Raw genomic sequence first — 108,032 nt, forward strand, 5'->3', positions numbered from 1 at the left:
TCATCGCCGGGTCGTAGGCCTGGAAAGCGCCGTGCTCGAGCACCTCGTGCGCATAGCCGAGATCGCTTCGGGTCTTCCAGCCGAAGGCATCGGCCTCGAAGGCGGCGCGGTCGGGATAGGCAAAGACGTAATCCGACGGGATGAGCCATTTCTCTGCCGGGGTGCCGCCGGCGAGCGCGAGGTGATCCGCGAGGCTGTCGCCGAGCAAGGGCGCGATGGCGCGGGCGCGGGTCAGGGCGGCCTCGGCGTTCGCATGGGACATGTAGCGCATCAGCCAAGGCATCAGCCTGGGCAAGTAGGACCAGCGCAGGAACAGCGGCTGGTCGGGGTCGAGCAGCATTTTCGGCGCCTTTTTCCAGAGCCCCGGCCCGGTCACCGGCAGCACCCCCGCCGCGGCGAGCACCCCGCCATTGCCGTGGCTGGTGCCCGAGGCCGGGCCTTCGCGGTCGATCAGCACCACCTCGTGCCCGGCGCGGCGCAACTCGATCGCCGTGCTCACACCCACGATGCCCGCGCCGATCACCGCCACCGTCTTCGTCATCATCCGTACCCCGTTCGTGCGTCGGCGCCATAAGGCGACGTCGGGGGAGCATGTGCAAGGGGGCGCGTGGGACTAGTGCGGGAACCAGGCCGCCGCCGAGGCAACGCGGCCATGTTCGAGGTAGAAATCGTCGAGCTGCGGCGGGGCGTAACCGGCGTCCTGCAACTGCACATGGGCCTGTCCACGGTGGTGGATCTGATGCTGGAAAAGGTGCAGCAGCAGCGGCTGGACCGTCTCGTGCACCGGGCCGGAGCGGCGCTGGGTGAGGCGGCTTTCCCTCAGCGTCTCTGGGGTCAGTGCCTCGCAGAGGGCGAGCAGGCGCAGGTCGGTCTTTGCCTGCTCTTCGGCGAGCTTTGCCGGGTCGTCGATCTGCGGGCGGTTCCAGAGCGAGAGCCCAAGCCCGCCGCGCTCCAAGGCGTCGATGTAATAGAGGTCGACCAGAAGGATGTGGTTCATCGTCAGGCTGAGCGAGGGGAAGAACCCAGGGCGGGGGTCGGTGAATTCCTCCTCGGTGAGCGCCGCGAGCACGGTGTAGAGCGTCTCGTTCGCCCAGGCGTTGTTGCGGGCCATCAGGGTGAAGGGCGTGGGCGCATGCATGGCGGATCCTCCGGGTGCCTGAGAGGAGCTTAGCGCAACAGAGGTGGGCGGCAAAATGATCATGCGGGTCGGCCGCGCGCCTTCACCCCCCACGCGCAAACGACAAGGGCCGGAGCTTTCGCCCCGCCCCGGAAGTCTCAGTCCAGATGGCTCACATCGCGTCGCGGAACAGCGCCTCGAGGTTTTTCTCGGTCAGCTCGACGGGGTTGCCGCCGCAGGACGGATCCTTGATCGCGCCCTTGACCAACTCGGGGATCGCCGCCTCGGTCACGCCGAGCGCGGTCAGCCCCTTGGGCACGCCGAGGCTGTCGTTGAACTCATCCACGAAGGCGCAGAAGCCGTCGAAGCCGCCCTCGATGCCGAGATAGCCCGCCGCCTTGTCAAAGCGCTCGCGGATGGCGTCTGCGTTGAATTTCAGCACCGCGGGCATGCAGACCGCGTTGGTGGTGCCGTGGTGGGTGCCAAAGACCGCGCCGATGGGGTGGCTCATCGCGTGGATCGCGCCGAGACCCTTCTGGAAGGCGGTGGCGCCCATGGCGGCAGCGCTCATCATCTGGGCGCGCGCCTCGATGTCGCTGCCGTCGGCATAGGCGCGGGGCAGGTACTCGATCACCAGCCGCATGCCTTCGAGCGCGATGCCCTGCGACATCGGATGGTAGTGCGGCGAGGAGAAGGCTTCGACGCAATGGGCAAAGGCGTCAAGCCCGGTTCCGGCGGTGATCGCCTTGGGCATGCCGACGGTCAGTTCCGGATCGCAGATCACCACGGCAGGGAGCATCTTGGGATGGAAGATGATCTTCTTCTCGTGGCTCTCTGAGTTGGTGAGCACGCCGGCGCGGCCGACCTCGGAGCCGGTGCCCGCGGTGGTCGGCACGGCGACGATGGGGGCGATCGCGTCGGCATCAGCGCGGGTCCACCAGTCGCCGATATCCTCGAAGTCCCAGACGGGCCGCGACTGACCGGCCATGAAGGCCACGCATTTGCCCAGATCGAGGCCGGAACCGCCGCCGAAGGCGATGACGCCGTCATAGCCGCCGGCGTTGTAGGCCGCCACGCCCGCGGCAAGGTTGCGCTCGTTTGGATTGGGATCGACGTCCGAGAACAGACCGCAGTCGATGCCCGCCTTTTCCAGCACCGCGATGGTGCTCTCGGTGACCGGCAGTGCGGCAAGGCCGCGGTCGGTGACCAGCAGCGGCTTGGTGATGCCGGCCTGCGCGCAGGCGGCGGGCAGTTCCGCGATGCGGCCCGCGCCGAACTTGATGGCGGTGGGGTAGGACCAGTTGGCGGTCAGGCTCATTTCGTCACCTTCTTGAGATGGTAGGACTTGGGGCGGGTGAGGTTGTGGTAGCCGATGACCGACAGGCCGCCGCCGCGACCGGTCTGCTTGCAGCCGGTCCAGCAGAGCCCCGGATCCAGATAGTCGGCGCGGTTCATGAAGACGGTGCCGGTCTCGATGGCATCGCCGACCTTCTGCGCGCGCTCCACGTCCTGCGTCCAGAGCGAGGCGGTGAGGCCGAAGGGGCTGTCGTTCATCAGTGCGATGGCCTCGGCGTCGTCCTTCACCTTCATGATGCCGACCACCGGGCCGAAGCTCTCGTCGCGCATGACGCGCATATCATGGCTGACGTTCGTCAGGATCTGCGGCGTCAGATAGGCGGCGCCGTCATCCTCGGGGAAGGTGTCGATATGGGCCTTGGCCCCCATCTCCACCGCCTCTTTGATCTGCGCGCGGACTTCTTCGGCAAAGCGGACGTTGGCCATCGGTCCGATGGTGGTCGCCTCATCCAGCGGGTTGCCGAGCTTGTAGCCCTTCACCACCGCCACGGCCTTCTCGACGAAGGTGTCGAAGAGGCTCTCGTGGACGTAGATGCGCTCGATCCCGCAGCAGCACTGGCCGGAGTTGAACATGGCCCCGTCGATCAGCGTGTCGACGGCGGCATCCACATCCGCATCCTCCATCACGTAGCCCGGATCCTTGCCGCCGAGCTCGAGCCCGAGTCCGGTGAAGGTGCCCGCCGCGGCGCGTTCGATGGCCTTGCCGCCACCCACGGAGCCGGTGAAGTTGACGAAGTTGAAGATGCCCTCGGCGATCAGGGCCGAGGTGGTGTCATGGTCCAGATAGAGGTTCTGGAAGACCGCCTCGGGCACGCCGGCCTTGTGGAAGGCATTGGCCAGCCGCTCGCCCACGAGCAGCGTCTGCGTCGCGCCCTTCAGAACCACGGTGTTGCCCGCGATGAGCGCCGGGGCCACGGTGTTGATCGCGGTCATGTAGGGGTAGTTCCACGGCGAGACCACGAAGACCACGCCGTGCGGCACGCGCTTGATGTAGCGCTTGAAGGTCGCGTCCTCGCCGACCTCGATGTCCGCGAGCGCGCCCTCGGCGATCTCGGCCATGTAGGAGGCGCGCTCGTTGAAACCGCCGAACTCGCCGCCGTAGCGGACCGGGCGGCCCATCATCTGCGCCAGCTCAGGGACAATCTGATCGTTCTGCGCGCCGATCTCGGCGACGCCCTTCATCACCAGCTCGATGCGCTCGGCGAGCGGACGGGCAGCCCATTCCGCTTGCGCGATGCGTGCCGAGTTCGCGGCGTCGCGGGCCATGTCGAGGGTCAGGGTCTCGCGCGTTGCAAAAACCGAGCCGTCGATGGGCGAGATATTTTTCAGGGTTGTCATGGAAGCCTCCTCAGGCGCGCTCGAAGCCGCGCGCCAGCTCGTAGTCGGTGACCGCCTTGTCGAAGTCCTGCTGTTCGACGCGGGCGGCATGGGCGAAATGTTCGATGACGGTCTCGCCGAAGGCGTCGCGCAGCATTTCCGAGCCGGCAAAGGCCTCGATGGCGGCGCGCAGGGTGTTGGGGACATCCGGCACGTCGTCCATGCCATAGACGTCGCCCTGCGCGGGGGCAGGCAGCTCGAGCTTTTCCTCGATCCCGGCAAGACCCGCGGCCAGCTGCGCGGCGCAGGCGAGGTAGGGGTTCATGTCCGAGCCGGGAATGCGGCATTCGATGCGCACGCCCTTGGTGTCCTCGCCGACGAGGCGGAAGCCCGCGGTGCGGTTGTCCACCGACCAGGCGGTCTTGGTGGGCGCGAAGGTGCCGGGGGTGAAACGTTTGTAGCTGTTGATGTAGGGCGCAAGGAAAAGCGTCACGTCGGGCGCGTATTTCAGCAGGCCCGCAACGTAATGCTGCATGGTCTGCGACATGCCGTGCGCGCCGTCCTTGTCGTAGAAGGCATTGTCGGAGCCGCGGAACAGCGACTGGTGGATATGCGCGGCGCTGCCGACCTTGTCGGCGTGCCACTTGGCCATGAAGGTGGCGCCGTGGCCTTGCTGATGAGCGATTTCCTTTACTGCGTGCTTGGAGATCGCGTGGTGGTCGGCGCAGGTCAGCGCGTCGGCGTAGCGGATGTTCAGCTCTTCCTGACCGTGCTCGGCCTCGCCCTTGGTGCATTCCACCGGCACGCCCATGGCGTAAAGGTGGTTGCGCACCGGGCGCAGCACGTATTCCTCGCGGCTGGTGAGCTGGATGGAATAGTCCTGGTTGTAGGGCGAGAGCGTCTCGAGATCGCGCCAACCGCTGTGACGGATCTCGTCGTACGACCGGGCGTAGAGGAAGAACTCCAGTTCGGTCGCCATCATCGGGGTTAGACCCATGGCCTCGGCGCGGGCAACCTGCTTTTGCAGGATCTGACGCGGCGACTCGGCGGCGGGGTGGCCGTGATGGTCGAGCACGTCGCACAGGATCATCGCCGTTCCCTCGAGCCAGGGCACAGGGCGCAGCGTGGCGAGGTCGGGCTTCATCACGTAGTCGCCGTACCCCGAGGCCCAGCTGGTAGAGGCGAAGCCCTCGGGGGTGCTCATCACGAGGTCGGTGGCAAAGAGATAGTTGCAGCAATGCGTTTCCTCGATCGCGTGCTCAAGGAAGTTGGAGACGTGGAAACGTTTGCCCTGCAGACGACCCTGCATGTCCACGACGCAAACGAGGACGGTGTCGATCTCGCCGGCGCGCGCGGCGTTTTTCAGGTCGTCTAGGGTCAGGGGGGCGGTCATTCCGCGGGCTCCTTGCTGGGCTTTTACGTGTCGCCGCGCGCGGGCGCGGAGATTTGATCAAATTATGCTGGCAGATTTATGTCAGGGGATCGGCCCCCGCAATAGCTGAGCGGGGGCCAAAGGGGGTGCGGCGGCACGCCTCAGAAGTTGTAGGGCGGGCCTGCCTGGTTGATGACGCCGTTGTACTCTTCGAAGATCGAGACGACCTTGGCGTGGACTTCGCTTTCCTGGGCGATCTCTTTCCAGAAGGCCTTGGCGGCGTTCTCGACCTCGGCCCATTCTTCCGGCGGCACCGAGCGCAGCTGCAGCTTGTCGCCGGTGGCGCGCAGCTTGGCCTCGCCGCCCCAGTACCACTGGTTGCGATAGGTGTCGGCGGCCTTGATCCCCGACATGACCAGCGTCTTGAGGTGCTCGGGCAGGTCGGCCCAACGCTGCTGGTTGACGAAGATCGAGCCGATCCAGGCGCCGGAGATGTTGTTGGTCAGGAAGTAGTCGGTGACGTTCGCCCAGCCGACGGTGTAATCCTCGGTGATGCCCGACCAGGCCATGCCGTCAAGCTCGCCGGTCTGCACCGCGACTTCCGCATCCTCGTAGGGGATGTTCACCGGGACCACGCCGAATTGCGCCAGGAAGCGCCCGGCGGTGGGGAAGGTGTAGAGCTTCAGCCCGTCGAGATCGGCAAGGCTCGTGATCTCTTTCTTGGTGTTGAAGTTGCACGGGTCCTGACCGGCGGCGGACAGCCAAGTCACGCCGACCTTTTCGTATTCCGAGCGCCAGATATCGGCGAGCCCGTATTGCTCGAAGAGCACCGGCACGTCGAGGATGTGCTTGGTGGCAAACGGGAAGTAGCCGCCGAAGACGCGCATCGGGGTGGGCGAGGCCATGGAGTCGTCGTCCGAGTGCACGGCGTCGATGGTGCCGCGCTGCAGCGCCTGGAACAGCTCGCCGGTGGGCACGATCTGGTCGGCGTAGTAGAGCTCGATCTCGAGCTCGCCCTGGGCGGCGGTGTTGATGTAATCGACGATCGGCTTGGTCACCTGTTCGCCGAGGGCAGCACCCGCATAGGTCTGGAAGCGCCACTTGATCGGCTCCTGCGCGCGGCCGATGGAGGGCGCCGCGAGCGCAGCCGGAGCGGCCAGTGCGGCACCGCTCAGGATCTTGCGTCGTGTCAGGGTCATTTTGTCTCTCCTGTTGCGTGGTTGAGGTTTGCGCCCCGTTTCGCGGGGGTCTCGTTGTTAATTGTTGTAGACGAGGTCCGGCAGCCACAGGGCCAGCTCGGGGAAGATCATGATAATCGCCAGCACCACGGTCATCACCGCAACGAAGGGGATGATCGAGGTATAGATGTCGCGCAGGCCGATCTGCGGCGGGGCCATGGCGCGCATGAGGAAGAGGTTGTAGCCGAAGGGCGGGGTCATATAGGCGATCTGGCAGGTGATGGTGTAGAGCACACCGTACCACACCAGGTCGAACCCGAGGTGCCCGACCAGCGGCACGTAGAGCGGGGCCACGATGACCAGCATCGCCGTGTCGTCGAGGAAGGTGCCCATGACGATGAAGCTGAGCTGCATCAGGATGAGGATCATCCATGGCGAGAGGCCAAGCTTCTCGGTGAACAGCTCCTCGATTGCGCTGACCGCGCCCAGCCCGTCAAACACCGCGCCGAAGGCGAGCGCCGCGAGGATGATCCACATGAACATGCACGACACGCCCAAGGTGTTGCGCACCGAGTTCTCAAAGACCTCGCGGGTCATCCGACCCTTGAGCACCGCCGCGACAAAGGCTGCGACCGCGCCGATGGCCGAGCTTTCGACGAGCGAGGTCCAGCCGCGCACAAAGGGCACCATCATCACGAAGAAAATCACCAGCGGCAGCAGCCCGGCGCGCAGCAGGCGCAGCTTCTCGGCCATGGGGATGTCGCGGTCGGCCTTGGGCAGGATCGGGCCGAGCTCGGGGTTCAGCTTGCAGCGGATGACGATGTAGATGACAAAGGCCGCCGCCATCAGCAGGCCGGGGATCACGCCTGCAAGCCAGAGCTGGCCCACCGGCTGGCGGGCGATCATCGCATAGAGGACCAGCACCACCGAAGGCGGCACGAGAATGCCCAGACTCGATCCCGCCTGGATCACCCCGGTGACCATGCGCTTGTCGTAGCCGCGCTTCAGCAGCTCGGGCAGGGCGATGGTGGCGCCGATGGCCATGCCCGCGACCGAAAGCCCGTTCATTGCCGAGATCAGCACCATCAGCCCGATGGTGCCCACCGCGAGCCCGCCCGAAAGCCCACCCATCCAGACGTGGAACATCTTGTAGAGATCGTCGGCGATCTTCGATTCCGAGAGCACGTAGCCCATGAAGATGAACATCGGCAGCGTGAGCAGCGGATACCACTTCATCAGCTTGATCGAGGCGGCGAAGCCGAGGTCGAAGCCGCCCCGGTCGCCCCACAGGCAGAGCGCCGCGACGACCGCGACGAAGCCGATGGCGCCGAATACGCGCTGCCCGGTCAGCAGCAGGCCCAACATGCCCGAGAACATGACGATTGCGATCAGGTCTTGCGACATCAGAGGTCCTCTCCGCGGATGCGGGCGATGTCGCGGAAGAACTCGGCGACGCATTGCAAAATCATCAGCGTGACGCCGAAGCACAGGATGACCTTCACCGGCCAGACGTAGGGGCGCCAGGCGCTGGGGCTGCGCTCAAGATAGCCCATCAGCTCACCCGCCGCGCCCGGCCCGCCGGTGACGAAGGCCCAGATCAGCTCGCCGAAGAACTTGAAGGGCTCGGTGCCGAAATAGCCGAAGCTGTAGGCGGTCGAGCTGATCGCGCCCCAGAGCAGCACGCCGAGGTAGAAGAGCAGGAACCAGATGGTGATGACATCGACGATGGCGCGGCGGCGCGGCGACCAGTCGCCGTAGAAGAAATCCATCCGCACGTTCGAGCCCAGCTGGATCGAATAGGGGCCGCCCAGAACGTAGTAGGCGACCATGATGAATTGCGCCGTCTCCAGCGTCCAGAGCGTCGGCGTGAAGAAGGTCTTGGAGACCGAGGACCAGATCAGCACGCCGATCAGCGCGAAGAGCAGGTACATGGCAAAACGCCCGATGGCGCGGTTCATCTTGTCGATGATCCGCACGTAGCAGACCATGGCTTCAGGCATTGTCCGTCTCCGTCAGTCCCAGACCCGCCAGCGCCGGGCGCAGCAGGGTCAGCAGTTCTCCGGCGATCGTCTCGATCCCGGTCTGGTCGGCGAGCAGGTCGTTGCGCACCTCGATCATCACGTTGGGTAGCTCGTTGGCGATGCCGTGCAGCTTCAGCGAATGGGTCACCCCATCCTCGGGGCCGTAGGGATCGTTGCGCGCGATGCAGCGGCCGGGCAGGCGGCTCGCCTCGTCGAGCATGCGGTCGGCAAGCCGACTGTCGGCGTCGTGCAGGATGCCGATCTCGACCTCGCGTGGCACGCCGAACCAGCAGGGGGTGAAGCTGTGCACCGTGATCAGCGCGAAGGGCGTCTCCAGCGTCTTGCGGGTCACCACGGTGCCGGTCACCGCCGCGCAGAAGGGATCGTAGACCTCGCGGGTGCGCCGCGCGCGTTCCTCGGGCGAGAGGCCGATGTTGCCCGGCACGTCCACTGTCTCGGTCTTTGTCGGCATCGCCGAGGCGGCCTCGGGCGGGCGGTTCAGGTCATAGACCAGCCGCGAGACGGTTCCGGACACCAGCGGCGCGTCGAGCGCCTCAGCCAGCCGCCGGGCGAGGGCCAGAGCGCCGGGATCCCAGGCGGCGTGGCTGCGCCGGTCCTCCTCGTGCAGCCCCAGCCCGTCGTAGCGCGCGGGAATGGCGTTCGAGGCGTGCTCGCAGAGAACCAGAGCCGGGCCGCGGCCCATGGCTCTGCTCACTTCGAATGCGGTGGTGTCTTCTTCCGACACGTCTGTCCCCCTGTCTTTGGAAAAACCTTTCCACGCGCCAGATAATGCGTCAATATTTTTTCAGAACGATTTTGGGTCGAAGGGACCTGGTGCCAAGCGGCGCTGATTTCTGCCCAATTTTTGAACCTGAACCGAAGGGGAGCCCGTGGATACCAGCCCGACCGGCACCGTGCGCCAGCTTATCCGCGAGCAGTACGCGCAGCTGACCAACTCCGAGCGCAAGTTCGCGCAGGCGCTGCTCGACGATTACCCCGGCGCGGGGATCGCCTCGATCACTGCCGCCGCGGCCAATGCCGGGGTCTCGACGCCGACCGTGGCGCGCATGGTGCAAAAGCTGGGATTCAAGGGCTACCCGGCCTTTCACGCGGCGCTGCTCTCGGAACTGCAGGCCAAGGTCTCCGGCCCCGAGGCGCGGCGTGCGGTCTGGGCCTCGGAGGCGCCCGAGTCGCACCTTCTAAACCGCTTCGCCGAGGCGGTGACGCAGAACCTGCGGCAGACCTTCACGAATATCGACGCGGGCCAGTTCGACGCGGCGGCGAAGCGGCTGGCGTCAACCGAGGGGCGGCTCTACGTGGTCGGGGGGCGGATCACCCGTTCGCTGGCGGAATATGCCTTCACCCACTTCCAGGCGATCCGGGCGCGGGTGACGCATCTGACATCGTCCTCCGCCACATGGCCGCACTACGTGCTGGACATGGAGGAGGGCGACACGCTGCTGATCTTCGACATCCGCCGCTACGAGGACAACCTGCAGCGGCTGGCCGAGATCGCGGCGGCGCGCGGGATGCATGTGATCCTGATCACCGACCAATGGTCGAGCCCGATCGCCAGCGTCGCCGAACACGCGTTCAACTGCTGGGTTGAGATCCCCTCGGCCTGGGATTCCAACATCTCCACCCTGTCGCTGGTCGAGGCGCTGGTCGCCGCCGCGCAGGAGGAACGCTGGCCCGACGCGCGCGAGCGCTTCGAGCGGCTGGACGCGCTGTTCGAGCTGACGCGGTTGTTCCGCAAGCCTTGAGGGGCAGAGGCGCCCGGAATCAAGGCCGAAGGCCGCCGGGCGAGCGCCTGCCCGTCCCGGCGGGCTGGCGCTTTGTCATCGTTCCACGACGCTCGTATGTCGTCCGGACTTTGCTGGGATAAAGCGCTGACCTCGGCCGGAGCTGCGCCACCCCATGGGCAGGCTCTCGCCCGGCTCCTCGCCCCGATCAAAAAGAGCCCCCGGCGCCATGAGGGGGCGACGGGGGCAGTCTGGGAGCATTCCTTCGCGCAGGCCCGGCTCAGAAGCCGACGGCATCCGCGCCCTTGGTGTCGAGGATCTCGCGGGCCTCGTCCGGGGAGGCGATGTCCAGCCCCAGCCCCTCGATGATCTGCCGCGCCTTGCCAACCTGCTCGGCGTTGCTGCGCGCCAGCTGGCCGGGACCGGCCCAGAGCGAATCCTCAAGCCCGACGCGCACGTGCCCGCCCATCGCGGCGGCCATGGCGGCGATGGGCAACTGGTTCTTGCCTGCTCCGAGTACCGACCAGCGATACTGGTCGCCGAAGAGCCGGTCGGCGGTGCGTTTCATGTGCATGACGTCGTCGGGATGCGCGCCGATGCCGCCCATCAGGCCAAAGACCGTCTGGATGAACAGCGGCCCCTTCACCAGCCCCTGATCGAGGAAGTACTTCAGGTTGTAGAGATGCGCCGTGTCGTAGCATTCGAACTCGAAGCGGGTGCCGAGCGCGCCGAGCGTGGTGACGATGTGCTCGATCTGCCCGAAGCTGTTGTTGAAGATGATGTCCTTGTTGCCGACGTAGTCCCGTTCCCACTGGTGCGCGAGGTTCGGGAAGCGCTGCAGCATCGGGAAGAGCCCAAAGTTCATCGATCCCATGTTGAGCGAAGCGATCTCGGGGCGGTGGGTCTGCGCCGGGCGGATGCGCTCCTCGATGGTCATCGTCGGGGCGCCGCCTGTGGTGATGTTGACCACCACGTCCGAGGCCTGCTTGATCACCTGCAGGAAGGGGGCAAAGGCCTCGGGCGTCTGGTCCGGGCGGCCGTCGTCGGGGTTGCGGGCGTGCAGGTGCACCACCGCGGCCCCGGCCTCGGCGGCGCCGATGGCGGCCTCGGCGATCTCCGAGGCGGAGACGGGAAGATATTCGGACATCGAGGGCGTGTGGATCGCACCGGTCACGGCGCAGGTGATGATGACTTTGCGGGGCTTGGCCATGTCGATGTCTCGCCTCAGCCGCGCAGGGCGCAGGGCGCCGGCGGGCAGATCTCGTGTCGTGTCAGGCGCATTGCGGTCCTCCTCGGGGCGGGTGCCAAAGATCACACCAGATTCTGGTGACCCGAGTTCCCGTGGCAGTCAGTCCTCCCTTGCCGCGGGATCAACGGTTGCGGTCTTGCCCGTTCTGGTGTGATCTGAGATCACAGATGCAGAATGACTCGCAAAGAGTCAACGGGGAGAAACGGGAAATATGGGCGAACTTCAGGAGCGGCTGCCGGAAGAGCGGCCGCGCACGCTCTCGGAACAGGTGCATGAGACCCTGTGCGAAATGCTGCTGTCGGGGCAATTGAAACCACGCGACCGCATCTCGCTGCGCGATCTCGCCGAACGCTTGGGCGTGTCGATGATGCCGGTGCGCGAGGCGGTGAGCCGGCTCGCGGCGGGCGGGGCCTTGCTGGTCGAGCCGAAGCGCGCGGTGCAGGTGCCGCTGATGAGCGCCGAGGACTTCGCCGACCTCACTGAAATGCGGGTTCTCACAGAGGCGCAGGCCGCAAGGCTCGCCGCCGAGCGTGCCACACGCGAAGAGATCGACGACATCCTCGCGCTCGCCGACCGGTTCGAGGCGATCCTCGATACGGCCTATGGCAGCCCCGAGGCGGTGGCGGCCAACAAGGACCTGCATTTCGCGCTCTATCGAGCGGCGGGCTCGAAAGTTCTGATGGAGATGATCACCATGCTCTGGCTGAAGGTCGGGCCGATCATCAACTTCGACATCGGGGTGAAGGCGGAGGTGCCGCTGGAAGAGGAAATCGGCCGTTCGCGCACGCACCATTCGCGCACCCATCACCGTCAGCTCTGCGACGCGCTGCGTGCCCGTGACGGCGACGCGGCGGCACAGGCGGTGACCGAGGACATCCGCGTCGCGGCGGAGTTGATCCGCGCCTATGGCGCCGCGGAAATGGAAGACAGCCGTCGGAGGATCCTGCCATGAATCTGGAACTGGAGGGCGCTCGGGTCATCGTCACCGCCGGGGCGCAGGGCATCGGGCGGGCCATCGTCGAGGGCTTCGTTGCCGAGGGGGCTCGGGTGGCGACCTGCGACATCGACGCTTCGGCGCTGGCATCGCTTCCGGCCGAGGTCTGGCGGCAGCGCTGCGACGTTTCCGATGCGGGGCAAATCGAGAGCTTCATGCGAGGCGCCATTGGCGAGCTCGGCGGGCTCGACGTGCTGGTCAACAACGCCGGAATCGCCGGGCCGACGAGCCCGGTCGAGGAAATCGACCCCGAGGCCTGGGAGCAATGCCTCTCGGTCTGCCTCAGCTCGCAGTTTCACTGCGTGCGCCATGCGGTGCCGGCGCTGCGCCAGAGCGGCAATGCCTCGATCCTCAACCTCTCGTCGATGGCGGGACGGGTGGGTTTTGCCCTGCGCACGCCCTATGCCGCGGCAAAGTGGGGCGTGATCGGCTTCACCAAGTCGCTGTCGATCGAACTGGGCCGCGACGGTATCCGCGCCAATGCGATCCTGCCCGGCATCGTCGCCGGCGACCGCCAGCGCAGGGTGCTCGAGGCCAAGGCGCAGCGGCTCGGGAAGAGCTTCGAGGAGGTCGAGGCCGCAGCCTTTTCCTACACATCGCTCAAGGAATACGTGACGCCGCAGCAGATCGCCGACCAGATCCTCTTTCTCGCCAGCGCGCGGGGGCGGACGATCTCGGGGCAGGCGATCTCGGTCTGCGGCGACGGCCAGATGCTGGCTTGAGCCCGGACGCTCCGGCTCAGCTCTTCGGGCGGGCCGGGTCGTTCGCCGCGGAGGGCGCGTCGCAGCGCTCGAGCACGAGCAGGGTCATCATCCCCACCGGCGGCAGGGGGCGGCGTTCGAGCAGCTTCAGCCCCGGCGTGTCCAGCACCACCGAGATGTCGAAATCCGAATGCCAGCCGATGCGGTCGGCCAGTTTCGCGGTGTGCCGCGACAGATGCGCCATCGGGCCCTTCTTCTTGGCGAAGTGGTTGGACATGATCAGCTGCCCGCCCGGCTTCAGCACGCGCACGATTTCGCGCATGACCCGCTCGGGCTCGGGCACCACCGAGATCATGTGCATCGCCACCACCCGGTCGAAGCTGGCATCCTCGAAGCCGAGGTGTCGCGCGTCCATGCGCTGCAGCGACTCGATGTGCGGCAAGTCCATGCGCGCGACCCGGCGCTCGGCCTGGGCGAGCATCTCGGAACTGTAGTCGACCCCGGTGACCCTCATGTGTCGCGGCAGAAGCGGCAGCGACAGGCCGGTGCCGACGCCGACCTCGAGCACCCGCATGCCCTCCGCGCCGGTGACCTTACGCACCGCGGCGCGGCGGGCGGCCTGGGTGATCACTCCGAAGGTCTGGTCATAGATTGGCGCCCAGCGGGCGTAGACGGTGGTGGCGGCGCGTGGATCCAAGATGCCCTCCCTGCATCTGCGGCCCGAAGATGGGCCCTTGGGGGCGCACCATGGATCCGAAGCGGCTGAGAGGAAAGGGCTTCATCCCCCGGCACGGACCCGCATCGGCCAGGGTCGCAGCTATTTGATGCCGAGGATGCGCATGGCTTCGGACAACCTGGCGAAAGAGTGCTGATGCTCCCCCGCGGCGCGCAGCCGTTCGCCCTCGGCGCGCAGCTGCCGGACCTAGCCGAGATCCGCCTCGGACAGCTTGGGGCCCGTGTCGAGCGCAGCGCTGATCGTGGACATGTCGGCAGGACACTGGAAGGCGAAGGCGGGGGCCGCGGCCAGGGGGAGCGCCAGCACGAGGGCGGGGCGTATCATGGGGTCCTTCCTTGGTGGGCTCAGCCTCGCACGGGAAAAGGGCCGTTCACGCCGAGGTGAAAGGGCAGGCGCATGTTTGCTTTCCGGCGGCGAATGTCCGGCGGGGTTCCGCAGGGGGGATTTGACGCGCGGCTCGCCGCTGGCGGCCCGGGGCCCTCCCGGCAACTCCTTGCTCGGGCGGCCGGCTCCGCCATCGCTGCATTGCGGCGCAGCCACGGCGCCCCTAGCTCTCGAGGCAAGCCACGGGATGTTCCCGTGCAAGCACTCTGGGAAGGAGACTTCTATGACCCTCAAGAGCACCCTGCTTAAGTCGACCGTCATCGCTGCCCTGATCGCGGCCCCGCTGGCCCCGGTGATGGCGCAGACCGCAACCCCCGAGGCGCCCGCCGAAGCCCCGGCTGCCGAAGCCCCCGCCGCGCCCGCGCTGGAATTCAGCGAAGAGCAGCTGGCCGCCTTCGTCGACGCCGCCACCGAGGTCCAGGCCGTTCAGCAGGACTACATGGCACAGATCGAGCAGGTGGAAGAGCCCGAGGGCAAGCAGGCCCTGGTCGAGCAAGCGCAGGCCGAGATGGCCGATGCGGTGAACGAGACCGATGGAATGGACGTGAACACCTACAATGAGATTGGCCAGGCGGCGCAGGCCGACCCCGAGCTCAACCAGCGCATCCTCGCGATGCTGCAAGAGCGCGCGCCGGCCGGTCCCGAGACGATGACCGAGTGAACCCCCTCAACGACGGTCATCCTGGAGCCGCCCCCTCGGGGGCGGCTCTTCTTATGTGAGCTAGGTCGCCCGAGTTCATTCGGGAGCAGGCATGGGCTCCGCTGCGGGCATCGGGGGAACCTCGATCGCGCCCGCATCCGGGCTCACGAGCGCGGGCGCTGCGGGAGCGGAAAGGGCGGAGGCCGGGGCCTCCGGCGCAGGCATCTCGACCACCGAGCCCCCCGGCACCGCCTCGCTCGGCGCATCGTCGGGCACGAAGACCACGCGGCCGATCTTGCGGTTCGGGCCCCAGCTCCGGTGCTTGAGCATGCCGTCGACGATATAGAGATCCTCGATCCGGTAGGTGGCGCGGCTGCCCGCCTCGTCGTGGATCTCGATGAAGGGGTTCAGCGTGTTCTCCTCGAGCCGGAAATAGCTCGGATCGGAATGCGCTTCGAAGTCCCGCATGATCATCAGCACCTGTGAGTAATCGGTGATCCGCTCGTCGACGAAATAGGCGCAGGTGGCCTCGTAGCCCGCGCCTCCGGCGCCGAGGATCAAGGCGGGCACCCAGACCATCGGGTTGGCCATGGCCGCGGCGGCGGCCGCGCTGCCCCCCTCCAGCAGCCCCGCCGCGCCGCCCGAGGCAGCGAGCTTGCCGCCGAGCAGCGTAAGCCCGCTGGTGGCGTTGACCAGCGTGTAGAACCCACCATCGCCGCGGCGCTGGCCTGCGACTTGCGCAACCGCGCCGGTGGCCGCAGCGGCCGCGCCGGTCACCGTGTCGCCGACCAGCCGGCTTGGCCGGTAGTCGCAGATCGCGGCGGAGAGGGAGGTCGAGGAAAGCAGCAGCGCCAGCGCTGCGAGGGACGTCTTCGGTGCGGGCATCGGAAAGCTCCCATGCGGATATGCGGTGAAGAGGTGAAGGGCGAGGCGGGGCGCACGCCCCTACGTGAAAGGCCGGGGCGCATCTGCCCCGGCCTGCCATCTGCTGCGGACCCGGAAGACCCGGATCAGCTGTCCATCTTGAGTGCGGAGATGAAGGCCTCCTGCGGGATTTCGACCTTGCCGAACTGCCGCATCTTCTTTTTGCCGGCCTTCTGCTTCTCGAGCAGCTTCTTCTTCCGGGTGGCGTCGCCGCCGTAGCACTTGGCGGTCACGTCCTTGCGCATCGCCGACAGGGTCTCGCGGGCGATCACCTTGCCGCCGATCGCCGCCTGGATCGGGATCTTGAACATGTGGCGCGGGATCAGCTCTTTCAGCTTCTCGCACATCGCCCGGCCACGCATCTCGGCGCGGTCGCGGTGCACCATCATCGCCAGAGCGTCGACCGGCTCGTCGTTCACCAGGATCGACATCTTCACGAGGTTGTCCTCGCGGTAGCCGATCATCTCGTAGTCGAAAGACGCATAGCCCTTGGTCACCGATTTCAGGCGGTCGTAGAAGTCGAAGACCACCTCGTTGAGCGGCAGGTCGTAGACCGTCATCGCGCGGCCGCCGACGTAGGTCAGGTCCATCTGGATGCCGCGGCGTTCCTGGCAGAGCTTGAGCACGTCGCCGAGGTATTCGTCGGGCACCATGATGGTGGCCTTGATACGCGGCTCCTGGATATGGTCCACGGTCGACATGTCGGGCATGTCGGCAGGGTTGTGCAGGTCGCGGCGCTCGCCGTCCTTTGTGTAGAGATGGTAGATCACCGAAGGCGCGGTGGTGATCAGGTCGATGCCGTACTCCCGCTCGAGACGGTCGCGGATCACCTCGAGGTGCAGCAGGCCGAGGAAGCCGCAGCGGAAGCCGAAGCCGAGCGCCGCCGAGGTCTCCATCTCATAGGTGAAGGAGGCATCGTTCAGCGCCAGCTTTTCGATGGCGTCGCGCATGTCCTCGAAATCGTTGGCATCCACCGGGAAGAGCCCGCAGAACACCACCGGCACCGAGGGTTTGAAGCCGGGCAGGGCGGTCTCACAGGGCTTGCGCTCATGGGTGATCGTGTCGCCGACGCGGGTGTCGCGGACCTGCTTGATCGAGGCGTTGAGATAGCCGATCTCGCCCGGTCCGAGTTCCTTCACGTTGGTCATCTTGGGGCGGTAGACGCCGACGTCATCGACGTCGTAGGTGCCGCCGGTCTTCATCATGCGGATGCGGTCGCCCTTCTTCAGCACGCCGTCGATGATGCGAACGATACAGATCACGCCAAGGTACTGGTCGTACTTGGAATCCACCAGCATCGCCTTCAGCGGCTTGTTGCGGTCGCCCTCGGGCGGCGCCGGCAGGCGCTTGACGATGGCTTCCAGCACATCCGGGATGCCGACGCCGGTCTTGGCCGAGATCAGGCAGGCCTCGGAGGCGTCGATGCCGATCACGTCCTCGATCTGTTCCTTGACCCGGTCGGGCTCGGCGGCGGGCAGGTCGACCTTGTTGAGCACCGGCACGATGTCGTGGTCGGCGTCGATCGCCGTGTAGACGTTCGCCAGTGTCTGCGCCTCGACCCCCTGGGTCGCATCGACCACCAGCAGAGATCCCTCGACCGCGTGCATCGAGCGCGCGACCTCATAGGCGAAGTCGACGTGCCCGGGCGTGTCGATGAGGTTCAGCACGTAGGTCTCGCCGTCCTGCGCCGGGTATTCGATGCGGACGGTGTTGGCCTTGATGGTGATGCCCCGCTCGCGCTCGATATCCATCGAGTCGAGCATTTGCTCCTGCATGTCGCGTTCGGCGACGGTGCCGGTGAGCTGGATCAGCCGGTCGGCCAGGGTGGATTTCCCGTGGTCGATGTGGGCAACGATGGAGAAGTTACGGATATGCGCGAGATCGGTCATGATTGGCCCGATATGTAAGGCTTTTGGCGTCCGGTCAAGCCGGATCGAAGGGCAGGCGGCGCCGCCGCGCCCATCCGCGCGTGCCTCCCGCGATCCCGACCGGCGCCGCATCAGAGCAAAGCCGGTCACGTCGTTGGTCCCGGAAGGGTTCCCGGCGCCGTCCGTTGCCTTCTTCTAGCGGTAATCATCCCGCAGTGTGAACTGGCCGTCAGGCCAAGCTGGGCCGCGCCCTTCGCTGCTGCGGGCGGTCCGTCGCGCCGCTTAGCGTTGCGGAAGCGCCTGTCCAGCAACGAATCGGTGAATTGAATCCGCCGCAGGCTTCGGGCATCCTTTGGCAAATCGAGAAAGCGCGGGCGCAAGATCCGCAACGTGAAGGGCAGTAAGAGAGCAGGCGGATGAAACCGATATACTTGGTGACGATTCTGGCGCTGGTGGCGGGCTGCGGTGGCGGCTCGGGCTCGGGCCACAGATATTACGCGACGGGGCCCGTGAGCAAAGCCTGCATGAGCTCGGACCGCAAGGCGCGCAACGATGCGCTCTGCGGCTGCGTTCAGGCGGCGGCGAACGACGAGTTGCGCGGCGGCGACCAGCGCCGGGCTGTGAAATTCTACCGCGACCCGCATCAGGCGCAGGAGGTCCGCCAGTCGGACCGTCGCTCCGACAAGGACTTCTGGACCCGCTACTCGGCCTTCGTGAAGCGTGCCGAGCGGATGTGCACCGGGCTCTGAGCCCGGCGCGGTCCCTTTTGCCTCACCCGGTTGCCCGGAAGGGCCGGGGCGCCAGCCGTGCCTCGGCGCTGCGGGCGTGGCCTTCCATGCCCTCGGCGCGGCTGATCCCGGCGCTGGCACGGGCGAGCTCCGGCAGCGCCCGGGGCGACGCCTCCTGCCAGGTCACGCACTTGAGGAACTTGTGCACCGAAAGCCCGCCGGTGTGCCGCGCGGCGCGGCCTGTGGGCAGCACGTGGTTCGGCCCGGCGGCCTTGTCGCCAAAGGCCACGGTGGTACCGGCGCCGAGGAAGAGCGATCCGTAGCACCGCAGCCGCGCGCGCCACCACGGCAGATCGCGCGCCATCACGTGCAGGTGCTCGGGGGCGTAGTGGTCGGCGATCGCAGCCATGTCTTCGCGACTTTCGCAAAGCAACACCTCGCCGAGCTGCGCCCAGGCCTCGCGCGCCGCCGAGCGGTTGGGCTCGGGAAGGGTCTCGGCCAGCTGCGGCAGGCGGGCGATCACGGCTTCGGCCAGCGGGCGATGGTCGGTGGCCAGCCAGACCGGCGAGGTGCCGCCGTGCTCGGCCTGTCCCAGCAGGTCGAGCGCGACGATCTCGGGATCGGCGCTGGGATCGGCGAGGATCATCACGTCGGTCGGCCCTGCAACCATGTCGATTCCCACCGGGCCGAACAGCTGCCGCTTGGCCTCGGCGACGAACTGGTTGCCGGGCCCGGCAAGAATGTCCGCGGGCGGCAGGCCGAACAGGCCGAAGGCCATGGCGGCGATGCCCTGCACCCCGCCAAGCGCCAGCACCTCGTCCGCGCCTGCGACGTGCAGCGCGTGCAGAATCGCCGGCGGCAGCCCTTCCTTGCCCGGCGGCGAGCAGGCGATCACCCGGTCCACCCCGGCGGCGCGCGCCGTGGTGACGGTCATCAGCGCCGAGGCGATATGGGCGTAGCGCCCGCCCGGCACGTAGCAGCCGGCGCAGCCGACGGGAATCAGCCGCTGCCCGGCGCGCAGCCCGGGGCGCAATTCGATCTCAAACTCCTGCACCGAGGCCCGCTGCGCCTCGGCGAAGGCGCGGATATTGGCATGGGCATAGGCGATATCCTCGACCAGCGTCACCGGCAGGGCGCGCTGCGCCTCGGCGAGCCGCGCGGCGGGCACCCCGATCTCGCCGTCCCAACGGTCGAGCCGGGTGGCATAGTCGAGGGCCGCCGCTTCGCCCTCGGTGCGCAGCCGGGCGAGCATGATCTGCACGATGTCGGCGGTGTCGGCGGCGGCCTGCGGCGGCAGGCCCGGGGCGGGCTTGAGATGGGTCACTGTCATGGGGTGGGGGGTTTGCCTGATCTGGGGGAGTTTCGGAAAAAGTTAATCTGTGGCATGGTCGCGCCGGGCCGCGACGGGCCGCGGAATGGGTGGGGGATGGCTTTATGCTGATGAAGGGAATCAGCCTGCGCGGGCTCGAGGTTTTCGAGGCGCTTTCGGCGACCGGCTCGGTGGCGCAGGCCGCCGAGCGCACGGGGCTCAGCCAGCCGGCGGTGAGCCAGCAGTTGCGCAACCTCGAGACCGCGCTCGGGGTCGCCCTGGTGGATCACGGCAGGCGGCCGATGCAACTGACCCCGGCGGGACGCTCGTTCCTGATGCGCACGCAGGCGGTGCTCGGCCAGCTTCGGCTGGCACAGAACGAGTTGACGGTGATGGATCTGACGCATCTGTCGCAGCTCAACCTCGGGGTGATCGACGATTTCGACAACGACCTGACGCCGCAGTTGGTGACCATCCTGGCCGAGAACATGTCCCGCTGCCGTTTCAAGCTGGTCACTGCGCCGAGCCACGAGATCATGCAGTCTATGGTCGACCGCCACCTGCATATTGCCATCGCCGCGAGCCCCGGTACCGCGGTGCCGGGGGTGTTCGAATACCCGTTGGTGCACGATCCCTTCGTGCTGGTGGCGCCGCGTGGCAAGGCGCGCGAGGCGGGCAGCACCGAAGCACTGATGTCGGCCCTGCCGATGCTGCGCTACGACCGCGACCAGATGATCGGCCGGCAGATCGAGGCACACCTCTCGCGGCTCAAGCTGGACTTCGCCGAACGGTTCGAGATCGGCGCGCATCTATCGTTGATGACGTTGGTGGCGCGCGGCGTCGGCTGGAGCATCACCACGCCGCTTGGCTACATGCGCGCGGCGCGCGTGCACGACCGGATCGAGGCGCACCCGCTGCCGATCAAGCCCTTTTCCCGCACGATTTCGCTTTTTGCCGCCGCCGACTGGGCCGACCGGGTGCCGCGCGACGTGGCGCGTACCATGCGCCAACTGGTCAGCGACCTGGTGATCACCCCGGCGCAGCGCCAACTGCCCTGGCTCGAGGGCAAGCTGCACCTGCTCGATGGAGACTGACCCGGGGCGGGGCTGGGCGGGAGCGGCCATGTGGAGATTTCCGGAACATAAGCGTTTCGGAAACTAGAAGGGGCGGGCGTGCCCATGGCGCAAGTGCCTCGACGGGCGATTTGAAAAGAGGAATGCGCGGATTCGGAAAAGGAAAATCCGCGCGCGCGTCAGCCCGTCAAATGGGCAGGGGGTGCTGCACCCTCAGGCTGTGAGATCGAGGAAGGCCCGCACCGCCGCCTCGAACTCGCGCGGCTTTTCGGCGTGCAGCCAGTGGCCGCAGCCCGGCAGTTTGGCGAATTTCGCCGCCGGGAAGAGCGCGCGGATGCGGTCGCGGTGCTCGGGAAGCACGTAGGTCGACTCCGCCCCTGAAAGGAACAGCACGGGGCGCTCGAAGCGGGCGTCGATCTCGGGGAAGCCGAGAATTTTCGCCATTTCGGCCTCGAGCACGTCGAGGTTCAGCTTCCAGCGTTTCTCCTTCAGGTCGAGCGACTGGGTGAAGAAGCTGCAGAGCGTCGGATCGTCTAGCACCTTTGCCAGCTGGTCATTGGCGTCCGAGCGCTTCTCGACCCGCGCGAGGTCCACCGAGCGCATCGCGGCGATGTTCTGATTCTGGTCGTGCGTATAGGTCACCGGCGCGATGTCGGCGAAGATGGCCCGGTTCACCAGCTCGGGCCGGGTGAGCGCGAGCGCCATTGCCGCCTTGCCGCCCATGGAATGTCCCAGCACGTCGGCGCGGCCCCCGAGGCTCTCGATCACCTCGGCGATGTCCGCGGCCATGCCCTCGTAGTCGTGGCTATCCTGCCAGGGGCTGTCGCCATGGTTGCGCTGGTCCACAGCGATCACCTCTCGCTGGTCCGACAGGCGCTTCGAGATCACGCCCCAGTTGCGGGCGGAGCCAAAGAGCCCGTGAACGATGACGAGCGGTGGTTGGTCGGTGGCGGAGCCGTGGCGGATCATGTTCAGCATGCGCCCTGTCTAGGCTGCGGGCGGGGCACGGAAAAGGCCAAAACGCATGGGGCGGCGGGGGGGCGGCGGGCGAGCCCCCTTCAAAGGTGGTCGGCCAGCCCTGCCGGCGGAAATCGGGCGTCTCCGCTCCCGCGACGCGGCGGCCGCTTGCGCGCGGGCACCAAATGCCCGAGATTTGCGCCATGGATCAGACCCCCAAATTCGGCGCACGGCTCATGCCGCTTTTCGAGAGCCGCCTCGGCCTCGGCAAGGGCAGCTTCGACAAGCGCGCCCGGCGCGCGGCGCACCGGCTGCCGCGATGGGCCCGACGCGACCTTGCCGCACTGCGCGCGGCGCAGGGGATGACCGAGCATCCCAAGCTCGCCATGCGGCTCGACACGCCGGCGCTGGACCGGGCCGAGGCGCGCATTGCGCGCCATCTCGAGACGATCGACGTCCAGGCCGAACGCAGCCATTGGCGGCTCGGCGTGCTCGCGGGGCTGATGTTCAACCTCGCGCTCTTCGCGGCGCTGCTGGCGGCGGTCTACTACCTTCTGATCCGCAACTGACGCTTTGGACGGCTTTCCTCGGGCGATCCCGGGGCCCGGCCGTTGAGCCGCAGGAAGAGGCTTTCCTCGTCGTCGTTGCGGAAGAAGGGCACCGAACTTGGCGCGCGCCGGTCGGTGACCCGGGCGGCGACCTCGGCCAGCACCACCTCGGTGATGAAGGGCAGGTCGAAGCCGCGCACTTCGTCGAGCGGCACCCATTGCAGGTGCGACAGCTCGTCCGATGCGGCGGAGAAATCATCGGGATCGGATTTCAACGCCTCGGCATCCACCAGAAAGAAGCGCGCGTCGAAGCGGCGCGGGCGGCCCGGCGGGGTAATGGCGCGGAAAACGAACTGCAGCGCCGAGGCCGAGGGGCGGTGGCCGGTCTCGGCAAACCCCTCCCAGCCGTCGGGCGGGGTCGGCCATTTGCCGGGCCAGCCCAGCACCTGCCCGGTCTCTTCCCAGAGCTCGCGGATGGCGGCGGCGGCCAGCGCCGGACCCCGGCCCGCGGGCGCGTCCTCGTCCAACCGTGCGGCGCAGGCGGCGGGCAGGGGGGCGGCGAGCTTCACTTCGGCGTCGGCGGCATCCACCGCGCCGCCGGGAAAGACGAACTTGTTGGGCATGAAGGCGGCCGCCGCGCCGCGCTGCCCCATCAGCACGCTCGGTCGGCTGTCGCGGTCGCGCAGCACGATCACCGTGGCTGCGTCGCGGATGGCTGTCTTGTCGCTGCTCATGCGCATTCCCCTGCGTCTTTTCTATGCCCTGCGGGGGAGGCGCCCGGTTTCAGTGGGCGCGCGCGAAGCCGTGCATCTCGCGCGCCCACTGGAAGCCGACGATCGCCCCCTTCAGTCTGGGCAGAAGGTAGAGGGAAAGCCCGATGCAGCCAATAAGGAAGATGGTGATCAGGATCAGCGGCTCGGGCCGCCATGTGGTGAAAACCCAGAGCAGCGAGGGCGCCATGATGTGGCCGACGATGAGGATGGTCAGATAAGCTGGGCCGTCGTCGGCGCGGTGGTGGTAGAGCTCTTCGCGGCAGACCGGGCAATGGTCGCGCACCTTGAGATAGGAGCGCAGGATCGGGCCGTTGCCGCAATTGGGGCAGCGGCAGCGGAAGCCGCGCCAGACGGCGGGCCAGGTCTCGCGCTCGGTCTCGCGCTCCGGAGACATGTCGGTCATGGGATGCACCTTGGAAGTCATTCCCCAAAGGTGGCGCAAGCCCGGCCTCATTTAAAGAGGACAGGAGCGCGCAGCGGCGGGATGTCGCAAAGGGGTCTGGCGGATACAGGTTTTGCCGCCGCCGCGCCGCGACAGGTCTCCTGGAAATCAGGCCGCCGAAAAAATCTTTCAGAGGTGCGACGGAAGCGTCCGGCTGCCGCGTGAAAGATTGTGATCGGACGGCAGACACGCCGCCGGCAAGAGACGCGATGCAATGAGGAGATCGCAGCGATGACCCGCATGACCAAACTGATGACCGGTGCCGCCCTCGTGGTTCTGGGCTCGGCGAGCCTTGCCCTTGCTGCAAGCGACGCCAAGCCGATGGGCCCGCGGGGTGACCGCCCGGCGCCGATGACGCGGATGTTCGAAACCTTCGACACCGACGGAGATGGCTCGATCAGCCGCGAGGAATTCGCGGCGCATGGCCCCGCCGCGGGCTTTGCCGAGGCCTATGCCGGGGCCGATGCGGATGGCAACGGGACGCTCGAGGGTGACGAACTGATCGCCTTTGCCGACCTTCGCAAGGCCGCCCGCGAGGCGCAGCGGCTGGAGATGCGCAAGGCGCGCATGCAAGAGCGCATGCTCGAGCGCTTCGACGCCGACAAGGACGGCAAGCTGACCCTCGACGAGATGCAGGCGCAGGGCCCGATGGGCTTCTTCGACCGCTTTGACGCCGATGAGGACGGCCAGGTGAGCCAGGACGAGCTGGCCGCTGCCGCTCCGATGCGCCACGCGCAGCGCGGCATGGGCGAAGGCCAAGAGGGTGACCGGAGAATGCGCCACGAGGATGACCACCGGCAATGGCATGGGGAGCGGGGCGGGGTTCACGGCGGCCCGGGCATGAAGCGCGGACCGCGGGACGGGCATGGCCCGCGCGGCGACATCATGCGGGACTTCTGGCAGTACTGATGGGCCGAGGGCAGGGCCGTCGCTTCGGCCCTGTCCTTGCGCGGTCCGGCACTTCGGGCTAGCGCAAGAGGATGGACCGGATGCCCTATGACGCGATGAACGGCGAAAGCGACGAGGCCTTGCTCGCGGCCTACGCCGCGGGCGAGCAGGCCGCGGCGGGCACGCTGGTGCAGCGTCTGGGTCCGCGCGCCTTCGGCCATGCGCATCGCATGCTTGGCGACAGGGCCGAGGCCGAGGACGTGGCGCAGGAGGCATTGCTGCGGCTCTGGCGGGCGGCACCGGGATGGCGCGAGGGCGAGGCAAAGGTCTCGACCTGGCTCTACCGGGTGGTGTCGAACCTCTGCATCGACCGCCTGCGCAAGCGCCGCGGCGGCGCGGTGGACATCGATGACATTGCCGAGCCCGCCGATCCCGCGCCGGGTGCCGAGGCGACCTTGCAGGGGCGTGCCCGGGTGGGCGCCCTGCAGGAGGCGCTGAACGCGTTGCCCGCGCGGCAAAGGCAGGCCGTTGTACTGCGGCACCTCGAGGGACTTTCGAACCCGGAGATCGCCGGGATCATGGACTTGGGCGTGCGCGCGGTGGAAAGTCTCACGGCGCGGGGACGCAAGGCGCTGGAGGGCCTGCTGGCCGGGCGGCGCGCAGAGCTGGGGTATGACGATGACTGATCAGCGCAGGAAGGAAGAGGGCACACTGGCGTCCTTGTTCGAGGCAGAGCGGCAGAACGCCCCGGTGCCGTCCGGCGACTGGATGGCCCGAATGGAGGCGCTAGCGCGCGCCGAGCAGCCCGCAGCGCGTCCGGCCGGGACCGCCGCACCGGCCCCCCGTCGCCGCGCCGGCTGGCGCGAGGCGCTGCGCGCCTTCGGCGGCTGGCCGGCGGTGGTCGGGCTCGTCGCGGCCTGCGCAACGGGGGTCTGGATCGGCATCGCCTCGCCGGAGACGATGACCGCGCTGATCACCTTGGACAGCAGCAGCCAGCTCTCGGCCCTCGATCCGGCGAGCGGCTTCGACTACGCGATGTTGGGACTTTGATAATGACGCAGGACAACTCCCAGATGCCCGGGCCGAACAAGGGTCGGCCCTCCGCGGCACCGAAGCCCGCGCGCGCGCCGGGCTGGATGCGCTGGTTGCTGCTGACCTCGCTGGCGCTGAACCTCGCGGTGGTCGGCGTTGTGGCGGGCGGCCTGCTGTGGCACGGGCGGCCCGAGCATGGTGGCCCGCCACGCGGGCGCGACTTCATCACCCCCTATACCGAGTCCTTCTCGCAGGACCAGCGGCGCGAGCTGGGGCGCAAGCTCTTCCGGTCTTTCGAGCGCAAGCAGGGGGATCGGCCGCGCCCGGCGCCCTTTGGCGATTATCGCAGCGCGCTGTCGCTGCTGCGCGCCGACCCCTTCGACAGCGCGGCCTTCACTGAGGTGCTGAGCGCGCAGGACGCCCGTGCCGCCGAGCGGCAGAAGATGGGGCAGCAGGTGCTGGTGGACTATGTCTCGGCGCTCTCGCCCGAGGCCCGCGCCGCCTATGCAGACCGGCTCGAGGCGAAGCTGGACGAACTCGCGAAGCGTCTGCCGCCGCGCAAACCACGCAACTGAGGCGGCCCCCTGCGCCGGGCAGCTGCGCGTCGGGGTGCCGGGGCGCGCCCCCGGGCCGCGGTCCGAGGGGCGTGCCGTTGCGCTGAACCGGGTTGCGCCTCAGGCGCCGCGCAGCGCCCCGAAGGCGTGCGGAAAAGCAGCGGGGGGCGCCACATGGGTGCGGTTGCGCCCGGCGTGCTTGGCCGCGTAGAGCGCGCCATCGGCGCGCAGCAGGGCGGTTTCCACGGCTTCCCCGCCCGCGTCCATCAGCGCGATTCCGATGCTGATCGTCGGCGAGAAGAGCGACGGGCGTCCGGCCCTGAGGCGGGGCATGGGCAGAGACAGCTGCGCCACCTCCTCGCAGAGCAGCCGCGCGGCGGCGGCGGCGGAGTCGATGTCCGCGCCGGGCAAGGCGATGAGGAATTCCTCTCCGCCGAGCCGGGCCACGAGATCCTGCGCGCGTCGCCCCGCGGTGAGCCGCTGCGCCGTGGCAACCAGAACCTGGTCGCCCACGGCATGGCCCCAGCGATCGTTCACCTTCTTGAAGTGGTCGAGATCCGCGACGAGCAGCGCCAGCGGCTGTCCGCACCGCGCCGCCTGTTGCGCCATGCGGGCGACCTCGGGCAGCGCATAGCGGCGGTTGTAGAGCCCGGTAAGCGGGTCGACCATCGCCGCGCGCAGCCCGTTGCGAAGCGCGGCGCGGTGCCGCTTCGCGCGGCGACTGCGGCCGATCAGCCGCGGCAGGCGGAGCGCGAGCTCGAGCGCCTCAGGCCCATTGTGCAGCACCTCGTCGGCACCGAGGTCAAGCGCCCGCGCCGCCATCTCGTCCCGTCCCTTGTCGGTGACGTAGACCAGCACCGCATGGTGCTGTGCGCGGGCGGTGCGCAGCTGCGAGAGCAGCGCGAGTCCGGCGCCCGGCTCGCCCCCGGTATCGATCAGCACCACGGCCTCGGCCGAGATGGCTTGGCTTTGCAGCAGCGTTCCCGCGGCCGAAAGCTCGACCTGCGCACCGATTCCCACCCGCAGCCGCGCCGCGATGGTGTCGAGCCCGAGCGCCGGATCGAGCGAAACCAGCGCGACACGCGCGGGCCTCTGGAAGCTGCGCGGCGCCTCGGACAGGCCGAGCGCGCGCTTGGCATCGGTGCGCAGCTCCATCTGGTCCTGCGCGCGGGCGCGGCGCAGCAGGCTGCGCAGCCGCGCGAGCAGCAGGATGTCTTCGACCGCGCGGGCGATCACATCATCCGCGCCGACGGCGAGCAGCGCCAGCCGTTCGTCGACCAGATCGTCCTCGGTGAGCAGCACGAGCGGGGTGTCGGCCTGGTCGGGCAGGGCGCGCAGGCGCGTGCAGAAGCCGCTGCCGCACATGTCAGGCAGTTCGGTGGCGGCGAGCACGAGATCCGGGCGGGACTCATCGATCATCGCCAGCGCCTCGCCGCCTGTCTCGGCGACCAGAACCTCGTAGAAGGCCGAAGTCAGCCGGGCGCGCAGCAGGATACGATGGCTCGCGGTGCCCTCGACGATGAGTATGCGTCCTGCCATGCGTCTTTCTGCCCCCTATGCCAGATTTCGTACCGTTGCCGTTCCGCCCTGAAGCCATCCCGAAGCGGCCTCGAAGCCGCCCCGACGCCAGACCGGGGCCCTCTCGGCGCCTCTCGCTCCGGCGCGCCACCCGGGCGCTGCTTTTGCGCAGGCTTGCATCCGTTTGCCCGCTCAGTCTTTATGAAAAACGGTTAACAAAGCCTTTCGAAATGCGAGGACGGACGAAGATGGTGGGGCGTGACGAGGCCGAGCTGATCGGGCTGCAGGCGGTGGCCTGGCTGGCAGCGAATGACGAGCTGCTGCCGGTGTTCCTCGGGGCGACAGGCGCCTCGGCGGAGGATTTCCGCAACAACCTTTCGGATCCGGGATTCCAGGGCGGCGTGCTCGATTTCCTGCTGATGGACGATGCCTGGGTGCGCGGGTTCTGCGACGAGGCGGGCCTGTCCTACGACCTGCCCTTCCAGGCGCGCCAGCACCTGCCCGGCGGCGGCGAGGTCCATTGGACATGAGCCCCATGCCCCGCTTGCGCGCCGAGGCGGTGCTCTTCGACAAGGACGGCACCCTCTTCGACTTCGCCCGCACCTGGAGTGCCTGGGCGCAAGGGGTCATGCAGCAGCTTGCCGGGGGCGATGCCGCGCTGGTCGAGGCCATGGCCCGCGAGCTCCGCTTCGATCTCGGCAGCGGCGGCTTTCTCAAGGACAGCCCGGTGATCGCCGGCACCAGCCGCGAGGCGGCGCAATGCCTGGCCCGAGCTCTTGGCCGACGCGATCCCGAGGCCATCGAGGGCGTCCTGTCGGAAGCGGCCGCCCGCGCGCCGCTTGCCGAGGCGGTGCCGCTGGCGCCGCTGCTGGACAGGCTGCGCGGCGCGGGGCTGCGGCTAGGGGTGATGACCAATGACAACGAGGCCGTCGCCCATGCCCATCTCGCGCAGGTCAGGGTCGGCGACCGCTTCGAGTTTGTCGCCGGGTTCGACAGCGGCCATGGGGCCAAACCCTCGCCCGCGCCGCTGCTCGCCTTCGCCGCGGCGCTCGGCATGCCGCCCGCAAAGGTGGTCATGGTCGGCGACAGCACCCACGACCTGCAGGCTGGACGCGCGGCGGGGATGAAGACCGTCGGCGTGCTGACCGGCCCCGCCGAGGCGGAGGAACTGCGTCACCTCGCGGATGTAATTCTGCCCGACATCGGCCACCTGCCGGACTGGCTCGGCGCCGTGGTTGCGTGATCCGGCCCTTTTCATCTGCATTTTACTCTTTGCGGAAGTCTTAATGCCCCTGCGGTAGCATGACCCGTCAGCGCGGGACTCGTGGCTTGTCGCCTGCACGGCTCCAAGCGGGATGAGGGCCGTTCGCCCGCGACACGGAAGAGCTGAAACAGGGGGCCTGACGCGCAGAGCGGAATGGCGTGAGTGGGCACTGAGCTGGCACTGAGCGGGCACATGGGACGCGGCGGCGCATAGGCGACCCGCACAAGGGCGAGGGCGCTCAGGATGGGACGGCGCATGCATGGACTGGTCGCGCGCACGCTGCAGTGCTTCGTGCAGGACACCTACGGGCAGGATCGCTGGCGCAGCATCGCCGACGCCGCAAGGCTCGAACTGCCCGAGTTCGAGGCCATGCTCGACTACGAGGCGCAGCTCATCGGTCTGGTTCTGACCCAAGCCGAGACCGAGTTGGGCAAGCCGCGCGCCGCGATGCTCGAGGATATCGGGACCTACCTGATGACCCATCCCAACAACGAAAGGCTGCGCCGTCTGATGCGCTACGGCGGCGAGGACTTCATCGATTTTCTGCACTCGCTCGAAGAGCTTCCCGGCCGCGCCCGGCTGGCGGTGCCCGATCTCGACCTGCCGCCGCTGGAGCTGACCGAGGCCACGCCGCGCCGTTTCACCCTCGTCTGCCGTTGCAGCGGCCCGACCAGCCGGGGCTATTCGCACGTGCTCGCCGGAGTGGTGCGAGCCATGGCCGATGACTACGGCGCATTGATCCTTCTTGAACTGGCCAGCGGCCCGGACGAGGACGAGCTGATCGAGATCACCGTGGTCGAGACCGCCTATACCAAGGGGCGCGCCTTCGAGCTTGGGGCGCATGGCGCAGGGCGGCCATGACCCCGCTCGCGCTGCCCCAGGCGACGCTCGAGGCGCTCTGCCCCATGCACGCCCGCCTTGATGCCGGGGGGCGGGTGCAGGCCATGGGGCCGACGCTGCTTCGGGTGCTCGCCGGCCAGAAGCGCGTAGGCCTGCATTTCTCCGAGCTTTTCGACATTTTCCGCCCGCGCCAGGTTCGTGACCTGCCGGACCTTCTGTCGCTTGCCGGCCGCCGCCTGCAGCTGCGGCTGGTCGGGCAGGGGGACAGTCTTCGCGGCCTTGCCATGCCAGATGCCGAAGGTGGTGCGATTCTCGATCTCTCCTTCGGCCTCGGCCTCGTGGAGGCGGTGCGCGATCATGCGCTCACCAGCAGCGATTTTGCGGCAACCGACCTCGCGATCGACATGCTCTACCTCGTCGAAGCGAAATCCGCGGCCATGGAGGCCTCGCGCACGCTCAACCGGCGCCTGCGCGGGGCGATGCTCGCTGCGGAAGAGCGGGCTTTCACCGATCCGCTCACCGGGCTGCGCAACCGGCGGGCGCTGACCCGGGCCATGACGGACCTGCTGCGACGCGGGGCCAGCTTCGCGGTGATGCATGTCGACCTCGATTACTTCAAGCAGGTGAACGACACGCTCGGCCATGGCGCCGGCGACAGGGTGCTGGCTGGCGTCGCGGCGCTCATGCTCGACCTGACCCGGGAGGACGACATGGTGGCGCGGATCGGCGGCGACGAATTCGTCATCATCGTCTCCGGGCTGACCGACGGGGCGCGCCTGTGCGAACTCGCGGAGCGTCTCATCGCGCGGCTCGAAGCCCCGACCGCCTTCGGTTCGACGGAGGCGGGCGCGCAGGTGCGAATCTCGGCAAGCATCGGAATTGCCCTGAACACCCCGGGCTGCGGCGCGCCACGCGGCGCCGAGGAGTTGCTCGAGGAGTCCGATGTTGCGCTCTACGCGGCCAAGCGCGCGGGGCGTGGTCGCTTCGCCTTTCACGCGGCCACCTCGGCGCCGGAAGGCAGCGATCGGCGGGCCTCGGCGGAGGATATCGGGGGAGCCGGCAGGGGTTCCGCGAGGTGAGGTCAAAAAGTCAGAGATTTTTTTCAGAAGGGGGTTGCGCCCTCCCGGAGGCTGGCGTAAATCCCGCGCCACGGTTGGGGCGTAGCCAAGTGGTAAGGCACCGGTTTTTGGTACCGCGCACCGTAGGTTCGAATCCTACCGCCCCAGCCAATATCTCCTAACATACCGAAGTTACGAGACTTCCGGCCCGAGGGCGGTAGAAATGCCCCCGTAAGTGCCCCACCTTCCGCCCCCTAATTCTCCAATGTTCTTCTGCTTGCAGGCAGCATGATGTCAGGCGCCTCGAGCTGTGCGCTCAGGCGTCTCCAGCTGTGTCTGGTTAGGGGAAGAGGAGGATACAGGAGGGAGGTAATAGGTATTAGTAATGGATAAAGCAGGAAGGATGCGGAGAAGGAGGGTCTCCCGGATAGAGGAGGCCTAGGAAGAGCATGATGTATCCTGATACCCCTACTTACCCCTGATGATCATGACGCCCTTAAGGAAGGAAGATGAAGGGGGAGAGGGTCTCTCAGAGCAATAGGTATCAGTAATGGATGGATGACTAGAAGGTCCGAGGAGGAGAAGAGCCCCCTAGTGAGGGATGCCTGGGAAGAGGATGCATGCTCCTTGTCCCCTACCTACCCTGATAGGTATGGAGCCCCCCCCCTGGAGGTCAGGATGCTGTGAGTAAGTTAGGCATCAAGCAGTAATAGGTATTAGTAGTGGATAAAGAAAGTAGGATTCAGACCTCTCCTGTTGATAATTAATGAATTAAAATAAATACTTACTAACATCTTCAAGTCCTCTTCCGGGTTACTAGATAGGTCCTACCTGACCCTGACGAAGAGCCCCTATGCCCCCTATCCAGAACCCCCGCTACTCCCGCCCCCTCGATGTTCATCGTTGGTCTGACCACCCTGAGGTGAAGGGGATGGTGGATGACCTCTGGGACGGGGGCTTGAAGGAGCGCTTCGAGGGGAAGAAGAGCGTGGATGGGAGGGCTAAGCCAGGGCCGAAGCCGAAGGCAGATCATAAGGTCATGCTGAGGGTGCTGATCCTGGACCTCTATGTGGCTTGGCTGGAGGACCCGGTGCTCTGCGTAGGCATCTCGAAGAACGTGAACTCCTGGAAAGCTGGGTCGCGCTATAACGCCCTCCATCTCTCGAAGAGCATCATCAAGGTCATGGAGGCTCTGGAGAAGAAGGGCTTCATCGATGTGGCGCCAGGAAGTTACGCGGAGCCGGGAGCGCCAACGAACCGAACAACCCGGATCAGGGCGTCTGAAGAGCTCTGGGATATCTTCAGCGAGGTTGGCTTCAGTCATCGGGATATCGGTCGCGCCGAAGATGAAGAAGTCATCATCCTCAAGACCAAGGGGGAAAAGCTAGACAATGCCCGAAAAGGCGGACGGAAAGTCGAGTACGAAGATACAGAGACGACGATCCGCATGCGGGATGATCTCCGAGCTTACAATCTCCTGATTGCGTCCTGCTTCGCTGACATACCCAGCCTTGAGGAGCCGGTTCTCGCCTTCGACCGAGCCAAGCCGGAGACCAATGTTCGCATCGGGGCGGACTACAGTCGCACACGTCGCATCTTCAATCGGGAGAGCTGGGAGATGGGAGGGCGCTACTACGGAGGGTGGTGGCAACGCATTGGCGAGGACTGGAGGTCCCAGATCGCGATCAATAACCAGCCAACGGTGGAGGTCGACTTCAAGGGGTTGCACGTGGCGATGCTGTACGCGGAAGCAGGTCTCGCGATGGAGCATGACCCCTACGACATCCAAGGGGAAATGCTGGAACTCTACGGAGGCAACCTCCGCCCTATGGTCAAGCGATTGGCCCTCACGGCCATCAATGCCAAGGATCGGAAGTCTGCCTACTCAGCCTTTCGGGACGCCTTCCCGACAGGTGACCCTGCCAAGAAAATGAACAACGATGAGCTCGATGAGTTGCTTAAGGCGTTCCTTGGCCGGAACCCGCCTCTGCGCGACGCTGTGTTCTCGGACCAAGGGATCAGGCTCATGTACAAGGACAGTCAAATCACTGAGGTAATCTTGAGTTCCTTTACGCAGAGGAAGGTCCCGGTTCTCTCAGTTCATGACAGCTACATCATCGATCACTTCTATGTAGATGCCTTGCGTAACACTATGGCGCAAGCCTCCAGGGCTACGACCGGGTTTGAACTGCCAACTTCGATCAAGCTCCCGGATCGACCGGAATATTCCGACGTCTCCAGTGAGGAACTGCGGGAGTATGTCGACTTGCGTAGGATCGCACGCCCCAGCGCAGGGTACACCAACCGCATGAAGGCGTATGAGATGAGAACCGGCAAGGATTTTTCCCCGGAGGATTGGACGGAGGAAGAGTTGTTGGCGATGCATAACGGGGAGTGGTGAGTCTCCGCCGTCGCGGCGCTGGTGAGGTGGCTGTTGAAAGTGTCGCGACTAGCTTTGCCTCAGCCTAACTTTGGCGCGCGCCGATCGTGAAGGGCGTCAAGGGTCAGCCCTGAGCGGTCATTCAAGCCAGACGCACCGCGCCAATGTACCAAGCCCAAAGCAGTCCATCGGCATAGTCACGACGACCGACCAGGCCAATACCGGGCCATTCTTGACCAGGGATCGGTTGCAGAAAGGGATAGCGGCGCATTCACTTGCCTAATTTGTTGCGCAGGCCGCGGGTTGAGCATTAGTGCAACAGGATTGAAGCTATGACCAAATTCTCTGTGGATCAGGTCATTCCGTGGTGCTAAGGAGCCAAAGTGTACATCTAGTCCAGGCGAAATTTAATGTCGATGAATCCAATCGTGCGTGCGCAGCTATCTGATTTCAAAAGTGCCAACTCGACTGAGAATGGTACGGATGAAGACTTCTTCGAGGTCATGTCTATTTTCGCTGTTGAAAATGGAATTCTTGGAGAAAACGTGGATCCATTTCGCGCTCATCTGAAAGGAAAGGAATTCGGACTGGATGGCATCGCAATACTTGTGCAGGGAGCGCTTTGTGTAGATGCTGATGAGGCGGCTTCCGTTTTGTCGGTTGGGAAAAATCATGCTGCTGCATTCCACATGTATCAATCCAAGACATCTAGCAGTATGGATTATGGTGATGTGGCGAAATTTCTGGACGCCGTATATGATTTCTTTACCGACATGAAGCTGCTCGAGGGAGAGCAAATACATCAGCTCTCGGAAGCGCGAGACGCGGTTTTCGCAGCTGCTACTCGATCCAACCCCGAGCTGCGATGCTATTATTGCACGACGGGATCAGGGGAGGTCTCCGCCCCAATCAAAAAGCTGATAGACAGTGGGAAAGCCCGTCTCGAAGCTTTAAACGTATTCGATTCCGTCACCATTGAATGTCTGGGCGCTAAAGATATACAGAGCGCCTTCCGTGCTGCAACAAATTCTTCATCTGCGATCGTGAACTTCCCAAAGGCAATCACGATGCCGGCGCACGAGAATGTCGAGGAAGCATATATTGGTTATGTTACTGCAGATCAAATACTGGAGATGGCACTTGGAGAGCCAGATTCGACTGGCACAAGGTTTGTCAACAGAACTCTGTTCTACGACAATGTAAGGGACTTTAACCCGTCATCTGAGATAAATAAATCAATTATTGCAGAATTGAAGGCAGGAGATTTTTCATCTTTTGTTTTTAAAAACAACGGAATCACAGTTGTTGCGAAGAGTATCTCTCGGAAGGGGGATAGCTTTACTATCGAGGACTATCAGATTGTAAATGGCTGCCAAACAACCAACATACTCAGCTATGTCTCAGATAACTCGGATAAAATCTGTGTGCCCTTGAGGATTATTGGAAGCTCTGATCCGGACTTTGTTGCTAAAATTATTGTTGGGACCAATAAGCAAAATGAAGTGCGCGAGGATCAATTTTGGGCGTTGTTGCCGTTCATGAAGGACTTGGAGGAATACTGCGCTGCTCAAGACGGAGAATCCAGAATTCTTATCGAGCGTCGGGATAATCAGTATAGAGAGGTGTCCATTGAGAGAACAAGGATTATGCGCCCTTCCGATCTAATGAAGGTAGCTGCTGCGATGTTTTTCTTTCAGCCACATCGCGCGGCGCGTGATCATCGGGGGATTAGAAAAGAGTTCTCCGGTAGAATCTTTCAGGACGATCACAGCGTTGAATTGTATCACATGGCAGCATTGGCGCTCTATAAATTTGACTACCTTGTTCGTACGTCTCGTGTCGAGCGCTCTCGCGTGATTTATAAGTTCTACGTTCTTTTCGCCCTCATGCGAAAACATTGGAGCAATGCGAACATCCTCGACGCATCGCACGCCAAGAGGTCCAAAGTGCACAAGCTCGTAATGGGGGAAATTCTAGACAATGACAAATACTCCCAACATATCGAGGCAGTCTCAACGCACCTAGACAAGATGATTAAGAACTCTCCGGCTAAAACGCGAGAACAAATTCGAGATTATATTCGAACCGAAAGCTTTTCGGAAGCTTTTATCTCCTCATTCTTCGGGTAGGACTTTCATGTTGTCCACATGATGTTTCAATTTTGAGAGTTGAGCATACTAAGCGGTTCCGGTCGCGGATCGGAGCCGTTCAAATTCACAGCATACTTGAATTGAGTGGAGCCGCATCGAAATCAACGTACTGCTCGATCAATGAGTGATGGGCGCTCGACCTGGCGTTCACCTCTGTCCCCAGCTAGACCGGCAGCTCTGCGCGCTGTCCTGCCGTACCAGCAGCGGCAAAGTGCCCCGGACAGACCTTATGATCTGCCTTCGGCTTCGGCCCTGGCTTAGCCCTCCCATCCACGCTCTTCTTCCCCTCGAAGCGCTCCTTCAAGCCCCCGTCCCAGAGGTCATCCACCATCCCCTTCACCTCAGGGTGGTCAGACCAACGATGAACATCGAGGGGGCGGGAGTAGCGGGGGTTCTGGATAGGGGGCATAGGGGCTCTTCGTCAGGGTCAGGTAGGACCTATCTAGTAACCCGGAAGAGGACTTGAAGATGTTAGTAAGTATTTATTTTAATTCATTAATTATCAACAGGAGAGGTCTGAATCCTACTTTCTTTATCCACTACTAATACCTATTACTGCTTGATGCCTAACTTACTCACAGCATCCTGACCTCCAGGGGGGGGGGGGCTCCATACCTATCAGGGTAGGTAGGGGACAAGGAGCATGCATCCTCTTCCCAGGCATCCCTCACTAGGGGGCTCTTCTCCTCCTCGGACCTTCTAGTCATCCATCCATTACTGATACCTATTGCTCTGAGAGACCCTCTCCCCCTTCATCTTCCTTCCTTAAGGGCGTCATGATCATCAGGGGTAAGTAGGGGTATCAGGATACATCATGCTCTTCCTAGGCCTCCTCTATCCGGGAGACCCTCCTTCTCCGCATCCTTCCTGCTTTATCCATTACTAATACCTATTACCTCCCTCCTGTATCCTCCTCTTCCCCTAACCAGACACAGCTGGAGACGCCTGAGCGCACAGCTCGAGGCGCCTGACATCATGCTGCCTGCAAGCAGAAGAACATTGGAGAATTAGGGGGCGGAAGGTGGGGCACTTACGGGGGCATTTCTACCGCCCTCGGGCCGGAAGTCTCGTAACTTCGGTATGTTAGGAGATATTGGCTGGGGCGGTAGGAAACCCAGCCCTCCGATAATCTTCTTCAGCTTACATCCAGAGGTCCACAGAGTGGGGCATTTCTGGGGGCTTTCGGTCCAGATGGGGGCCAGTCCTGGAGGATGTTGACGCGCTCCTGTGCGGGCCTCTCTGGGGCTCTGGTGGGCAACAGGTGGGTAGGAAGTGTCGGGCAAAAAAATAGGGGATGAGACCCCCGCCCGAACACCCATGAGGATGCCCGGACGGGGAGAGGTTCAGGTGGTGGTTAGAGCTGTCATGCTGCCCTGGACTGGGGCTGAATTGCAACTGCCGCGCCCCTAGAGGCGCCAGGTGCTGGCTGCAGGAGGAAAATCTAGAGTACAAACAGCGCACCAACTGTTCAAAGGGTCTCGAATGCGAACTTTATCTGCATGTATTGGCTTATTGTCATCTTCTTTCGCGAGCCATGCTATGGCTGCCGACTTTAATGACTTGATTGAGGACCTCTCAAGAGATCGCGGTCGGGCCGTAATTGAAGCAACAGAAGCTGTTCGTGATATTCGTTCGCGCCTATCGAAGTCAGATGATGTGCCATATGAAAATGACTGCGAACTAAGTCTCCAAATATTTTACTCCCAGGCGGCGATTCTCGCAAACATCATGCCATTCTCCTTTACCGGGGAAATACTAGACGAACGCGGCCCCGTGGTTCAGGCGAGGCTAAAGCTCGGTGGAGAAGACTTCAATGTTGAGGCGTTTTGCAATGGATCACAGATGATGATAGAAGAGGCCGAAAGGGAACTCGATACCGCTGGCCTCCACGTCGAGCCGATGGATACGCTAGATGCGCTTTCTGGCCTCGCAATCCTTTATCAAATCGAAAAAAGTCAAGAAGAAGATGCGGATCGCGTACGCGAAGAACGTAACGCTCAGTGCCGTAGCGAAAATCGTCCGAAGCTTCCGGACGCAAGCTTCACTCTGCAAGATGAATCCGGAGAGCTTAGGGGCGCGGCAGAGATAATTGATCGACCAGCGTTAATATTTTTCGGCTACTCAGCGTCTCCAGAGGCTGGAATAAGTGATGCGTTCCGAAATGTTGAAGTTAGGGAAAATCTTGCGGGGTCGGGTATCGATGTTCTGAATATCTACATCTCCATAGATTCGATACGTGATACGCCTCAGTCATTGAAGGAATATTTTTCTAATATTGACTATCGAGATTCTACAATTACTTTAACTGGCACGGAGCGTCAAATCAAGGATGCTACCGAATCCTTTAGAGTTTACTACCATAGGTATGACGAAGGTCAGAGTTACTCTTTGATTGACCATTCAACGTTTACCTATCTATTTTTGCCAAACCACGGCGTGGTGGACGCATTCCGCTCGGACGACTCCAGTTACGTGATGGAAAAAAGAATTGCATGCGCTCTGGAGGGAACAATGTGGAACCCGGAAAGTAACTGAGGAAAATTCAGCATCTATACAAAGAAACCATTTTGGAGATGTATAGATGTCGACAACCTTCATCCTGCTCGTGGCAGCAGGCGCAGTGCTTCGAGCGCTGCTCAGCAGAGCCCTACAGATCAGGTTCGGCCTTACCCTGTCAGTCCCGCCGGTGATCACTGGCGGGCTTTTACTTTTGGCCCTCCTTCCAGGGTGGCTCTCGCCGCTGGCATTCCCACTTCCTCTCGGCCTCATGCTCGGAGCGCTGCTGCCTGACATCCTTCTTCGGAGGTTGGGCTGATGCCGGTGGATGAAGAGCAAGCCCGGCAGTTTACGCCCGGCACACTGGTCGTGATCTGCGCCTTCGATGACATCCCTGAGCACGAGTTCGAGGTGCAGGAAGTCTTCGAGGACTGCGTAGGCGGCTACTCCCGAACTGGGCCGCTGGCTGGCGAATACGGCGAGCCGGACTTCGAGATGATCCTCCGGGTCATCCGCTAACCCCCCTTACATCGTCAAACGAAAGGAACAGACGCATGTCTGCTCGAATTCGCTATGCCTATCTCAAGGGCCAGACTTGGCTTTACAGGCGGAACTATCCCAAGGAAGTCGCTGTCCCTGCTCGGGCAGCAAGCACTGAAGCAGTCCCTGAAGACTGGCGACGTCAAGGTCGGTCGCCAACGGGCTGCCGAGGTGAATGCCCGCTACGACGAGATGGTCCAGGCGGCCATTTCTGGGGCCTCAGCTCTGCCGGTCAGCCGAGCAGGCAGCGGGGACTGGGCTAGGCCCACAGAGGCCGCTCTCGCGAAGCTCCGGGCCGCTCTTCTATGCGTTGAGCCAAGCAGCTACGTAGAGGATGAACGGATCAGCCCCACCGTCGAGAACAGCGTGAGGCGGTACCTCATGTTGCGGCAGGGCCAACTCAGACACGGTGGCTTCAAGAGTGTCCGGTATTCTCTGGAACTCTTCCAGTCGAAGTTCGGCGACTTGAAGCTGACCGAGCTGTCCAGGGCCGAGGGGCGTCTCTTCCTCTCGCTGATCTCGGGGCTCAGCCCCTATGTCGGTAAGTCAGAGCACACTCGCGGGCTCTCCTTGGATGCCTTGGTGACGTGGTCCCGAAAGGGCAGTGCCAGGATCAGCGGTCGCACCCAGCGCCGGATATGGTCTCAGGTGAACCACTGGCTCGATTGGTGCGTCTACGAAGCGGAGGTGGACAGCAATCCCTTCATCTCTGTGCGCTTCGAGGCCAAGGTACAGCCGAAGCCTTACGCGGTCCTCACGGATGCCGAGGTGCAGAAGCTCCTAGGCTGGCGAGACCCTGTCATCGACAAGGTGCTGCTGATCTGCCTGCTGTCAGGGATGCGTGCTGGGGAGGCTGCTGGGCTTCTTCGGGATGACCTCCGTTCGAAGGGGAACCTCGGTTGGTTCTTCCATGTCCGACCGAACCAGCAACGGCTGCTGAAGACAGCGTCCGCAGAAAGGATGGTGCCCATGCATTCGGCCCTTCAGCCGGTGCTCACGGACCTTCCCTCTGCTGGCCCGTTGTTCCCCACTCTTACGGTGAACGACATCACCAAGCGGTTCGCAGTCATGCGGAAGAAGCTGGGCCTCGAACGTCCAGGGCTGGTTTTCCACTCCTCCCGGAAGTGGTTCATCACCCAGTGCGAGCGAACGGGCGTGCCTGAGCACTTCACTGCCAGCATCGTTGGGCACAAGTCAGCCCGATCGGAGAACGGCATCACCTACGGCATCTACTCCGCCGGTATCTCCGACGAGCAGAAGAGGAACATCGTGGATCAGATCAGACTGCCAGAGGGGTGCGTCCCATGACAGTCTTCCCAGACATCTACGAGTACGAAGAGAGGGCCGCTATCGCTGAATTCGATGGCGGCCTTTCTCGTCGTGAGGCTGAGGACCTTGCAGCAAGGTGCCAGGGCTTCAGGGATGCTGAGCACTACTGGGAGTGGCTCGCTGAGTATGTGCTGACGAAGGTGCCCCCTTCCTAAAACAAGACCCGTCCGGGTGCCTTCTTGGCGCTCGGGCGGATCGTGGGTGTATACATCAAGTGAAAAGCAACCTTAAATTGCATTGTTTAGTTTCAATAGCTTAAAATTAGGGGACGCTACAGGGATAGCACACGCGAAATCCGACCCCTTTGAGCAGGTCGAATTTGACGATCTTCCCGACCTCACCTTCCCAAACGTCAATCCATTTGCGCGACGGCCTCTAAGGCTGGCACCGCGCCGAGAAGGAGTGCGCATGCACCAACTGAATCAAGAACAGCAACACGTAGCACAACGCATCCGAGCCATGCAGCAAGGAGACCGGCTTGTGGTCTCTGGTAGAGCTGGCTCCGGCAAGACCTTCGCCATCGCGCGCTCGGTGGAAGGGCTGAAAGCTCTCTTCCTCACGCCGACCCACGTTGCACGCTCCGTCCTAGCGGGTGAGCTCGGAGACACGCGTCATCACGTGATGACCATTCATAGCGCGATCGGCTGGCGGCGCTATCTCGGTAGCGATCTTCGGTGGCGTGAGACCTACAGACCTGCGCAAGACGCCCGCAGCCGCGCGAAGCAGAACCATAAGCGCAATACCAGCGTCTTCTCCAAGGCGGACATCATCATCGTGGACGAGTGCTCCTTAGTTGGTTCGTTTCAATTTGGCGCCATCGAAGCCTACGCTCGCGAGTTCAACCTGCCTGTTGTCTACACCGGTGATCTCTTTCAGCTCCCTCCGGTTAGAGACCGCGAAGTGATCGCGGAGCAAGAATTCGAAACCATCACGATGAAGGCCAGCTTGCGCTTCCCGGAGGACAGCGACATCTACCGGCTCGGTGAGCTGCTTCGCCGGGCGATCGAGGAAGCCCCCGACGACGATCTGCCCATCTTGTACTCGCGACCCAGCACACAAGTCCTGTCCGGGCAAACTTGGATGGAACAGCTAACTTCTGGCTATGCGGAGCGGGAGAGCTTGTTGGCGGTAACTTACAGCAACAAAAGGCAGAGGAGGCTGCGAAGCAAGTTACGGCAACTCGGCCATAACCGGCTTGCCGCGGGCGATCACGTCATCAGCAAGCGGACTGACGGCCTGTTCCAGAATGGCGAGCAATTCACCATCAGCAAACTTGAACCCGAGACGAAAGTTCTGTGCGACGTTCCCGCCTGCGCCAGTCGAAACCAGAAACTCACTCTCTCGGGATATACGCTCACCTTTTGCGGTGACGAGAGGGTCGCGTTCGTCGTCGAGAACCGTGGGGAGATCGAAGAGTTAGAGGAACACATCCGTCAACTCCACTACGTTGACCAGCTCACCCACGCTGAGGCCGCTCAGGTCCTACAGTTGCTGGACAACATCAACAGCTTCGAGCTCTCAGCCCTCTCCACCGTGCATAAGAGCCAAGGCCGCTCGGTAGACACCGTGTACATCGACACCAAAACGGTCCTTCGGCGCCCCCCAAGGCTCTCCCCTAGGGACCACAAGCGGCTCCTCTACACCGCCATCACCCGAGCCCGGAAGCAGGTCATCTTCTACGAGATGGCTGGCTACTGTCAGCAGGCACCAGGAGCCAAGATCATCCCCTTCCCACCGGCACCCGCGAACCCCACCAGCGGACACCCTCAGTCCAGGGCAGCATGACAGCTCTAACCACCACCTGAACCTCTCCCCGTCCGGGCATCCTCATGGGTGTTCGGGCGGGGGTCTCATCCCCTATTTTTTTGCCCGACACTTCCTACCCACCTGTTGCCCACCAGAGCCCCAGAGAGGCCCGCACAGGAGCGCGTCAACATCCTCCAGGACTGGCCCCCATCTGGACCGAAAGCCCCCAGAAATGCCCCACTCTGTGGACCTCTGGACGTAAGCTGAAGAAGAGTATCGGAGGGCTGGGTTTCCTACCGCCCCAGCCAATATCTCCTAACCTACCGAAGTTACGAGACTTCCGGCCCGAGGGCGGTAGAAATGCCCCCGTAAGTGCCCCACCTATCGCCCCCTGTTTTGCTGACGGTTTCCCGCATGCGCTGAGCATGATGACGGGGGCGTTTGTCGTGTGAGGTCAGGCGATCCTCTGGGCTGTCAGGCAGGAGGTGGAGGGGGGAGGATACCTAGGGGTAATAGGTATTAGTAATGAATAACCTAGTAAGCATAAGAAGAAACAATACTCCTCTAGGAAGAGGGTACCTAGGAGGATGATGTATCCTTCCTAACCTCCCCTACCTCTGAAGATGGATTGCCTGCCGCAACGTCAGGAGGATGTGGGTAGGTCAGGGAGGGAAGGCGCAATTGCCGTCAGAGCGTTCGCGTATTGTGCCCGGGGCCGCGAAACTGGTGCGATTTGTCCCGGGCTCGCTGCGCGGTGGGCGCCCCGGACCCGGACCTTGGCCGGTGGATCACCAGGCGGTGATCCTTTCCTCGGGCGGCAGCCACATTGGATCGCCTGCCTCGATGCCGAAGGCCTCGTAGAAGGCCGGCAGGTGCTGAAGGGCGGCAATTGCGCGGTAGGGCGACGGCGCGTGCGGATCGCCCGCGACCAGCAGGCGATCGTAGGCCTCGGTCGATTTCGACGTCCAGTTCTGCGCCCAGGACAGGAAGCAGCGCTGCTCGGGCGTGAAGCCGTCGATCTCGACGTTCTCTTGCGGGTGCTCCTCGAGGTAGTCGAGCAGGGCCTCGTGCGCGAGGGTGATGCCGCCCAGATCCGCCATGTTCTCGCCGACCTCGAGCGGCCCGTTGGCCATCAGCCCCGGCGCGATCTGGTAAGTGTTGGCCTGCGCGATCAGCTGGTCGGCCTTGGCAGCGAACTGCGCCGCGTCTTCCGCGGTCCACCAGTCGCGCAGGTTGCCGCTGGCATCGAACTGCCGTCCCATAGAGTCGAAGCCATGGGTCATTTCGTGGCCGAGAATGGCGCCCATCCGGCAGAACCAGACCGCCGCGTCCTTCTGCGGCTCGAAGAAGGGGGGCTGTAGGATCGCCGCGGGCACCTCGAAGCCGTTGATGCCGGGGCTGTAGGCGGCGTTGACGGTGGTGGGCCGGGTCGTCACGCTGTTGAACGATTCCTGCACCACAGGGCCGCCGAATTTCGCCATGTAGCGCGCATGCTCGAAGGCCGCGATCGCCATCAGGTTGGCGACGGGGTCGGGGCCGATCTCGACGCCGGAGTAATCGATCCACTCTTCCGGCCCGCCCATCTTCGCGGTCAGCGCGCGGAGCTTTTCCGATGCCTGGACACGCGTCCGCTCGCTCAGCCAGTCGCGGATCGGAATGCGCTCGGCAAACACGGCCTTGATGCGGGTGAACATCTCTTCGGCGGTGGCCCGCGCCTCGTCGGAGAGGTTGGCCTCGACATAGAGCTGCCCCAGCGGATGCGCGAGCTCATCGGCGATGAGCTGGAAGGCGCTCTCCTCGCGCGGCGGCAGCACCGCGCTGCCCAGCAGGGCGCTCGAGAACGCCAGGTTGGGCTTCTGGAACTCGGTCGACATGACCGGCGCGAAGCTCAGGATCACCCGCAGCTTGAGATAGTCCTTGATCTCCTCCAGCGGCCGCGTGCGCAGCAGTTCGGAGAGAACCGGCAGGTAACGCGGGGAGGCAAGGACGACATCTTCGATCCCTTCGGGGTAGCCTGCTGCCTCGAGCAGCTTGGACAGGTCGATCTCGGGGATCTGCGCCTGAACCTCGGCCAGTGTCATGGGATTGTAGCGCATCTGCGGATCGGCCCGTTCGACGGGCGACAGCACGCCGCTATAGAGGATCCGCTCGATCTGGACGGACGCGCGCGCGATGCGGCTGGCATCGCCTGGCGGGTAGCCTGCCACCATGAGCGTTTCGGCGAAGAAGGTCCGGTAGGCAATCAGCCGGGCGCCGTCATCGGGCTCTTCGAGCACGCTCGCGAAGTTCGGGTTGATCGCGAAGCCGGCGCTTGCGAAGGCGAGTTCGTACTGGCTGTTGTCGAGCATGCTCTCGGTATGGCCGAAACCGAGAAAGACACCGGGGCCGCCGATCCTGTCCATGCGCACGAGGAACGGCACGAGGTCGGGCAGCCCGGTCATGGCATCGATGCGGTCGAGCTCGGCCTGGATCGGGGTGATGCCGCGGGCGTCGATCGCCTCGGTATCCATGTAGGCGCGGTAGAAATCGCCCACGAGCTGCGCCGGGCTGCCCTTGGGTGCGCCCTCGGCCTCCGCAGCGGCGCGGGCGAAGATCTCGTTCACCTGCGCCTGCACGATCTCGCCGGTGATGGTGAAGATGCTGTACTTCGGATGTTTCTCCGGCCGGTCGATGCGCTCGAGCCAGCCCCCGGCGGCGTAGCGGTAGAAGTCTTCCGCCGGGTCTACACTCTGGTCCATGTTGCGGACCGAGAAGCCGAGCTGATCGGCGCCGACTGTCCCTGCGTCTTGCGCGGCGGATGACGTGGCGGTTGCCGAGAACAGCCCCACTGCCAGCGAACAGGCCAAGGGAAACATGGGGCGCACAATCATCGATAGGCTCCGGTCATGAAAGCGAGATCGGTGTTGAAAAGGCTCTTCACCAACACGTTACCGGCCTTGGCATGTCCTGGCCACCGTTTTGCGTGCGCTGGCGCGAGGCGTGCCAGATCAGGGCCCGGACCCACCTGCACCCCACAGCCCGCGCTCATTCGGTGCTGTCGATGCGCACCGCTGCCACGCCAACGAGATTTGCGATTTGACTTGGACGGAGGGCATGCAGGTTGGCCCGCGTGTCGCGATCGGGTGGCGCGTGAGCCTCGTTTGCACGGTCTCGAACCCGCCGTGGCTGGTCTTGCCGGGAAATTACCCCATTTCAAACCTCTGGCTGATCCCGGCGTTGAGAGGGCACCAAGGATCGCTTTCGGTCTGTGTGCGCCGCGTTTCGATGTCTACGGGAGCCGCGGCCTGTCGGACGGATGATGTTGAACCTGGGGGGTTTTTGACGGACCATTCTAGCAAGGCGGACGAGGCAAGCCGCAGATCGGACACAGGATGCTGAACCGGATATTCAGACGCGCCAAACGTACCCCCACCGAGGCGGGCGACGAGATCGTGCTGCCGGTGGTCTGGCTGCTCGGCAAGACCGGTGCGGGCAAATCTTCGCTCGTCGGCGCCCTCACCGAACAATCCGACGTCGAGATCGGGGACGGTTTCCAGCCCTGCACGCGTTCTGCGCGCAGTTACGACTTCCCCCCCGATCAGCCGCTCGTGCGCTTTCTCGACACGCGCGGGCTGGGCGAGGCGGGATATGACCCGGCCGAGGATCTCGCCGCCTGCCGCGACCGCAGCCACGTGCTGCTGGTTGTCTGCCGGCTCGACGACCCGGTGCAGGGCGTGGTCGCCGACGCGCTGTCGGACATCATCCGGGCAGAGGCCGGGATGCGCACCATCCTCGTGCTCACCGGCAAGGACCTCGTCACCGATCCAGACGCCCGCGACCGTGCCGAGCGCACCATTGCCGCCCGCATGGGCCGGGCCGCGGGCCGCGCGCTTCCCGCGGTCAGCCTGTCTCTGGCGCCCCGCGAGGCGACCGATGTCGAGGGGCTCGACGCCCTGCGCGGGCATCTGCTCGAGGCGCTGCCCGCAGCGGGCCTGCTGCTGGAGAAATCCCGCGCTGGCGACGCCGAGCAGATCGAGTTCGAAAAGCACAAGCGCTGCGTGCTCTCCTATGCCGGGGTGGCGCTGACCAGCGATCTTGCGCCGGTGGTCGGCATGGTCGCGGTGCCCGCCACGCAGCTCAAGATGCTGCACGAGCTGGGCCTGCGCTACGGGGTGAAGTGGGACCGCAAGGTCGGCGCGGCCTTCCTCAGCACCATGGGGGTCAGCATCGGCGCGCGCTATGCAACGAATTTCGGTCTGCGCGAGCTGGCCAAGCTGATCCCGGTCTACGGCCAGACCGTGGGCGCCGCCACCGCCGGAGCGATCAGCTTTGCCACCACCTACGCCCTTGGCCGCGCCGCGGCCTATTTCCTCTACCGCAGCGCGCAGGGCAGCGCGCCGAGCGAGGAGGAGCTGCGCAAGGTCTACCAGCGCGCCTTCAGGAGGTCCTCGGATGAAGCTGACTGAGCGCCTCCGCCCGGCGCTCTTGCGCTGGGACCGGCTGCTGGCGGTTGCCGCGCTTGCGCTGCCTTTCGTGGCGGCGATGCTCGCCGGATTCGCCTGGATGATCGAGCACAGCTGGCTCATCGAGTTCATCGTTGCCTCGATCTCGCTCGGGGGGCTGGTGGCGCTCATACGGTTGGTGCGCCTTTGGATGCGGGGCCGCGAGACCGGTACCGCGCCGCGCCCCGACCAGCTTCATGCGCGGGTCGACCCCACGTGGGGCGAACGCGAGAGCGGTGCCTTCGAGGCCGCGCAGATCTTCATCGCGGAGACCACGGCGCAGCCGCTGCCGTGGGAGGACCTGCAGCCGATTGCGCAGGAGGTGGTGCGCCGGGTCGCCGCGGCCTCGGGCAAGGGCGACAAGGGGGTGCTCGACTTCACCGTTCCCGAGGCGCTGCTGCTCATCGACCGCGTTGCCGTGCGCCTGCGCGCGGACATCCGCGACAAGGTGCCCTTTTCCGACAGCATTTCGGTGGGCACGCTGCTCTGGCTCTGGGAGCGCCGCGACGTCGCCTGGAAGGTCAAGAAACACGGCTGGAATGCCTGGCGGGTGATCCGCGCGGTCAAATCCCTGCCCACCGCCGTGCTGCGCGAGATCGAGGGGGTCATCGCCGAGGGGCATTCGTCCTTTGTCACCAGCGAGGGCACCGTCATCCTGCAGGCGCTTCTGCTCGAAGAGGTCGCGGCGGCGGCGGTCGAGCTTTACTCCGGGCGGCTGCGCTTCTCGGATTCCGAACTGCTCGACCTCGGGCTTGCCTCCAGCGACCTCGACCGGGCGCGGCTGGCGGCCAGCGACATGCCGCTGCGCATCGCCGTCGCCGGGCAGATCAGCGCCGGCAAGTCGAGCCTGGTCAACGCGCTGCTTGGCGCCGACCTGGCCGAGGTCGACGTGATCCCGACCACGGACGCGCCAAAGACCTTTCCCACCGAGTTCGACGGGGTCGAGACGATGCTGCTCGACATGCCGGGGCTCGATGGCTCCGAGCGGCTGGCGCGGATCGTCGCCACGGAGTTGGCGCGGGCCGATCTCGTCATCTGGACTGTCCGCGCCAACCGCCCCGCGCGCGAAATCGACCGCGCCACGATCGCGAAGCTGCGTGAGATCGTTTCGGCCGATCCGCGGCGGCGGATGCCACCGGTGGTCGTGGCGGTCTCCTGCATCGATGCGCTGATGCCCGGCTGGCCGTTTCCCGAGGGGCATCTCACCGACGAGGCCATGGAGCGCGTCACCGAGGTCGTCGCCGCCGTCCAGCAGGACATCGCCGACCCCCGCGCCACAGCCAACACGATCCCCGTCGTGCTCACCGAGCCGGATTGGAACATCGACCGTCTGCGCGCCCGCATCGACAGCCTCATCGGCCCGGCGCTCGACACCCAAAGAAACCGGCTGCGGATCGAGGCAAAGACCAGCGGCATGCGCAAGGAGGCCGCCCGTGCCGGGCGCGGCCTGCGTGGCGCGCTCTCCGCGTTCGGACGGAAATACGCGCAGGAGGACGATGCGTCCGAGGCCGAGCGCTAGGCGTCGCGCCACGCCGGCCACACCCGGCCAGACCGAGCGGCCAAGAGCCGCGGTGCCCCTCGGCGATCTCGTCCTCGATTTCGCTGCAGGGGCCGCGCTCCGCGGACAGGTGCTCTGCCGCGCGGGCAAAATTGCTCAACCATGAGGCTCTGTGACCGCAGGGGCACACGTCTTGCGAGAATCCGCTGAGCGAATCTACGTCAGGTTGATTTGATGAGCGGAAATCCGCCTTCTTCACGCACTGTCACGTGAAGGAAAGAAAACATGAGCTTCAGGCTTGTTGCCCTCGGGCTTGCCGCGTGCCTCGCAACTGCGGGCTGCGCAACGAAATCCGGGAAAATTTCCGGTCAATATGTTTCGCCGTTACAGTTCCAGTCGTATTCTTGCAGCCAGGTTACCGAAGAAGCGCTGCGCATATCCGAGCGGTCAGCGCTCGCGTTCAAGATCCAGAACGTCAAGGCAAGGAACGATGCCGTAGCGGCGAGTGTCGCGCTGGGGCTGTTCTGGCCTGCAGCGTTCCTTGTCGGCGGCAACGATGCCAATGCGTCGGAGGTCGCGCGGCTGAAGGGCACGATGGATGCGCTTGAAGCGGCCAGCATCCAGAAAAACTGCGGGCTCGAGTTCGTCAGCGCGCCGTTGCCCAAGACGCTCTGAAAGACACGCGCCCCGCTCCTTCGGAAGCCGGGCGCAGCTGTTTCCAACTCTGCGAAAAGGACCCTGCGGAGGGAGCCGCGGCGGCGGGGCGCGATGAGCGTCCGTTGCCGCGGCGTTCTGGCGTTGGCCGTGCCTCGGCGGGGCCGGTCCGGCCGGGGCGATCGCTCAGGCGGCGATCGCGTCGTCGATGGTCATGAAGAACTCGCCGCGGGTGAAGGGCATCGTCAGGATGCCGCTCGCACCAAGCCCCTTTGCAATCAGCGTGGTCGCGACCCGCGCGTAGCGGTTCAGCACCACGATCGGCTGGCGCTTGTTGCCCGCGCGCAGATCGCGCAGGAAATCGAAGCCATCCTGGTCGGGCAGCTCGGGATCCAGCATCACCAGGTCATAGAGCCCGCTTTCGATCAGCGGGCGCGCGTCCACGGCAGTGGCGGTTTGGAAGGCATCATGGCCGCCCTCGGCAAGGATGCGATCCAGAGCGCTGCGCTGGTCCTGGTCTGGAAGGATCAGAAGAATCCGGGCCATGAAGGTCTCCTTATGAGGGGTGGCAGTCCCCCAAGAATGTCGGTGAAGCCCCGAGTGCTCAACCGAGTCATCCAGAGGTTTACGTAGCGTCCACGTGGATAAGCCGGGGGGAATGTGTGGGGTTTTCCTGTCGGATGCGAAAAGGTCACGGTCAGGCCTTTCCGGCCGGGGCGGGGGGCGAGCGAGTTCGGATCCGAACGTCGAGCGCTCTCCATGCGCGACTCACTTTTTTTCGCACATCTTTTGCATGTGCGGCGATGCGGCTCTGCCCGCGCGGCGGGGAATCCGCACTTTCGGGACGGAAAGTTGCGGCATCCCGCGTCCGCCCTGTGCTAGCGCTGTGCTTCGGATGATCAGGCCAGTGATGGAGCAAGCCATGGACCCCCGCGAACTCGAGATGACCGTTCTTATGACGCCGGACATGGCGAATTTCAGCGGCAAGGTGCACGGCGGAGCGCTGCTCAACCTGCTCGACCGCGTCGCCTTCTCCTGCGCCTCGCGGTTCTCGGGGCGCTATGCGGTGACGCTGTCGGTCGATCAGGTGACCTTCAAGCAGCCGATCAACGTGGGCGAGTTGGTGACGTTTCGCGCCCGGGTGAACCACGCGGGCCGCACCTCGATGGAAATCGGCATCCGGGTCGAGGCCGAGGACATCCGCAAGGGCAGCCGCCGCCACACCAACTCGTGCTACTTTACAATGGTCGCCGTGGACGACGAGGGCCGCCCCGCCGAGGTCCCGACGCTCGAGGTCTCCACCGAACTGGAAAAGAAGCGCCAGCGCGCCGCGGCGATCCGCAAGAAGCTGCGCGTGCAGTTCGAGGAAGAGATGCGCCGCGCCACCGAGGGCTGAGCCGGGACCCGTCCCCGCGGGGACAGCCAGGAAAATCGTTGTCCGGCGTATCGGGAGTCCGGGGCGCCTTTTCTCATGCCCGGGCGCGTTGACAGTACGTCAGCTTGGCGTTTAGATATGAATGATCGCCCCGAATATAAATGGTTCGCTGCGGCGGGCGCCGGTATGCATCCCCGCCCGCACCACCGAGGAGCCCGCATGACTGCCCAACGCCACGGCCAGATCATCGCTGTCGATCCCGCCGGGATCGCCGAGTACAAGCGCTTGCATGCCGCGGTCTGGCCGCAGGTGCTGGCGACGATCACCGCCTGCAACATCCGCAATTATTCGATTTTCCTCAAGGAGCCGGAGAATTTGCTCTTTGCCTATTTCGAGTATGTCGGAACCGACTTCGACGCGGACATGGCGAAGATGGCGGCGGATCCCGTGACACAGGACTGGTGGTCGCACTGCATGCCGTTGCAGCGCCCGCTCGAGACGCGCCCCGAGGGCGCGTGGTGGGCCGAGACGGAAGAGGTCTTTCATCTTGACTGAACCGCGCCCAAAGTCGGGCCGGTGGGGCAGGGTGGCTGTCCGACCCTTGCAAGGCAGGGACGTGATCCCGGGCCTGCCGAAGTTCTGGATATGGACACGGACACGGACATGGACGGGGGCGCCGGGCGCATCATAGGAAGAACGCGCAGCATCAGTGAGATCCTTTGCGAGAGCAGGGGAGGCCCGGTCGGGATTGGCTGCCGGGCGCGTGATGTCTGCAAGAGGGAGCAGGAGGAAGAATGAACTTGGAGAAAAGACTTGCCGGCAAGAGGGCGGTGATCACCGCTGCCGGGCAGGGGATCGGCCGTGCCACGGCGGAGCGTTTCGCCGCCGAAGGGGCCGAGGTCATCGCCACCGACATCAATGAGGCGGCGCTGGAAGAGCTCGGGCAGATCGCGGGCATCACCGCCAAGAAGCTCAACGTGCTCGACGGCGCGGCGATCAAGGCCTTTGCCGAAGAGGTGGGCGCGGTCAACGTGCTGTTCAACTGCGCAGGCATCGTCCACGCGGGCACGCTTCTCGAGGCCACCGAGGACGAATGGGATTTCGCCTTCGACCTTAACGCCAAGGCGCAGTTCCGGATGATCCGCGCCTTCCTGCCGGGAATGCTCGGTAATGGCGGCGGCTCGATCATCAACATGTCGTCGGTCGCCGGGCCGATCACCGGGCCGGTCAACCGGCTGGTCTATTCGGCCTCCAAGGCCGCCGTGGTCGGGTTGACCAAGGGTGTCGCCGCCGATTACGTGACCCAGGGTATCCGCTGCAATGCGATCTGCCCGGGCACGGTCGACAGCCCCTCGCTGCACCAGCGCCTGCGCGACACCGGCGATTACGAGGGTGCACTCAAGGCCTTTGTCGCCCGCCAGCCGATGGGCCGGGTGGGCGATCCGAACGAGGTGGCCGCGTTGGCGGCCTATCTCGCTTCCGACGACTCCGGTTTCACCACCGGTCAGGCCCACGTCATAGACGGCGGCTGGACCACCTAAGACTTCAAAAGGAACCCCCCCATGAAATTCGCACGTTACGGCGCCCGCGGCGCTGAGAAACCCGGCCTGATCGACGCCGACGGCAAGCTGCGCGACCTCTCGGGCCACGTCTCGGACATCGCGGGCGATGTGCTCGCCGACCTCGACACGTTGAAGTCGATCGACCCGGCCTCGCTGCCGCTGGTCGAGGGCGAGCCGCGCTACGGTGCCTGCGTCGGCGGCACCCGCAAGTTCATCTGCATTGGTCTCAACTACGCCGACCACGCCGCCGAAAGCGGCATGGACGTGCCGCCCGAGCCGGTGATCTTTGCCAAGTTCACCTCGGCGATCTGCGGCCCGAATGATCCGATCATCATTCCCCGCAACTCGGTCAAGACCGACTGGGAGGTCGAGCTGGGCTTCGTCATCGGCAAGACCGCGAAATACGTGGCCGAAGAAGACGCGATGGATCACGTCGCGGGCTTTTGCCTGATCAACGACGTCTCGGAGCGCGAATTCCAGGCCGAGCGCGCCGGCCAATGGGTGAAGGGCAAGTCCTCGGACAACTTTGGCCCGACCGGCCCCTGGCTGGTAACCCCGGACGAGGTGGGTGACTTCGACAACCTCGGCATGTGGCTCGAGGTGAATGGCGAGCGTGTGCAGGACGGCTCCACCGCCACCATGGTCTACCGCGTGCCCTTCCTCGTCTCCTACCTGTCGCAGTTCTTCACACTCGAGCCGGGCGACATCATTTCGACCGGCACGCCTCCGGGCGTCGGCCTCGGCTTCAAGCCGCCGCGCTACCTGAAGGCGGGCGACACGGTGGAGCTGGGCATCGAGAAGCTCGGCACCCAGAAGCAGATCTGCGTGGACGACGAATGAGGTCGGCGCCTTGCTCCCGCGCGGGGCAGGGCACCTTCCGAAAACAACGCGGCGCGGTCCCATGGACCGCGCCGTTCATCATTTCGAGGCAGGCCGAATGCGGCTCAGTTGAGACGCGAGGGGTAGATGAATCCGTTGACCGGGTAGACGCTTCCGAAGGTGCCGGGGTTGCTCTCGAGCCGCACCTCGGACCAGTCGTTGCGCGGCGAGACATCGACGACCGCCATCTTCAGCGACACCTGATTGCGGTGCCAGTTGGCGTGATCGACCATCACTTCGCGCGGCGAGACGACCTCGGAAACCACGGCGACATGGCCCATCGGCAGCCGCGAGGTCTTGCTGAAGGCCATCACCGCGCCGATGGCCGGTCGGGTGCCGCGGTCGTAAAGGTTCTTGGCTTGGCCCCACCAGGTTTCAGCATTGCCGCGGATGTTGATGCCACTGAGATTGCGCGCGTAGGGAACACACCAGACCCTCTGGCCGTTGGACTGCAGCTTCTTTGCCTCACGCAGGGCCAGTTCCTGGCGCTGGGGGCTCAGCTCGATATCCGACAGCCGCTGGATCTCGGGCGTGTTGGAGCAGGCGGCGGTGATCATCAGGAGAAACGCGCAGGCGACCGGTGTGGCCCGCGACCTGAGTGTGGCGTTTTCCACGCGCATTGTGTCCCTCGGCATCTTGTTGTTCTGCTCGGCGCCGCTGTTCCCGCGGCGGCCTCATGCGAAGGATGGTAAACTCAATGTTTGTAACAAATCGAAGAATTCGTGACCCCTTGGAACCGGCGGATTTTCGCCTATACGTTCTCTTTCCGTTCCGGAAGCCCTCCGAACATTCCGCACCAAGTGACCAATTTTTAACCACTTAGGTGGAGTCTTCGGGTGGCATGCTCCCGCCCGCCGCGTGAAAAGCCGCTCCGCCGGCGCTTCACCCGGTTGATTCCGTGATCTCGGACAGGTCCACCGGGACGAGGCCAAGCGCCCGGGCGGTCTCTAACGACAACTGTCCGCTCTCGAGCCCGCGCGCCGTCTGGTAGCGGCGCACCGCGGCGCGGGTCGGGGCATCCATCGCGCCGGTCACTGCGCCGGAAAACTCTCCGCGCGCCGCCAGCGCCCGCTGCACCGAGGCGACGAACTCCGGGGTCATCTGCGCGGGGCAGGGCGCCTCGAAGCGCATCTCGCCGCGCGGGCGCACCAGCTTCGGCACCTGGGTGCGGCGGTAGATCGGCGCGCGCAGCACCGTGCCATCCTCGGCGATCTCGGCCTGCACCACCAGCACTTCGCCCTGGACCTGCTCATAGATCGCCGGGATGTGCTCGCGGGCCCAGCAGCTGCCGTCCGCGGCCCGCTCGGGGGGCAGCGGCGCTTCCTCGTCGGGCGGCTGCGGCGCGCCGCAAGCGGCGAGCAGCGACAGCAGCACAGGCAGGCAGGCGCGGGGCAGGATCGGGGGCATGGCTCGGGCCTCAGGTCGTCTTTTGCGGCGGACCCTAGCAACTGCCGCGGAACCGGGGAAGGCCGGGGCGCCGTCTACAGCGTGATCTGCCGGGCGCAGGCTGCGCTTTCGGCACGGAAAGCACAGTGCTGCCCTCTGGACCCGCCCCCGATACGAAGGCTACAACGCGCCCTGACGAATGATGGAGACAAGGCCGATGGCGAAGATCACCTATATCGAGTTTGGCGGCACCGAGCATGTCGTAGAGGTTCCGAACGGCCTGACCGTGATGGAAGGCGCGCGCGACAACAATATCCCGGGCATCGAGGCCGATTGCGGCGGAGCCTGCGCCTGCTCGACCTGCCATGTCTACGTGCACCCCGACTGGATCGAGAAGCTGCCGCCGAAGGACGACATGGAAGAAGACATGCTCGACTTCGCCTTCCAGCCCGACGCCGACCGCTCGCGCCTGACCTGCCAGCTCAAGGTGACCGATGCGCTCGACGGTCTGGTCGTGCAGATGCCGGAGAAGCAGATCTGAGCGAAGCGCCCCGATCCCCGCGCGGCGCGCTCCGCGCGCGTTTTGCGGCGCTTGCCCTGGGGGCACTCCCGGGGCTGGCGCTTAGCCTTGTCCTCGGCGCCGCGCGCGCCGAGACGCCCGCCGCCCGCTATGCAGAGCCCACCACGCGCTACGATCACGGCGTGCTTGGCGATGCGGTGGAATGGGGCGCGCTGCGGTTCGACGGCCCCGACGGCCCGGCGCTCCTGCGCCTGCCGCAGACCCGCGTCTTCGAGGACATCGCCCCGCGCGTCGTGCCGCTCCCCGAGGGCGGCTGGGCCGCGCTGGTGGTCGAGAGCGATCAGTCCAAGGGCGCCCGACTGGCGCTCTACACCCCCAGAGGCCTGCTCGCCGCCACCGTCTTCATCGGGCAGGCGCACCGCTGGCTCGCCCCGCTCGGCGGCGCCGACCTCGACGGCGACGGCGCTCTTGAGCTGGCCTATGTCGACCGCCCACACCTTGCCAAGACCCTGCGCGTGGTGCGCTACCGCCCCGGCGACCCGCAGCTGCGCGACGTCGCGGCGCGGCCCGGGCTGACCAATCATCGCATCGGCTGGGATCATATCGCGGGCGGCCTGCGCGACTGCGGCAGCGGCCCCGAGATGGTTCTGGCTGACGGCGATTTCTCCCGCCTCGTCGCGGCGCGCCTCCGCGCAGGCCGCCTCGAATTGCGCGATCTCGGCGCCTGGACGGCGGCACGCTCCGAGGCAGCCCTGCGCTGCCAATAAAGCCGCGGGCCTCCGAGCTCGAAGCCCCAAGCCGCCTCCTTTCTTTCCAAATACGCCCGCCGGGGGCGGTCCCCGACCGTCCGCCAAAGCGTCGCCGGGACAGCCTGCCGCGACCGAAAGGGGCTTTGCTTTCCCGTCCGCCGCGCGTACCCATGCTCACATGAGAACACTCTTTCTTGGGGACGTGATGGGCCGCGCCGGGCGGGCTGCCATCGCCGAGACCCTTCCCCGCCTGCGCGAAGACTGGAAACTCGATTTCGTCGTGGTGAACGGCGAGAACGCCTCGAGCGGCACCGGGCTGACCGGCGCCCATGCCAAGATGATTCTCGAGGCCGGGGCCGACGTGGTCACGCTGGGCGATCACGCCTTCGACCAGAAGGAAATGCTCACCTACATCGAGAGCGAGCCGCGCATCATCCGCCCGCTGAACTTCGCCAAGCAGGCGCCGGGCCGCGGCGCCGCGCTCTTCACCGCCCGCCGCGGGCGCAAGGTGCTGGTGCTGCAGGTGCTGGGGCAGGTCTTCATGAAACGCGCCTTCGCCGATCCGTTTTCGGCGGTGGACGAGGTGCTGCGGCGCCACCCGCTGGGCGGGCAGGCGCAGATGATCCTCGTCGACATGCATTGCGAGGCGACCTCGGAGAAGATGGGCATGGGGCATTTCTGCGACGGGCGCGCCAGCCTTGTCGTCGGCACCCACACCCACGTCCCCACCGGCGACGCGCAGATCCTGCCGGGCGGCACGGGCTACCTGACGGATGCCGGCATGTGCGGCGATTACAACTCGGTGATCGGCATGGAAAAGGCCGAGCCGATGCGCCGCTTCGTCACCGGCATGGGCAAGACCCGCTTCCAGCCGGCGCTCGGCGAGGCGACGCTCTCTGGCGTGCTGGTCGAGACCGATGACCGCACCGGCAAGGCGACCTCGGTGCGCATGGTGCGCCAGGGCGGGCGGCTGGAGCAGGCCGGCCCCTGATGCACCGGGCCTTGCCCTTTCTCGCGCTGATCGCGGTGGGTGCGCTTTGGGGCGCGGGCCAGCCGCTGTCCAAGATCGCCGTATCCGAGGGCTACCGCCACGTCGGCATCCTGTTCTGGCAGCTGGCCCTTGGCGCGCTGTTGCTGGGTACTGTGACCCTGCTGCGCGGGCGCAGCCTGCGGTTCGCACGCGGGGATCCGCCGCTGCTGCTGTTCGTGGCGCTGGCAGGCACGGTGCTGCCGGGCATCTCCTCGTATACCGCCGCCGTGCATTTGCCCTCGGGGCTGATCTCGATCCTGCTCTCGGCGGTCCCGATGTTCGCCTTCCCGCTGGCGCTGGCGCTTGGCAACGACCGCTTCTCGCGGCGGCGCCTCGCCGGGCTCTCGCTGGGGCTGGGCGCAGTGGCGTTGCTGGTGCTGCCCGAGACCAGCCTGCCCGAGCCGGGTATGGCGCGCTGGATCCCCGTCGCGCTGGTCTCCTCGGTCTTCTACGCGCTCGAAGGCAACGTGGTGGGCCGCTGGGGCACGCGCGGGCTCGACCCGGTCAAGCTGCTGGCCGGGGCCTCGGCGCTTGGCGCGGTGATCGCCCTGCCGATGGCGCTGCTCGGCGGTCAGTTCATCGACCCGCGCCCGCCCTGGGGCGCGCCGGATCTCGCGATCCTGGCGGGTTCGGCGATCCATGCGCTGGCCTATGCGGGCTACGTGGCGGTGGTGGCCTCGGCTGGGGCGGTCTTTGCGGTGCAGGTCAGCTATCTGGTAACACTTTTCGGGCTCTTCTGGGCCATGCTCTTCCTAGGCGAGAGCTACAGCGGGGCGATCTGGGGGGCGCTGCTCATGATGTTGGCAGGCATGGCGCTGGTGCAGCCGCGGCCGCGCCACATTCTTGTAAGCGCCGGCGCATCCGCTAAGAATGAGCGGCGCTTCAACGGGTCGGGCGCGCAGACAGGCGACGTACAAGTATGAATTTCTTCGAGCTGAGCCAGACGGCACAGGCCTGGGTCACGATCGGCACGGTCCTTGCGATGTTCCTGCTCTTCATCCGCGAGACCTACCCGACCGAGGTGGTGGCGATCGGCGGCACCGCCTTCCTGCTGGCCATGGGCGTGCTGCCCTACCAGGATGCGCTCAGCGTGCTGTCGAACCCGGCCCCCTGGACCATCGCGGCGATGTTCGTGGTGATGGGGGCGCTGGTGCGCACCGGCGCGCTCGACACCTTCGCCACCTACGCGCAGGCGCAGGTGCAGCGCCGGCCGAAAAAGGCCATGGCGGTGATCATGGGCGTGGTGATCCTTGCCTCGGCCTTCATGAACAACACGCCGGTCGTCGTGCTGATGCTGCCGGTCTTCGTGCAGATCTCGAAATCGCTCGGCCTTCAACCTTCCAAGCTGCTGATCCCGCTGAGCTATGCCGCGATTCTCGGCGGCACCACCACGCTCATCGGCACATCGACCAACCTGCTGGTCGACGGCGTGGCGCGGGCCCAGGGGCTCGAGGCCTTCAGCATTTTCGAGGTCACCCCGCTGGCGATCATCCTCGTGGCCTGGGGCATGCTCTACCTGACCTTTGTCGGGCGCTTCTTGCTGCCCGACCGCCACTCCATGGCGGGGATGCTGTCGGATCGCTCGCGGATGAAGTTCTTTACCGAGGCGGTGGTGCCGCCCGACAGCGACCTCATCGGCCGCGAGGTGCTCGGCGTGCAGCTCTTCAAACGCGAGGGTGTGCGGCTGATCGACGTGGTGCGCGGCGACGAGTCGCTGCGCCGCAACCTTGAAGGGGTGACGCTGCAGGTCGGGGATCGGGTCGTGCTGCGCACCCAGATGACCGAGCTTCTGTCGCTGCAGCGCAACAAGTCGCTCAAGCGCGTCGACCAGGTCTCGGCCAAGGAAACCACCACGGTCGAGGCGCTGATCTCGCCCGGCTGCAAGATGGTCGGCCGCAGTCTCGGCGGGCTGCGCCTGCGCCGCCGCTTCGGGGTCTACCCGCTGGCGGTGCACCGGCGGAACCAGAACATCGGCCGCAAGATCGACGAGCTTGTAGTGCGCGTCGGCGACACGCTGCTGCTCGAGGGCGCCCCCGAGGACATCAAGCGTCTCGCCGAGGAAATGGAACTGGTCGACGTCTCGCGCCCCTCGGCCCGCGCCTTCCGCCGCGGCCATGCGCCGGTGGCCATCGGCGCCATGGGCGGCATCGTGGTGCTGGCGGCGCTCGGCGTCGCACCGATCCTCGCGCTGGCGGTGATCGCCGTGGCGGTGGTGCTCTTCACCCGCTGCATCGACAGCGACGAGGCCTTCTCCTTCGTCGAGGGTCAGCTGCTGGCGCTGATCTTCGCCATGCTCGCCATCGGCGCGGCGCTGGAAGCCTCTGGCGCGGTGCAGCTGATCGTGGGGGCCATCGCGCCGCTGCTCGAGACGCTGCCGGGACCGCTGCTGGTCTGGGCGGTCTTCCTGATGACGTCGATCCTGACCGAGGCGGTGAGCAACAACGCCGTCGCCGTGGTGGTCACGCCGATCGCCATCGGTCTCGCGCATCACCTTGGGATCGATCCGCGCCCGCTGGTGGTGGCGGTGATGGTTGCGGCCTCCTGCAGCTTCGCGACGCCCATCGGCTACCAGACCAACACGCTGGTCTACGGCCCCGGCGGCTACCGGTTCTCCGACTTCCTCAAGGTCGGCGTGCCGCTGAACGTGACCATGGGCATCCTCGCCGCGATGCTGATCCCGCTGTTTTTCCCGCTCTGAGCGGGGCGGGGCGCATAGCGGCGGCCCGAATGTGCAGGGCCGCTCCGGTCTTAGGCGTCCGCATCCCTGCAAAACAGGGGCGTCGGGCTTGCGGGGGCGGGGGGCTCTGGGGTATGAGACCGCGATATTCCACATGACAGACGAGGCAAGGGGTCCACATGGCCGGCCATTCCAAATGGGCAAACATCCAGCACCGCAAGGGCCGTCAGGACGCGGTGCGCGCCAAGCTCTTCTCGAAATTCTCCAAGGAGATCACCATCGCCGCCAAGATGGGCGATCCCGATCCCGAAAAGAACCCGCGCCTGCGGCTCGCCGTCAAGGAAGCCAAGAGCCAGTCCATGCCCAAGGACAACATCGAGCGCGCCATCAAGAAGGCGATCGGCGGCGACGGTGAGGATTACGAGGAAATCCGCTACGAGGGATACGGCCCGAACGGCGTGGCTGTGATCGTCGAGGCGATGACCGACAACCGCAACCGCACCGCCTCCAATGTGCGCTCGACCTTCACCAAGAACGGCGGCAACCTCGGCGAGACCGGTTCGGTTGCCTTCATGTTCGAGCGCAAGGGCGAGATCATCTACAAGGCCGCCGCCGGTGACGCCGACACCGTCATGATGGCGGCGATCGAAGCTGGCGCCGAGGATGTCGAGAGCGACGAGGAAGAGCACGTCATCTACTGCGCCGACACCGATCTGAACGAGGTCGCCACCGCGCTCGAGGCTGAGCTTGGCGAGTCGGAATCGACCAAGCTGATCTGGAAGCCGACCACCACCACCGAGCTCGATCTCGACTCGATGCAGACGCTGATGAAGCTGGTCGATGCGCTCGAAGACGACGACGACGTGCAGCGCGTCACCACCAACTTCGAAGCTTCCGACGAGGTCATGGCCCAACTCTGAGCCGCGCCAACTCGTGCAATGCCGAAGGGGCGGGGGGAGACTCCAGCCCCTTTTTCGTGCCGCGCCGCGATCCCGGACGCGGGGGCGGCGCAGCCACCTCCTAGCGCGGCGTGTAGTGACGCATCTCGTCGATCATTCCGAGAAACGGCCGGATGTGCCCGAAGAACTCGCGGAATTCGGCGCTGCCGCGGAATTTCTCCATGTGATCCTCGGCCGAGGTCCACTGGATGCGCAGGATGAATTGAGTAGCGTCCTCGTCGCACTGGCAGATCTCGAACTCCAGCGCGTAGGGCGAGCGCAGCAGCGGCGCCCGCGCCTCGGCATAGGCGCGCAGGAAGTCGTCCTGCTGCGCCTCGGGCACCGTGTAGCGGATGTACTCCACCGTCATGTGGCGGGCTCAGACGCGCGTGATCGCCAGCTCGACCACCCCCGGCACGGTTCCGGAATAGGTGGCGGTCAGTGCCAGATCGAGATCGCCCAGCGTAATGTGCGTGTGCTGCGCGCGCCGGTCGCCGCCGCGGTCCTCAAGCTTCTCGCCGATGCGCAAGACGAACTCGCTGCCGTCATGCGCCATGCCGTCGAGCGCGCGCTTGGGCATCACGCCGGAATAGAGCTCCACCCGGTCCGCGGTCGACTTCGGGCAGGCGCCGAAGACGATGAAAAACGCACTGAGCGTGCCGACGCTCTCGTCGTGGAAATCGTGGCGGAAGCCGATCGAGGCGCCGACCCCGCCAGCGCTGTTCTCGGCGGTGGCGCCGACGGCCTGGAAGCCCGCGATCACCTGCGGCGGTAGCGCCGTCTCCAGCCAGTCGCCGGCATGCAGCGCGTCGCCCATGAGGTGCCAGGTCAGCTCGGTGTCGTTGGCGATGACGAATTCCACCTGCTGCGCCGGGGCAGGGTGCGGCATGGCGCCGAGATCGCCGCGCATCGCCTCGAAAGCGCCGAGGATGTCATGCGCTCTGATGGGGGTGCTGTGGGGCGGACTCCCCGCGTTTGTGGCAAAACCTGCCATGACTATATCTCCTGGAAATGGACTTCTTGCAAAAATACGAAACCCAGTTTGCCGCAATCGGGGCGGCGCACCAACAGCCTTTCTGTGGCAGGCGGCAAACCGCCAGCGCTGCCCGTCCCGGGGCCCTTGCCTCGCGCCGGATCAGGCGTCAGTTTGGCGCCGACAGATGCAGCCGCCGCAAGACATGCAAGGACCGATGACCCAATATCTCGACATGCCCGACTATCGCCTCGCCTATGTCCACACGCCGGGGGAGGGACCGACCGTGGTCTTCCTGTCGGGCTACAAGTCCGACATGGAAGGCACCAAGGCCCTGCATCTCGAGGCCTGGGCCAAGTCCCGCGGCCGCGCCTTCCTGCGGCTTGACTACTCCGGCCACGGGCAGTCCGGCGGCACCTTCGAGGACGGCTGTATCGGCGATTGGGCGGCGGATGCGCAGGCGGTGATCGAACATGCCACCTCGGGCCCGCTGATCCTCGTCGGCTCGTCGATGGGCGGCTGGATCGGCAGCCTGCTGACCCAGCGGCTGAAGGACGTGCGCGGCTTCGTCGGCATCGCCGCCGCGCCGGATTTCACCGAGGACGGCTTTTGGGCCGGGTTCTCCGAGGCCGAGCGGACCGAGGTGATGGAGACGGGCGTGGTCTACCTGCCCTCGGCCTATGGCGATCCCTATGCCGTCACCCGCAAGCTGATCGAGGATGGGCGCGAGAACCTCGTGCTGCGGAGCCCGCTGCCGATGCCCTTCCCGGTGCGGCTGGTGCAGGGCACCGAAGACGAGGCGGTGACCCGCGAGACCGCGCTGCGCCTGCTCGACCACATCGACAGCCCCGACCTGCGGCTCACGCTGGTGAAGGGCGCCGACCACCGCTTTTCCGAGCCCGAGAACCTGACCCATATCGAGACCGCCATCCTCGAGGTTGGCGGCTGAGGAGAGACCATGGACCATCGCATCAGCCTTATCACCCTTGCCGCCCGTGACCCCGAGGCGCTGGCCGGCTTCTACGAGGCGCTGGGATGGCAGCGCGTCGATGCGGTGCCCGGCATGGTGGTCTTCGACCTGCTGGGGCAGGCGATCGGCATCTATTCCCGCGACGCGCTGGCCGAGGACATGGGGGTGGCCCCCGAGACCCTCGGCCATGGCGCGATGACGCTGGCGCATAACGTCGGCTCGCCCGAGGAGGTGGACGCCCTGATGGCCAAGGCCGAGGCGGCGGGGGCAAAGATCCTGCGCCCCGGCGGCGGGGTGCACTGGGGCGGGCACATCGGCTATTTCGCCGACCCCGAAGGACACGTCTGGGAGATTGCCCACAACCCGTTCTCGCCGCTCCGGGCCGAGGATGGCGCCTTCCGCTGGCGCGGCTACTGAGCCCGGCAGGGCTTTCTTAACCACGCGCGCCTAGGCTGCCCCCGGCAAGGGAGGCGGCCATGCAGGGCTTCGATCCGCAATACCGGGACTACCCCGACTACCTGCGCCAGTTGGCGCAGCAGGTCTGGTCGCGCCGGGGGCTCGGCGGCGAACAGGCGCTGGATCGGCTCTGGCACCCTCACGTGATCCTGCGCCGCCCCGGCGGCATCGGCTTCGGCCCCGAGGCGCTGCGCGCCGAGGTCTTCGAGCTGGTCTCGGCCCTGCCGGACCTCGAGGTGGTGACCGAGGATGTGCTTTGGACCGGCACCCCGCGGCGCGGGCTCCTCGGCGCGCAGCGGCTGCTGTGTTCGGCCTCGCATGGCGGCGAGGGGGTCTTTGGCGCACCATCCGGGACACGTCTGCGTTTTCGCATGCTTGCCGAGCTGCATGCCAAGGACAATCGCGTCGCCGACCTCTGGGCGGTGCGCGACACCGGGGCAATCCTGCGCCAGATCGGCCTTTCGGTGCGGGACTGGGCGCGCTGGCGACTCACCGGGCGCGACCCGGACAGCCAGCCCTTCCGCCCGCAGGTCGACGCACAGGGCCCCTACACGGGGCAGGGCGACGACAGCCGCTGGGGCGAAGCCCATGCCGCCCTGCTCGAAGAGATGATGGACGGCGGCTTCTCGGTCGCCCCGGCCCGTTACGACGCTTCCGCGCGGCTCTGCCTTCCGGGCGGAGAAATGTCGCGCGGCGCCGAAGGCGGCGAGCGCTTCTGGCTGGGGCTGCGTGCGGCCTTCCCCTCGGCGCGTTTCACCATCCACCACCGCGCCGGCGCCGAGGCGCCGCGCTGCCCGCCGCGCACCGCGCTGCGCTGGTCGCTGAACGGTCGGCACGACGGCTGGGGCCGCTTCGGCCCGCCCACCGGGGCAGAGGTGCACGTGATGGGGCTCAGCCAGGCCGAGTTCGGGCCTGAAGGGTTGCGCCGGGAATGGTCGCTCTACGACGAAGCGGCGGTCTGGATGCAGATCCACATTGGCACCGGCGCCGTCCCGGCGCAGGCGACCAGCAAGCCCGCCGCGGCGCGGCTTGGCTGAGCCCCGCGCCGCCCCGGCTGCTGCGAAGACCGCCCCACGGCGGCGGCCCGCCGGTGTGGTGACTTCCTGCTTTCGCTGGGAATCCCCGGCATATAGTCTACGTCCCACTGCAGGGACCGGCGCATCGGGCGCCGCGAAAAGTCCCGCGGCTTGACGACAGGGCAGAACGGACTTGGTGACCCAGCTCACGCATCTCATGCGCGCGGCGCCCGCCGCGCGGAACCACGACCCGGACACCCGGAGGCGGCGGCATGGCTGAGCCGCTCGTCCTGTTGCCGGAAACCATGTGCGACGCGCGGCTCTACGGCCCGCAGATCGCCGACCTCTCGCGCGAGATGGCGGTGATGGTCGCCCCCGTCCACCTCGGCGACCGCATCGAAGAGATCGCCTCGACCCTGCTCGACGTGCTGCCCCGCCGCTTCGCGCTGGCGGGCTGCGGCTTCGGCGGGATGGTGGCGATCGAGCTGCAGCGGCGTGCGCCCGACCGCGTGACGCGGCTGATGCTGATCGGCAGCTCGCCCCTCGCCGACACACCGCAGCAGGCCGACGAGCGCGACCGGCTGGTGATCAAGGCCCGCGCCGGAAAGTTCGCAGAAGCGGTCGAGGCGCTGCTCCCCGAGGAGAGCCTCGCCGAAACCCCCTATCGCGACGAGATCATGGCGCTGGTGCGCGACATGGCCGAGGGCTTCGGCTCCGATGTCTTCGTGCGGCAGGCGCGGGCCTTGCAACGTCGGCGCGACCAGCAGGCGGTCGTGCGCAAGCTTCGCATCCCGGTGATGATCGTCGCCGGGACGCAGGACACGCTCTACCCCGAGAAACGACAGAGCGTGCTGGCCGAGCTGATCCCCGGCGCGGTGCTGCGGATGATCGCGGGCACCGGCCACCTGCCCATGCTCGAGGATCCGGATGCGCTCAGCGCGGCGATCCGCGCCTGGATGCGCCTCCCGGCGCCGCGCTGAGTCGCGCCAAAGCTTGACCGCCCCCGCGCCGCCGCCTATGGGAGCCGGGCGTGGAGGGCTGGGCGGCCGCTGCGGCGGGTGACCGCCGGAGAGGAAAGTCCGGACTCGCTGAAGCATCGGTGCCGGGTAATGCCCGGGCAGGGCAACCTGACGGAAAGCGCCACAGAGAACAGACCGCCGTCCCTCGGGGCGGTAAGGGTGAAACGGTGGGGTAAGAGCCCACCGGGGGGCTGGCAACAGGCCCCGCATGGCAAGCCCCACCGGGAGCAATGCCAAATAGGGACCCCGCGCGGGGCATGATCTCTTCGGAGATATCGCCGCAGGGCCGCTTCAGCCCGAGGGGTCCGGGTTGGCAGCTTGAGCCGTGCGGCAACGTACGGCCTAGAGGAATGGTCGCACAGGGGCGGGGCAACCCGCTCTGGACAAAATCCGGCTTATAGGTCCTCCACGCATGATATCTCCTCCGTCCGCGCCGGGCGCGCTGGGGATGAATTTGGGGAAAATCCGTCTTCCTCGCGATTCCCGACCCGAGAGCTGTTGACTCCGGGCCGCGGCTGGGTAAAAGGCGGGCTCCAAGAGATTTCACGGGCGGCTTTCGCCCCCCGTTGCAGGAGAAGAAGAATGGCGAAGCCGACCACCATCAAGATCCGCCTGAACTCGACCGCCGGGACGGGCCATTTCTACGTGACCAAGAAAAACGCGCGGACCATGACCGAAAAGATGACCGTGCGCAAGTACGACCCGGTCGTGCGCAAGCACGTGGAATATAAAGAAGGCAAGATCAAGTAAGCCTTCCTTGATTTCGGATCACGAGAGCCGCACGGGAAACCGCGCGGCTCTTGTCGTTTCTGCGGCGTGCATCCCGGTTTGCGCAGGGCGCGAATTTGCCTGATGTCCGAGGCACGTGGCGGACTCCGTATGCCAAAGTGGCCCATGGTATACCGCTAAGGCCCTGATTTCCCTGCATGACGGGCATTCCGTCTCGTGGGTTTCTGCGCTTTCCCTTTCGTGAGACGCTGTGTCGCAGAAATTTCGGCCGCCCAAGTCGCGGTCCCTCCCTCCCGGCGCGTTCCGCGCAGATCCGAAAGAGACCCATATGATCAAATCTTCTCTCCTGGCCGCCCTGGCCATTGCCCTTCCCATGTCGCTGCCGCTGGCTGCGTCCGCCGCCTCGCTGACCCTCTCCGAGCCGCTCGCCGGTGGCACGCTGCGCGAGGGCACCGTGGATATGTCCGTCTACACCCAGCCCGTGGATGAAACCGGCATCGAGGTCGTCGCCTTCTACACCGAGCGCGCAGGTGGCGAGCCGATGCGCCTTGCGATGCGGCTCGAGGATGGTGACAGCACCACCTTCGGCCTGCCGGGGGTCTCGGGCGTCTCCTACCGTTTCGAGCGCGCCGCCGAGGCGGTCACCGTGACCAGCGCCCCGGCTCGCAGCGAGCTTGCGCTGAACTGAGCGGTGTCCGTGTCGCATCGGCCAAAGGCCGTCCCCGCGGGGACGGCCTTTTTGCTGCGCATTGGCCTCTCGCGCGGACCGCGGCGCTCTGCTAGGGGTCGCGCGACGAAGCAGGGGCCGGGTAGCGATGGACGAAACGCGGATCATTCTTGAGGCAGGACCGGGCGGCGCAGCGGCGCTCTTCGAGCGTCCGCGCGAACTGGTCACCGCGTCGAGCCCCGCCGGGGCGCTCGTGGCGCTGGCGCGGCTCGAGCAGGCCCGGGCCGAGGGCTTCTGGGTCGCGGGTTACGCCGCCTACGAGTTGGGCTTCGCGCTGGAGCCGTCGCTGGCGCAGCTCTGGGCACCCGGTGCCCCGCTGCTGCACTTCGGTATTTTCGACGCCCCGCAGGATGCCTCGGAGGCGCTGGAAGAGATGCCGGGACAGGGCGCGCGGGTCACCTCCGTGACGCCGCTCTGGTCAGCAGAGCGCTACGCCGGGGCCTTCCACGAAATCAAGGAGATGCTGGCGGCGGGCGACCTCTATCAGGTCAACCTGACCATGCCGGTGGAGGCCCGCTTCGAGGGCACGCCCGAGGCGCTCTGGGCGGCGCTGCGGGCCTATCAGCCGGTGGGCCACGGTGGCTTTGCACAGCTTGGGGGCGAGACGATCCTGTCTTGCTCGCCAGAGCTTTTCTTCCAGCTCGACGCAAGGGGCCGCATCGAGGTGGCGCCGATGAAGGGCACCGCCCCGCGGGGCGCCACCCCGGCGGAGGACGATGCGCTGCGCGAGGCGCTGGCGGCGGACGAGAAGAACCGCGCCGAGAACGTGATGATCGTGGACCTGATGCGCAACGACCTGTCGCGGCTGGCGCGGCCGGGCAGCGTCAAGGTGCCCGAACTGCTGAAGGTCGAACGCTATGCCACGGTGCACCAGATGGTCTCGCGGGTGGCGGCCGAGCTCGAGGGGCGCCCCTCGGTGACGGACCTGCTGCGGGCGATTTTCCCTTGCGGCTCGATCACCGGGGCGCCGAAGATCGCTGCGATGAAGGCGATCCACCGGCTCGAGGGATGGCGCCGCGGGGTCTATTGCGGCGGGCTCGGCTGGATGGCGCCGGATGGGACGGCGGAGTTCAACGTGGCGATCCGCACGCTGAGCGTGACCGGCGCGGGCCGCGCCCTGCTGGGTGTCGGCGGCGGCATCGTGCAGGACAGCAGCTGCGAGGCGGAATACGAGGAGGCGCTGTGGAAAGCCCGATTCCTGACCGGATTGATGCAGCAGGGCTGAGCCCCGAGCTGCGGCTGATCGAAACCCTGCGCTGGCAGCCTGGCAGCGGACCCCTGCGCGGCGCGCGGCACGTGGCGCGCTGCCTGCGCAGCGCGGCGGCGCTCGGCATTCCGCTGGAGCGGGCGGCGCTGGAGGCTGCATTGGCTGGGTTTTATGCCGACAGCCCGCGGCGGCTGCGGCTGACCGTGGGCCGGGCGGGGGATATCGAGATCACCTCGGCGCCCTTCGATCCCGCCGCTGTCCCCGCGGGGACGCGGGTGATGCTCTGCGCCGTGCGGCTCGACCCCGGGGCGGCGCTGCTGCGCCACAAGACCACCGCGCGGGCACTCTATGACGCGGCGCTTGGGGCGCGGCCCGAGGGTGTGGATGAGCTGCTCTTTCTCAACACCCGCGGCGAGCTCTGCGAGGGGGCTTACACGAATGTCTTTCTGGAGCGTGAAGACGGCGCGCGGGTGACCCCGGTGCTGGCGTCAGGGCTGCTGCCGGGGGTACTTCGCGAGACGCTGCTGGAGGAGGGCGCCTTTGCCGAGGCAGTGGTCAGCCTTGCCGATCTGCGGCGTGCCAAACGGCTCTGGATCGGCAATTCGCTGCGCGGGCTGATGGGGGCCGAGCTGCTGCGCGGAGAGGTGCCATCGCCGCTTTGAGGCCGCCGGGGCGCGCCCAAAGAAAAGCCCCGCCAGACCGGGGTCTGGCGGGGCCGGGATGCCGGTGCTGGCGGCGCGATTACTCGCGGTTGCCCATCAGCTGCAGCAGGAACATGAACAGGTTGATGAAGTCCATGTAGAGGTTCAGCGCGCCGACGATGGCCGACTTGGCGAGCCATTCGCTGTCGCCGCTGGCGGCGTGCTGGATGTAGGTGTTCTTGATGTTCTGCGTGTCATAGGCGGTCAGGCCGGCGAAGATCAGCACACCCAGGATCGAGATGGCGAAGTGGATCGCCGGCGAGCCGAGGAAGATGTTGATGATCGAGGCCACGAGGATGCCGATCACGCCCATGATGAGGAACGACCCCCAGCCGGAGATGTCCTTCTTCGTGGTGTAGCCCCAGAGCGACAGGCCGGCGAAGGCGATCGCGGTCACCAGGAAGACCTGGGCGATCGAGAAGCCGGTGAAGGCCACGAAGATCCAGCTCAGCGACAGCCCCATCACCGCCGCGAAGGCGTAGAAGAAGAGCTGCGCGCCGGCGGCGGACAGGCGCTGGAGGGCCGCGCCAAAGGCGAAGACCATGATCAGCGGTGCAAACATGACGATCCAGCCGAGGATGTTCGGCTGAAGGGTCATCGGGTCGCGGAAGACCGCCAGAAGATTAGGGCTCGTGCCGACGGCCCAGGCGACTGCGAAGGTCAGCAGCATGCCCACGGACATGGTCGCATAGACCTTGTTCATGTGCGCGCGGAGCCCCGCGTCAATCTGGGCCGCGCGTGCGCCAGCCGCGCCGTGGGTCCGGATTGTGTTCAAGTCTGCCATCGGGTCGTGTCCTCCGAGTTGAATATGTGCAGCAGCAGTATAACTGTTCGGGTCCGATATTGGCAGCGGCTTGCTTCTTTTCAAGAAGGGCGATGCGTAAAAGAGACTGTTTATGAACTAAAATTGCCCTCTCCGTTCAGCCGCGGCGGGGCGGCGGCGGAGAGGGCAGTGCGGGCCCCGGGGGGAGCGGACCGAAAAGTGAAATGGCGCGAGGGGCTTGCGGCAGGGCTCAGAGGCGCCAGTGGCTCGGCGCGTCCCAGAAGCCGCGCTTGGCCTCTTCCAGTGCCTGGCGCCTGGTCAGACCCAGATCGCGCAGCAGATGATCGTCGAGCTCGGCGAGCTTGCGGCGCTGGCGGGAGAGGCCGAGCAGCGCGACAAAATGGGTCAGCAGGGATGCGCGGCGCAGCGGGCGGTGCCCGATCCGGGCGCGGGGCAGGGCAATATCACGGAGCATGAGGCTATCCTTCACATATGCTGATGTGTTTGGGTGTTTCCATGTTGCTGTGTGATGAGTTATGCTGCGAGGGAGGATATCTGTAAAACGAATGTTCCTGAAGCAAATCATCACGGAGCTTGATGTATGCGAAACCTCGATCTGACGACCCTGCGTTCGTTCGTGGCGGTGGCGGATGCCGGCGGGGTGACCCGCGCGGCGGGCTTTCTGAACCTGACGCAATCGGCGGTCTCGATGCAGCTCAAGCGGCTCGAGGAGATGCTGGGGCTGGCGTTGCTCGACCGCTCGGGGCGGGGCGTGGCGCTGACGCCCGCCGGCGAGCACCTGCTGAAATACGCCCGCCGCATGGTCGAGATGAACGACGAGATCTACGCCCGGCTCACCCGGCAGGAGTGGGAGGGGGAGATCGTGCTCGGCGTGCCGCATGACATCGTCTACCCGGTGATCCCGCGGATCATGAAGCGCATGCAGCGCGATTACCCGCGGGTGCGGGTGCAGCTGATCAGCTCCTATACCTCGGATCTCAAGGAACAGTTCGCCCGCGGCGCCATCGACGTTATCCTCACCACCGAGAGCGCGCCGGGCGAGGGCGGTGAGGCGCTGCTCGAGGTGCCGCTGCGCTGGTTCGGTGCGCCGGGCGGCACCGCCTGGCGGAGCAAGCCGCTGCGGATTGCTTTTTCGCGCCGCTGCGGCTTCCGGCCCGTCGCCATCGCGCAGATGGAGCGCGAGGGGCTCGACTGGGAGCTGGCGGTGGATTCCGAGATGGACCGGACCATCGAGGTCTCGGTCTCGGCCGATCTTGCGGTGACGCCGATCCTCGAGGGGCACGCGCCGCAGCATTTCGAGATGATCCCGCAGGGCGTATTGCCGGACCTCGGGCTGCAGCAGATCTGCCTTTATGGCTCGGCCGCCAAGCCGCAGATCATCGCGCCGATGCTGGAGATGCTGCGCAGCGAGTTCTGCACCCTGCGCCGCCGCCCCGAGTTGGCGGCGGAATAGGGCTCAGCCGGGGATCTCGATCACCACCTTGCCGGTCGAGGTGCGGTTGCGCAGCAGATCGAGCCCCTCGGCGACGGCGGACAGCGGCAAAACGTGGCTGATGTGCGGCTGCAGCTTGCCCTCGGCGTGCCAGGCGAAGAGTTGCGCCAGCGAGCCGGTCAGCGCCTCGGGGCGGAAGGTGAGGTAGCCGCCCCAGTAGAGCCCCATGACGGTGAGGTTCTTGACCAGCAGGTGGTTGGCCTTGATCTGCGGGACGGTGCCGCTGGCGAAGCCGATGGTCAGCAGGCGGGCTTCGGGGTTGCAGGCGCGGAAGGCGGCGTCGAACTGCGCGCCGCCCACCGCATCATAGACCACGTCGGCGCCGCCAAGCGCTTTCACCTCGGCGCGCAGGTCTGCATCGGTCGCGTCGATCAGGTGATCGGCCCCGGCGCGGCGCGCGACCTCGAGCTTTTCCGGCCCGCGGGCGCAGGCGATGACCCGCGCGCCCATCAGCTTGCCGATCTCGACCGCGGTGAGGCCAACGCCGCCCGCCGCGCCGAGCACCAGCAGCGTCTCGCCGGGCTGCAGCCGGGCGCGGTGGTCCAGTGCGAGGTGGCTGGTGCCATAGGCGATCTGGAACCCGGCGGCGACGGTGCTGGACATGCTCTCGGGCAGCGGCACGGCGCGGGCGGCCTCAAAGACGCCGTATTCCGCCAGCCCGCCCTGGCCGCCAAAGAGCGCAACGCGGTCTCCGGGGTGGGGATGCTGGACGCCGGGACCGACGGCATCGACCACTCCGGCGACCTCCATCCCGAGGGTGAAGGGCGGCTCGGGCGTGTCCTGGTAGCGGCCCTCGATCATCAGAAGATCGGCAAAGTTGAGTCCGCAGGCCTCGATCCGGAGGCGAATCTGCCCGGCGCCCGGCACTGGAAGGGGCGTCTCGATGAGATTCGGTGGCGTGCCAAACGAGTCAATCCGATAGGCTAGCATTACATATCCCTCGGTATAGGTTTTGGGTTTGCCCGCTTAAGTAAAGGCTTGTCGCGCTCAGAACTTGGCAAAAATGTGAAAGCACCGAAAGCGACGTTAAGTCATTGTTTGGATTTACAACCGTGGAGTGAATTACCTCCGTGACGCTCATCGGCAGCGGCGCAACTCACTTGATCTGCATCAAACAAGCAAGGTAGCTTTTGTTCACGTAAAAAGTGTGGCTCCGGCCGCTGCTGTGAGCGGTCGGTTTTTTTGTTGGTGCTCTGCATTTTTTCGCAGGGCGAGTGAAAGGAAGAAACGATGACGCATCCCGTGGACGTGCATGTGGGTAAACGCATTCGTCACCGCCGCTGGCTTGTCGGAATGACGCAGCAGCAACTCGCAGAACATGTCGGTATCAAGTTTCAGCAGATCCAGAAATACGAAACCGGTGCGAACCGCGTCAGCGCGTCCCGGTTGTGGGATATCGCCGACGCCCTCGAGGTGCCGGTGAGCTTCTTCTTCGAGGGGATCGAGAGCGGCCAGTCCGCCGACGAGACGACCGCCACGCCCGCCAGCCCGTCCATGCCCGCCGACATCCTCGGCGACAAGGAGGCGCTCGACTTGGTGCGTTCCTACTACGCGATCCCCGAGAACCAGCGCCGCCGCCTGTTTGAATTGGCCCGGGTGCTCTCGGACGTCGCTTGAGCCTTGGAGCCCCCTGCGTTAGCTGGATCCGGTAGGATCGTGCAGCAGGGGGCCGTCATGGCTGAGACTTCCACCGGAATTTCCGCAGACTTGATTTCCGCAGACTTGGCCGAAGAGCTCTGGCAGACCGCCGCCGAGATGGCCGAGGCCGCGCGCGCGGCAATCCTGCCGCATTTCCGCGCCGAGGGGCTTGGTGCGGACAACAAGCTCTCCGAGGGGTTCGACCCGGTGACCGTCGCCGACCGCGCCGCCGAGCAGGCGATGCGCGCCGTCTTGGCGGCGCGCCGTCCGATGGATGCCATCCTCGGCGAGGAATACGGCCACGAGTCGGGCGAGAGCGGGCTGACCTGGGTGCTCGATCCGATCGACGGCACCCGCGGGTTCCTGTCGGGCACGCCGACCTGGGGTGTGCTGATCGCGCTGTCGGATGCCTCGGGCCCGGTTCTGGGGGTGATCGACCAGCCCTATACCTCCGAGCGCTTCGAGGGGGGGCTTGGACGTGCCGTCTGGTCCGGCCCACTGGGTGCGCGTCCGCTGGCGTCCCGGCCGGCGCGGCCGCTCTCCGAGGCGATCCTCTTCACCACCTTCCCCGAGGTCGGCACCGAGGCCGAGGCCGCCGCCTTCCGCCGGGTGTCGGCGCAGGCGCGGCTCACCCGCTACGGCATGGATTGCTACGCCTATGCGCTGCTCGCCGCCGGGCAGATCGACCTGGTGATCGAGGCCGGGTTGCAGGCCTATGATGTGCAGGCGCCGATCGCGGTGATCGAGGCGGCGGGGGGCCTGGTCACCGACTGGCAGGGCGGCAAGGCCCATGAGGGCGGTCAGGTGCTGGCCGCCGCCAATGCCGAGATCCACGCCGCCGCGCTGGCGCTGCTGAACGGCTGAGGGCGCGGCGCGCATTCTTCGGCAAATCCCGAAACAGCCTCATCCGGGGTCAGTCTTTCCTTCGATGCCCGGAAGGGGCAGGGTGGCGCTATCCACCCGAGGAGCCCCCAAGATGAGTGAAATCCTGATCCGCAACGCGCGCACTGTCCTGACCATGGATGATGCCGGGACCGAGCTAGCGGATGTCGACATCCTGCTGCGCGACGGGGTGATCGCCGAGATCGGCCCTCGGCTCGAGACCGAGGGCGAGATCGTCGATGCGCGTCATTGCGTGGTGACGCCGGGCCTCGTCAACACCCATCACCATCTCTACCAGGGGCTGACCAAGGCGGTGCCCGGCGGGCAGGACGCGCTGCTCTTTGGTTGGCTGCAGACGCTCTATCCGATCTGGGAGCGCTTCGGGCCCGAGGAATTCTACGTCTCGGCGCAGGTCGGGCTCGCGGAACTGGCGCTCTCGGGATGCACGCTGAGTTCCGACCACCTCTATCTTTATCCCAACGGCGCGCGGCTCGATGACAGCATCGCCGCAGCCGAGGACCTGGGCGTGCGCTTCCATGCCACGCGCGGCAGCATGAGCATCGGCGTCAGCGAGGGCGGGCTGCCGCCGGACTCGCTGGTCGAACAGGAGAGCGCCATCCTCGAGGATTGCATCCGGGTGATCGACGCCTTCCACGACCCTTCAGAGGGCGCCATGGTGCGGGTCGGCGTCGCGCCGTGCTCGCCCTTCTCGGTGAGCCGCGAGCTGATGCGCGACAGCGCCATCCTCGCCCGCGACAAGGGGGTGATGATGCACACGCACCTTGCCGAGAACGACGAAGACGTGGCCTATTCGCTCGAGAAATTCGGTTGCCGCCCGGGGCAATACGCCGAGGATCTGGGCTGGACCGGCCCGGACGTCTGGCACGCCCATTGCGTGAAGCTCGACGGGCAGGAGATAGACCTGTTCGCCGCCACCCGCACCGGCGTGGCGCATTGCCCCTGTTCCAACTGCCGCCTCGGCTCGGGCATTGCGCCGGTGCGCGCGATGCTGGATGCGGGGGTGAAGGTCGGGCTGGGTGTCGATGGGTCGGCGAGCAACGACATGGCAAACCTCGTCGGCGAGGCACGGCAGGCGATGCTGCTCCAGCGGGTGCAGCACGGCGCCGACGCGATGAGCGCCCGTGCGGCCCTGCGGGTGGCGACGCGGGGCGGGGCCGAGGTGCTGGGCCGCAACGATTGCGGGCAGGTTGTCATCGGCATGCGCGGAGATCTGGCGCTTTGGGATGTCAGCGGGCTCGGAAGCGCCGGATCCTGGGACCCGGCGGCGCTGCTGCTGGCAGGACCGCAACAGGTGCGGCACCTTTTTGTCGAGGGGCGGCAGGTGGTGCGTGACGGACGCATCGCGACGATAGACATTGAGGCCGCGCTGCGCCGCCACGGGGAAATGGCGCGGACGCTCGCCGGGTTCGGCTGAACCCGGTCCTGAGGGGAACACATCTGACCGGAGGATTTTCATGCGACCTGCGCTGACTGCCCGACTGCTGCCGCTTGCCCTTTGCGCGGCGCTCTGCGCCTGCGTGGTGGTGCCGCTGCCGCAGACCGAGACCGGGGGCGAGCCCGCGCGCTTCCTCGAAAACCCCTCGGGGGCGCAGCTCAACGCGCTCCGCGAGAGCCGAGGGCTGGCGCCCCTGAGCTATTCGCCGGTGCTGCAGAAGGTGGCGCAGGGCCATGCCGACGACATGGCGCGAATGAACGAGATGACCCATACCGGCAGCGACGGCAGCACCATCGGCGAGCGCATCCAGCGCCGCGGCTACAACCTCCGGCGTGGCGCCGAGAACATCGCCGAAACGGGCCGCGGCCTCGGTCGGGCGATGGAGATCTGGACCAACTCTCCGCCGCACCTGTCAAACATGCTCATGGAGGATGTGAAGGAATATGGCATCGCGGGGACCGGCGACTATTGGGTCATGGTGGTCGCCCGGGTGAAATGACCCGCGCTGCGGGCAGAGGGCTCCGGCGCGGCGCAGGCTTGCCGGGCGTCGCCGCCGCGCCATCTATATGCAGGGCGTGAAGGACCGGAGAGTGCTGATGAAACTGCCCAAGTGGCTTGCCCTGACCCTGCTGCCGCTGGCGCTTGCCGCCTGCGTCGATGTGCGCGCGCAACCCGGCGTGGTTGCGACGTCCGTGTCAAAGCCGGAGTCAAAGCCCGCATCAAGGCCGGTGGCCGTGGCCAACCAGCCTGCCGCCCGCGGCCAGGTCGAAGGGGCGAGCATCTACGAGCTGCGGCGCGCGCCGTCGCAGGTGGTGCAGAGCTCGCAGGCCGAGGCCGCCGCGACCTTTAACGGCTGGCGCCGGGCGCAGGGGCTGGCACCGCTGACCCGCTCGGCGCAGCTGCAGCGCGCCGCGCAGGCCCATTCCGATGACATGGCGCGGATGAACAAGATGAGCCATGTCGGCAGCGACGGCAGCCGCGTCGGCGCGCGCGCGCGGGCGGCGGGATACGACTATCGCCATGTCTCGGAAAACGTTGCCATGACCCCGCTCGGCATCGACAGCGCGATGGAGCTCTGGGCCAAGTCATCATCGCACCGCGCGGCCATGCTGCGCACGGATGTGCGCGAGTTCGGCCTCGCGCAGAACGGCCGCTACTGGACGCTGGTCATGGGCGTGCGCAAGTAGGGTAGGACCAAGGGGGCGCGGGAGGCGCCCCCGGTCCGAGCGTCAGATCACCTGCCTTCCGGCCACGTAGGTGGCCCGCACCGCCCGGTCGTCGCCCATCATCATGGTCGGGAAGAGCGCCTCCCAGATGTCGTTGGCCTCTGCCACGCGCTGCGCGATGGCCGGGGTGGAGGCCAGGTCGAGCACGGTGAAATCGGCCTCGAGCCCCGGTGCGAGGTTGCCGATCCGGTCCTCGGCCATCAGCGCCATCGCCGAGCCCTGCGTCGCCAGCCACAGCAGCGCCGAGGGATGCAGCGGGTGATGGCGCAGCTGCGCCACCTCGTAGGCCGCGGCCATGGTGCGGAGCATCGAGAAGGACGAGCCGCCGCCGGTGTCGGTGGCCAGCCCCACCCGCAGCCCTGCCTTGGTCAGCCCGTCCATGTCGAAGAGCCCCGAGCCGATGAAGGTGTTCGAGGTCGGGCAATGCACCAGCGCCGCGTTGACCTCTTTCAACCGCGCATGCTCGCGCGGCTCGAGATGGATGGCGTGGCCGTAGAGGCCTCGCTCGCCCAGCAGCCCGTAGGCCTCGTAGGTGTCAAGATAATCGCGCGCCTGCGGGTAGAGCGATTTCACCCAGGCGATCTCGTCGATCTGCTCGGAAAGGTGCGTCTGCATCAGCACCTCGGGGTGCTCGGCCCAGAGCGCGCCGAGCGCCTGCAGCTGCCCGGGGGTCGAGGTCGGCGAGAATCGCGGGGTGATCACATATTCTGCCCGGCCCCGGCCGTGCCACCGCTCGAGCAGCGCCTTGCTGTCGTCATAGGCCGATTGCGCGCTGTCCCGCAGGAAGTCGGGGGCGGTGTCGCGGTCCATGCAAGTCTTGCCCGCGAAGACCCGCATCCCGCGCGCCTCGGCGGCGCTGAACAGCGCCTCCACCGATTCGGGGTGGATGGTGCAATAGCTGCAGACCGAGGTGGTGCCATGCGCCAGCAGCAGGTCGAGATAGCGCCCGGCGATCTCGTCGGCGTAGGCGCGCTCGGCAAAGCGCGCCTCGGTGGGGAAGGTGTAATGGTTGAGCCAGTCGATCAGCCGCTTGCCCCAGCTCGCGATCATCCCGGTCTGCGGGTAATGCGCGTGCGCGTCGACGAAGCCCGGCACGATCAGCGCCTCGCCATGGTCCACCACCCGCGAGGCGGGATGCGCGGCGCGCAGCACCTCGGCGGTGCCGATCTCTCGAATCACCCCGTCCTCGACCAGCAGCGCCCCGGCAGGCTCGTGGCGCGCCGCCTCGACCCCTTCGGTGAAAGGCGAGCCGGTGAAGCGCAGGGTCTGCCCGAGGTGCAGGATCGGCGAAAGGGGGGTGGGGCTGGTGGGGGCCATGTCGGTCCTTGTGGTTGCGACCGGCCTAGGATGTGGGCGGCCAAGGTCAAGCGCAATGCGCCTCTGTTGCTCGTTCGCGCAATCCCCTAAGGTTTGCGCGAACGGCATTCAACGGGGCAGGCATGACCGAAGAGACCGGAAACCCGGCGACGGAAGACGCCCGCGAAGACGAGACCAACCCGCTGGAACGCAAGGTGGTCTCGGCGATCCTCTATGCGGTGGATGTCGGCGACCGCGAACAGCTCGTCGCGCTGATGGAGCCGCTGCACGCGGCCGACATCGCCGACCTTCTCGAGCAGATCAACGCCTACGACCGGATGCGGCTGATCAAGCTCTACGACAAGGAGTTCGACGGCGAGATCCTGTCGGAACTCGACGAGTCGATCCGCGAAGAGGTGATCCGGGCGCTGACCCCCGAGGTGCTCGCCGACGCGGTGCGCGAGCTCGATTCCGACGACGTGGTCGACCTTCTGGAAGACCTCGACCAGGATCAGCAGGATGCGATCCTCGATGTGCTCGAGGACAGCGACAGGGTCGCGGTCGAGAAATCGCTGACCTACCCGGAGTATTCCGCCGGCCGCCTGATGCAGCGCGAGGTGGTCATGGCCCCCGAGCACTGGAACGTCGGCGAGGCGATCGATTTCCTGCGCAGCTCGGACGATCTGCCGGAACAGTTCTACCACATCATCCTCGTCGATCCGAAGCTGCGCCCGGTGGGCAACGTGACCCTGGGCAAGTTGATGGCCTCGCGGCGCGAGGTGCTGCTGAAATCGCTGGTCGAGGAAACCTTCCATGTCATCCCGGTGACCCGGCCCGAGGCCGATGTCGCCTATGCCTTCAACCAGTACCACCTGATCTCGGCCCCGGTGGTGGACGAGAACGAGCGGCTGGTCGGGGTGATCACCATCGACGACGCCATGGCCGTGCTCGATGAGGAGCACGAGGAGGACATCCTGCGCCTCGCCGGGGTCGGCGACGAGAGCCGCATTTCGGACAGCGTGATCGAGACCACCCGGCAGCGTCTGCCGTGGCTGGGGGTGAACCTGATGACGGCGATCCTCGCTTCGCTGGTGATCGCCCAGTTCGAAGGCACGATCAGCCAGCTGGTGGCGCTGGCCGTGCTGATGCCGATCGTCGCGTCGATGGGCGGCAATGCCGGCACGCAGTCGTTGACCGTGGCCGTGCGCGCGCTGGCGACCAAGGATCTGACCAGCGCCAACCTCTGGCGGGTGATCCGGCGTGAGCTCATGGTCGGGCTGATCAATGGCGTCAGCTTCGCGCTTGTGATGGGGGTTCTGGAATACCTCTGGTTCGGCAGCGCGATGCTGGCGGTCGTGATCGCCGCGGCGATGGTCATCAACCTTGTCGTCGCCGGGCTGGCGGGGATCGCGGTGCCCGTGGTGCTCGAGAAATTCAAGGTCGACCCGGCGCTGGCCTCCGGCACCTTCGTGACCACGGTGACCGACGTGGTCGGGTTCTTCGCCTTCCTCGGGCTGGCGCAGGCGGTGCTGCTGTGAACCTCGACGAGGCCAAGCGCGCCGCGCGCGCCGAGGCGGCGCGGCGCCGCACCGAGGCCCATGCGGCCGATGCGGGGGCTGGCGCAGGGATGTTGAGCTCGGTGCTGGCGGGCTACCGCGGCGTGCCGCTCTCGGGCTACATGCCGATCCGCTCCGAGATCGACCCGCTGCCCGCCATGGCCGAGGCGGCGGCGCATGGTCCGGTGGCGATCCCGGTGATCGAGGCGCGCGGTGCACCGCTGCGCTTTGCCCGCTGGGAGCCCGAGATGGCACTGGTGCCCGGCGCCTTCGGCGCGATGATCCCGGAGCGCCCCGAGTTCGTGACCCCCGAGATTCTCATCGTTCCGCTGCTGGCCTTCACCCGGGACGGCCATCGGCTGGGCTATGGCGGCGGTTTCTACGACCGCACGCTTGCGGCGCTGCGCGCTGCGCGCCCGACGCTGGCCATCGGGTTTGCCTACGCGGCGCAGGAGGCAGGGCAGGTCCCGCTCGAGCCCACCGACGCGCCGCTCGACATGATCGTGACCCCGACCGAGGTGATCGCGCCGAGCCGAGGCTGAGCGCGCCGAGCGAGACCGGTGCGGGGCGCGGCAGATGCCGGTACGCCCCGGTTTCACGGCTGTGCCGGGAGCGCCGGTGTCAGAGCGCCCGCCAGCCGATGTCGCGCCGGCAGAACCCTTCGGGCCAGTCCACGGCATCCACCAGCGCATAGGCACGCGCCTGCGCCTCGGCGAGTGTGGCGCCGCGGGCGGTGGCGTTCAGCACCCTGCCGCCGTTGGCGACGATCTTGCCGTCCTTCTCGGCGGTGCCGGCGTGGAACATCTGGGTGAAGCTGTCCTCGGGCAGGCCCTCGAGCCCGGAGATCACCGTGCCCTTCTCGTAGGCGCCCGGGTAGCCCTCGGCGGCCATCACCACGGTCATCGCGTGATCGTCGGCCCAGGTCACCTTGGCCTCGGCCAGTCGGCCCTCGGCACAGGCGTGGAGCAGGTCCAGCACCTGGCCGCCAAGGCGCATCATCAGCACCTGGCACTCGGGATCGCCGAAGCGGACGTTGTATTCCACGAGGCGCGGTTGTCCGTTCTCGATCATCAGGCCGACGTAAAGCACGCCCTGGTAGGGCGTGCCGCGGCGCGCCATCTCGGCCATGGTGGGGCGGACGATCTCGTCGAGCGCCTTTTGCGCCACCTCGTCCGAGAGCACCGGGGCGGGGGAATAGGCGCCCATGCCGCCGGTGTTGGGGCCGGTGTCGCCCTCGCCGACGCGCTTGTGGTCCTGCGCGGTGCCGATGGGCAGCACGTCGGTCCCGTCGACCAGCACGAAGTAGGACGCCTCCTCGCCGGTCATGAACTCCTCGATCACCACCTCGGCGCCGGCCCCGCCGAAGGCGCCGCCGAACATGTCGTCGATCGCCTCTTCGGCCTGCGCCACGGTCTCGGCGATGATCACGCCCTTGCCGGCGGCGAGCCCGTCGGCCTTGACCACGATCGGCGCGCCCTGGGCGCGCACGTGCGCCTTGGCGCTTGCGGCGTCGGTGAAGTGGCCGTAGCCGGCGGTGGGCGCGTTGGCGGCGTCGCAGATTTCCTTGGTAAAGCTCTTCGAGGCCTCGAGCCGGGCAGCCTCCTTGGAGGGGCCGAAGACCAGCACGCCTGCCTCGCGCAGCCGGTCGGCAACGCCCGCGGCGAGCGGCGCCTCGGGGCCGACGATGACGAGGTCGATGGCGTTCTCACCGGCGAATTCCGCCACCGCGCCGCCGTCCTCGACGTCGAGCGAGGCGCATTCGGCGATCTGCGCGATCCCGGCATTGCCCGGCGCGACGATCAGCTTGTCGCACTTGGGGTTCTGCATCACGGCCCAGGCCAGGGCATGTTCGCGACCGCCGCCGCCGAGGATGAGGATGTTCATGGGGCCCGCTCTTTCAAGGTGAGGATCGCGGGCTTCCTACCGGCGGCGGGGGGCTCTGGCAAGACGGCAGGACGCGCCCACCTTTCCCTTGGCGCCGCCGGGCGCTAGTCTGGGCAAAGCGCGGGCGGACCAGCCCGGACAGGGCACTTACGGCAAGACGGGCACCATGGACCTTTTCGAAGACGATACCCCCGGAGACGCAGGCGACGGCAACATGCCGGAATTCACCGTCTCGGAGCTGTCAGGCGCGGTGAAACGGGTGATCGAGGGCGAGTTCGGCTTCGTGCGGGTGCGCGGCGAGCTGGGGCGGATTTCGCGGCCGCGCTCGGGGCATCTCTACCTCGACCTCAAGGACGACAAGTCGGTGATCTCGGGCATCGTCTGGCGCGGCGTCGCTTCCAAGCTCGAAATGCAGCCCGAGGAAGGCATGGAGGTGATCGCCACCGGGCGGCTGACCACCTATCCCGGCCAGTCGCGCTACCAGATCATCATCGAGGACATGCGCCCCGCCGGGCTCGGTGCGCTCATGGCGATGCTGGAAAAGCGCAAGGCGATGCTGCAGGCCGAGGGGCTCTTTGATCCCGCCCGCAAGAAGCCGCTGCCGTTCCTGCCCGAGATCATCGGGGTCGTGACCTCGCCCTCGGGGGCGGTGATCCGCGATATCCTGCACCGGCTGCGCGAGCGTTTCCCGCGCAAGGTGCTGATCTGGCCCGTCGCGGTGCAGGGCAAGAGTTCGGCCGCCGAGGTCGCCCGGGCCATCGAGGGGTTCAACGCGCTCAGCCCGGGCGGCGCGCTGCCGCGGCCCGACCTGCTGATCGTCGCCCGGGGCGGCGGCTCGGTGGAGGATCTCTGGGGCTTCAATGAAGAGATCGTGGCGCGGGCGGCCGCGGCCTCGAAAATCCCGCTGATCTCGGCGGTGGGCCATGAGACCGACACCACGCTCATCGACTTCGTCTCGGACCGCCGCGCGCCGACGCCAACCGCCGCCGCCGAGATGGCGGTGCCGGTGCGTATGGAGCTTCTGGCGCGGACCGGGGAGGGACAGCTGCGGCTGACCCGCGCGCTCAGCCACCGGCTCGAGGTGCGCGGCCAGCGGCTGCGCGATCTGGCCCGGGCATTGCCGCGGGCCGAGGCGCTTCTGGACCAGCCGCGCCAGCGGCTCGACCTGCTGTCGGACCGGCTGCCGCAGGCGCTGATCCGCGGGGTCGACCGGCGCCGGCTGGCGCTCTCGCAGCCCGCCGGGGCGCTGCGCCCGGGGCTGCTGAGCCGCATGCTTGCCACCCGCGCCGAGGCGCTGGGGCGCCGCGCCGACCGGCTGTCGATCCGGCCAATCCAGCGCGAGATCGCGCTCGGGGCCGACCGGCTGAGCGCGCTCGGCAAGCGGCTCGATGATGCTGGCACACGCAGGGTCGAGGAGCCCCGGGCCAAGCTCGACGGGCTTGACCGTCTCCTGCAAACGCTGAGCTACAAGGGCACGCTGGCGCGCGGCTACGCGGTGGTGCGCGGCGAGGGTGGGCAGGTGCTGACCACGGCTTCCGCCGCGAAGGAGGCCGCCGGGCTAGAGATCGAATTTGCCGACGGGCGGATGAAGATCGGCGGCGCGGCCTCGGGCAAGCCCAGGAAGGCCAAGGCGCCGGAGCAGGGGAGCCTGTTCTGAGGCGTCGAGACCCGGGGCTCGGCCCCCGCCGCGCCGAGGGATATCTCGGCCCATGAAATGCAACCGGACGGTGCGCGCGATCGGCGAGGCGCCGTCTTCAGACGCCGGTGTCTGGCCCGTAGCAGAGCATCGGCGTGTCGCCCTGCTGCGCCTCGTAGAGCACCGTGTTCTGCGGGTCGTTCTGAAACACCGCCCGCAGTTTGCCGCTCTCGCGGTAGAAACTCCAGCATTGCGGGGCGTTCATATCCTCGTAGACGAAGCAGATCATCTGGGCCTCGGCGTACCAGCGGCCGTCCTTGCACTCGCCGTCCAGGAAGGACCAGCGCACCCGGCGGTCCGGCAGGTATTGCTCGACCCCGTAGGGCGCCCCGCCGCTGCCGAAGTAGAGCGTCTTGCCGGTGACATAGGACTCGAATTCCTCGGCGCTCATCGGCTGGGCGGCGGCGGGCGGGCTGGCAAGCAGGCAGAAGAGGAGGAGCACGAGGCGTGTCATGGGTGCAGCCTGCCAGAGGAGGGTCGGCGGCGAAAGGGAGAAGTGACCACGCGCGCCGGGGGCGTTCAGGAATTGCGGTAGACGGCGCAGATGCAGCCCGATTGTCGAAGCTCTGCGCAGAGATTTGCCGCTGCGCTGCGACCGTCGCGCCCGATCCGTGCCATCCAGTAGCCCCCCCGCGGGCTGGCGCGGCTTTTTTGCCAGACCAGCTCGGGCTGTTCGCCGCCGATCGGGCCGGAACAGGCCTTGGCGCGGCGGCGGAATTGCGCCAGCGCCCGGTCCTGGGTGGTGCCGAAGGCGATCTGCACGCCCCAGGGATGCAGTGGGGGGCGGGCCTCGGGATATTTGGTCAGCTTGCGCTCGCGCGCCAGCTCGTGGCAGGCCTGCTGGAAGGGCTTTTCGCCCTGCAGCCGGAAGTCATGGGTCTCGGGCGGGGTGTCGCGCCAGGTCTCGGCGGCGAGCCCGGTGATGATCGCCACGTAGTTGATCGTCTCGCGCGCCAGCCCGCCGCGCCGCGACATCAGCCCGTCGGCCCGTGCCTCGCCGCCGTTGTATGCCACCGCCGCCAGTCCCTGGTTGCCGTACCGACGGGTCAGCTCGCCGAGGTATTGCGCCGAATATTCCAGCGCCTCTGCAGGGTTGTAGGGATCCTTGAGGCCGCGCAGCTTCGCGGTCGACGGGATGAACTGGGCGATGCCCTGGGCGTTGGCGGGGCTGAGGGCGTTGGGGTTGAACCGGCTTTCTTGCCAGATGAGCCGGGCGAAGAAGCCGGGGTCGAGCCCGTTGCGCAGCGCGAGCTCCTCGAGCGCCTCGCAGGTGTCATGCACGAAATAAGAGGGCCGGATGCAATGCACAGACCCGAAGGCGCCGGGCGAGCAGAGCGTTCCCGGCTCCCGGGCGCCGTCGGACGGGGCGGGAGGCTCGGCCCGCAGCAGCGGCGCGGCAAGCAGGAGGACGAGGAAAAACACGGCCCGCAACATGCACCCATGAAGGCGCCGCGGGGCGGAAAGGTCAACTCACACTTTTATCTGCGCGCGGCACGTATTAGGTGAAAGCAAAGGCATTGAGAGGTCCAGCCATGTCCTTCTTCGGCAAGCTCAAGAGCAAGCTCTTCAAATCCTCCTCGAAGCTCGAGGAAGGGCTGGACGCGATCGTCCAGGAGGGGGGCACGCAAGACGCTCCCGAAATGGCGCCCGAAACCCCCGAGGTGCCGCAGACGCCGACCCCCGAGACGCCGACCCCCGGGACTCCGGCCCCCGAGACCCCCGGCCCGAACGTGCCGCCGCCGGTCCCCGAGACGCCGCCCGCGCCTGCGCCCGAGACCCCGCCGACGCCGGAAGAAGTGCCGCCCGCACCACCGCAGGAAACGCCGCCCGCTCCGGAGCCCGAGGCGCCGCCTCTGCCGGAGACGGAGCCGCAGCCCGAGCCGGAAACACCGCAGGCCCCGCCGCCCGCCGACCCCCGGCCCGCGCCGCTGGAAGCGCCGGTGATGCCGCCCTCGGACCCGTCTCCCATGCCCGCGCCGCTGGAGATCCCGGCGCCTCTGCAGGATCCGGAGGTGCCGCAGCAGACGCAGCGCGGCGGCGGTCTCATCGGGCGGCTCTTCGGCAAGACGCAGCCTGCCGCGCCGGTGGTGCGCCGGGCGCTCGACGACGAGATGATCGAGAGCCTCGAAGAGCTGCTCATCGCCTCCGACATGGGGGTGGACACCGCGTTGCGCGTCACCTCCAACATCGCCGAGGGCCGCTATGGCAAGCGGGTCTCGACGCAGGAAATCAAGGAGCTGCTCTCGGCGGAGGTTGCCCGGATCATGGATCCCGTCGCAAAGCCGCTTCCGCTCTATCCCAAGAAGCCGCAGGTGGTGCTGGTGGTGGGCGTCAATGGCTCGGGCAAGACCACGACCATCGGCAAGCTCGCCAGCCAGTTTCGCGCCGCGGGCAAATCGGTGGTGATCGCCGCGGGGGATACCTTCCGTGCCGCCGCGGTCGAGCAACTGCAGATCTGGGGCGACCGCGCCGGGGTGCCGGTGCTGACCGCGCCCGAGGGCTCGGATCCCGCCAGCCTTGCCTTTGACGCGATGACCAAGGCGCAGGCCGAGGGCGCTGACCTGCTGATGATCGACACCGCGGGCCGCCTGCAGAACCGGGCTGACCTGATGGAGGAACTGGCGAAGATCGTCCGCGTCATCCGCAAGAAGGACCCCGATGCGCCGCACAACACGCTGTTGGTTCTGGATGCCACGACTGGGCAGAACGCGCTGCGGCAGGTGGAGATCTTCCAGCAGGTGGCGGATGTGTCGGGGCTGGTCATGACCAAGCTCGACGGTACGGCGCGCGGCGGCGTGCTGGTGGCGCTGGCCGACAAGTTCGGCCTGCCGATCCATGCGATCGGCGTGGGCGAGCAGATCGACGACCTGCAGCCCTTCGATCCCGAGGAGTTCGCCGCGGCGCTCACCGGGCTCGAGCGGGGCTGAGGCAGGGCGCGCCTGAGGGGCGGGGATTACTCCTCGCTCCAGCCCATCTTGTTCTCGAGATAGCGCAGCAGCGTCAGGACAACGAGCACGATCACCGTCGTCATGGCCGCGAGCGGCATCTGCCCCGCGCCGCAGCCGAGCCCGACGGCCCCCGCGAGCCATAGAGAGGCGCCGGTGGTGATGTTGCGCACCTTGCCGCCGGAGGTAAAGATCAGCCCGGCCGCCAGAAACGCCACGCCTGCGGTCACGGCCTCTATCATCCGCAACGGATCGTTGCGCTGTTCGCTCGAGCCGCCGAAGTCCATCGCGGCCAGCTCCAATCCAAGCAGCACGAAAAGGCAGGCGGCGACAGAGACAAGGATATGGGTGCGCAGCCCCGCCGCCTTGCCCCGGCGCTCGCGTTCGAGGCCGATCAGCCCCGCCAGCAAGATGGCCGCGAGCAGCCGCGCAAAGGCGGCGGCCGGGGGGATCACCGAGAAGGTGTTTTTGAATTCGTTCAGGATTTCCTCGATCATCACGTTTCCTCTGCTGGCCCGTGACCAACGTGATGGCGGGCGGGGCAGTTCCGCCATTGAGAAGCCGTCGCCGCGAGGTTATCTCTGCTCTCGCACAAGGAGACCCGCATGGCGCAAAAGCAGATCAACCCGTTCCTCAAATCGGCGCTCGAATTCGGGCCAGTGCTGGCCTTCTTCGCCGCCTATCTGCTGCTGAAGGACAACAGCTACGTGGTCGGCGGGCGCGAGTACCAGGGTTTCGTGCTGGTCACCGCCGGGTCCATCCCGCTGATGTTGCTCTGCACCGGGCTGCTGTGGAAGCTGACCGGGCATCTGTCGGCCATGCAGGTGGTGACCGCGGTGCTGATCGTGGTCTTTGGCGGGCTCTCGGTCTGGCTCAACGACGAGCGCTTCTTCAAGATGAAGCCGACGCTGATCTACCTGCTTTTCGGCTTCGCGCTGCTGGCCGGGATCCTGCGCGGCGAGAGCTACCTGCGCAAGGTCATGGAAGGGCTGATGCCGCTTCAGGACGAGGGCTGGATGATCCTGACCAAGCGGATCTGCGCGTTCTTCTTCGGGCTGGCGCTGCTCAACGAGATCGTCTGGCGCACCATGAGCACCGAGAGCTGGGTCTACTTCAAGACCTTCGGTCTGACAGCGGCAGTCTTCGTCTTCTTCATGACGCAGGGCGGGCTCTTCAAGCGCTACGCGCTGGAGGCCGACAAGGAGTGAGCCGCGCTCTTCGCGCGCGACCAGCCGGGCCCGGGACCGCACGTCCCGGGCCTTTTGCTGCGCGCGCCAGCCATGCGTTGGTTGCATGACGGCCCTGACGAAAACAGTCAGGCACGCGGGTTCCGTCCACCCACTGATTGCGTTAACCGGGTCCATCCCGGAACAAAGCTGTTCCAGACGCAAGGAAAGACGAAATAAAATGTCCCTCTCAGACGCTGCCTATGACACGCCGCGCGCCGGGGCCAAACCGGCGCTCAACTCACCGGCCAAGGTCCTGACCGCGAGCCTCGTCGGCACGACCATCGAATTCTTCGACTTCTACGTCTACGCGACCGCCGCCGTGCTGGTCTTCCCCGCGCTGTTCTTCCCGAGCAGCGATCCGATGACCGCGCTGCTGGCCAGCTTCGCCACCTTCTCCATCGCCTTTTTCGCGCGTCCCTTCGGCGCGCTGGTCTTTGGCCACTTCGGCGACCGCATCGGCCGCAAGGCGACGCTGGTCGCGGCGCTGCTGACCATGGGCATCTCGACCGTCGTCATCGGGTTCCTGCCGAGCTACGAGCAGATCGGCGTGATCGCCCCCCTGCTGCTGGCGCTCTGCCGCTTCGGCCAGGGCTTCGGGCTTGGCGGCGAATGGGGCGGGGCGGTGCTCATGGCCACCGAGAACGCGCCCGAGGGCAAGAAGAACTGGTACGGCATGTTCCCGCAGCTCGGCGCGCCGGTGGGGCTGTTCCTGTCGTCGGGTCTGTTCTGGATCCTGCTGCACTTCATGAGCGAAGAAGCGCTGCTGAGCTGGGGCTGGCGGATTCCCTTCGTCTCGTCGCTGCTGCTGATCGCCGTCGGCCTCTGGGTGCGCCTGTCGATCACCGAGACGCCGGACTTCCAGAAGGCCATCGACAACGAGGAGCGCGTCGCGGTTCCTGCCGTCGAACTCTTCAAGAACCACAAGGTCTCAATCGTGCTCGGCACTTTCGTGGCGCTTGCGACCTTCGTGCTCTTCTACATCTGCACCGCCTACCTGCTGAGCTACAACGTCAAGGTCGTGAAGATCCCCTTCACCGACGCGCTGGCGATCCAGATCTGGGGCTCGGTGGTCTTCGGGGCCTTCATCCCGTTGGCCGGCAAGCTGGCCGAGCGTTTCGGCCGCCGCGAGATCCTGACGCTGACCACCGTGCTCATCGGCCTGTTCAGCTTCCTTGTGCCGGTGCTCATGGTCGAGAACGAGATGCGCATCATGGGCTTCGTGACGCTGGGCATGGCGCTGATGGGCATGACCTACGGCCTCATCGGCACCGCGCTGGCGGCGCCTTTCCCGACCCGGGTGCGCTACACCGGCTCGTCGATCACCTTCAACTTCGCCGGCATCTTCGGCGCCTCGCTCGCGCCCTACATCGCGACCTGGCTGCAGTCGAACTACGGGCTTGCCTACGTGGGCTACTACGTGCTGGGGGCGGCGGCTGTCACGCTGCTCTGCATCTTCGCGAGCGGCAAGGGCAAGGTCTGAGGTGGCCTGCCTGACGCATGGAGAAGGGCGCCCGCTGCGGCGCCCTTTTTCATCGCAGGGCAGATGCGGCCGCGGGGCCATGTGAAAGGGGCGCAGCCTGACCGGCCGCGCCCCTTTCGTTTTTCGCCGGATACGTGCGTCCGGCCGTTCAGTCCTCGCGCGGGGGGGCCGCATCCGGGTCGGCCTTGCCGACGCCCTTGAAGACGAACTTGAAGGGCAGCATCCACAGGAACCCGAGGAAGACGTAGACCGCAAATTCCAGCCAGATCGGCGGGCGGTCGAGCGCGTTGACCACGCTCACCGCCGCGACGATGTAGAGCGGCAGGCCCACCAGCAGGATCACCAGCGACCAGCGGCGTCGGGACTTGTAGCTGAGGGCCATACCGGGTCAGTCCGCGAAGGGGTCGGTGACGAGGATGGTGTCGTCGCGCTCGGGCGAAGTCGAGAGCAGCGCCACCGGGCAGCCGATCAGCTCTTCGATGCGGCGGACGTATTTCACCGCCGCACCGGGCAGATCGTTCCAGCTGCGGGCGCCCTCGGTCGATTCCGACCAGCCTTCCATCTCTTCGTAGACCGGCACGCAGCGCTGCTGCTCCTCGGTGGCGATGGGCAGGTGGTCGAGCATCTGGCCGTCGAGCTCGTAGCCGGTGCAGATCTTGATGGTCTCGAAGCCGTCCAGCACGTCGAGCTTGGTCAGCGAGATGCCGTTGACACCCGAGGTCACGCAGGTCTGGCGCACCAGCACCGCGTCGAACCAGCCGCAGCGGCGCTTGCGGCCCGTCACCGTGCCGAACTCGCGGCCACGGGTGCCGAGACGGTTGCCGTCCTCGTCATCCAGCTCGGTCGGGAAGGGGCCTTCGCCGACGCGGGTGGTGTAGGCCTTGACGATGCCCAGCACGAAGTCAATGGCGCCCGGACCGATGCCGGTGCCGGTGGCCGCCTGGCCGGCGATCACGTTCGAGGAGGTCACGAAGGGGTAGGTGCCGAAGTCGATGTCGAGCAGCGCGCCCTGCGCCCCTTCGAAGAGGATGCGCTTGCCGGCGCGGCGCTTCTCGTTGAGCACCTTCCAGACGGGGCCGGCGTATTCGAGGATTTGCGGCGCGATCTCTTTCAGCGCGGCGAGCAGCGCTTCGCGGTCGACCGGCTCCAGCCCGAGGCCGCGGCGCAGCGCGTCGTGGTGCAGCAGGGCGCGGTCGACGCGGGTCTCCAGCGTCGACGGATCGGCGAGATCGGCAACGCGCACCGAGCGGCGGCCCACCTTGTCCTCATAGGCCGGGCCGATGCCGCGGCCGGTGGTGCCGATCTTGCTGCCCTTGCTGGCGGCTTCCTCGCGGGCCCGGTCGAGCTCGCCGTGGATCGGCAGGATCAGCGGGGTGTTCTCGGCGATCATCAGCGTCTCGGGGGTGATCTCGACACCCTGGGCGCGGATCGACTCGATCTCCTTCACCAAGTGCCAGGGATCGAGCACCACGCCGTTGCCGATCACCGACAGCTTGCCGCCGCGCACGACACCGGAGGGCAGGGCGTTCAGTTTGAACACCTTGCCGTCGATGACGAGCGTATGGCCTGCATTGTGCCCCCCCTGGAAGCGCGCGACCACGTCGGCCCGCTCAGAGAGCCAGTCCACGATCTTGCCCTTGCCTTCGTCGCCCCACTGGGCGCCCACGACGACCACGTTAGCCATTGCTCACCTGTCCTTTTGCCGGCGGTTCAAACGGGCTCCGTATAGATCCGCGCGGCGGCGGTGGGAACCATCAAATTGGGGATTGTCGGGCGGGGCCCGAAAGAAACCGCGCCGACCGGGGGCGCTATCCCTCTGCGTTGCGCGCCTCGCACCCGGGGGTATTCCCCCGAGGATGGCGCGACCCTCAGGGCAGCAGGTGCAGCCAGGCCCAGCTGGTGACGATGCACATGCCGGTGGCCAGCAGCACCGAGGAGGCCGCAACCCGCTTGGCGCGGCCGTAGAGGTTGGCGAAGACATAGGCGTTCACCCCGGGCGCCACCGAGGCGGTGACCACCGCCGAGCGGAAGGCGTCGGTGGGCAGGGCGAAGGCGGTGCCGAGCGTGTAGGTGACCAGCGGGTGAAGCCCGAGCGAGAGCGCGCAGACGAAGAGAATGGTGCGCAGATCGCCCTCGGGGCGGTAGCGGAAGAGCACGCCGCCGAGCGCGAAGAGCGCGCAGGGCAGCGCGGTGCGGGTGAGCAGGCCGAGCGCCTCGGTCATCGGGGTGGGCAACTCGACGCTCAGCAGGTTGAACACGATGCCGATGCTGATGCCGATGACCATCGGCGTGCGGAACAGCGAGCGCAGGATGGTCAGCGGCAGGCGGCGCAGCTCGGTGCCGCGGGCACGGGCGAGTTCCATGGTGGTGATGCCGATGGCATAGCAAAGCGGCGAGTGCAGGGCGATGATCGCGTAATTGCCATTCAGCGCATCCTCGCCAAACGCCTGCTCGGTGATCGGCAGGCCGATCAGCAGGGAATTGGAGAAGAGCGCGCAGAAACCGATGACCACGCTGTCTTCCCAGTCGCGGCCGAAGATCAGCCGCGCGCCGAACAGGCCGACAATGAAGCAGGTGATCGCGCCGGCGTAGAAGGAGAACAGCAGGTCGAAGCGGAAATACTCGCCGAGGTCGAGCTGCCACATGGCGCGGAACAGCAGGCAGGGCACGGCGATGGTCTGGGCAAATCCCATGAGCCCGTCGATCGCATTGTCGGTCAGCAGCTTGCGCCAGCTGGCAAGGTAGCCCGCGCCGATGACGATGAAGACCGGGAGAATGACGTCGAGGAGGGCTTGCATGGACGCAGGGCTTTCACGTTGCGCGCCGGTCGGCGCGCGGCCTCCGGCGGGCGGACTTGCAGAGGAAGGGGGCCGGGTGCCGACCGGCGGCGGGATGGTCAGCGCGGCGCTTCTCCTCAGAGCGCATAACGCAGGACCATCCCGTCATAGGCCGGGTGGATGTGCTCGGCGGTTTCCGCCGCCAGGGTCTCGTAGTCGAGATCGATGTGCATGTTGGTCAGCACCGCCTCGCGCGGCTGCGCCCGAGCGATCCATTCCAGAGCCAGGTCGAGATGCGCATGGGTCGGATGCGGGGTGCGGCGCAGCGCATCGACGACGAAGCAGTCGAGATTCTGAAGGTGCGCCCAGGCGTCCTCGGGAATGCGCACCACGTCGGGCATGTAGACGAGCCCCGCGACGCGGAAGCCGAGCGCGTCGATGCTGCCGTGATCGACCTTGATCGGGGTCAGCGGGATCGCGCCGCCGGCGCCTTCGATGGTGAAGGGGCCCTGGATCGCGTGCAGATCGAAGATCGGCGGATAGGGGCTGCCCTCGGGCTGCACGAAAGCATAGCCGAAGCGCGAGATCAGGTCGTTCTGCGTGTCGCCATCGGCCCAGACCGGCAAGCGCGAGCCGCGGTTGAAGACGATCTGGCGCAGGTCGTCGAGCCCGTTGGTGTGGTCGGCGTGGGCATGGGTCCAGACGGCGGCGTCGAGATGGCCGATGCCGGCGTCGAGCAGCTGCGCGCGCATGTCGGGCGAGGTGTCGATCAGCACCCGCGTGGTGCCGTCGCGGGTCTCGCGCTCGACGAGCATCGAGCAGCGGCGGCGGGTGTTCCTGGGGTTCGCGGGATCGCAATCGCCCCATTTGCCGCCGAGCCGCGGCACGCCGCCCGAGGAGCCGCAGCCGAGGATGGTGAAGCGCAGCTCGCCCTTCATGCGCCGCCGCCCGTCGCGGGGGACCAGGCCGCGGCCTTTGCAAAGAGGCGCTCGAAGTTTGCCTCGGTGGCGGCGGCGAACTCCTCGAAGCTGAGCCCGAAGGTCTCGGCTCCGACCTTGGCGGTGTGGACGGTGTAGCCCGGCTCGTTGCGCTTGCCGCGGTAGGGCGGCGGCGCGAGGTAGGGGCTGTCGGTTTCCACCAGGATGCGCTCGAGCGGGGCGGCGGCGAACATATCGCGCAGCTCCTGCGACTTGGGGAAGGCGGCGATGCCGGACATCGACAGGTAGAAGCCGCAGTCGAGCGCGGCGCGCGCCAACTCGGCCGAGGAGCTGAAGCAATGCATGACGCAGGCGTAGGGCTTGCGGCGGTAGGCCTCGGTCAGGATCCGGGCCATGTCGTCATCGGCGGCGCGGGCGTGGATGATCAGCGGCAGGCCGGTCTCCTGCGCCGCCTCGATGTGGATGCCCAGCGACGCCTTCTGCACCTCGGCACTCTCGGCGGTGTAGTGGTAGTCCAGCCCGGTCTCGCCGATGCCGACGAATTTCGGGTGCTGCGACAGGGTGACCAGCTCATCGACCGTGGTGGCGGGCTCTTCGGCGGCGCTCATCGGGTGGACGCCGAAGGTGTAGAACACCGGGTCGTTCGCCTCGGCGATGGCGCGCACCTTGGGCTCGTTCGCGATCCGCGTGCAGATGGTGACCATGCGGTGCACCCCGGCCTCGAGCGCGCGGGCGATGACCTCGGGGCGCTCGTCGTCGAAATCGGGGAAGTCGAGGTGGCAGTGGCTGTCGGTGATCAGGGGAGTGGTCATGAATACGTCCTTTGCGCGCAGGTATCAGACATGCGCGGGGCAGGGTCAAGGAGGGGGCGGCCCTGCGTCCGGGTCGCGGGCCACGGGTGCCGGATGCGCGGGCAGGGATGTGGTCGGGTCCGGGGGAAGGGGGTTGATGGCCGCGCTGGCATGGATTTTAACGGCGCCGTAAAGGTTGGATGCGTGGGCGGAATGACGACGGAACTTCGGAAGTGGTATTTCTGCCTGAACCAGAAGGGCTTCGAGCAGGTCTGGGGGCAGGTGCGCGTCGCCGTCGCCTCCTGTCTGGCGCGCACGCGGCTGCGCCCGATATGCCTTTACAACGGCGAGTCCGAGGCGCATGTGGCGCAGCTGCGCGGGCTCGGGGTCGAGGTCATCGCGCACCGCAGCTCGCTCGAGCCGCTTTTGCGCCGGGCCTATGGGTCGTCCTATGACACCTTTTCCGGGCACTGGCTGCGGATCGATATTCCCGCGCTCGAGCAGGAAGATGATCTCGTCCTCTATACCGATGTCGACGTCATGTTTCTTGCCCACCCCGCGCCGCCGCGCCTGCGCAAGCCGCTCGCCGCGGCGCCGGAGCGCTACCGCTGGCGCTACCCGCATTTCAACAGCGGCGTGCTGCTGATGAACGTGCCGAAGTTGCGGGCGCTGGCCGAGCCCTTTGCCGCCTCGATCGCGCGACGCTTTCGCGAGCCCTGGTCGCCGCCGGGCCATGACCAGGTGAGCTACAACAGCTTTTTCCGCTGGCGCCACGCCCGGCTGCCGCACGGGATGAACTGGAAGCCGTACTGGGGGCTGGGGCGCGACGTTTCGATCGTGCATTTCCACGGGCCGAAGCCCGAGAACATCCGCGCGCTGGTGGCCGGGGGCGGAGAGCGGTTCATTCCCCAGTACCGGGCCCTATGGCAGCTCGACCCGGAGGCCTATGCCCATTACGCAGGGCTTTTCGAAGAGTTCGAGGCGGACTGACGCCGGGATGGGGCTCAGAGCCCGCGCAGCAGCCCGCGCCGGTGCAGCTGGGCCCGCAGGGCGATGGCCAGCGTCGAGGCGGCCATGACGCCGAGGATGTCGGCGGCCCAGTCGGTGAGTTCGGCGTCGCGCCCGACATAGGCTTGCACAACCTCGATCAACCCGCCGAAGGCGATCGCCGCCGGTGCCAGCACCCAGAGCCAGCGCGGTCGCAGGAAGGCGGCGGGCGCGATGATCGCGCCGAACCCGAGCGCATGCTGCAACTTGTCGTCCATCAGCGCGTCGGCCAACGGCAGCCGCGGCCCCACGGTGAGGGTGGTGACCAGCGCGGCCATGCCGAGCACGAGGGCGAGGGTGAGAAGCGAGATGCGATCCATGCCTGCGAGAGACCATGCGGCGTGCACAAAGGCCAGAGGCGACGCTGCTCCGCGGCTACACGTTCCTGTCAGCGCCCAGATGGATGGCGCCGCGAACGGGCGCTGCTGTAGGGTGACACCTAATATTACAGTGAAGGAGGAAGAGGCTCGAAGAAGTCGGAAGAAGCCGGAAGCCAAATAAAGACAGACACTTGGCGGCGTGGTGGGGCGGCCTTCAGGGCGTTGTCCGAAGTTTGCAGTTGGCCGCCAAAAGGCGCTGAAAGTGGGCCTTCTACGCGTTGCTAGGGCATCACAAGGCGTCATGCCAGAAAGGTGGCTAAGCCCTTTTGAATTAGGGTTTAAAGAACCCTATACGGCGCGTTGCGGACGGTTTTCGTAGGCGAAACGGTGTCCGGAAGTGGGACCCTTGCCGCCCACTTCTCTGCTGAGGTCCCACCTAGGTAGTTTTCGACATAAAAACAGTTGGTTAAAAGAGCTCATGCGCGCGGAGAGGCTTAGGCCAAGTGGGACCCAATTTTACAATGCTCCAGATAGCAGTCTGCCCAAGAAACGAGCAGCTACATGAGCTGGGCACTCTGGGGTGGCTCATGGTTTCGTAGGGAACACCATTCTTTCGGCGTTGCGTTCAAATGTAAGAGCTCTTCGGAGGTTCAGGAATTTGCGGCCATGTTCGTCGGTTTCCACAAGTGATCGGCAGAAGTACTTCTCAGTGTCGATCTCAGTGTCTAGGAGGTCCAACGCTATCGGGGTAAGGCCGTCGCCGCGGTTGTTGGTGGTCGCGACAGAGAGGCATAGGTTTCCGTCAGGAAGTCGCAGGGCATAGCCAGGTTGACCAGGTGATGGCATTGGTAATCCAGGAATCTGTTCCCAACGAGGCTCTCCGATGGAGAGCTCAATGCGGGCGCTGAAACCGTCGACGATTTCCGTAGATTTTCCCTGCAGGAGAACCATTGTGGCGACTATGATAGGCTCGACCTCGGAGATCGGAATACCTTCTCGGCCCAGCATCTCGGTAACCTCCTTTTTGACCAGAGCTTTCTCGAAGGGGGGGCGGACGACGATCTTTCCCGAGAGGTGCACGACAAGGTCATAGAAGAGTGCAGGACTGTCGCATGCGATTTCAGTGGGGTATGCGGTGTTGCCTGCGAACCAGGACGCCACTTTCTTCTTGAGTTGCTTCTTGTTCAGCCCAGAGATATTCTTGAGGACGGACATCGGCTCGAAGTCGATATTCTCAAGAAGCCAAGTTTTTAGCCACCAACCGCATTCTCCTGAAAACTCTAACGCTAGGTTGCTGCCAGACTGACACTTTAGAATGAATGCTACCTGAGAAAACACGAATGCTGTACGTTCGAGCGTAGCGCCACGGTCGCGTTTCGCATGTGCGATAAAGTCGCCAACTTCCCTCACAAAGGGGCCGATGCGCTCTTCTCGATACTTCATGTACAGAGCAAGAACATCCGCGTCCGTGTAGCGCTTGTCTAAAAACCTATGTGTCACTCGTAATCCTATCTTTTGAACTTCGCGTTTGCGGGCCGAGGGAGCATGTGGGCGCCTGAAGAAACTGCATATATGCCGGGTTATGCGACTCCGGTCGCCGCAGGCCGGGACAGGACATACTCCGCCTTATGTGACTCCGAGCCCCAGGCAGGGAATCCCAATACACTTGGCCTTATTCCAGTCCGCCGCCGCAGGCATTGCGACGGCGGCAGATGCGCGGAACTACAATTTGTCGCGCAGCTCTTGCCGTTGGTGGGGTGGCAGCATGCCAGCAACTACGGAGAGCAGTTCCAGGAGCCGGCGATCTTCCGCTTCTGTTTCACCCCTAAATTCAGGCTTTAGAACCATCAGGCGCACTTTCTTCCGCGGTGCCCGGCCCAGCATGGCCAGCCATTCAGTGAGTTGCTTGTGATAGTGCGAATAGTCGGATGTGCCAGGCCGCAGTTCTTCGAAAAAGTCTTTCAGAACCCATTCAGTGTTTCGACCGTCGAGGTCTTTGTAGTTTCGCAGATATGTCTCTGCGTCCAAATCTTGATAACCAGCAAATTTCGAGAATCCAAACTGCGGGTCTTCGGGCTTGCGGGTGTCCACGTACCAAGCGTGGACGAACCCCAAGCGGTCTGCGAGCTCTTGAGACTTTTCCAGCTCTGTCTGCAGGCGAGCAATATTACTGAGAACTTGCTCGGCGTTGGTAACTACCCTCACGTCTAATCTCCTTCATCAACCACGTGGTAGATGCACGTTGCACGCTTCGGTCGACGCTGTAAATACTACGTGGTAGATGAAGTAGATTGGAGCGCGAGAGTTCAGAGTGAACATACGGTGCCTTACGCGACTTCGATGAGCAGCAAGCGCATTAAGAACATGGTGATATAAGTCTAGAGAATGGACGAGAGCAGCGCGACAAAGACGATCGCCAGCTACAGGTTGCTCAGCCATTGAATGGACCAAATCTCGCGATGTGCTCTCTTAGCTCATTGCATGCAGGCCCCATCAGCGCCGTTGCGTCTTCGCCTGGTACATAGCGATACGGGATCGTGGTCACGCCCGCCAAGTCGCTTGGGAGCTTCACCTTGTCTTCGCGCGGTTCCATTAGAATGGCTCGCTGGCGATTCAGGCGACCCATGAATAACCCCAGTTCGAAAATGACATTGTCTCGTGGGCTGGGCCAGTCGGCGCCTCTGCTCGCGGTCACGTCGTCAGAATGCGCGACCGCGACCGCGAAGTCGCACTTCTCAAGTTCATCCTCTAGACTCTGAAGGGGGTAGTTCGCGACCTTGAATACTCCGTCCGTCCAGGGAACGACTAGAAAGTCTCGGCTCAGAGCGTTCTGGATAATTCTTGCGACGCCCACGGCCTCACCAGAGGATATCAGGAAGACTCTTATCTTGTCTCGATAGGCGCCTATTGCGGAATTGCGCTGCATCAGGCGGCGGGCCAGCTCACGCGCGATGTTGCGATACATCTCCGGATATCTGCCTGCAATCTCAGAAAACTGGACCTCAGAAAGCCGCGCCAGGACGGCTTCCTCACGTGCCACTACCGTCGCAGATCGTAGTTGCGTTGGTTCGATCGCAGCCATCTCTCCCACGCAGTCGCCAGGGCCGCGCGCCGCAACATTTCGCCCATTGATGACTACCTCAAAGGTTCCCGCGACAATAAAGAAGATGTCATTTTCTGAGCTGCCCTGTTGGATGATCGCGTCACCAGTTGCGGCTGGAATGAGCTCGACTTGGTCTGCCAGCTCTTCGGCCAGCTGACTGTTTCCAGCCACAAGCTTTTGCGCTCGGAGGGCGTCTACCCGCCAACGTTTACCGTCGTTACCAAGAAATCTGTTAAGCATACTCAAACCTTAGAACTCCCACCAATAGGTCGAAGAGTAAACCTTGTCGTTGTTGTGCGCGGACCACTGCCATGACCTCCACATGTTGGTCCCTTTCGAAAGCTTCTGGGCGTCATCCAAATAATCGTATACCCTGTCGGTGATCCACGTCGCGTAATCAGCACTTTCTGCAGTGAGTTTTGCGGCCAAGTTCGCTGCGTTTCCCACCCATACGAGATCATTGTCGCCGCGTACGCCGGTGCGAGCGACCCGCAGTTCTGATGTGTCGATGCCGACGACGTGCTTAACATTATAGGAGCTGTTCTTGTAGACGCCCTTCAGCTCTGTCTGGACGTATTTCTTCACCGCGTAGTTGATCTTAAGAGCGCAGCGGACTGCGTCGTTGCATTGCCGTCCACCAACGAAGACGCCCATCACTCTGTCGCCGTCATAGGAGACGATCGTACCTCCGGCGTCGTTGATTAGTCTGGAAGCAGCGTAAAGATAAGTCTTGTAGACCTCAGCTGAAAATTCCCACTTCTTTTCTTCAACAAGCGACGTGGACTGATCCAGGTCGGCGTAGAGCACGGTCGCGCGTTCAAAGTGGATGGCTTCGTTACTTAACTTCAGGTCTTGCGGGGCAGGCACCTTCTGCCCTTTGCGCGTCTCCCAAGCTGTAGCGAAGGTGGAAGATGCTTTGTTCTTGATGTCGTCTGCCAAACTCATAACGCTTCCTCGGCCTGCGCAACGCTTCTACGGTAGAATTAACGTTGTTTCGCTTCACTGTAGGAGCTGGATATTACGTAGATGACGTCAATGAGCAACAGCTTCAAGGTCGGGCTTAGTCGAGCCGTCGACTGTTGCCCAACCACATTCCCTTGCGACTTAGTATCTCATGTGCCCCCTGCTTCATCGGCCGGGCGTCGAACGCCGCTTTGGGCGACGCTGGGTGCCCGGAAGGAACTTGAGTATGCACCGGTCCGAGGGGGCGGCCTGGGCGCATTCTACTTCTCTGGAACTTGTGAAGGATGGCGTTATACAAGTGCCACCGGTTCGCCAGTCGTGGCGATGATACTATTCTGAGAACGAGTGAGGGTGCATAGATGACTGATGTGGCGGCAAGGAAACTCTTCGACCTCGTGAGTCGAGCGAACGTCGCATTCACTCGGCAACCCAGCGTCAAGGCACTGGAAGGCGCCGAGGTTAGCGATTTTGCCGAGCTTATCTCCTCAGTAGTCAATCTGGTGCGCGATACTCGGGATGAGATTCTTAGGGCGGAGTTTACGAGAGAAAATCACGCAGCCAGTTTGCTGCAGCGTTTGGACGATTCTCAACGCGCTGTGCTGAATAGCTTGGCGAAGCGGGGAAGCGGTAACACCACCGGTCCCCTTGTTCACGACATTCATGTTGAACGGTTTCTGAACATTGCGGAACAGCTGGAGAATGCCGGTATTCTGGCAGCTGAAATGGCCTCGCGTGAAGACATGGTCGGCGAAACCGAAGCCCTAATTGCCGAAGTAAAGAATTGGGACCTCGGCGATTACGCAAAGAGAACGTTGCTGATCCAGTTGAACTATGTGGTTCGCGTAGTGCAGGTGGCGGATACCTACTCAGACGCTGACCTCCGAATGCGGGTGAGGGAGGTCATCGCGAACTTTGCAGCCGAATTTGCTGAGATGGACAAGAAGCATCAAACCCACCTTGAGCGGTTGCTTATGTGGGCGCGACGCGGCTTCTTCACAGGGACTGTAGTGCTAGGTCTGACGGCGGATGTCGCGACGGTTACAGCCCTTCTGCCGGCACCGCCACTACAACTTGGAAGCCGGTGAGACCACGTCCCCATGCTCGAAATGGGTCTTGCTCGACTGAACAATCGTGCGCGACGTGAAAAACGCGATCCTCTTGCATGACCTAGAACATACTGGGCCTTATGCGAACTTGGCGTGGCTCAAGGTCCAGCCGTAGACAGCCCTGCCATCAATCCGAGACGTGGCTCCACCAGATGACTTTTCCGATGAACTGCAACCTTTCAACCTCTTCTCCTGAGAACGTCTCTGGATCGAATAGACGACGGTTTTCTTGGTAGAGTGTTATCGCGTTGGAGGCTGAACGCCTTGCCGCCATGATCCTGTATTCATGATCAACTTTCAAAACGAAGATTTCGTCATGAACTACATGTTTCAGTTGCCTTTTCATCGGGCGAGTGCGGGGCGATCGCTTTTTCGTGTCGATCAGAAGCGTGTCGCCGTCCCAAATTAGCGGCTCCATTAAGGAGCTTTTATTTCTGAGTAAACAGAGGTGCTCGGGTGAGCTGCCGATACTATTGAGCCAGTCTGTTCGGAAAGCGAGTGTCTCAGCATCTCTTAGAGCGTCCACGCCTTCATAGGGTCCGTCACGGTCTATATCGAGCGTTCGACTGATAAGAGTGAATTCATCGATAAACTGGATTGTTTGATGGTGCGAAGGCGGGCGCGCGTTTTTTCGCGGTGGGCCAAAGTAGAACTCAATACCTAGAGCTTCGCAAATTTGCTGGGTCTTCGAGAGCGTCGGACCAGCACTCGCTCTTGAGGTGTTTTTCGCACTTCTGAGCAGGTTCCGGATCGTATCTGGCGGAAGGTCAAACTTCTCTTCTGCGGCTGACGGCCTAAGGCCGAGCTCCTCGAGGCGAGCCTCCACGCACTTAATGAATTCCATAGGCGCATCCATGACATCGGTAGGGATACCGGGAAAAAAACTCGTTGACTATCGGTAACGATACCATAATTGTATATGGTAACGATACCGGGAGATTGCCATGAGCACAACGATCATTACGGCCATAGCGAGCGCCTACATCGCTCATACTGGGCTGAAGGAATCCACAGTATCCACCTATGCTTTGAATGACGGGAAGCGTTTGGCGATGTACCGGAGAGGCATCGCCGACCTTACTACCTCGCGCTTTCATAGGACCATGAATTGGTTCGATGAAAACTGGCCCGAGGACCTCCAGTGGCCCCGAGACGTTGATCGGCCGAGCTGCATGCGAGCGGTGGCTCGGAGGCGGTCATGACTAAGTTTCCCAATGACAGGCTAGTGAAGTCCACCGATGTTCAGTTGAGGCCAGAGGTCAGGTCAGACGGTGGACGCCTGATGCTGGTGGTTCATTCCGAATGCGTGGAAGACGCGACTTGTGAACGTTCGAGAGGGTTCCGCCCAAATTTATGGCGTCTAACTCAGTGGAGTTGTCGGAGTTCGTCAAAGCTTCGTAAAGCAGAGGCGCGGTTTTCGGATAGCATTTGGGGAGACGCGGTCTCCGGAGCTTGTCTCCTGATTATTGCAACCTCGCTCCTGTTCATTCTGTGGGGGCTGCAATGAACGCTGGGGAAACAGCAGAAGTTCAGAAAACCATCACCGAATTGCGGGTGAGCGACATTGTCATCGGTGACCGCCTTCGTCCTGTATCCGACGCTGGCGTAGTCGCAATCATCGCTTCGATAGAAGAGCTGGGGGTCATGAAGGACCCAATCCACGTTCGCAAAGTGAAACACCGTGGCGGCGAATATGTGCTCCTCGCGGGCGCCCACCGGCTTGCCAGCGCGCAGCGTCTCGGCTGGGAGACCATCAAGGTCACCTGCTGGACCTGCAATGATGATTTCGCGCGGCTGATGGAGATCGACGACAACCTCGCGGGTGCGGAGCTGACGGCATTGGATACTGCGGTGTTCCTGGCCGAACGCAAGCGCCTCTATGAGAAACTGCACCCTGAAGCGAAGCGCGGTGCAGCTGGTGCAAATGCCCGCTGGGATGCAACGGAACAAAGTTCCGTTGCATTTTCGACGGCGACCGCAGAGAAATTCGGCCTGTCCGCTCGACAGGTGCGCAAGATTGTCGCCGCAGGTGACTGCCTCGCGCCTGATGAGGTCCGCAAACTTCGCAGCGCCCCGCGTGCGGTCAGCCTCAAGGATCTGCAGGAAATCGGCAAGATCGGTCAGCCCGCCGAGCGGTATCATGTGGTTGAAACCCTCGCCGCCGGCGGCGCGAAGAACGCTGCGAAGGCCCGCAAGCTCTGGAAGGCAGAGCAGGGCCTTGCGCCGGAGCCGCCGCGGCCTGCCGAGCAGGAATACATGCGCCTCCTCGACAGCTGGGACCGCAGCCGGAAATCCTCCCGCAAGCTCTTCCTAGGAGAACGCCTCGACGAGGTTCGAGCACTGCTCGCGGAAATCGGTGACGGCGATGATCTGGAAGGGGTGGAGAGCGATGACTGACACTCCCACGCAGGAATGGTGGAGTGCTGCGGAACTCGCGGAGGCGGGGCTGCCGGGCCTTCCCACCACCAAGCGCAAGATCAACGAGCTTGCCGCTCGTGAAGGGTGGAAGAACCGCGCAGGCAAAGTGCGCCGGCGCCGTGCTGCCGGAGGCGGTATGGAGTACCATTGGTCGCTGCTGCCCCTGCGTGCTCGGCTGCAGCTGACCGCGCCGCGCGAGGCAGTACCGGAGCCGTTCCTTTCTCGGACCGCCGCCTGGGCAGAGTTCGAGGCGGCGACGGGTGCGGCCCAGGCGAAGGCGCGCAAGCGGCTGGAGGTCCTGCAGGAAGTTGAAGCGCTGGAGGGGGCGGGTCTCACCCGCAGCCTGGCGGTCAAGTCCGCCGCCAAGAATACGGGCAGCGCGGTCAAGTCAATCTGGAACTGGTTCGAGAAGATCAACGGCATCGCCGAGGAAGATCGCCTAGCCTATCTCGTTGACCGCCGCGGGGTAAAGAAGCCCAAGTCCGCCGTCACTGCGTCGCCGGAGTTCTGCGAGATCGTCAAGAGCGCCTTCCTGCGCCAGGGCGGGCCGGAGTTCACTGCCTGCTACGATTGGGCTGTGGACATCGCCGAAGCTGAAGGCCTACCGATCCTGCCGATCCACACCGTGCGGCGCTGGTATCAGAGCACGGTCTCCAAGCCGACCGAGATTTACCACCGCAAGGGGGCCGAGGCGCTGCGCCGATCCTTCCCGCATCAGACCCGCGACAAGGCGGCGATGGTGCCGCTGGAGTGCATCCAGGGCGACTACCACAAGTTCGACGTCTTCGTGCGCTGGCCGGGCGAGAAGGACCCCGTGCGTCCGCAGGGCGTGTTCTTCTCGGACGTCCACTCGGGCAAGATGCTCGCCTGGCGTCTGGACCTCACCGCCAACAGCCACACGGTGCAGCTGGCGATCGGCGACGTGATCGAACGCTTCGGCGTGCCGCAGGCGGCGCTCCTCGATAACGGTCGCGAGTTCGCGGCCAAGGTGATCACCGGCGGCGCGGAAACGCGCTTCCGCTTCAAGATCACCGACGAGGACATCCCGGGGCTTCTGCCCATGATGGGCGTCAAGGTCCATTGGGCCACGCCTTACTCGGGCCAGTCCAAGCCTATCGAGCGGGCCTTCCGCGACTTCTGCTCGCGCATCGCCAAGCACCCGGCTTTCGAGGGCGCCTATACCGGCAACAAGCCCGACGCGAAGCCGGAGAACTATGGCAACCGCGCCATCCCGCTCGAAGCGTTCCGGGAGGTGATGGAGCGCGAGGTCGAGAAGCACAACGCTCGCACCGGGCGCCGCAGTGAAGTGGCCTTTGGCAGGTCGTTCAACGACGTGTTCAACGAGGGATATAAGACAGCACCAATTCGCCGTGCCACCGACGAACAGCGACGCCTCTGGCTGCTGCGCGCGGAAGGCCTTCGCGCCGCCACCAAAAATGGCGAGCTCAAACTGCATGGCTCGCGCTACTGGGGCGAGTGGATGTACCGCATCGCCGGCCAGAAGGTGGTCGCGCGCTTCGATGGCGACAAGCTCCATGCCGGGCTGCACGTCTATGACCTCAGCGGCTCCTACCTCGGCCACGCGCCCTGCCTCGAGAAGGGCGACTTCCTCGACGTGCAGGCGGCGCGCGACGTGGCGCGCAAGCGCAACCAGTTCGTGCGCACTGCCCGCGAGGCTGCGAAGGCCGAGAAGGAGTTCAGCGCCGCCGAGATCGCAGCGCGCCTCAAGGCCGCTGGCAAGATCGTCGGGGACGAGCTGCCCGAGGCAGAGGTGGTGAAGCTGGTGGCGCCGCATCCGAAGGCCCCTTCAGGCCTGCGCCGCCGCCAGCCGAGCGCCGAGCAGCGCGAGGCCGACGAGCGCCTCGAGGCGCAGGTCACCCGTCTTTCCAGCCGTCGCGCCGCACAGGCCGCGCCCGACGACGATCCCGAAACCAGATTTGCCCGGGCTCTCGAGCTCGAAGCAATGCTTGCCAACGAGCAAGCTCTCACGCCGGCGCAGTCCGATTGGCTCGCCGAATACCAGCAATCAGCAGAATACCGGGGCTTCGTACGCGTGCATCGACGCCTCGGGAAAAACGACAAGTAAGGGTAAAGAGGAGTAGAGCATGACGCCGTCCATCGCACCTCTGCGCAACGTCGCAGCATTGGTCAGCCTGGTCGAAAGGGTACAGACCAGGACCTTTGGCCTTCCGGGCATGGCAACCTTTTATGGTCCGAGCGGGTGGGGCAAAACCACCGCCGTGACCTTCGCGTCCAATGAGTTCCAGGCACACTGTGTCCAGGTCAAAGACTGCTGGACACCGACCTATCTCGCGCAGGCCATCCTGCGGGAAATCGGACTGCCGAACGTCCGTGGCGGGGTTGCCGCCATGGTCGACGCCATCGGCGCGCAGCTTGCGCGCACTGAGCGGCCGCTGATCATCGACGACGCACAGTACCTGCTGCGCAAGCGCATGATCGAGCTGACCCGCGACATCTACGAGAGCAGCCAGGCCACGGTGATCCTCGTGGGTGAAGAGAAGCTGCCGCAGGAACTGACCCGGTGGGAGAACATCCACAACCGCCAGCTCGCCTGGGAAGCAGCGCTGCCGTGCAACCTCTCGGACGCTGAGAAGCTCTGCGAGATTTACTGCCGCGGCGTCGAGGTCGAGACCGAGCTGCTCTCGGCAATCGTCGAGGCTTCGAACGGATCGATCCGCCGGGTGGCAACCAACCTCGCGCGCGTGCAGGAGCTGGCACGCACCCGCGGCACCACCGTGGCCACGCGCGCCTTCTGGGGGGATCGTGCCTTCCAGACCGGCCAGCCGCCCGAGGTCCGGCGTGTCGATGACTTCCGTCCCAGCACGGTCAGCGCTCTGCGCGGGAAGGCAAAATCCGCATGACTACCGACTTCACTACCGACTTCCGCTCCGACATGGAGAAGCACGCCTGGGGCATGGTTGAAAGCCTGCCCGAGTTCCACTGGACTGACCTGACCGCCAAGGGCATCGCCCAGCACACGGCGCAGGCCTTCGTGCGCCGCTGGCAGCAGACTGGCCGCATCCGCCTCAGCCGCCGCGACGAGCAGCAGCGCAAGCTCTTCGTCAGCGCCGCCCGCGCCATTCCGGTTCTGCCGCCCCGCGCGGCGACGGATCGGCAGGCGACGCCAGAGGGCAACATGTGGCGCACCATGCGCCGCCTGGTGACCTTCACCCCGACCGATCTCGCCGCGCACTCCAATGCCGGCGGCGTCGAGGTGACGCTCGACAAGGCGCGGGCCTACTGCCGCCAGATGCTGAGCGCCGACTACCTGAAGGTGCGCGAGACCGCGATCCCCGGTCGCCGCGAGCCGCGGTACCGGCTCATCCGGGATACCGGTCCGCTTGCCCCGCGCACACGCCAGCTCACCGGCATCTTCGATCCCAACGACAACCGGTTCATGCCGGCAGACCGGGAGGTGGCGCGATGAGTGTCCTGGCAACGGCCCGCGAAGCATGGGGGGAAAGCTGCCCCGACTGGATCGAAGCGCTGGCGGTCGAATGCGATCGCACGAGCCAGAACCAGACGGCGAAACGGCTTGAGCGCAGCACCGCGATGATCTCGAAGGTTCTGCGCAACAAGTACCCGGCCGACATGCAGGCGATCGAGGATGTGGTGCGCGGTGCGCTCATGTCCGAGACCATTGCATGCCCGGCCCTGGGCGACATCGGCAAGCAGACCTGCCGGAAGTGGCGCAAGAAGTCGCGCGACTTCGAGAACGTCAACAGCCTCTACGTGCAGATGTTCCGCGCCTGCAATCGCTGCCCCCGCAACGACACCGAGAAGATGGCCAAAGGCCACGAAGGAGACCTGACATGACCGCACAGCCGACAATTCCCGAAGGCTATATGAAGAACGGTCGAGGGGAGCTGATCCCCGAGGCCAAGGTGAAGCCCGAAGACAAGCTCGAGGATGATCTGGTCCGCCGCATGGCCGCGCTGGCGCGTTCGACGAGCGGGGAGCTGGCCAAGCTGAAGGCGCTCGCGATGGGCGAGGCCGAGGCGTTCCAGGCTGAGGTCGCGTCGCTCTATGGCGCTATCAAGGGCGGCGCAAAGGGCAACATGACCCTGCGCAGCTTTGATGGCTCGCTCGAGCTGCAGGTCGCGGTCTCCGAGCACATCACCTTCGGCCCGCAGCTGAAGGCGGCGAAGGAGCTGATCGACAACTGCATCGAGCGGTGGGCCCAGCACAGCGATGACAACCTGCGCGTCATCGTGCTCGACGCCTTCCAGGTCAACAAGGCGGGGCGGATCGACACGCAGCGCGTGCTCGGCCTGCGCCGCCTGTCGATCGAGGATGCCGAGTGGAAGCGCGCCATGGACGCGATCTCGGACGCCGTGCGCGTGTCGGGCTCCAAGACCTACGTGCGCTTCTACGAGATCGACCCTGAGACCGGGGACCGCTCGCCGATCTCGCTCGATCTGGCCAGCGTCTGAGGGAGCGCGGGATGGTGCTCTGGGTTCTTGGTGCGCTTCTTTTGGGCGCGACGGTGTGGGCGGCGATGTACGCCGGCTACACCCTTTCGGGGTGGGAGCAGGGCGCGGTCAGCAAGCGCCAGGCGCGCTTTGCGGTCGTCGGCGCCGCGCTTCTCACCATGGCCATGCTGGCGCTGATCATGGGGGGCATGTGATGACGCGATCCCTGCAACGCATGATCCACGTTGGCTGCCGTGAGCTCGGCCTCGACAGCGAGGCGCGGCGCGGCCTGCAGCTGGCGGTGACCGGCAAGGCCAGCCTGTCGCAGATGAATGAAGCCGAGTTGAAGCTGGTGGTGAACCGCTTGAAACAGGATGGCTTCAAGCCCGAGCAGCGCAAGGCCGGCAAGCGCAAGCCGGCCCCGCGCGCTGACCTGCGGCTGATCCATGTGATCTGGCGCAAGCTCGGCGAGGCGGGCGAGCTCGAGCGTCCCGATCGGGCCGGGCTCAACGCCTTCATCCGCGTCCGCTTCGAGAAAAGCTGGGGCATGGTGCCGGCGGATGTCGACATGCTGCGCGAGTGGCAGCAGATCGACGATGTGCTGCAGGCGCTGATGTCGTGGGGCAAGCGCGCCTCGATCGACTTCGATTGGTCGGGGCTGCGCAAATGAAAAAGCCGCGGCACCCTGTCTCGGATCACGCCGTGCTGCGCTACCTCGAGCGCGTGGAAGGCATGGACGTCGAGGGCGTGCGTCGCGACATTGGTCGGCGCGTCGATGCCGCTCTCGCGGGCGCCGAACGGGCGAGCGGCGTGACATTGGGCGGCTTCAGCTACCGCATCGGTGAAAGCGGCATCGTGTCGACGGTCCGCCGTGCGTCCCGCCCCGAACGCGGCCGGCCCAAGCGCCGCGGCCCGCGGGTTCGTGACGATGATTGAGCTGCCCCGCGCCCCGGCTCATGTCGAGCCCTATATCGAGGCCCTGGGCTTCGATCTCGCCGTCGAGTTCCTTTTGGAGTTCGGCGGCACGGCCGTTTATCTGCCCGACCGCGCCGGTGGGCGCGGCGAGGTCGAGCGCTTCCTCGGCGCCGAGAAACTCAAGGCGCTGAAGGGGCAGGAGCACCGGATGAGCGCCCGGGTGCCGCGCCCTAAGCGGTGGCTTGCCATGGTGCTGCGCGCCCAGGGCTTGTCAGAAGCGCGAACCGCGCGCAAAGTGGGCGTGACCGACAAGACCATCCGCCAATGGATGCGCGGTCCCGGCGGAAACGCCTCCCAACTCTCCCTTTTCTGACCCGCCTACAAGACTACCCCGCACCACGCGTGCGAATGTCTTGGGGCACCCTTCAAGAGCCATTCTGACACGGAAGTCGGCGGTCACGTCCGCCATGAACTCCGTCCGAGGTCAGAATGCAGACATCACAAAAAGGCATCGCGTTTCTGGAGCGGCATGAAGGTGTCGTCCTGAAAGCCTACCGTGACCCCGTCGGGGTCTGGACCATCGGCGCCGGGCTCACCGCCGCGTCGGGCGTGGTCAAGCCCAAGGCGGGCATGAAGATCACCGAGGCCGAGGCTTCGAAGCTGCTGGCCGAGGCGCTCTCGCGCAACTACGAGCCCGCCGTGCGCCTCGCCATGCCCTGTGCAGAGCAGCACGAGTTCGACGGCGGCATCAGCTTTCACTGGAACACCGGCGCGATCTCGCGCGCGAGCTGGGTCAAGTCCTGGCTGATGAAGAGCTGGGCGCTGGTCGAAAGCGGCCTCGCTCTCTGGAACAAGGGCGGCGGTAAGGTGCTGCCTGGGCTCGAACGCCGCCGTCACGAAGAGTACCTGGTGATCCGCAGCGGGCTCTACGCAGGTGCGGTGAACCCCGGCGCGTCTGCCATCAATGCCAGCGTCGTGCTGCCGCTGACTCGCATCGAGCTTGCGGACATCCATGCGGCTTTCCGCACCCTTGGTTACGAGCCCGGCAGCGAGCCTTCTGCCATCCGCGCCGCCGCAGTCGTGAAGTTCCAGCGCGATCACGACCTGACCGTCGATGCGGTCATAGGCAAGGCCACTCTCAGCACACTGCAGCGCCGCCTCGATGCGATCGAGAAGGCCAAGGCCGACGTCGCTGCGGCGGCGGTGGGCGGCGGCGGCTCCGTCGCTGCGCCCCAGGCCCCCGGCCTCGACGCGCTGCCGATCGCGGAGTGGCTGCCCTGGGCGGCCGGCGCGCTGATCCTCGCCTGGGCGCTATGGCGCGCCTGGCAGTACCGCGACGTCCTGGCCGCGAAGCTCCAGCGCATCTTCCCCGGCATTTCCCGCATCCTTCGGAGGTTCTGACATGTCCGCGTCCGCTCTCATCTCGCTTGCCGGCTCGATCGGCGCGCCGCTTATCGAGCAGGTCCTCGCCAAGCGCATCGGCGCTGGTAACGCCGACCTGGTCGCCAACGTGCTGGCGGAGATCGCCGGCCAGCTCGGGGTTGCGCCCGAGGAGATCGAGGGGCTGGCACAGTCTGATCCGGGGCGTGTCGAGACGGCGATAATCGAGGCTGAAGCCACGCTCGGTGAGCGGGTCGCGCTCTACACGCAGGGGCTCGAATACCAGCTCGCAGCGCTGAAGGCGGAGGCGGGCGATCCGGTCTGGATGCGCGCCTGGCGCCCGGCGGGCATGTATGTGCTCGGCTTCCTCTGGGTCTGGGCAATAGTCTTGCTGCACGTCGCCAACGCCATCTTCAAGATCGCGTTGCCGCAGCCCGACCTCTGGGTGCTGTTCCAGCTCACCGCCCTCTACATGACGCTCTACATGGGCGGCCACACCTTCAAGGATTTCGTCTCCACCCGCTGGGGCGGGAAAGGGGGTGCGGCATGATGCGCGCCCTCGGCCGAGCGGCCCTGGTCTTTACCCTTGCGCTGATCGCGGTGGCGCTGAGCCTCACCGCCGCCCTGGCGCAGGAGTTCGAAGCCTGCGCGCCGCGCGGTACGATGGTCGAGATGCTGAGCGAGGTCTTCGGTGAGGAACCTCGCGCGATCGGGCTCACCGGAGACGAGCGGATGATGGAGCTCTTCGTCTCGGAAGCCGGGACCTGGACCATCCTGCTTACCACCGCAACCGGCATCTCCTGCCCGATCTCGGAGGGCAGCTCGTTTGAAAGGCGGACGCCGCCCGGGAGCGGCCCGACGTGGTGATTGATCTCGACCTCTTCATGAAGCTCGCCTCCTTCGGCCTGTCGATCGGCGCGATGGTCTACGCCTTCTTTGCCAATCGGCAGAAGGGGAACGACGAGCGGTTCGAGGTGGGCTCGAAACGCATGGATCGGCACGAGCTCCGCATCCAGGCGCTGGAGCAGTCGATCCGCATCCTGCCCACCCGCGACGACATCCACGAGCTGCAGCTCATGCTCGCGCGGCTCAACGGGAACATGGAGCGCATGGATGCCCACATGGGCGGCCAGCAAGAAATCATCAAGCGGCTCGAACTCGTCGTTGCCCGCCAAGAAGACCACCTTCTGAAAGGACAAAAGGGATGAGCTACGCTGACGAACTGCGCGAGCATGCCCGCATCGCCATTCTGCGTCTGCTCGAAGACGCGCCGCGCTACACCTCCAACGTGTCGATGATGACCGACCTGCTGCGCCGGCTTGGCATCGGCTACACCCGCGACCAGGTCGCCGGCGAAATCCGCTGGCTCGAGGAGCAGGGGCTGCTGACCAGCGAGGACCTCTCGGGCTTCATCATCGCCACGGCCACCGTGCGCGGTATCGAGGTGGCGCAGGGAATCGTGACCTACCCCGGCGTCCAGCGCCCCCGGCCGGGGGCGTGAGCCAT

At 65.6% G+C, this 108,032-nt stretch carries 117 protein-coding genes, 1 tRNA gene and 1 other RNA gene (2 of these 119 only partly in view); 75 read left to right on the plus strand and 44 right to left on the minus strand.

From position 1 onward, the window contains the following. The 9 genes from CEW88_RS04275 to CEW88_RS04315 all read right to left on the minus strand — a co-directional run. A protein-coding gene (locus CEW88_RS04275) for an NAD(P)/FAD-dependent oxidoreductase (protein ID WP_108967530.1) crosses the window boundary here: on the minus strand, positions 1-541 show its 5' end (the start). Its footprint begins 701 nt before the window's first position; only the first 541 of its 1,242 coding nucleotides appear in the window; its start codon is at positions 539-541; the stop codon falls past the left edge of the window. Positions 542-613: 72 nt separating this feature from the next. After that, positions 614-1,138 (minus strand): DinB family protein, encoded by a 525-nt coding sequence (locus CEW88_RS04280; protein WP_108964838.1) that lies wholly within the window; start codon positions 1,136-1,138, stop codon positions 614-616. Between the two features lie 151 nt (positions 1,139-1,289). Beyond that, positions 1,290-2,435 (minus strand): iron-containing alcohol dehydrogenase, encoded by a 1,146-nt coding sequence (locus CEW88_RS04285; protein WP_108964839.1) that lies wholly within the window; start codon positions 2,433-2,435, stop codon positions 1,290-1,292. Continuing rightward, positions 2,432-3,811, minus strand: a complete 1,380-nt coding sequence (locus tag CEW88_RS04290) for an aldehyde dehydrogenase family protein (RefSeq protein WP_108964840.1) — start codon at positions 3,809-3,811, stop codon at positions 2,432-2,434. Before CEW88_RS04290 ends, CEW88_RS04285 begins: the two co-directional genes overlap by 4 nt. 10 nt (positions 3,812-3,821) lie before the next feature. Then, positions 3,822-5,183, minus strand: coding sequence for a glutamine synthetase family protein (locus CEW88_RS04295; protein WP_108964841.1), 1,362 nt, complete (start codon positions 5,181-5,183; stop codon positions 3,822-3,824). Positions 5,184-5,323: 140 nt separating this feature from the next. Further along, entirely contained in the window at positions 5,324-6,361 is a 1,038-nt protein-coding gene (locus CEW88_RS04300; protein ID WP_108964842.1) for a TRAP transporter substrate-binding protein, read from the minus strand. A 57-nt stretch (positions 6,362-6,418) separates the two neighbouring features. After that, entirely contained in the window at positions 6,419-7,744 is a 1,326-nt protein-coding gene (locus tag CEW88_RS04305) for a TRAP transporter large permease (protein ID WP_108964843.1), read from the minus strand. After that, positions 7,744-8,340 (minus strand): TRAP transporter small permease subunit, encoded by a 597-nt coding sequence (locus CEW88_RS04310; protein ID WP_108964844.1) that lies wholly within the window; start codon positions 8,338-8,340, stop codon positions 7,744-7,746. Before CEW88_RS04310 ends, CEW88_RS04305 begins: the two co-directional genes overlap by 1 nt. Further along, positions 8,333-9,064 carry an N-formylglutamate amidohydrolase gene (locus tag CEW88_RS04315; protein ID WP_108964845.1) on the minus strand — a complete coding sequence of 244 codons (732 nt, stop codon included), beginning with the start codon at positions 9,062-9,064 and terminating at the stop codon, positions 8,333-8,335. Before CEW88_RS04315 ends, CEW88_RS04310 begins: the two co-directional genes overlap by 8 nt. Positions 9,065-9,251: 187 nt before the next feature. On the opposite strand from CEW88_RS04315, the gene CEW88_RS04320 reads away from it, so the two are divergent. Continuing rightward, entirely contained in the window at positions 9,252-10,124 is an 873-nt protein-coding gene (locus tag CEW88_RS04320; protein ID WP_108964846.1) for a MurR/RpiR family transcriptional regulator, read from the plus strand. A 259-nt stretch (positions 10,125-10,383) separates the two neighbouring features. Here the strand turns inward: CEW88_RS04320 and CEW88_RS04325 are convergent, their stop codons facing one another. Beyond that, the gene (locus CEW88_RS04325) at positions 10,384-11,313 is read right to left on the minus strand and encodes a 3-keto-5-aminohexanoate cleavage protein (RefSeq protein ID WP_108967532.1); all 930 of its coding nucleotides are present in this window, start codon (positions 11,311-11,313) and stop codon (positions 10,384-10,386) included. Positions 11,314-11,563: 250 nt separating this feature from the next. Here CEW88_RS04325 and CEW88_RS04330 point away from each other — a divergent pair, with 250 nt between their 5' ends. Beyond that, positions 11,564-12,304 (plus strand): GntR family transcriptional regulator, encoded by a 741-nt coding sequence (locus CEW88_RS04330; protein WP_108964847.1) that lies wholly within the window; start codon positions 11,564-11,566, stop codon positions 12,302-12,304. Next, complete coding sequence (locus tag CEW88_RS04335) at positions 12,301-13,068, plus strand: SDR family oxidoreductase (protein WP_108964848.1); 768 nt, start codon at positions 12,301-12,303, stop codon at positions 13,066-13,068. Before CEW88_RS04330 ends, CEW88_RS04335 begins: the two co-directional genes overlap by 4 nt. A gap of 16 nt (positions 13,069-13,084) precedes the next feature. On the opposite strand, the gene CEW88_RS04340 is transcribed toward CEW88_RS04335, so the two are convergent. After that, positions 13,085-13,744 carry a class I SAM-dependent methyltransferase gene (locus tag CEW88_RS04340; protein WP_108964849.1) on the minus strand — a complete coding sequence of 220 codons (660 nt, stop codon included), beginning with the start codon at positions 13,742-13,744 and terminating at the stop codon, positions 13,085-13,087. 225 nt (positions 13,745-13,969) lie between these two features. Next, positions 13,970-14,107, minus strand: a complete 138-nt coding sequence (locus CEW88_RS24850) for a hypothetical protein (RefSeq protein WP_254694430.1) — start codon at positions 14,105-14,107, stop codon at positions 13,970-13,972. A gap of 283 nt (positions 14,108-14,390) precedes the next feature. Here CEW88_RS24850 and CEW88_RS04350 point away from each other — a divergent pair, with 283 nt between their 5' ends. Next, positions 14,391-14,828 (plus strand): DUF4168 domain-containing protein, encoded by a 438-nt coding sequence (locus CEW88_RS04350; RefSeq protein WP_108964850.1) that lies wholly within the window; start codon positions 14,391-14,393, stop codon positions 14,826-14,828. Between the two features lie 75 nt (positions 14,829-14,903). Here CEW88_RS04350 and CEW88_RS04355 read toward each other — a convergent pair whose 3' ends face one another. Together CEW88_RS04355 and lepA are read right to left on the minus strand one after the other, a co-directional pair. After that, on the minus strand, positions 14,904-15,692 hold the full coding sequence (locus CEW88_RS04355) for a hypothetical protein (RefSeq protein ID WP_108964851.1): 789 nt from the start codon (positions 15,690-15,692) through the stop codon (positions 14,904-14,906). 125 nt (positions 15,693-15,817) lie between these two features. After that, positions 15,818-17,620: a translation elongation factor 4 gene (gene lepA / locus CEW88_RS04360; protein WP_108964852.1), complete on the minus strand. Its 1,803-nt coding sequence runs from the start codon at positions 17,618-17,620 to the stop codon at positions 15,818-15,820. A gap of 395 nt (positions 17,621-18,015) precedes the next feature. On the opposite strand from lepA, the gene CEW88_RS04365 reads away from it, so the two are divergent. Next, entirely contained in the window at positions 18,016-18,348 is a 333-nt protein-coding gene (locus CEW88_RS04365; protein WP_108964853.1) for a hypothetical protein, read from the plus strand. A gap of 22 nt (positions 18,349-18,370) precedes the next feature. On the opposite strand, the gene hisD is transcribed toward CEW88_RS04365, so the two are convergent. Next, a complete protein-coding gene (hisD, locus tag CEW88_RS04370; RefSeq protein WP_108964854.1) occupies positions 18,371-19,657 on the minus strand; it encodes a histidinol dehydrogenase in 1,287 nt (428 codons plus the stop codon). 104 nt (positions 19,658-19,761) lie between these two features. On the opposite strand from hisD, the gene CEW88_RS04375 reads away from it, so the two are divergent. Next, complete coding sequence (locus tag CEW88_RS04375; protein WP_108964855.1) at positions 19,762-20,730, plus strand: LysR family transcriptional regulator; 969 nt, start codon at positions 19,762-19,764, stop codon at positions 20,728-20,730. A 192-nt stretch (positions 20,731-20,922) separates the two neighbouring features. On the opposite strand, the gene CEW88_RS04380 is transcribed toward CEW88_RS04375, so the two are convergent. Then, positions 20,923-21,687 (minus strand): alpha/beta fold hydrolase, encoded by a 765-nt coding sequence (locus CEW88_RS04380; protein WP_108964856.1) that lies wholly within the window; start codon positions 21,685-21,687, stop codon positions 20,923-20,925. Between the two features lie 182 nt (positions 21,688-21,869). Between CEW88_RS04380 and CEW88_RS04385 the strand changes: the two genes are divergently transcribed. After that, entirely contained in the window at positions 21,870-22,235 is a 366-nt protein-coding gene (locus CEW88_RS04385) for a hypothetical protein (protein WP_108964857.1), read from the plus strand. On the opposite strand, the gene CEW88_RS04390 is transcribed toward CEW88_RS04385, so the two are convergent. Both CEW88_RS04390 and CEW88_RS04395 read right to left on the minus strand, forming a co-directional pair. After that, positions 22,214-22,948, minus strand: a complete 735-nt coding sequence (locus CEW88_RS04390; protein ID WP_108967534.1) for an NUDIX hydrolase — start codon at positions 22,946-22,948, stop codon at positions 22,214-22,216. The genes CEW88_RS04385 and CEW88_RS04390 overlap by 22 nt on opposite strands. A 49-nt stretch (positions 22,949-22,997) precedes the next feature. Next, complete coding sequence (locus CEW88_RS04395; protein WP_108967536.1) at positions 22,998-23,390, minus strand: DUF983 domain-containing protein; 393 nt, start codon at positions 23,388-23,390, stop codon at positions 22,998-23,000. Positions 23,391-23,660: 270 nt separating this feature from the next. On the opposite strand from CEW88_RS04395, the gene CEW88_RS04400 reads away from it, so the two are divergent. The 4 genes from CEW88_RS04400 (at position 23,661) to CEW88_RS04415 (ending at position 25,924) form a co-directional block, all read left to right on the plus strand. Then, positions 23,661-24,338: an EF-hand domain-containing protein gene (locus CEW88_RS04400; RefSeq protein ID WP_254694431.1), complete on the plus strand. Its 678-nt coding sequence runs from the start codon at positions 23,661-23,663 to the stop codon at positions 24,336-24,338. 80 nt (positions 24,339-24,418) lie between these two features. After that, positions 24,419-25,003 carry an RNA polymerase sigma factor gene (locus tag CEW88_RS04405; protein ID WP_108964858.1) on the plus strand — a complete coding sequence of 195 codons (585 nt, stop codon included), beginning with the start codon at positions 24,419-24,421 and terminating at the stop codon, positions 25,001-25,003. After that, the gene (locus CEW88_RS04410; protein ID WP_108964859.1) at positions 24,990-25,367 is read left to right on the plus strand and encodes a hypothetical protein; all 378 of its coding nucleotides are present in this window, start codon (positions 24,990-24,992) and stop codon (positions 25,365-25,367) included. Before CEW88_RS04405 ends, CEW88_RS04410 begins: the two co-directional genes overlap by 14 nt. Before the next feature lie 2 nt (positions 25,368-25,369). Beyond that, a complete protein-coding gene (locus CEW88_RS04415) occupies positions 25,370-25,924 on the plus strand; it encodes a periplasmic heavy metal sensor (RefSeq protein ID WP_254694432.1) in 555 nt (184 codons plus the stop codon). Positions 25,925-26,023: 99 nt separating this feature from the next. On the opposite strand, the gene CEW88_RS04420 is transcribed toward CEW88_RS04415, so the two are convergent. Continuing rightward, complete coding sequence (locus CEW88_RS04420; protein WP_108964861.1) at positions 26,024-27,442, minus strand: diguanylate cyclase; 1,419 nt, start codon at positions 27,440-27,442, stop codon at positions 26,024-26,026. A gap of 227 nt (positions 27,443-27,669) precedes the next feature. Between CEW88_RS04420 and CEW88_RS04425 the strand changes: the two genes are divergently transcribed. The 12 genes from CEW88_RS04425 to CEW88_RS04490 all read left to right on the plus strand — a co-directional run bounded on the left by CEW88_RS04425 (position 27,670) and on the right by CEW88_RS04490 (position 41,263). After that, positions 27,670-27,951, plus strand: a complete 282-nt coding sequence (locus CEW88_RS04425; RefSeq protein ID WP_108964862.1) for a DUF3572 domain-containing protein — start codon at positions 27,670-27,672, stop codon at positions 27,949-27,951. Continuing rightward, the gene (locus CEW88_RS04430; RefSeq protein ID WP_254694433.1) at positions 27,948-28,664 is read left to right on the plus strand and encodes an HAD family hydrolase; all 717 of its coding nucleotides are present in this window, start codon (positions 27,948-27,950) and stop codon (positions 28,662-28,664) included. Before CEW88_RS04425 ends, CEW88_RS04430 begins: the two co-directional genes overlap by 4 nt. 276 nt (positions 28,665-28,940) lie before the next feature. Continuing rightward, on the plus strand, positions 28,941-29,546 hold the full coding sequence (locus CEW88_RS04435) for a heme NO-binding domain-containing protein (RefSeq protein ID WP_108964864.1): 606 nt from the start codon (positions 28,941-28,943) through the stop codon (positions 29,544-29,546). Next, positions 29,543-30,604 carry a GGDEF domain-containing protein gene (locus CEW88_RS04440; RefSeq protein WP_108964865.1) on the plus strand — a complete coding sequence of 354 codons (1,062 nt, stop codon included), beginning with the start codon at positions 29,543-29,545 and terminating at the stop codon, positions 30,602-30,604. The genes CEW88_RS04435 and CEW88_RS04440 overlap by 4 nt, the downstream gene beginning before the upstream one ends. Before the next feature lie 75 nt (positions 30,605-30,679). Then, a tRNA-Gln gene (locus CEW88_RS04445) sits at positions 30,680-30,754 on the plus strand. Between the two features lie 760 nt (positions 30,755-31,514). Then, positions 31,515-32,984, plus strand: coding sequence for a hypothetical protein (locus CEW88_RS04450; protein WP_159099553.1), 1,470 nt, complete (start codon positions 31,515-31,517; stop codon positions 32,982-32,984). Positions 32,985-33,373: 389 nt separating this feature from the next. Then, on the plus strand, positions 33,374-35,092 hold the full coding sequence (locus CEW88_RS04455; protein WP_108964867.1) for an AIPR family protein: 1,719 nt from the start codon (positions 33,374-33,376) through the stop codon (positions 35,090-35,092). Between the two features lie 1,560 nt (positions 35,093-36,652). Further along, positions 36,653-37,648: an SCO family protein gene (locus CEW88_RS04465; RefSeq protein ID WP_159099554.1), complete on the plus strand. Its 996-nt coding sequence runs from the start codon at positions 36,653-36,655 to the stop codon at positions 37,646-37,648. Between the two features lie 279 nt (positions 37,649-37,927). Continuing rightward, entirely contained in the window at positions 37,928-38,128 is a 201-nt protein-coding gene (locus CEW88_RS04475; RefSeq protein ID WP_108964871.1) for a hypothetical protein, read from the plus strand. Positions 38,129-38,182: 54 nt separating this feature from the next. Then, the gene (locus CEW88_RS04480) at positions 38,183-39,457 is read left to right on the plus strand and encodes a tyrosine-type recombinase/integrase (protein WP_254694434.1); all 1,275 of its coding nucleotides are present in this window, start codon (positions 38,183-38,185) and stop codon (positions 39,455-39,457) included. Beyond that, positions 39,454-39,633 (plus strand): hypothetical protein, encoded by a 180-nt coding sequence (locus CEW88_RS04485; RefSeq protein WP_108964872.1) that lies wholly within the window; start codon positions 39,454-39,456, stop codon positions 39,631-39,633. Before CEW88_RS04480 ends, CEW88_RS04485 begins: the two co-directional genes overlap by 4 nt. A gap of 253 nt (positions 39,634-39,886) precedes the next feature. Then, positions 39,887-41,263 carry an ATP-dependent DNA helicase gene (locus tag CEW88_RS04490; RefSeq protein WP_108964873.1) on the plus strand — a complete coding sequence of 459 codons (1,377 nt, stop codon included), beginning with the start codon at positions 39,887-39,889 and terminating at the stop codon, positions 41,261-41,263. A gap of 749 nt (positions 41,264-42,012) precedes the next feature. Here the strand turns inward: CEW88_RS04490 and CEW88_RS04495 are convergent. Continuing rightward, entirely contained in the window at positions 42,013-44,094 is a 2,082-nt protein-coding gene (locus tag CEW88_RS04495; protein WP_108964874.1) for a M13 family metallopeptidase, read from the minus strand. 501 nt (positions 44,095-44,595) lie between these two features. Here CEW88_RS04495 and CEW88_RS04500 point away from each other — a divergent pair. From CEW88_RS04500 to CEW88_RS04510, 3 genes are all read left to right on the plus strand, one after another. After that, the gene (locus CEW88_RS04500) at positions 44,596-45,669 is read left to right on the plus strand and encodes a YcjF family protein (RefSeq protein WP_108964875.1); all 1,074 of its coding nucleotides are present in this window, start codon (positions 44,596-44,598) and stop codon (positions 45,667-45,669) included. Further along, on the plus strand, positions 45,656-47,224 hold the full coding sequence (locus CEW88_RS25280; RefSeq protein ID WP_108964876.1) for a GTPase family protein: 1,569 nt from the start codon (positions 45,656-45,658) through the stop codon (positions 47,222-47,224). Before CEW88_RS04500 ends, CEW88_RS25280 begins: the two co-directional genes overlap by 14 nt. A gap of 264 nt (positions 47,225-47,488) precedes the next feature. Next, complete coding sequence (locus CEW88_RS04510) at positions 47,489-47,878, plus strand: hypothetical protein (protein WP_108964877.1); 390 nt, start codon at positions 47,489-47,491, stop codon at positions 47,876-47,878. Positions 47,879-48,043: 165 nt separating this feature from the next. On the opposite strand, the gene CEW88_RS04515 is transcribed toward CEW88_RS04510, so the two are convergent. Further along, positions 48,044-48,403 carry a response regulator gene (locus tag CEW88_RS04515; protein WP_108964878.1) on the minus strand — a complete coding sequence of 120 codons (360 nt, stop codon included), beginning with the start codon at positions 48,401-48,403 and terminating at the stop codon, positions 48,044-48,046. Between the two features lie 376 nt (positions 48,404-48,779). Between CEW88_RS04515 and CEW88_RS04520 the strand changes: the two genes are divergently transcribed. From CEW88_RS04520 to CEW88_RS04535, 4 genes are all read left to right on the plus strand, one after another. Continuing rightward, complete coding sequence (locus CEW88_RS04520; RefSeq protein ID WP_108967540.1) at positions 48,780-49,253, plus strand: acyl-CoA thioesterase; 474 nt, start codon at positions 48,780-48,782, stop codon at positions 49,251-49,253. A gap of 198 nt (positions 49,254-49,451) precedes the next feature. Further along, positions 49,452-49,787, plus strand: a complete 336-nt coding sequence (locus CEW88_RS04525) for an L-rhamnose mutarotase (protein WP_108964879.1) — start codon at positions 49,452-49,454, stop codon at positions 49,785-49,787. 239 nt (positions 49,788-50,026) lie between these two features. After that, positions 50,027-50,773, plus strand: coding sequence for an SDR family oxidoreductase (locus CEW88_RS04530; RefSeq protein WP_193989054.1), 747 nt, complete (start codon positions 50,027-50,029; stop codon positions 50,771-50,773). A gap of 21 nt (positions 50,774-50,794) precedes the next feature. Next, positions 50,795-51,634: a fumarylacetoacetate hydrolase family protein gene (locus tag CEW88_RS04535; RefSeq protein WP_108964880.1), complete on the plus strand. Its 840-nt coding sequence runs from the start codon at positions 50,795-50,797 to the stop codon at positions 51,632-51,634. Between the two features lie 104 nt (positions 51,635-51,738). Here CEW88_RS04535 and CEW88_RS04540 read toward each other — a convergent pair whose 3' ends face one another. Beyond that, complete coding sequence (locus CEW88_RS04540) at positions 51,739-52,293, minus strand: CHAP domain-containing protein (RefSeq protein ID WP_108964881.1); 555 nt, start codon at positions 52,291-52,293, stop codon at positions 51,739-51,741. Positions 52,294-52,555: 262 nt separating this feature from the next. Beyond that, positions 52,556-53,080, minus strand: a complete 525-nt coding sequence (locus tag CEW88_RS04545) for a peptidoglycan-binding domain-containing protein (protein WP_108964882.1) — start codon at positions 53,078-53,080, stop codon at positions 52,556-52,558. 196 nt (positions 53,081-53,276) lie between these two features. Here CEW88_RS04545 and CEW88_RS04550 point away from each other — a divergent pair, with 196 nt between their 5' ends. The 6 genes from CEW88_RS04550 to CEW88_RS04575 all read left to right on the plus strand — a co-directional run bounded on the left by CEW88_RS04550 (position 53,277) and on the right by CEW88_RS04575 (position 58,955). Then, positions 53,277-53,600 (plus strand): 2Fe-2S iron-sulfur cluster-binding protein, encoded by a 324-nt coding sequence (locus CEW88_RS04550; RefSeq protein ID WP_092429612.1) that lies wholly within the window; start codon positions 53,277-53,279, stop codon positions 53,598-53,600. A 161-nt stretch (positions 53,601-53,761) separates the two neighbouring features. Further along, the gene (locus tag CEW88_RS04555; protein WP_254694435.1) at positions 53,762-54,346 is read left to right on the plus strand and encodes a VCBS repeat-containing protein; all 585 of its coding nucleotides are present in this window, start codon (positions 53,762-53,764) and stop codon (positions 54,344-54,346) included. Between the two features lie 160 nt (positions 54,347-54,506). Next, positions 54,507-55,319 carry a TIGR00282 family metallophosphoesterase gene (locus tag CEW88_RS04560; protein WP_108964883.1) on the plus strand — a complete coding sequence of 271 codons (813 nt, stop codon included), beginning with the start codon at positions 54,507-54,509 and terminating at the stop codon, positions 55,317-55,319. After that, a complete protein-coding gene (locus CEW88_RS04565) occupies positions 55,319-56,281 on the plus strand; it encodes a DMT family transporter (RefSeq protein WP_108964884.1) in 963 nt (320 codons plus the stop codon). The genes CEW88_RS04560 and CEW88_RS04565 overlap by 1 nt, the downstream gene beginning before the upstream one ends. Further along, positions 56,278-58,056, plus strand: a complete 1,779-nt coding sequence (locus CEW88_RS04570; RefSeq protein WP_108964885.1) for an SLC13 family permease — start codon at positions 56,278-56,280, stop codon at positions 58,054-58,056. Before CEW88_RS04565 ends, CEW88_RS04570 begins: the two co-directional genes overlap by 4 nt. A gap of 158 nt (positions 58,057-58,214) precedes the next feature. Next, positions 58,215-58,955 carry a YebC/PmpR family DNA-binding transcriptional regulator gene (locus tag CEW88_RS04575; protein ID WP_108964886.1) on the plus strand — a complete coding sequence of 247 codons (741 nt, stop codon included), beginning with the start codon at positions 58,215-58,217 and terminating at the stop codon, positions 58,953-58,955. A 100-nt stretch (positions 58,956-59,055) separates the two neighbouring features. Here CEW88_RS04575 and CEW88_RS04580 read toward each other — a convergent pair whose 3' ends face one another. Continuing rightward, entirely contained in the window at positions 59,056-59,343 is a 288-nt protein-coding gene (locus tag CEW88_RS04580) for an antibiotic biosynthesis monooxygenase family protein (protein ID WP_108964887.1), read from the minus strand. A 9-nt stretch (positions 59,344-59,352) separates the two neighbouring features. Continuing rightward, entirely contained in the window at positions 59,353-59,967 is a 615-nt protein-coding gene (locus CEW88_RS04585; protein ID WP_108964888.1) for a hypothetical protein, read from the minus strand. A gap of 196 nt (positions 59,968-60,163) precedes the next feature. Between CEW88_RS04585 and CEW88_RS04590 the strand changes: the two genes are divergently transcribed. The 9 genes from CEW88_RS04590 (at position 60,164) to CEW88_RS04630 (ending at position 66,732) form a co-directional block, all read left to right on the plus strand. Then, on the plus strand, positions 60,164-60,895 hold the full coding sequence (locus CEW88_RS04590) for an alpha/beta fold hydrolase (protein WP_108964889.1): 732 nt from the start codon (positions 60,164-60,166) through the stop codon (positions 60,893-60,895). 9 nt (positions 60,896-60,904) lie between these two features. Next, a complete protein-coding gene (locus CEW88_RS04595) occupies positions 60,905-61,333 on the plus strand; it encodes a VOC family protein (protein ID WP_108964890.1) in 429 nt (142 codons plus the stop codon). Between the two features lie 59 nt (positions 61,334-61,392). Then, entirely contained in the window at positions 61,393-62,409 is a 1,017-nt protein-coding gene (locus CEW88_RS04600; protein ID WP_108964891.1) for an ester cyclase, read from the plus strand. A gap of 251 nt (positions 62,410-62,660) precedes the next feature. Beyond that, positions 62,661-63,368, plus strand: coding sequence for an alpha/beta fold hydrolase (locus tag CEW88_RS04605; RefSeq protein WP_108964892.1), 708 nt, complete (start codon positions 62,661-62,663; stop codon positions 63,366-63,368). Between the two features lie 50 nt (positions 63,369-63,418). Next, positions 63,419-63,821: RNase P RNA component class A (gene rnpB / locus CEW88_RS04610), an RNA gene on the plus strand. Between the two features lie 168 nt (positions 63,822-63,989). Next, positions 63,990-64,157, plus strand: coding sequence for a 50S ribosomal protein L33 (gene rpmG / locus CEW88_RS04615; protein WP_007799108.1), 168 nt, complete (start codon positions 63,990-63,992; stop codon positions 64,155-64,157). 307 nt (positions 64,158-64,464) lie between these two features. After that, the gene (locus tag CEW88_RS04620; protein ID WP_235940282.1) at positions 64,465-64,824 is read left to right on the plus strand and encodes a hypothetical protein; all 360 of its coding nucleotides are present in this window, start codon (positions 64,465-64,467) and stop codon (positions 64,822-64,824) included. A gap of 127 nt (positions 64,825-64,951) precedes the next feature. Then, complete coding sequence (locus tag CEW88_RS04625) at positions 64,952-66,088, plus strand: aminodeoxychorismate synthase component I (protein WP_108964893.1); 1,137 nt, start codon at positions 64,952-64,954, stop codon at positions 66,086-66,088. Beyond that, on the plus strand, positions 66,046-66,732 hold the full coding sequence (locus CEW88_RS04630; RefSeq protein ID WP_254694436.1) for an aminotransferase class IV: 687 nt from the start codon (positions 66,046-66,048) through the stop codon (positions 66,730-66,732). The genes CEW88_RS04625 and CEW88_RS04630 overlap by 43 nt, the downstream gene beginning before the upstream one ends. 79 nt (positions 66,733-66,811) lie before the next feature. Here CEW88_RS04630 and CEW88_RS04635 read toward each other — a convergent pair whose 3' ends face one another. Together CEW88_RS04635 and CEW88_RS04640 are read right to left on the minus strand one after the other, a co-directional pair. Next, positions 66,812-67,555 carry a Bax inhibitor-1/YccA family protein gene (locus CEW88_RS04635; protein ID WP_108964894.1) on the minus strand — a complete coding sequence of 248 codons (744 nt, stop codon included), beginning with the start codon at positions 67,553-67,555 and terminating at the stop codon, positions 66,812-66,814. 229 nt (positions 67,556-67,784) lie between these two features. Further along, complete coding sequence (locus CEW88_RS04640) at positions 67,785-68,009, minus strand: DUF1127 domain-containing protein (RefSeq protein ID WP_108964895.1); 225 nt, start codon at positions 68,007-68,009, stop codon at positions 67,785-67,787. Between the two features lie 126 nt (positions 68,010-68,135). Between CEW88_RS04640 and CEW88_RS04645 the strand changes: the two genes are divergently transcribed. After that, on the plus strand, positions 68,136-69,008 hold the full coding sequence (locus tag CEW88_RS04645) for a LysR family transcriptional regulator (protein WP_108964896.1): 873 nt from the start codon (positions 68,136-68,138) through the stop codon (positions 69,006-69,008). A 3-nt stretch (positions 69,009-69,011) separates the two neighbouring features. Here the strand turns inward: CEW88_RS04645 and CEW88_RS04650 are convergent, their stop codons facing one another. Beyond that, on the minus strand, positions 69,012-69,977 hold the full coding sequence (locus CEW88_RS04650) for an NADPH:quinone oxidoreductase family protein (protein ID WP_108964897.1): 966 nt from the start codon (positions 69,975-69,977) through the stop codon (positions 69,012-69,014). Between the two features lie 300 nt (positions 69,978-70,277). On the opposite strand from CEW88_RS04650, the gene CEW88_RS04655 reads away from it, so the two are divergent. The 5 genes from CEW88_RS04655 to CEW88_RS04675 all read left to right on the plus strand — a co-directional run bounded on the left by CEW88_RS04655 (position 70,278) and on the right by CEW88_RS04675 (position 74,210). Then, positions 70,278-70,664 (plus strand): helix-turn-helix domain-containing protein, encoded by a 387-nt coding sequence (locus CEW88_RS04655; RefSeq protein WP_108964898.1) that lies wholly within the window; start codon positions 70,278-70,280, stop codon positions 70,662-70,664. Between the two features lie 138 nt (positions 70,665-70,802). Then, the gene (hisN, locus tag CEW88_RS04660) at positions 70,803-71,549 is read left to right on the plus strand and encodes a histidinol-phosphatase (protein ID WP_235940287.1); all 747 of its coding nucleotides are present in this window, start codon (positions 70,803-70,805) and stop codon (positions 71,547-71,549) included. A 112-nt stretch (positions 71,550-71,661) separates the two neighbouring features. Further along, the gene (locus tag CEW88_RS04665; protein WP_108964900.1) at positions 71,662-73,002 is read left to right on the plus strand and encodes an 8-oxoguanine deaminase; all 1,341 of its coding nucleotides are present in this window, start codon (positions 71,662-71,664) and stop codon (positions 73,000-73,002) included. 40 nt (positions 73,003-73,042) lie between these two features. Then, positions 73,043-73,522: a CAP domain-containing protein gene (locus CEW88_RS04670; protein WP_108964901.1), complete on the plus strand. Its 480-nt coding sequence runs from the start codon at positions 73,043-73,045 to the stop codon at positions 73,520-73,522. Positions 73,523-73,619: 97 nt separating this feature from the next. Continuing rightward, positions 73,620-74,210, plus strand: a complete 591-nt coding sequence (locus CEW88_RS04675) for a CAP domain-containing protein (RefSeq protein ID WP_217626436.1) — start codon at positions 73,620-73,622, stop codon at positions 74,208-74,210. Between the two features lie 42 nt (positions 74,211-74,252). Here the strand turns inward: CEW88_RS04675 and guaD are convergent, their stop codons facing one another. After that, complete coding sequence (guaD, locus tag CEW88_RS04680) at positions 74,253-75,566, minus strand: guanine deaminase (protein WP_108964903.1); 1,314 nt, start codon at positions 75,564-75,566, stop codon at positions 74,253-74,255. A gap of 122 nt (positions 75,567-75,688) precedes the next feature. Between guaD and mgtE the strand changes: the two genes are divergently transcribed. Further along, on the plus strand, positions 75,689-77,083 hold the full coding sequence (gene mgtE / locus CEW88_RS04685) for a magnesium transporter (RefSeq protein ID WP_108964904.1): 1,395 nt from the start codon (positions 75,689-75,691) through the stop codon (positions 77,081-77,083). Next, complete coding sequence (locus tag CEW88_RS04690) at positions 77,080-77,643, plus strand: 5-formyltetrahydrofolate cyclo-ligase (protein WP_108964905.1); 564 nt, start codon at positions 77,080-77,082, stop codon at positions 77,641-77,643. Before mgtE ends, CEW88_RS04690 begins: the two co-directional genes overlap by 4 nt. Positions 77,644-77,722: 79 nt before the next feature. Here the strand turns inward: CEW88_RS04690 and purD are convergent, their stop codons facing one another. Beyond that, positions 77,723-78,985 (minus strand): phosphoribosylamine--glycine ligase, encoded by a 1,263-nt coding sequence (gene purD, locus CEW88_RS04695; RefSeq protein ID WP_108964906.1) that lies wholly within the window; start codon positions 78,983-78,985, stop codon positions 77,723-77,725. Positions 78,986-79,151: 166 nt separating this feature from the next. Here purD and xseA point away from each other — a divergent pair, with 166 nt between their 5' ends. Then, positions 79,152-80,642, plus strand: a complete 1,491-nt coding sequence (gene xseA, locus CEW88_RS04700; protein ID WP_108964907.1) for an exodeoxyribonuclease VII large subunit — start codon at positions 79,152-79,154, stop codon at positions 80,640-80,642. A 97-nt stretch (positions 80,643-80,739) separates the two neighbouring features. On the opposite strand, the gene CEW88_RS04705 is transcribed toward xseA, so the two are convergent. Together CEW88_RS04705 and CEW88_RS04710 are read right to left on the minus strand one after the other, a co-directional pair. Beyond that, positions 80,740-81,135 (minus strand): hypothetical protein, encoded by a 396-nt coding sequence (locus CEW88_RS04705; protein ID WP_108964908.1) that lies wholly within the window; start codon positions 81,133-81,135, stop codon positions 80,740-80,742. 65 nt (positions 81,136-81,200) lie between these two features. Then, complete coding sequence (locus CEW88_RS04710) at positions 81,201-82,103, minus strand: lytic transglycosylase domain-containing protein (RefSeq protein WP_368074601.1); 903 nt, start codon at positions 82,101-82,103, stop codon at positions 81,201-81,203. A gap of 110 nt (positions 82,104-82,213) precedes the next feature. On the opposite strand from CEW88_RS04710, the gene ftsY reads away from it, so the two are divergent. Then, on the plus strand, positions 82,214-83,608 hold the full coding sequence (ftsY, locus tag CEW88_RS04715; protein WP_108964910.1) for a signal recognition particle-docking protein FtsY: 1,395 nt from the start codon (positions 82,214-82,216) through the stop codon (positions 83,606-83,608). Positions 83,609-83,634: 26 nt separating this feature from the next. On the opposite strand, the gene CEW88_RS04720 is transcribed toward ftsY, so the two are convergent. Further along, positions 83,635-84,123 (minus strand): MgtC/SapB family protein, encoded by a 489-nt coding sequence (locus CEW88_RS04720; RefSeq protein ID WP_108964911.1) that lies wholly within the window; start codon positions 84,121-84,123, stop codon positions 83,635-83,637. 108 nt (positions 84,124-84,231) lie between these two features. Between CEW88_RS04720 and CEW88_RS04725 the strand changes: the two genes are divergently transcribed. Together CEW88_RS04725 and CEW88_RS04730 are read left to right on the plus strand one after the other, a co-directional pair. Further along, positions 84,232-84,834, plus strand: a complete 603-nt coding sequence (locus CEW88_RS04725; protein ID WP_108964912.1) for an inner membrane-spanning protein YciB — start codon at positions 84,232-84,234, stop codon at positions 84,832-84,834. Between the two features lie 199 nt (positions 84,835-85,033). Further along, entirely contained in the window at positions 85,034-86,335 is a 1,302-nt protein-coding gene (locus CEW88_RS04730; protein ID WP_108964913.1) for an MFS transporter, read from the plus strand. A 148-nt stretch (positions 86,336-86,483) separates the two neighbouring features. Here the strand turns inward: CEW88_RS04730 and CEW88_RS04735 are convergent, their stop codons facing one another. From CEW88_RS04735 to CEW88_RS04755, 5 genes are all read right to left on the minus strand, one after another. Next, positions 86,484-86,717 (minus strand): DUF2842 domain-containing protein, encoded by a 234-nt coding sequence (locus tag CEW88_RS04735; protein WP_108964914.1) that lies wholly within the window; start codon positions 86,715-86,717, stop codon positions 86,484-86,486. A 6-nt stretch (positions 86,718-86,723) separates the two neighbouring features. Beyond that, a complete protein-coding gene (locus tag CEW88_RS04740; RefSeq protein ID WP_108964915.1) occupies positions 86,724-88,019 on the minus strand; it encodes an adenylosuccinate synthase in 1,296 nt (431 codons plus the stop codon). A 184-nt stretch (positions 88,020-88,203) separates the two neighbouring features. Next, complete coding sequence (locus CEW88_RS04745; protein WP_108964916.1) at positions 88,204-89,133, minus strand: AEC family transporter; 930 nt, start codon at positions 89,131-89,133, stop codon at positions 88,204-88,206. A 116-nt stretch (positions 89,134-89,249) separates the two neighbouring features. Next, positions 89,250-90,050 (minus strand): MBL fold metallo-hydrolase, encoded by an 801-nt coding sequence (locus CEW88_RS04750; RefSeq protein WP_108964917.1) that lies wholly within the window; start codon positions 90,048-90,050, stop codon positions 89,250-89,252. After that, positions 90,047-90,862, minus strand: coding sequence for a TatD family hydrolase (locus CEW88_RS04755; protein WP_108964918.1), 816 nt, complete (start codon positions 90,860-90,862; stop codon positions 90,047-90,049). Before CEW88_RS04755 ends, CEW88_RS04750 begins: the two co-directional genes overlap by 4 nt. A 192-nt stretch (positions 90,863-91,054) precedes the next feature. Between CEW88_RS04755 and CEW88_RS04760 the strand changes: the two genes are divergently transcribed. Beyond that, positions 91,055-91,831 (plus strand): hypothetical protein, encoded by a 777-nt coding sequence (locus CEW88_RS04760; RefSeq protein WP_108964919.1) that lies wholly within the window; start codon positions 91,055-91,057, stop codon positions 91,829-91,831. 14 nt (positions 91,832-91,845) lie between these two features. Here the strand turns inward: CEW88_RS04760 and CEW88_RS04765 are convergent, their stop codons facing one another. From CEW88_RS04765 to CEW88_RS04785, 5 genes are all read right to left on the minus strand, one after another. Further along, positions 91,846-92,208, minus strand: coding sequence for a teicoplanin resistance protein VanZ (locus tag CEW88_RS04765; protein WP_108964920.1), 363 nt, complete (start codon positions 92,206-92,208; stop codon positions 91,846-91,848). Between the two features lie 585 nt (positions 92,209-92,793). After that, entirely contained in the window at positions 92,794-93,708 is a 915-nt protein-coding gene (locus CEW88_RS04770; protein WP_108964921.1) for a hypothetical protein, read from the minus strand. Between the two features lie 222 nt (positions 93,709-93,930). Then, entirely contained in the window at positions 93,931-94,413 is a 483-nt protein-coding gene (locus CEW88_RS04775) for a hypothetical protein (RefSeq protein ID WP_108964922.1), read from the minus strand. Between the two features lie 226 nt (positions 94,414-94,639). Further along, a complete protein-coding gene (locus CEW88_RS04780; RefSeq protein WP_217626437.1) occupies positions 94,640-95,482 on the minus strand; it encodes a TIR domain-containing protein in 843 nt (280 codons plus the stop codon). Positions 95,483-95,560: 78 nt separating this feature from the next. Then, entirely contained in the window at positions 95,561-96,256 is a 696-nt protein-coding gene (locus tag CEW88_RS04785; RefSeq protein ID WP_108964924.1) for an adenylate/guanylate cyclase domain-containing protein, read from the minus strand. Positions 96,257-96,633: 377 nt separating this feature from the next. On the opposite strand from CEW88_RS04785, the gene CEW88_RS04790 reads away from it, so the two are divergent. Continuing rightward, positions 96,634-97,359 carry a hypothetical protein gene (locus tag CEW88_RS04790; RefSeq protein WP_108964925.1) on the plus strand — a complete coding sequence of 242 codons (726 nt, stop codon included), beginning with the start codon at positions 96,634-96,636 and terminating at the stop codon, positions 97,357-97,359. Positions 97,360-97,507: 148 nt separating this feature from the next. Here the strand turns inward: CEW88_RS04790 and CEW88_RS24430 are convergent, their stop codons facing one another. Next, entirely contained in the window at positions 97,508-98,224 is a 717-nt protein-coding gene (locus CEW88_RS24430) for a S24 family peptidase (RefSeq protein ID WP_159099555.1), read from the minus strand. A 659-nt stretch (positions 98,225-98,883) separates the two neighbouring features. On the opposite strand from CEW88_RS24430, the gene CEW88_RS04800 reads away from it, so the two are divergent. The 16 genes from CEW88_RS04800 to CEW88_RS04875 form a co-directional block, all read left to right on the plus strand. Then, positions 98,884-99,777, plus strand: a complete 894-nt coding sequence (locus tag CEW88_RS04800; protein ID WP_108964927.1) for a ParB/RepB/Spo0J family partition protein — start codon at positions 98,884-98,886, stop codon at positions 99,775-99,777. Beyond that, positions 99,770-101,884: a transposase domain-containing protein gene (locus tag CEW88_RS04805; RefSeq protein WP_108964928.1), complete on the plus strand. Its 2,115-nt coding sequence runs from the start codon at positions 99,770-99,772 to the stop codon at positions 101,882-101,884. Before CEW88_RS04800 ends, CEW88_RS04805 begins: the two co-directional genes overlap by 8 nt. A gap of 19 nt (positions 101,885-101,903) precedes the next feature. Further along, the gene (locus CEW88_RS04810) at positions 101,904-102,680 is read left to right on the plus strand and encodes an AAA family ATPase (protein ID WP_108964929.1); all 777 of its coding nucleotides are present in this window, start codon (positions 101,904-101,906) and stop codon (positions 102,678-102,680) included. Further along, positions 102,677-103,246 carry a hypothetical protein gene (locus CEW88_RS04815; RefSeq protein WP_108964930.1) on the plus strand — a complete coding sequence of 190 codons (570 nt, stop codon included), beginning with the start codon at positions 102,677-102,679 and terminating at the stop codon, positions 103,244-103,246. The genes CEW88_RS04810 and CEW88_RS04815 overlap by 4 nt, the downstream gene beginning before the upstream one ends. After that, complete coding sequence (locus CEW88_RS04820; protein WP_108964931.1) at positions 103,243-103,635, plus strand: hypothetical protein; 393 nt, start codon at positions 103,243-103,245, stop codon at positions 103,633-103,635. The genes CEW88_RS04815 and CEW88_RS04820 overlap by 4 nt, the downstream gene beginning before the upstream one ends. Further along, positions 103,632-104,252, plus strand: coding sequence for a DUF3164 family protein (locus CEW88_RS04825; RefSeq protein ID WP_108964932.1), 621 nt, complete (start codon positions 103,632-103,634; stop codon positions 104,250-104,252). Before CEW88_RS04820 ends, CEW88_RS04825 begins: the two co-directional genes overlap by 4 nt. 11 nt (positions 104,253-104,263) lie before the next feature. Beyond that, a complete protein-coding gene (locus CEW88_RS04830) occupies positions 104,264-104,446 on the plus strand; it encodes a hypothetical protein (protein ID WP_108964933.1) in 183 nt (60 codons plus the stop codon). Next, on the plus strand, positions 104,446-104,901 hold the full coding sequence (locus tag CEW88_RS04835; RefSeq protein WP_108964934.1) for a gp16 family protein: 456 nt from the start codon (positions 104,446-104,448) through the stop codon (positions 104,899-104,901). Before CEW88_RS04830 ends, CEW88_RS04835 begins: the two co-directional genes overlap by 1 nt. Positions 104,902-104,933: 32 nt before the next feature. Continuing rightward, entirely contained in the window at positions 104,934-105,167 is a 234-nt protein-coding gene (locus CEW88_RS04840) for a hypothetical protein (RefSeq protein ID WP_159099556.1), read from the plus strand. Then, positions 105,160-105,519, plus strand: a complete 360-nt coding sequence (locus CEW88_RS04845; RefSeq protein ID WP_108964936.1) for a helix-turn-helix domain-containing protein — start codon at positions 105,160-105,162, stop codon at positions 105,517-105,519. The genes CEW88_RS04840 and CEW88_RS04845 overlap by 8 nt, the downstream gene beginning before the upstream one ends. A gap of 116 nt (positions 105,520-105,635) precedes the next feature. Next, positions 105,636-106,547 (plus strand): glycoside hydrolase family protein, encoded by a 912-nt coding sequence (locus tag CEW88_RS04850; protein ID WP_108964937.1) that lies wholly within the window; start codon positions 105,636-105,638, stop codon positions 106,545-106,547. Between the two features lies 1 nt (position 106,548). Continuing rightward, complete coding sequence (locus tag CEW88_RS04855) at positions 106,549-107,076, plus strand: hypothetical protein (protein WP_108964938.1); 528 nt, start codon at positions 106,549-106,551, stop codon at positions 107,074-107,076. Continuing rightward, a complete protein-coding gene (locus tag CEW88_RS04860) occupies positions 107,073-107,393 on the plus strand; it encodes a hypothetical protein (protein WP_254694438.1) in 321 nt (106 codons plus the stop codon). The genes CEW88_RS04855 and CEW88_RS04860 overlap by 4 nt, the downstream gene beginning before the upstream one ends. Beyond that, positions 107,387-107,734: a DUF2730 family protein gene (locus CEW88_RS04865; RefSeq protein WP_254694439.1), complete on the plus strand. Its 348-nt coding sequence runs from the start codon at positions 107,387-107,389 to the stop codon at positions 107,732-107,734. The genes CEW88_RS04860 and CEW88_RS04865 overlap by 7 nt, the downstream gene beginning before the upstream one ends. Then, complete coding sequence (locus CEW88_RS04870) at positions 107,731-108,027, plus strand: VpaChn25_0724 family phage protein (protein ID WP_108964939.1); 297 nt, start codon at positions 107,731-107,733, stop codon at positions 108,025-108,027. The genes CEW88_RS04865 and CEW88_RS04870 overlap by 4 nt, the downstream gene beginning before the upstream one ends. A 3-nt stretch (positions 108,028-108,030) precedes the next feature. After that, a protein-coding gene (locus tag CEW88_RS04875) for a phage protein Gp27 family protein (protein WP_108964940.1) crosses the window boundary here: on the plus strand, positions 108,031-108,032 show a 2-nt sliver of it. It continues 553 nt past the right edge of the window; a 2-nt sliver of its 555-nt coding sequence is all that appears in the window; only part of the start codon is in view: it crosses the right edge, with 2 bases visible at positions 108,031-108,032; its stop codon lies off the right edge, out of view.

Origin of the sequence: Alloyangia pacifica (genome assembly GCF_003111685.1) — a bacterium.
Classification (GTDB): domain Bacteria; phylum Pseudomonadota; class Alphaproteobacteria; order Rhodobacterales; family Rhodobacteraceae; genus Salipiger; species Salipiger pacificus_A.

Bases quoted from the DNA above. Each gene is read 5' to 3' on its own strand.
- CEW88_RS25280 (WP_108964876.1), top strand. From the start codon at position 45,656: ATGAAGCTGACTGAGCGCCTCCGCCCGGCGCTCTTGCGCTGGGACCGG.
- CEW88_RS04720 (WP_108964911.1), bottom strand. From the start codon at position 84,123: ATGATCGAGGAAATCCTGAACGAATTCAAAAACACCTTCTCGGTGATC.
- CEW88_RS04495 (WP_108964874.1), bottom strand. From the start codon at position 44,094: ATGATTGTGCGCCCCATGTTTCCCTTGGCCTGTTCGCTGGCAGTGGGG.
- CEW88_RS04355 (WP_108964851.1), bottom strand. From the start codon at position 15,692: ATGCCCGCACCGAAGACGTCCCTCGCAGCGCTGGCGCTGCTGCTTTCC.
- CEW88_RS04455 (WP_108964867.1), top strand. From the start codon at position 33,374: ATGTCGATGAATCCAATCGTGCGTGCGCAGCTATCTGATTTCAAAAGT.
- CEW88_RS04440 (WP_108964865.1), top strand. From the start codon at position 29,543: ATGACCCCGCTCGCGCTGCCCCAGGCGACGCTCGAGGCGCTCTGCCCC.
- CEW88_RS04790 (WP_108964925.1), top strand. From the start codon at position 96,634: ATGACTGATGTGGCGGCAAGGAAACTCTTCGACCTCGTGAGTCGAGCG.
- CEW88_RS04585 (WP_108964888.1), bottom strand. From the start codon at position 59,967: ATGGCAGGTTTTGCCACAAACGCGGGGAGTCCGCCCCACAGCACCCCC.
- CEW88_RS04475 (WP_108964871.1), top strand. From the start codon at position 37,928: ATGCCGGTGGATGAAGAGCAAGCCCGGCAGTTTACGCCCGGCACACTG.
- CEW88_RS04730 (WP_108964913.1), top strand. From the start codon at position 85,034: ATGTCCCTCTCAGACGCTGCCTATGACACGCCGCGCGCCGGGGCCAAA.
- CEW88_RS04675 (WP_217626436.1), top strand. From the start codon at position 73,620: ATGAAACTGCCCAAGTGGCTTGCCCTGACCCTGCTGCCGCTGGCGCTT.
- CEW88_RS04410 (WP_108964859.1), top strand. From the start codon at position 24,990: ATGACGATGACTGATCAGCGCAGGAAGGAAGAGGGCACACTGGCGTCC.
- CEW88_RS04315 (WP_108964845.1), bottom strand. From the start codon at position 9,064: ATGGGCCGCGGCCCGGCTCTGGTTCTCTGCGAGCACGCCTCGAACGCC.
- CEW88_RS04640 (WP_108964895.1), bottom strand. From the start codon at position 68,009: ATGCTCCGTGATATTGCCCTGCCCCGCGCCCGGATCGGGCACCGCCCG.
- CEW88_RS04595 (WP_108964890.1), top strand. From the start codon at position 60,905: ATGGACCATCGCATCAGCCTTATCACCCTTGCCGCCCGTGACCCCGAG.
- CEW88_RS04765 (WP_108964920.1), bottom strand. From the start codon at position 92,208: ATGGATCGCATCTCGCTTCTCACCCTCGCCCTCGTGCTCGGCATGGCC.
- CEW88_RS04390 (WP_108967534.1), bottom strand. From the start codon at position 22,948: ATGAGCAGCGACAAGACAGCCATCCGCGACGCAGCCACGGTGATCGTG.
- CEW88_RS04810 (WP_108964929.1), top strand. From the start codon at position 101,904: ATGACGCCGTCCATCGCACCTCTGCGCAACGTCGCAGCATTGGTCAGC.
- CEW88_RS04285 (WP_108964839.1), bottom strand. From the start codon at position 2,435: ATGAGCCTGACCGCCAACTGGTCCTACCCCACCGCCATCAAGTTCGGC.
- CEW88_RS04655 (WP_108964898.1), top strand. From the start codon at position 70,278: ATGACGCATCCCGTGGACGTGCATGTGGGTAAACGCATTCGTCACCGC.
- CEW88_RS04520 (WP_108967540.1), top strand. From the start codon at position 48,780: ATGGACCCCCGCGAACTCGAGATGACCGTTCTTATGACGCCGGACATG.
- CEW88_RS04870 (WP_108964939.1), top strand. From the start codon at position 107,731: ATGAGCTACGCTGACGAACTGCGCGAGCATGCCCGCATCGCCATTCTG.
- CEW88_RS04515 (WP_108964878.1), bottom strand. From the start codon at position 48,403: ATGGCCCGGATTCTTCTGATCCTTCCAGACCAGGACCAGCGCAGCGCT.
- CEW88_RS04425 (WP_108964862.1), top strand. From the start codon at position 27,670: ATGGTGGGGCGTGACGAGGCCGAGCTGATCGGGCTGCAGGCGGTGGCC.
- CEW88_RS04480 (WP_254694434.1), top strand. From the start codon at position 38,183: ATGCCTATCTCAAGGGCCAGACTTGGCTTTACAGGCGGAACTATCCCA.
- CEW88_RS04300 (WP_108964842.1), bottom strand. From the start codon at position 6,361: ATGACCCTGACACGACGCAAGATCCTGAGCGGTGCCGCACTGGCCGCT.
- CEW88_RS04670 (WP_108964901.1), top strand. From the start codon at position 73,043: ATGCGACCTGCGCTGACTGCCCGACTGCTGCCGCTTGCCCTTTGCGCG.
- CEW88_RS04430 (WP_254694433.1), top strand. From the start codon at position 27,948: ATGAGCCCCATGCCCCGCTTGCGCGCCGAGGCGGTGCTCTTCGACAAG.
- CEW88_RS04650 (WP_108964897.1), bottom strand. From the start codon at position 69,977: ATGCTAGCCTATCGGATTGACTCGTTTGGCACGCCACCGAATCTCATC.
- purD (WP_108964906.1), bottom strand. From the start codon at position 78,985: ATGAACATCCTCATCCTCGGCGGCGGCGGTCGCGAACATGCCCTGGCC.
- CEW88_RS04310 (WP_108964844.1), bottom strand. From the start codon at position 8,340: ATGCCTGAAGCCATGGTCTGCTACGTGCGGATCATCGACAAGATGAAC.
- CEW88_RS04745 (WP_108964916.1), bottom strand. From the start codon at position 89,133: ATGCAAGCCCTCCTCGACGTCATTCTCCCGGTCTTCATCGTCATCGGC.
- CEW88_RS04405 (WP_108964858.1), top strand. From the start codon at position 24,419: ATGCCCTATGACGCGATGAACGGCGAAAGCGACGAGGCCTTGCTCGCG.
- hisN (WP_235940287.1), top strand. From the start codon at position 70,803: ATGGCCGAGGCCGCGCGCGCGGCAATCCTGCCGCATTTCCGCGCCGAG.
- CEW88_RS04735 (WP_108964914.1), bottom strand. From the start codon at position 86,717: ATGGCCCTCAGCTACAAGTCCCGACGCCGCTGGTCGCTGGTGATCCTG.
- CEW88_RS04645 (WP_108964896.1), top strand. From the start codon at position 68,136: ATGCGAAACCTCGATCTGACGACCCTGCGTTCGTTCGTGGCGGTGGCG.
- CEW88_RS04305 (WP_108964843.1), bottom strand. From the start codon at position 7,744: ATGTCGCAAGACCTGATCGCAATCGTCATGTTCTCGGGCATGTTGGGC.
- CEW88_RS04725 (WP_108964912.1), top strand. From the start codon at position 84,232: ATGGCGCAAAAGCAGATCAACCCGTTCCTCAAATCGGCGCTCGAATTC.
- CEW88_RS04350 (WP_108964850.1), top strand. From the start codon at position 14,391: ATGACCCTCAAGAGCACCCTGCTTAAGTCGACCGTCATCGCTGCCCTG.
- CEW88_RS04280 (WP_108964838.1), bottom strand. From the start codon at position 1,138: ATGCATGCGCCCACGCCCTTCACCCTGATGGCCCGCAACAACGCCTGG.
- CEW88_RS04545 (WP_108964882.1), bottom strand. From the start codon at position 53,080: ATGCCCCCGATCCTGCCCCGCGCCTGCCTGCCTGTGCTGCTGTCGCTG.
- ftsY (WP_108964910.1), top strand. From the start codon at position 82,214: ATGTCCTTCTTCGGCAAGCTCAAGAGCAAGCTCTTCAAATCCTCCTCG.
- CEW88_RS04850 (WP_108964937.1), top strand. From the start codon at position 105,636: ATGCAGACATCACAAAAAGGCATCGCGTTTCTGGAGCGGCATGAAGGT.
- CEW88_RS04625 (WP_108964893.1), top strand. From the start codon at position 64,952: ATGGACGAAACGCGGATCATTCTTGAGGCAGGACCGGGCGGCGCAGCG.
- CEW88_RS04535 (WP_108964880.1), top strand. From the start codon at position 50,795: ATGAAATTCGCACGTTACGGCGCCCGCGGCGCTGAGAAACCCGGCCTG.
- CEW88_RS04420 (WP_108964861.1), bottom strand. From the start codon at position 27,442: ATGGCAGGACGCATACTCATCGTCGAGGGCACCGCGAGCCATCGTATC.
- CEW88_RS04785 (WP_108964924.1), bottom strand. From the start codon at position 96,256: ATGAGTTTGGCAGACGACATCAAGAACAAAGCATCTTCCACCTTCGCT.
- CEW88_RS04400 (WP_254694431.1), top strand. From the start codon at position 23,661: ATGACCCGCATGACCAAACTGATGACCGGTGCCGCCCTCGTGGTTCTG.
- CEW88_RS04570 (WP_108964885.1), top strand. From the start codon at position 56,278: ATGAATTTCTTCGAGCTGAGCCAGACGGCACAGGCCTGGGTCACGATC.
- CEW88_RS04590 (WP_108964889.1), top strand. From the start codon at position 60,164: ATGACCCAATATCTCGACATGCCCGACTATCGCCTCGCCTATGTCCAC.
- CEW88_RS04325 (WP_108967532.1), bottom strand. From the start codon at position 11,313: ATGGCCAAGCCCCGCAAAGTCATCATCACCTGCGCCGTGACCGGTGCG.
- CEW88_RS04755 (WP_108964918.1), bottom strand. From the start codon at position 90,862: ATGACCACTCCCCTGATCACCGACAGCCACTGCCACCTCGACTTCCCC.
- CEW88_RS04635 (WP_108964894.1), bottom strand. From the start codon at position 67,555: ATGGCAGACTTGAACACAATCCGGACCCACGGCGCGGCTGGCGCACGC.
- CEW88_RS04435 (WP_108964864.1), top strand. From the start codon at position 28,941: ATGCATGGACTGGTCGCGCGCACGCTGCAGTGCTTCGTGCAGGACACC.
- CEW88_RS04525 (WP_108964879.1), top strand. From the start codon at position 49,452: ATGACTGCCCAACGCCACGGCCAGATCATCGCTGTCGATCCCGCCGGG.
- CEW88_RS24850 (WP_254694430.1), bottom strand. From the start codon at position 14,107: ATGATACGCCCCGCCCTCGTGCTGGCGCTCCCCCTGGCCGCGGCCCCC.
- CEW88_RS04500 (WP_108964875.1), top strand. From the start codon at position 44,596: ATGCTGAACCGGATATTCAGACGCGCCAAACGTACCCCCACCGAGGCG.
- CEW88_RS04290 (WP_108964840.1), bottom strand. From the start codon at position 3,811: ATGACAACCCTGAAAAATATCTCGCCCATCGACGGCTCGGTTTTTGCA.
- CEW88_RS04815 (WP_108964930.1), top strand. From the start codon at position 102,677: ATGACTACCGACTTCACTACCGACTTCCGCTCCGACATGGAGAAGCAC.
- rpmG (WP_007799108.1), top strand. From the start codon at position 63,990: ATGGCGAAGCCGACCACCATCAAGATCCGCCTGAACTCGACCGCCGGG.
- CEW88_RS04375 (WP_108964855.1), top strand. From the start codon at position 19,762: ATGCTGATGAAGGGAATCAGCCTGCGCGGGCTCGAGGTTTTCGAGGCG.
- hisD (WP_108964854.1), bottom strand. From the start codon at position 19,657: ATGACAGTGACCCATCTCAAGCCCGCCCCGGGCCTGCCGCCGCAGGCC.
- CEW88_RS04565 (WP_108964884.1), top strand. From the start codon at position 55,319: ATGCACCGGGCCTTGCCCTTTCTCGCGCTGATCGCGGTGGGTGCGCTT.
- xseA (WP_108964907.1), top strand. From the start codon at position 79,152: ATGGACCTTTTCGAAGACGATACCCCCGGAGACGCAGGCGACGGCAAC.
- CEW88_RS04560 (WP_108964883.1), top strand. From the start codon at position 54,507: ATGAGAACACTCTTTCTTGGGGACGTGATGGGCCGCGCCGGGCGGGCT.
- CEW88_RS04580 (WP_108964887.1), bottom strand. From the start codon at position 59,343: ATGACGGTGGAGTACATCCGCTACACGGTGCCCGAGGCGCAGCAGGAC.
- lepA (WP_108964852.1), bottom strand. From the start codon at position 17,620: ATGACCGATCTCGCGCATATCCGTAACTTCTCCATCGTTGCCCACATC.
- CEW88_RS04600 (WP_108964891.1), top strand. From the start codon at position 61,393: ATGCAGGGCTTCGATCCGCAATACCGGGACTACCCCGACTACCTGCGC.
- CEW88_RS04365 (WP_108964853.1), top strand. From the start codon at position 18,016: ATGAAACCGATATACTTGGTGACGATTCTGGCGCTGGTGGCGGGCTGC.
- CEW88_RS04335 (WP_108964848.1), top strand. From the start codon at position 12,301: ATGAATCTGGAACTGGAGGGCGCTCGGGTCATCGTCACCGCCGGGGCG.
- CEW88_RS04575 (WP_108964886.1), top strand. From the start codon at position 58,215: ATGGCCGGCCATTCCAAATGGGCAAACATCCAGCACCGCAAGGGCCGT.
- CEW88_RS04395 (WP_108967536.1), bottom strand. From the start codon at position 23,390: ATGACCGACATGTCTCCGGAGCGCGAGACCGAGCGCGAGACCTGGCCC.
- CEW88_RS04490 (WP_108964873.1), top strand. From the start codon at position 39,887: ATGCACCAACTGAATCAAGAACAGCAACACGTAGCACAACGCATCCGA.
- CEW88_RS04620 (WP_235940282.1), top strand. From the start codon at position 64,465: ATGATCAAATCTTCTCTCCTGGCCGCCCTGGCCATTGCCCTTCCCATG.
- CEW88_RS04330 (WP_108964847.1), top strand. From the start codon at position 11,564: ATGGGCGAACTTCAGGAGCGGCTGCCGGAAGAGCGGCCGCGCACGCTC.
- CEW88_RS04385 (WP_108964857.1), top strand. From the start codon at position 21,870: ATGGATCAGACCCCCAAATTCGGCGCACGGCTCATGCCGCTTTTCGAG.
- CEW88_RS04750 (WP_108964917.1), bottom strand. From the start codon at position 90,050: ATGAAGGGCGAGCTGCGCTTCACCATCCTCGGCTGCGGCTCCTCGGGC.
- guaD (WP_108964903.1), bottom strand. From the start codon at position 75,566: ATGGCCCCCACCAGCCCCACCCCCCTTTCGCCGATCCTGCACCTCGGG.
- CEW88_RS04845 (WP_108964936.1), top strand. From the start codon at position 105,160: ATGATTGAGCTGCCCCGCGCCCCGGCTCATGTCGAGCCCTATATCGAG.
- mgtE (WP_108964904.1), top strand. From the start codon at position 75,689: ATGACCGAAGAGACCGGAAACCCGGCGACGGAAGACGCCCGCGAAGAC.
- CEW88_RS04860 (WP_254694438.1), top strand. From the start codon at position 107,073: ATGATGCGCGCCCTCGGCCGAGCGGCCCTGGTCTTTACCCTTGCGCTG.
- CEW88_RS24430 (WP_159099555.1), bottom strand. From the start codon at position 98,224: ATGGAATTCATTAAGTGCGTGGAGGCTCGCCTCGAGGAGCTCGGCCTT.
- CEW88_RS04540 (WP_108964881.1), bottom strand. From the start codon at position 52,293: ATGCGCGTGGAAAACGCCACACTCAGGTCGCGGGCCACACCGGTCGCC.
- CEW88_RS04820 (WP_108964931.1), top strand. From the start codon at position 103,243: ATGAGTGTCCTGGCAACGGCCCGCGAAGCATGGGGGGAAAGCTGCCCC.
- CEW88_RS04800 (WP_108964927.1), top strand. From the start codon at position 98,884: ATGAACGCTGGGGAAACAGCAGAAGTTCAGAAAACCATCACCGAATTG.
- CEW88_RS04835 (WP_108964934.1), top strand. From the start codon at position 104,446: ATGACGCGATCCCTGCAACGCATGATCCACGTTGGCTGCCGTGAGCTC.
- CEW88_RS04740 (WP_108964915.1), bottom strand. From the start codon at position 88,019: ATGGCTAACGTGGTCGTCGTGGGCGCCCAGTGGGGCGACGAAGGCAAG.
- CEW88_RS04855 (WP_108964938.1), top strand. From the start codon at position 106,549: ATGTCCGCGTCCGCTCTCATCTCGCTTGCCGGCTCGATCGGCGCGCCG.
- CEW88_RS04485 (WP_108964872.1), top strand. From the start codon at position 39,454: ATGACAGTCTTCCCAGACATCTACGAGTACGAAGAGAGGGCCGCTATC.
- CEW88_RS04805 (WP_108964928.1), top strand. From the start codon at position 99,770: ATGACTGACACTCCCACGCAGGAATGGTGGAGTGCTGCGGAACTCGCG.
- CEW88_RS04295 (WP_108964841.1), bottom strand. From the start codon at position 5,183: ATGACCGCCCCCCTGACCCTAGACGACCTGAAAAACGCCGCGCGCGCC.
- CEW88_RS04830 (WP_108964933.1), top strand. From the start codon at position 104,264: ATGGTGCTCTGGGTTCTTGGTGCGCTTCTTTTGGGCGCGACGGTGTGG.
- CEW88_RS04450 (WP_159099553.1), top strand. From the start codon at position 31,515: ATGGTGGATGACCTCTGGGACGGGGGCTTGAAGGAGCGCTTCGAGGGG.
- CEW88_RS04605 (WP_108964892.1), top strand. From the start codon at position 62,661: ATGGCTGAGCCGCTCGTCCTGTTGCCGGAAACCATGTGCGACGCGCGG.
- CEW88_RS04380 (WP_108964856.1), bottom strand. From the start codon at position 21,687: ATGCTGAACATGATCCGCCACGGCTCCGCCACCGACCAACCACCGCTC.
- CEW88_RS04705 (WP_108964908.1), bottom strand. From the start codon at position 81,135: ATGACACGCCTCGTGCTCCTCCTCTTCTGCCTGCTTGCCAGCCCGCCC.
- CEW88_RS04530 (WP_193989054.1), top strand. From the start codon at position 50,027: ATGAACTTGGAGAAAAGACTTGCCGGCAAGAGGGCGGTGATCACCGCT.
- CEW88_RS04665 (WP_108964900.1), top strand. From the start codon at position 71,662: ATGAGTGAAATCCTGATCCGCAACGCGCGCACTGTCCTGACCATGGAT.
- CEW88_RS04825 (WP_108964932.1), top strand. From the start codon at position 103,632: ATGACCGCACAGCCGACAATTCCCGAAGGCTATATGAAGAACGGTCGA.
- CEW88_RS04415 (WP_254694432.1), top strand. From the start codon at position 25,370: ATGACGCAGGACAACTCCCAGATGCCCGGGCCGAACAAGGGTCGGCCC.
- CEW88_RS04550 (WP_092429612.1), top strand. From the start codon at position 53,277: ATGGCGAAGATCACCTATATCGAGTTTGGCGGCACCGAGCATGTCGTA.
- CEW88_RS04760 (WP_108964919.1), top strand. From the start codon at position 91,055: ATGACGACGGAACTTCGGAAGTGGTATTTCTGCCTGAACCAGAAGGGC.
- CEW88_RS04510 (WP_108964877.1), top strand. From the start codon at position 47,489: ATGAGCTTCAGGCTTGTTGCCCTCGGGCTTGCCGCGTGCCTCGCAACT.
- CEW88_RS04465 (WP_159099554.1), top strand. From the start codon at position 36,653: ATGGCTGCCGACTTTAATGACTTGATTGAGGACCTCTCAAGAGATCGC.